Origin of the sequence: Streptomyces sp. CB02414 (genome assembly GCF_001905385.1) — a bacterium.
Taxonomy (GTDB): Bacteria; Actinomycetota; Actinomycetes; order Streptomycetales; family Streptomycetaceae; genus Streptomyces.
Window position 1 is genome coordinate 395676 of record NZ_LIPF01000005.1, and the last position, 112406, is coordinate 508081.

Annotated in this window: 110 protein-coding genes (1 of these 110 only partly in view); 61 read left to right on the forward strand and 49 right to left on the reverse strand. The window is 73.5% G+C overall.

What is annotated here, in order from left to right; translation table 11 throughout:
* Positions 1-5 precede the first annotated feature (5 nt).
* Positions 6-1037 (reverse strand): PHP domain-containing protein, encoded by a 1032-nt coding sequence (locus AMK11_RS18870; RefSeq protein ID WP_198941411.1) that lies wholly within the window; start codon positions 1035-1037, stop codon positions 6-8.
* Between the two features lie 174 nt (positions 1038-1211).
* Between AMK11_RS18870 and AMK11_RS18875 the strand changes: the two genes are divergently transcribed.
* Both AMK11_RS18875 and AMK11_RS18880 read left to right on the forward strand, forming a co-directional pair.
* The gene (locus AMK11_RS18875) at positions 1212-2021 is read left to right on the forward strand and encodes an SDR family oxidoreductase (RefSeq protein WP_073728620.1); all 810 of its coding nucleotides are present in this window, start codon (positions 1212-1214) and stop codon (positions 2019-2021) included.
* Positions 2022-2058: 37 nt separating this feature from the next.
* Positions 2059-2295 (forward strand): hypothetical protein, encoded by a 237-nt coding sequence (locus tag AMK11_RS18880; RefSeq protein WP_073728622.1) that lies wholly within the window; start codon positions 2059-2061, stop codon positions 2293-2295.
* Here AMK11_RS18880 and AMK11_RS18885 read toward each other — a convergent pair.
* The 3 genes from AMK11_RS18885 to otr(A) form a co-directional block, all read right to left on the reverse strand.
* Entirely contained in the window at positions 2276-2836 is a 561-nt protein-coding gene (locus AMK11_RS18885) for a VanZ family protein (RefSeq protein ID WP_073728624.1), read from the reverse strand. The genes AMK11_RS18880 and AMK11_RS18885 overlap by 20 nt on opposite strands.
* An 88-nt stretch (positions 2837-2924) precedes the next feature.
* Entirely contained in the window at positions 2925-3587 is a 663-nt protein-coding gene (locus tag AMK11_RS18890) for a DUF4230 domain-containing protein (protein ID WP_073728626.1), read from the reverse strand.
* A gap of 109 nt (positions 3588-3696) precedes the next feature.
* Complete coding sequence (gene otr(A), locus AMK11_RS18895; RefSeq protein WP_073728628.1) at positions 3697-5583, reverse strand: tetracycline resistance ribosomal protection protein Otr(A); 1887 nt, start codon at positions 5581-5583, stop codon at positions 3697-3699.
* Between the two features lie 191 nt (positions 5584-5774).
* On the opposite strand from otr(A), the gene AMK11_RS18900 reads away from it, so the two are divergent.
* The gene (locus tag AMK11_RS18900; protein WP_073728630.1) at positions 5775-6728 is read left to right on the forward strand and encodes a ribose-phosphate diphosphokinase; all 954 of its coding nucleotides are present in this window, start codon (positions 5775-5777) and stop codon (positions 6726-6728) included.
* Here AMK11_RS18900 and AMK11_RS18905 read toward each other — a convergent pair.
* Both AMK11_RS18905 and AMK11_RS18910 read right to left on the reverse strand, forming a co-directional pair.
* Complete coding sequence (locus AMK11_RS18905) at positions 6694-7080, reverse strand: anti-sigma factor antagonist (RefSeq protein WP_073729044.1); 387 nt, start codon at positions 7078-7080, stop codon at positions 6694-6696. The genes AMK11_RS18900 and AMK11_RS18905 overlap by 35 nt on opposite strands.
* Positions 7081-7218: 138 nt before the next feature.
* On the reverse strand, positions 7219-8160 hold the full coding sequence (locus tag AMK11_RS18910) for an NADP-dependent oxidoreductase (RefSeq protein WP_073728632.1): 942 nt from the start codon (positions 8158-8160) through the stop codon (positions 7219-7221).
* A gap of 447 nt (positions 8161-8607) precedes the next feature.
* Here AMK11_RS18910 and AMK11_RS18915 point away from each other — a divergent pair, with 447 nt between their 5' ends.
* The 5 genes from AMK11_RS18915 to AMK11_RS18935 are packed head-to-tail and all read left to right on the forward strand — an operon-like array spanning position 8608 to position 12934.
* Positions 8608-10314 carry an ATP-binding protein gene (locus AMK11_RS18915; protein ID WP_073728634.1) on the forward strand — a complete coding sequence of 569 codons (1707 nt, stop codon included), beginning with the start codon at positions 8608-8610 and terminating at the stop codon, positions 10312-10314.
* 5 nt (positions 10315-10319) lie between these two features.
* Positions 10320-10730, forward strand: a complete 411-nt coding sequence (locus AMK11_RS18920; RefSeq protein ID WP_019327713.1) for a roadblock/LC7 domain-containing protein — start codon at positions 10320-10322, stop codon at positions 10728-10730.
* The gene (locus AMK11_RS18925; protein WP_073728636.1) at positions 10727-11098 is read left to right on the forward strand and encodes a DUF742 domain-containing protein; all 372 of its coding nucleotides are present in this window, start codon (positions 10727-10729) and stop codon (positions 11096-11098) included. The genes AMK11_RS18920 and AMK11_RS18925 overlap by 4 nt, the downstream gene beginning before the upstream one ends.
* Positions 11079-11690 carry a GTP-binding protein gene (locus tag AMK11_RS18930; RefSeq protein ID WP_073728638.1) on the forward strand — a complete coding sequence of 204 codons (612 nt, stop codon included), beginning with the start codon at positions 11079-11081 and terminating at the stop codon, positions 11688-11690. The genes AMK11_RS18925 and AMK11_RS18930 overlap by 20 nt, the downstream gene beginning before the upstream one ends.
* Positions 11687-12934, forward strand: coding sequence for a cytochrome P450 (locus tag AMK11_RS18935; protein WP_073728639.1), 1248 nt, complete (start codon positions 11687-11689; stop codon positions 12932-12934). The genes AMK11_RS18930 and AMK11_RS18935 overlap by 4 nt, the downstream gene beginning before the upstream one ends.
* Positions 12935-13007: 73 nt before the next feature.
* Here AMK11_RS18935 and AMK11_RS18940 read toward each other — a convergent pair whose 3' ends face one another.
* Positions 13008-14039 (reverse strand): 7-epi-alpha-eudesmol synthase, encoded by a 1032-nt coding sequence (locus tag AMK11_RS18940; RefSeq protein ID WP_073728640.1) that lies wholly within the window; start codon positions 14037-14039, stop codon positions 13008-13010.
* Between the two features lie 238 nt (positions 14040-14277).
* Here AMK11_RS18940 and AMK11_RS18945 point away from each other — a divergent pair, with 238 nt between their 5' ends.
* Positions 14278-14742 carry a pyridoxamine 5'-phosphate oxidase family protein gene (locus AMK11_RS18945; protein WP_073728641.1) on the forward strand — a complete coding sequence of 155 codons (465 nt, stop codon included), beginning with the start codon at positions 14278-14280 and terminating at the stop codon, positions 14740-14742.
* Positions 14743-14820: 78 nt separating this feature from the next.
* Complete coding sequence (locus tag AMK11_RS18950) at positions 14821-15213, forward strand: VOC family protein (RefSeq protein WP_073728642.1); 393 nt, start codon at positions 14821-14823, stop codon at positions 15211-15213.
* 21 nt (positions 15214-15234) lie between these two features.
* Here AMK11_RS18950 and AMK11_RS18955 read toward each other — a convergent pair whose 3' ends face one another.
* Both AMK11_RS18955 and AMK11_RS18960 read right to left on the reverse strand, forming a co-directional pair.
* Positions 15235-15537 carry a DUF4235 domain-containing protein gene (locus AMK11_RS18955; RefSeq protein WP_073728643.1) on the reverse strand — a complete coding sequence of 101 codons (303 nt, stop codon included), beginning with the start codon at positions 15535-15537 and terminating at the stop codon, positions 15235-15237.
* A 50-nt stretch (positions 15538-15587) separates the two neighbouring features.
* Positions 15588-16613: a glutathione S-transferase family protein gene (locus AMK11_RS18960; protein WP_073728644.1), complete on the reverse strand. Its 1026-nt coding sequence runs from the start codon at positions 16611-16613 to the stop codon at positions 15588-15590.
* Positions 16614-16831: 218 nt separating this feature from the next.
* On the opposite strand from AMK11_RS18960, the gene AMK11_RS18965 reads away from it, so the two are divergent.
* Entirely contained in the window at positions 16832-17752 is a 921-nt protein-coding gene (locus tag AMK11_RS18965) for a cation diffusion facilitator family transporter (RefSeq protein WP_073728645.1), read from the forward strand.
* Between the two features lie 64 nt (positions 17753-17816).
* Here AMK11_RS18965 and AMK11_RS18970 read toward each other — a convergent pair whose 3' ends face one another.
* Positions 17817-18266, reverse strand: coding sequence for a nitroreductase family deazaflavin-dependent oxidoreductase (locus tag AMK11_RS18970; protein ID WP_073728646.1), 450 nt, complete (start codon positions 18264-18266; stop codon positions 17817-17819).
* 349 nt (positions 18267-18615) lie between these two features.
* Between AMK11_RS18970 and AMK11_RS18975 the strand changes: the two genes are divergently transcribed.
* The 4 genes from AMK11_RS18975 to AMK11_RS18990 all read left to right on the forward strand — a co-directional run bounded on the left by AMK11_RS18975 (position 18616) and on the right by AMK11_RS18990 (position 21669).
* A complete protein-coding gene (locus tag AMK11_RS18975) occupies positions 18616-19836 on the forward strand; it encodes a cytochrome P450 (RefSeq protein WP_073728647.1) in 1221 nt (406 codons plus the stop codon).
* A 13-nt stretch (positions 19837-19849) separates the two neighbouring features.
* The gene (locus AMK11_RS18980) at positions 19850-20050 is read left to right on the forward strand and encodes a ferredoxin (protein ID WP_073728648.1); all 201 of its coding nucleotides are present in this window, start codon (positions 19850-19852) and stop codon (positions 20048-20050) included.
* 42 nt (positions 20051-20092) lie between these two features.
* Positions 20093-20623 carry a flavoprotein gene (locus tag AMK11_RS18985; RefSeq protein WP_073728649.1) on the forward strand — a complete coding sequence of 177 codons (531 nt, stop codon included), beginning with the start codon at positions 20093-20095 and terminating at the stop codon, positions 20621-20623.
* A gap of 77 nt (positions 20624-20700) precedes the next feature.
* Positions 20701-21669: an aldo/keto reductase gene (locus tag AMK11_RS18990; RefSeq protein WP_073728650.1), complete on the forward strand. Its 969-nt coding sequence runs from the start codon at positions 20701-20703 to the stop codon at positions 21667-21669.
* A gap of 34 nt (positions 21670-21703) precedes the next feature.
* Here the strand turns inward: AMK11_RS18990 and AMK11_RS18995 are convergent, their stop codons facing one another.
* Entirely contained in the window at positions 21704-22360 is a 657-nt protein-coding gene (locus AMK11_RS18995) for a DUF4232 domain-containing protein (RefSeq protein ID WP_073728651.1), read from the reverse strand.
* A gap of 168 nt (positions 22361-22528) precedes the next feature.
* A complete protein-coding gene (locus tag AMK11_RS19000) occupies positions 22529-24907 on the reverse strand; it encodes a SpoIIE family protein phosphatase (protein WP_073728652.1) in 2379 nt (792 codons plus the stop codon).
* Between the two features lie 276 nt (positions 24908-25183).
* Between AMK11_RS19000 and AMK11_RS19005 the strand changes: the two genes are divergently transcribed.
* The 5 genes from AMK11_RS19005 (at position 25184) to AMK11_RS19025 (ending at position 33344) form a co-directional block, all read left to right on the forward strand.
* Entirely contained in the window at positions 25184-28270 is a 3087-nt protein-coding gene (locus AMK11_RS19005) for a glycoside hydrolase family 2 TIM barrel-domain containing protein (protein ID WP_073728653.1), read from the forward strand.
* A 178-nt stretch (positions 28271-28448) separates the two neighbouring features.
* A complete protein-coding gene (locus AMK11_RS19010) occupies positions 28449-30692 on the forward strand; it encodes a glycoside hydrolase family 9 protein (protein WP_073728654.1) in 2244 nt (747 codons plus the stop codon).
* 98 nt (positions 30693-30790) lie between these two features.
* Positions 30791-31039, forward strand: a complete 249-nt coding sequence (locus AMK11_RS19015) for a hypothetical protein (RefSeq protein ID WP_030975726.1) — start codon at positions 30791-30793, stop codon at positions 31037-31039.
* 3 nt (positions 31040-31042) lie between these two features.
* Positions 31043-31420, forward strand: coding sequence for a toxin Doc (locus AMK11_RS19020; RefSeq protein ID WP_073728655.1), 378 nt, complete (start codon positions 31043-31045; stop codon positions 31418-31420).
* A gap of 319 nt (positions 31421-31739) precedes the next feature.
* Complete coding sequence (locus AMK11_RS19025; RefSeq protein WP_073728656.1) at positions 31740-33344, forward strand: RICIN domain-containing protein; 1605 nt, start codon at positions 31740-31742, stop codon at positions 33342-33344.
* A gap of 263 nt (positions 33345-33607) precedes the next feature.
* Here AMK11_RS19025 and AMK11_RS19030 read toward each other — a convergent pair whose 3' ends face one another.
* Complete coding sequence (locus AMK11_RS19030) at positions 33608-34777, reverse strand: lactate 2-monooxygenase (RefSeq protein WP_073728657.1); 1170 nt, start codon at positions 34775-34777, stop codon at positions 33608-33610.
* A gap of 362 nt (positions 34778-35139) precedes the next feature.
* Here AMK11_RS19030 and AMK11_RS19035 point away from each other — a divergent pair, with 362 nt between their 5' ends.
* A complete protein-coding gene (locus AMK11_RS19035) occupies positions 35140-35574 on the forward strand; it encodes a protease inhibitor (protein ID WP_073728658.1) in 435 nt (144 codons plus the stop codon).
* 161 nt (positions 35575-35735) lie between these two features.
* Here the strand turns inward: AMK11_RS19035 and AMK11_RS19040 are convergent, their stop codons facing one another.
* The 9 genes from AMK11_RS19040 to AMK11_RS19080 all read right to left on the reverse strand — a co-directional run bounded on the left by AMK11_RS19040 (position 35736) and on the right by AMK11_RS19080 (position 45235).
* Positions 35736-35987: a CDGSH iron-sulfur domain-containing protein gene (locus AMK11_RS19040; protein ID WP_073728659.1), complete on the reverse strand. Its 252-nt coding sequence runs from the start codon at positions 35985-35987 to the stop codon at positions 35736-35738.
* A complete protein-coding gene (locus AMK11_RS19045; RefSeq protein ID WP_198941400.1) occupies positions 35968-36612 on the reverse strand; it encodes a HemK2/MTQ2 family protein methyltransferase in 645 nt (214 codons plus the stop codon). Before AMK11_RS19045 ends, AMK11_RS19040 begins: the two co-directional genes overlap by 20 nt.
* Before the next feature lie 30 nt (positions 36613-36642).
* Entirely contained in the window at positions 36643-37674 is a 1032-nt protein-coding gene (locus AMK11_RS19050; protein WP_073728661.1) for an iron-containing redox enzyme family protein, read from the reverse strand.
* Positions 37675-37734: 60 nt separating this feature from the next.
* On the reverse strand, positions 37735-37914 hold the full coding sequence (locus AMK11_RS19055; protein WP_073728662.1) for a hypothetical protein: 180 nt from the start codon (positions 37912-37914) through the stop codon (positions 37735-37737).
* Positions 37915-37968: 54 nt separating this feature from the next.
* Positions 37969-38979, reverse strand: coding sequence for a Ppx/GppA phosphatase family protein (locus AMK11_RS19060; protein ID WP_073728664.1), 1011 nt, complete (start codon positions 38977-38979; stop codon positions 37969-37971).
* 74 nt (positions 38980-39053) lie between these two features.
* Positions 39054-41876, reverse strand: a complete 2823-nt coding sequence (locus AMK11_RS19065) for an NHLP bacteriocin export ABC transporter permease/ATPase subunit (RefSeq protein ID WP_073728666.1) — start codon at positions 41874-41876, stop codon at positions 39054-39056.
* A 1-nt stretch (position 41877) separates the two neighbouring features.
* Positions 41878-44046, reverse strand: coding sequence for an NHLP family bacteriocin export ABC transporter peptidase/permease/ATPase subunit (locus tag AMK11_RS19070; RefSeq protein WP_073728668.1), 2169 nt, complete (start codon positions 44044-44046; stop codon positions 41878-41880).
* A 68-nt stretch (positions 44047-44114) separates the two neighbouring features.
* The gene (locus AMK11_RS19075) at positions 44115-44921 is read right to left on the reverse strand and encodes an HlyD family efflux transporter periplasmic adaptor subunit (RefSeq protein ID WP_073728670.1); all 807 of its coding nucleotides are present in this window, start codon (positions 44919-44921) and stop codon (positions 44115-44117) included.
* Positions 44922-45019: 98 nt separating this feature from the next.
* Positions 45020-45235, reverse strand: coding sequence for a hypothetical protein (locus AMK11_RS19080; protein ID WP_073728672.1), 216 nt, complete (start codon positions 45233-45235; stop codon positions 45020-45022).
* Between the two features lie 581 nt (positions 45236-45816).
* Between AMK11_RS19080 and AMK11_RS19085 the strand changes: the two genes are divergently transcribed.
* Positions 45817-46992 carry a S1 family peptidase gene (locus AMK11_RS19085; protein ID WP_073728674.1) on the forward strand — a complete coding sequence of 392 codons (1176 nt, stop codon included), beginning with the start codon at positions 45817-45819 and terminating at the stop codon, positions 46990-46992.
* A 97-nt stretch (positions 46993-47089) separates the two neighbouring features.
* On the opposite strand, the gene AMK11_RS19090 is transcribed toward AMK11_RS19085, so the two are convergent.
* A complete protein-coding gene (locus AMK11_RS19090; RefSeq protein ID WP_073728676.1) occupies positions 47090-49249 on the reverse strand; it encodes a SpoIIE family protein phosphatase in 2160 nt (719 codons plus the stop codon).
* A gap of 413 nt (positions 49250-49662) precedes the next feature.
* Between AMK11_RS19090 and AMK11_RS19095 the strand changes: the two genes are divergently transcribed.
* From AMK11_RS19095 to AMK11_RS19115, 5 genes are all read left to right on the forward strand, one after another.
* Entirely contained in the window at positions 49663-52146 is a 2484-nt protein-coding gene (locus AMK11_RS19095) for a SpoIIE family protein phosphatase (RefSeq protein WP_073728678.1), read from the forward strand.
* Positions 52147-52215: 69 nt separating this feature from the next.
* The gene (locus tag AMK11_RS19100; protein ID WP_073728680.1) at positions 52216-52635 is read left to right on the forward strand and encodes a CBS domain-containing protein; all 420 of its coding nucleotides are present in this window, start codon (positions 52216-52218) and stop codon (positions 52633-52635) included.
* Positions 52636-52727: 92 nt separating this feature from the next.
* Complete coding sequence (locus AMK11_RS19105) at positions 52728-52907, forward strand: hypothetical protein (protein ID WP_073728682.1); 180 nt, start codon at positions 52728-52730, stop codon at positions 52905-52907.
* 164 nt (positions 52908-53071) lie between these two features.
* On the forward strand, positions 53072-54049 hold the full coding sequence (gene rfbB / locus AMK11_RS19110; RefSeq protein WP_073728684.1) for a dTDP-glucose 4,6-dehydratase: 978 nt from the start codon (positions 53072-53074) through the stop codon (positions 54047-54049).
* Positions 54050-54058: 9 nt separating this feature from the next.
* Positions 54059-54559 carry a metallophosphoesterase family protein gene (locus AMK11_RS19115; protein WP_073728686.1) on the forward strand — a complete coding sequence of 167 codons (501 nt, stop codon included), beginning with the start codon at positions 54059-54061 and terminating at the stop codon, positions 54557-54559.
* A 10-nt stretch (positions 54560-54569) separates the two neighbouring features.
* On the opposite strand, the gene AMK11_RS19120 is transcribed toward AMK11_RS19115, so the two are convergent.
* The gene (locus tag AMK11_RS19120; RefSeq protein WP_073728688.1) at positions 54570-55829 is read right to left on the reverse strand and encodes a YncE family protein; all 1260 of its coding nucleotides are present in this window, start codon (positions 55827-55829) and stop codon (positions 54570-54572) included.
* A gap of 183 nt (positions 55830-56012) precedes the next feature.
* Between AMK11_RS19120 and AMK11_RS19125 the strand changes: the two genes are divergently transcribed.
* Positions 56013-56669, forward strand: coding sequence for a TetR/AcrR family transcriptional regulator (locus tag AMK11_RS19125; RefSeq protein WP_073729046.1), 657 nt, complete (start codon positions 56013-56015; stop codon positions 56667-56669).
* Between the two features lie 10 nt (positions 56670-56679).
* Here AMK11_RS19125 and AMK11_RS19130 read toward each other — a convergent pair whose 3' ends face one another.
* A complete protein-coding gene (locus tag AMK11_RS19130) occupies positions 56680-57045 on the reverse strand; it encodes a nuclear transport factor 2 family protein (protein WP_073728690.1) in 366 nt (121 codons plus the stop codon).
* Between the two features lie 170 nt (positions 57046-57215).
* Between AMK11_RS19130 and AMK11_RS19135 the strand changes: the two genes are divergently transcribed.
* Positions 57216-57500, forward strand: a complete 285-nt coding sequence (locus AMK11_RS19135; protein ID WP_073728692.1) for a hypothetical protein — start codon at positions 57216-57218, stop codon at positions 57498-57500.
* Positions 57501-57532: 32 nt separating this feature from the next.
* On the opposite strand, the gene AMK11_RS19140 is transcribed toward AMK11_RS19135, so the two are convergent.
* Complete coding sequence (locus AMK11_RS19140) at positions 57533-59287, reverse strand: ABC transporter ATP-binding protein (RefSeq protein ID WP_073728694.1); 1755 nt, start codon at positions 59285-59287, stop codon at positions 57533-57535.
* 135 nt (positions 59288-59422) lie between these two features.
* Here AMK11_RS19140 and AMK11_RS19145 point away from each other — a divergent pair, with 135 nt between their 5' ends.
* The 3 genes from AMK11_RS19145 to AMK11_RS19155 all read left to right on the forward strand — a co-directional run bounded on the left by AMK11_RS19145 (position 59423) and on the right by AMK11_RS19155 (position 62184).
* Positions 59423-60511, forward strand: a complete 1089-nt coding sequence (locus AMK11_RS19145) for an S-(hydroxymethyl)mycothiol dehydrogenase (RefSeq protein ID WP_073728696.1) — start codon at positions 59423-59425, stop codon at positions 60509-60511.
* Positions 60511-61140 carry an MBL fold metallo-hydrolase gene (locus tag AMK11_RS19150; RefSeq protein ID WP_073728698.1) on the forward strand — a complete coding sequence of 210 codons (630 nt, stop codon included), beginning with the start codon at positions 60511-60513 and terminating at the stop codon, positions 61138-61140. The genes AMK11_RS19145 and AMK11_RS19150 overlap by 1 nt, the downstream gene beginning before the upstream one ends.
* A 117-nt stretch (positions 61141-61257) precedes the next feature.
* Positions 61258-62184: an SDR family oxidoreductase gene (locus AMK11_RS19155; protein ID WP_073728700.1), complete on the forward strand. Its 927-nt coding sequence runs from the start codon at positions 61258-61260 to the stop codon at positions 62182-62184.
* On the opposite strand, the gene AMK11_RS19160 is transcribed toward AMK11_RS19155, so the two are convergent.
* Positions 62168-62707 carry a hypothetical protein gene (locus AMK11_RS19160; protein WP_073728702.1) on the reverse strand — a complete coding sequence of 180 codons (540 nt, stop codon included), beginning with the start codon at positions 62705-62707 and terminating at the stop codon, positions 62168-62170. The genes AMK11_RS19155 and AMK11_RS19160 overlap by 17 nt on opposite strands.
* Positions 62708-62758: 51 nt before the next feature.
* Here AMK11_RS19160 and AMK11_RS19165 point away from each other — a divergent pair, with 51 nt between their 5' ends.
* Both AMK11_RS19165 and AMK11_RS19170 read left to right on the forward strand, forming a co-directional pair.
* Positions 62759-63610, forward strand: coding sequence for an SDR family NAD(P)-dependent oxidoreductase (locus AMK11_RS19165; protein ID WP_073728704.1), 852 nt, complete (start codon positions 62759-62761; stop codon positions 63608-63610).
* A 111-nt stretch (positions 63611-63721) separates the two neighbouring features.
* On the forward strand, positions 63722-63901 hold the full coding sequence (locus AMK11_RS19170; protein ID WP_073728706.1) for a hypothetical protein: 180 nt from the start codon (positions 63722-63724) through the stop codon (positions 63899-63901).
* A 45-nt stretch (positions 63902-63946) separates the two neighbouring features.
* Here AMK11_RS19170 and AMK11_RS19175 read toward each other — a convergent pair whose 3' ends face one another.
* A complete protein-coding gene (locus tag AMK11_RS19175) occupies positions 63947-65263 on the reverse strand; it encodes a S1 family peptidase (protein ID WP_073728708.1) in 1317 nt (438 codons plus the stop codon).
* Positions 65264-65444: 181 nt separating this feature from the next.
* Here AMK11_RS19175 and AMK11_RS19180 point away from each other — a divergent pair, with 181 nt between their 5' ends.
* Positions 65445-66626, forward strand: a complete 1182-nt coding sequence (locus AMK11_RS19180; RefSeq protein WP_073728710.1) for a MalY/PatB family protein — start codon at positions 65445-65447, stop codon at positions 66624-66626.
* Between the two features lie 54 nt (positions 66627-66680).
* Positions 66681-67067 (forward strand): PPOX class F420-dependent oxidoreductase, encoded by a 387-nt coding sequence (locus AMK11_RS19185; RefSeq protein WP_073728712.1) that lies wholly within the window; start codon positions 66681-66683, stop codon positions 67065-67067.
* 19 nt (positions 67068-67086) lie between these two features.
* Here the strand turns inward: AMK11_RS19185 and AMK11_RS19190 are convergent, their stop codons facing one another.
* Positions 67087-67500: a Zn-ribbon domain-containing OB-fold protein gene (locus AMK11_RS19190; protein ID WP_073728714.1), complete on the reverse strand. Its 414-nt coding sequence runs from the start codon at positions 67498-67500 to the stop codon at positions 67087-67089.
* Between the two features lie 173 nt (positions 67501-67673).
* Positions 67674-68378, reverse strand: coding sequence for a TetR family transcriptional regulator (locus tag AMK11_RS19195; RefSeq protein ID WP_073728716.1), 705 nt, complete (start codon positions 68376-68378; stop codon positions 67674-67676).
* Between the two features lie 149 nt (positions 68379-68527).
* Between AMK11_RS19195 and AMK11_RS19200 the strand changes: the two genes are divergently transcribed.
* Together AMK11_RS19200 and AMK11_RS19205 are read left to right on the forward strand one after the other, a co-directional pair.
* On the forward strand, positions 68528-69367 hold the full coding sequence (locus AMK11_RS19200) for a hypothetical protein (RefSeq protein ID WP_073728718.1): 840 nt from the start codon (positions 68528-68530) through the stop codon (positions 69365-69367).
* An 11-nt stretch (positions 69368-69378) separates the two neighbouring features.
* Positions 69379-69867: a flavin reductase family protein gene (locus tag AMK11_RS19205; RefSeq protein ID WP_073728720.1), complete on the forward strand. Its 489-nt coding sequence runs from the start codon at positions 69379-69381 to the stop codon at positions 69865-69867.
* A gap of 26 nt (positions 69868-69893) precedes the next feature.
* Here AMK11_RS19205 and AMK11_RS19210 read toward each other — a convergent pair whose 3' ends face one another.
* Together AMK11_RS19210 and AMK11_RS19215 are read right to left on the reverse strand one after the other, a co-directional pair.
* Complete coding sequence (locus AMK11_RS19210) at positions 69894-70274, reverse strand: hypothetical protein (RefSeq protein ID WP_198941402.1); 381 nt, start codon at positions 70272-70274, stop codon at positions 69894-69896.
* Positions 70275-70600: 326 nt separating this feature from the next.
* Positions 70601-71518: a MurR/RpiR family transcriptional regulator gene (locus tag AMK11_RS19215; RefSeq protein ID WP_073728722.1), complete on the reverse strand. Its 918-nt coding sequence runs from the start codon at positions 71516-71518 to the stop codon at positions 70601-70603.
* A gap of 146 nt (positions 71519-71664) precedes the next feature.
* Here AMK11_RS19215 and AMK11_RS38175 point away from each other — a divergent pair, with 146 nt between their 5' ends.
* Positions 71665-71829: a hypothetical protein gene (locus AMK11_RS38175; RefSeq protein ID WP_198941403.1), complete on the forward strand. Its 165-nt coding sequence runs from the start codon at positions 71665-71667 to the stop codon at positions 71827-71829.
* Positions 71830-71844: 15 nt separating this feature from the next.
* Complete coding sequence (locus AMK11_RS19220) at positions 71845-72237, forward strand: DUF3662 domain-containing protein (RefSeq protein ID WP_073728724.1); 393 nt, start codon at positions 71845-71847, stop codon at positions 72235-72237.
* Here the strand turns inward: AMK11_RS19220 and AMK11_RS19225 are convergent.
* Positions 72232-72891 carry a nucleoside/nucleotide kinase family protein gene (locus AMK11_RS19225; RefSeq protein ID WP_073728726.1) on the reverse strand — a complete coding sequence of 220 codons (660 nt, stop codon included), beginning with the start codon at positions 72889-72891 and terminating at the stop codon, positions 72232-72234. The genes AMK11_RS19220 and AMK11_RS19225 overlap by 6 nt on opposite strands.
* Before the next feature lie 54 nt (positions 72892-72945).
* Here AMK11_RS19225 and AMK11_RS19230 point away from each other — a divergent pair, with 54 nt between their 5' ends.
* The 4 genes from AMK11_RS19230 to AMK11_RS19245 all read left to right on the forward strand — a co-directional run bounded on the left by AMK11_RS19230 (position 72946) and on the right by AMK11_RS19245 (position 78296).
* On the forward strand, positions 72946-73686 hold the full coding sequence (locus AMK11_RS19230) for a beta-phosphoglucomutase family hydrolase (protein ID WP_073728728.1): 741 nt from the start codon (positions 72946-72948) through the stop codon (positions 73684-73686).
* Positions 73683-76037: a glycoside hydrolase family 65 protein gene (locus tag AMK11_RS19235; protein WP_073728730.1), complete on the forward strand. Its 2355-nt coding sequence runs from the start codon at positions 73683-73685 to the stop codon at positions 76035-76037. Before AMK11_RS19230 ends, AMK11_RS19235 begins: the two co-directional genes overlap by 4 nt.
* Positions 76038-76216: 179 nt before the next feature.
* On the forward strand, positions 76217-77695 hold the full coding sequence (locus AMK11_RS19240) for a hypothetical protein (RefSeq protein WP_073728732.1): 1479 nt from the start codon (positions 76217-76219) through the stop codon (positions 77693-77695).
* A gap of 97 nt (positions 77696-77792) precedes the next feature.
* A complete protein-coding gene (locus tag AMK11_RS19245; RefSeq protein ID WP_073728734.1) occupies positions 77793-78296 on the forward strand; it encodes a DUF5709 domain-containing protein in 504 nt (167 codons plus the stop codon).
* A gap of 105 nt (positions 78297-78401) precedes the next feature.
* On the opposite strand, the gene AMK11_RS19250 is transcribed toward AMK11_RS19245, so the two are convergent.
* The 3 genes from AMK11_RS19250 to AMK11_RS19260 all read right to left on the reverse strand — a co-directional run bounded on the left by AMK11_RS19250 (position 78402) and on the right by AMK11_RS19260 (position 81142).
* Positions 78402-78623: a hypothetical protein gene (locus AMK11_RS19250; protein ID WP_073728736.1), complete on the reverse strand. Its 222-nt coding sequence runs from the start codon at positions 78621-78623 to the stop codon at positions 78402-78404.
* A 127-nt stretch (positions 78624-78750) separates the two neighbouring features.
* Complete coding sequence (locus tag AMK11_RS19255; protein WP_073729050.1) at positions 78751-79860, reverse strand: PP2C family protein-serine/threonine phosphatase; 1110 nt, start codon at positions 79858-79860, stop codon at positions 78751-78753.
* Positions 79861-79927: 67 nt separating this feature from the next.
* Positions 79928-81142 (reverse strand): glycoside hydrolase family 64 protein, encoded by a 1215-nt coding sequence (locus AMK11_RS19260; RefSeq protein WP_073728738.1) that lies wholly within the window; start codon positions 81140-81142, stop codon positions 79928-79930.
* A 347-nt stretch (positions 81143-81489) separates the two neighbouring features.
* On the opposite strand from AMK11_RS19260, the gene AMK11_RS19265 reads away from it, so the two are divergent.
* On the forward strand, positions 81490-81867 hold the full coding sequence (locus AMK11_RS19265; protein ID WP_073729052.1) for a hypothetical protein: 378 nt from the start codon (positions 81490-81492) through the stop codon (positions 81865-81867).
* Positions 81868-81873: 6 nt separating this feature from the next.
* Here the strand turns inward: AMK11_RS19265 and AMK11_RS19270 are convergent, their stop codons facing one another.
* On the reverse strand, positions 81874-82758 hold the full coding sequence (locus AMK11_RS19270) for a Gfo/Idh/MocA family protein (RefSeq protein WP_073728740.1): 885 nt from the start codon (positions 82756-82758) through the stop codon (positions 81874-81876).
* Between the two features lie 318 nt (positions 82759-83076).
* Here AMK11_RS19270 and bdeA point away from each other — a divergent pair, with 318 nt between their 5' ends.
* The 9 genes from bdeA to AMK11_RS19315 all read left to right on the forward strand — a co-directional run bounded on the left by bdeA (position 83077) and on the right by AMK11_RS19315 (position 95519).
* The gene (bdeA, locus tag AMK11_RS19275; RefSeq protein WP_073728742.1) at positions 83077-84000 is read left to right on the forward strand and encodes a bis(hydroxyethyl) terephthalate hydrolase; all 924 of its coding nucleotides are present in this window, start codon (positions 83077-83079) and stop codon (positions 83998-84000) included.
* A gap of 229 nt (positions 84001-84229) precedes the next feature.
* Positions 84230-87439 (forward strand): LuxR family transcriptional regulator, encoded by a 3210-nt coding sequence (locus AMK11_RS19280; protein WP_079187534.1) that lies wholly within the window; start codon positions 84230-84232, stop codon positions 87437-87439.
* A gap of 118 nt (positions 87440-87557) precedes the next feature.
* Positions 87558-88844 (forward strand): PucR family transcriptional regulator, encoded by a 1287-nt coding sequence (locus AMK11_RS19285; protein WP_073728744.1) that lies wholly within the window; start codon positions 87558-87560, stop codon positions 88842-88844.
* 755 nt (positions 88845-89599) lie between these two features.
* Positions 89600-90409 carry an ABC transporter ATP-binding protein gene (locus AMK11_RS19290; protein WP_073728746.1) on the forward strand — a complete coding sequence of 270 codons (810 nt, stop codon included), beginning with the start codon at positions 89600-89602 and terminating at the stop codon, positions 90407-90409.
* A complete protein-coding gene (locus AMK11_RS19295; protein WP_073728748.1) occupies positions 90406-91206 on the forward strand; it encodes an ABC transporter ATP-binding protein in 801 nt (266 codons plus the stop codon). Before AMK11_RS19290 ends, AMK11_RS19295 begins: the two co-directional genes overlap by 4 nt.
* On the forward strand, positions 91203-92102 hold the full coding sequence (locus AMK11_RS19300) for a branched-chain amino acid ABC transporter permease (RefSeq protein WP_073728750.1): 900 nt from the start codon (positions 91203-91205) through the stop codon (positions 92100-92102). Before AMK11_RS19295 ends, AMK11_RS19300 begins: the two co-directional genes overlap by 4 nt.
* A complete protein-coding gene (locus AMK11_RS19305) occupies positions 92095-93276 on the forward strand; it encodes a branched-chain amino acid ABC transporter permease (RefSeq protein WP_079187535.1) in 1182 nt (393 codons plus the stop codon). Before AMK11_RS19300 ends, AMK11_RS19305 begins: the two co-directional genes overlap by 8 nt.
* A complete protein-coding gene (locus AMK11_RS19310) occupies positions 93273-94553 on the forward strand; it encodes an ABC transporter substrate-binding protein (RefSeq protein ID WP_073728752.1) in 1281 nt (426 codons plus the stop codon). The genes AMK11_RS19305 and AMK11_RS19310 overlap by 4 nt, the downstream gene beginning before the upstream one ends.
* Before the next feature lie 147 nt (positions 94554-94700).
* Positions 94701-95519, forward strand: a complete 819-nt coding sequence (locus tag AMK11_RS19315) for an SAM-dependent methyltransferase (protein ID WP_073728754.1) — start codon at positions 94701-94703, stop codon at positions 95517-95519.
* Between the two features lie 82 nt (positions 95520-95601).
* On the opposite strand, the gene AMK11_RS19320 is transcribed toward AMK11_RS19315, so the two are convergent.
* Together AMK11_RS19320 and AMK11_RS19325 are read right to left on the reverse strand one after the other, a co-directional pair.
* The gene (locus AMK11_RS19320) at positions 95602-96525 is read right to left on the reverse strand and encodes a helix-turn-helix domain-containing protein (RefSeq protein WP_073728756.1); all 924 of its coding nucleotides are present in this window, start codon (positions 96523-96525) and stop codon (positions 95602-95604) included.
* Between the two features lie 155 nt (positions 96526-96680).
* Positions 96681-96908: a DUF397 domain-containing protein gene (locus tag AMK11_RS19325; protein WP_031015816.1), complete on the reverse strand. Its 228-nt coding sequence runs from the start codon at positions 96906-96908 to the stop codon at positions 96681-96683.
* A gap of 240 nt (positions 96909-97148) precedes the next feature.
* Between AMK11_RS19325 and AMK11_RS19330 the strand changes: the two genes are divergently transcribed.
* The 3 genes from AMK11_RS19330 to AMK11_RS19340 all read left to right on the forward strand — a co-directional run bounded on the left by AMK11_RS19330 (position 97149) and on the right by AMK11_RS19340 (position 100204).
* The gene (locus AMK11_RS19330) at positions 97149-97667 is read left to right on the forward strand and encodes an ATP-binding protein (protein ID WP_383581582.1); all 519 of its coding nucleotides are present in this window, start codon (positions 97149-97151) and stop codon (positions 97665-97667) included.
* A 27-nt stretch (positions 97668-97694) separates the two neighbouring features.
* Positions 97695-98243, forward strand: coding sequence for a hypothetical protein (locus AMK11_RS19335; protein WP_198941404.1), 549 nt, complete (start codon positions 97695-97697; stop codon positions 98241-98243).
* Between the two features lie 191 nt (positions 98244-98434).
* Positions 98435-100204 (forward strand): ABC transporter ATP-binding protein, encoded by a 1770-nt coding sequence (locus tag AMK11_RS19340; protein WP_073728760.1) that lies wholly within the window; start codon positions 98435-98437, stop codon positions 100202-100204.
* A 52-nt stretch (positions 100205-100256) separates the two neighbouring features.
* Here the strand turns inward: AMK11_RS19340 and AMK11_RS19345 are convergent, their stop codons facing one another.
* Both AMK11_RS19345 and AMK11_RS19350 read right to left on the reverse strand, forming a co-directional pair.
* Positions 100257-101015: an SDR family NAD(P)-dependent oxidoreductase gene (locus tag AMK11_RS19345; RefSeq protein WP_073728762.1), complete on the reverse strand. Its 759-nt coding sequence runs from the start codon at positions 101013-101015 to the stop codon at positions 100257-100259.
* Positions 101016-101106: 91 nt separating this feature from the next.
* Positions 101107-101691, reverse strand: a complete 585-nt coding sequence (locus tag AMK11_RS19350; protein ID WP_073728764.1) for a TetR/AcrR family transcriptional regulator — start codon at positions 101689-101691, stop codon at positions 101107-101109.
* A 207-nt stretch (positions 101692-101898) separates the two neighbouring features.
* Here AMK11_RS19350 and AMK11_RS19355 point away from each other — a divergent pair, with 207 nt between their 5' ends.
* Positions 101899-102162: a DUF5133 domain-containing protein gene (locus tag AMK11_RS19355; protein ID WP_073728766.1), complete on the forward strand. Its 264-nt coding sequence runs from the start codon at positions 101899-101901 to the stop codon at positions 102160-102162.
* Between the two features lie 69 nt (positions 102163-102231).
* Here AMK11_RS19355 and AMK11_RS19360 read toward each other — a convergent pair whose 3' ends face one another.
* The gene (locus tag AMK11_RS19360) at positions 102232-103200 is read right to left on the reverse strand and encodes a GlxA family transcriptional regulator (RefSeq protein ID WP_073728768.1); all 969 of its coding nucleotides are present in this window, start codon (positions 103198-103200) and stop codon (positions 102232-102234) included.
* A gap of 204 nt (positions 103201-103404) precedes the next feature.
* On the opposite strand from AMK11_RS19360, the gene AMK11_RS19365 reads away from it, so the two are divergent.
* On the forward strand, positions 103405-103908 hold the full coding sequence (locus AMK11_RS19365) for a hypothetical protein (protein ID WP_073728770.1): 504 nt from the start codon (positions 103405-103407) through the stop codon (positions 103906-103908).
* Positions 103909-104014: 106 nt separating this feature from the next.
* Entirely contained in the window at positions 104015-104230 is a 216-nt protein-coding gene (locus AMK11_RS19370; RefSeq protein WP_073728772.1) for a hypothetical protein, read from the forward strand.
* Positions 104231-104252: 22 nt separating this feature from the next.
* On the opposite strand, the gene tgmB is transcribed toward AMK11_RS19370, so the two are convergent.
* From tgmB to AMK11_RS19385, 3 genes are all read right to left on the reverse strand, one after another.
* Entirely contained in the window at positions 104253-105242 is a 990-nt protein-coding gene (tgmB, locus tag AMK11_RS19375; protein ID WP_073728774.1) for an ATP-grasp ribosomal peptide maturase, read from the reverse strand.
* 16 nt (positions 105243-105258) lie between these two features.
* On the reverse strand, positions 105259-105450 hold the full coding sequence (tgmA, locus tag AMK11_RS19380) for a putative ATP-grasp-modified RiPP (RefSeq protein ID WP_073728776.1): 192 nt from the start codon (positions 105448-105450) through the stop codon (positions 105259-105261).
* Positions 105451-105569: 119 nt separating this feature from the next.
* Positions 105570-105893, reverse strand: a complete 324-nt coding sequence (locus AMK11_RS19385; RefSeq protein WP_073728778.1) for a DUF1232 domain-containing protein — start codon at positions 105891-105893, stop codon at positions 105570-105572.
* 206 nt (positions 105894-106099) lie between these two features.
* Here AMK11_RS19385 and AMK11_RS38580 point away from each other — a divergent pair, with 206 nt between their 5' ends.
* The gene (locus tag AMK11_RS38580; RefSeq protein WP_107429703.1) at positions 106100-107605 is read left to right on the forward strand and encodes a hypothetical protein; all 1506 of its coding nucleotides are present in this window, start codon (positions 106100-106102) and stop codon (positions 107603-107605) included.
* A gap of 81 nt (positions 107606-107686) precedes the next feature.
* On the opposite strand, the gene AMK11_RS19395 is transcribed toward AMK11_RS38580, so the two are convergent.
* The 4 genes from AMK11_RS19395 to AMK11_RS19410 form a co-directional block, all read right to left on the reverse strand.
* Positions 107687-109816, reverse strand: coding sequence for a xanthine dehydrogenase family protein molybdopterin-binding subunit (locus AMK11_RS19395; protein WP_073728780.1), 2130 nt, complete (start codon positions 109814-109816; stop codon positions 107687-107689).
* Positions 109817-109841: 25 nt separating this feature from the next.
* Positions 109842-110834 (reverse strand): FAD binding domain-containing protein, encoded by a 993-nt coding sequence (locus AMK11_RS19400; protein WP_073728782.1) that lies wholly within the window; start codon positions 110832-110834, stop codon positions 109842-109844.
* Positions 110835-111395: a (2Fe-2S)-binding protein gene (locus tag AMK11_RS19405; RefSeq protein ID WP_073729083.1), complete on the reverse strand. Its 561-nt coding sequence runs from the start codon at positions 111393-111395 to the stop codon at positions 110835-110837. It abuts the gene before it with no gap.
* A gap of 83 nt (positions 111396-111478) precedes the next feature.
* A protein-coding gene (locus tag AMK11_RS19410) for a hypothetical protein (protein WP_079187537.1) crosses the window boundary here: on the reverse strand, positions 111479-112406 show its 3' portion. The gene runs 215 nt beyond the window's last position; the window shows 928 of its 1143 coding nt (coding positions 216-1143); its start codon lies off the right edge, out of view; the stop codon is at positions 111479-111481.

A 112406-nucleotide genomic window follows, 5' to 3' on the forward strand; every position in this document is an offset into this window, starting at 1 on the left:
CCACGTCAGCCGCCCGCCACTCCGGACGGAACGCGGCCCTCACGGGTCCAGTCGAGCAGGTCGTCCAGCGGCCACGTGGTGACCACCCGCTCCGGGGACACCCCGCACTCCTCGGCCCGGGCGCACCCGTGGATCTGCCAGTCCAGCTGGCCGGGCGCGTGGGCATCGGTGTCGACGGAGAACAGCACCCCCGCGTCCACGGCCCGGCGCAGCAGCCGGCGCGGCGGGTCGAGCCGCTCCGGCCGGCTGTTGATCTCCACGGCGGTGCCGGACTCGGCACAGGCGGCGAAGACCTCGTCCGCGTCGAACTCCGACTCCGGCCGCCCCCGGCCGGTCAGCAGCCGCCCGGTGCAGTGCCCCAGGACGTCCGCGTGCGGATCGCGTACGGCCCGCACCATGCGGCGCGTCATCGCGCGGGCGTCCATCCGCAGCTTGGAGTGGACCGACACCACGACGACGTCGAGGCACTCCAGCAGCTCCGGTTCCTGGTCCAGCGATCCGTCGTCGAGGATGTCGCACTCGATGCCCGTCAGCAGCCGGAACGGCGCCCAGGACTCGTTGAGCTCCGCCACCACGTCCAGCTGCTCGCGCAGCCGCTCGGGCGACAGACCGCGCGCCACCGTCAGCCGCGGCGAGTGGTCGGTCAGCGCCGCCCACTCGTGCCCGAGCGCCGCCGCGGCCCGCCCCATCTCCTCGATCGGGCTGCCGCCGTCCGACCAGTCGGAGTGCAGGTGGCAGTCCCCGCGCAGCAGCTCCCGCAGCCGTTCACCGCCCTCGGCGAGCGGCGCGTCCGCCTCGCCCTCCAGCTTCTCCAGGTATCCGGGCACCTGCCCGGCCAGCGCCTCGCGCGCCACCTGCGCCGTCTTGGGCCCGACACCCTTCAGCGACTCCAGCGACCCGGCCCGCTCGCGCAGCTCGGCGGCGGGCAGCCCGGCGAGCACCCGGGCCGCGGTGCGGAAGGCGCGGACGCGGTACGTCGGTGCCTGGGTCCGCTCCAGAAGGAACGCGATGCGCTCCAGCGCCTCGACGGGCTCCATCGCCACCTCCTCCTCCGGCACGTCCAGGGTTCCCCAGCGCACGGGGGACCGCACCACGGGCCGGGCGGTTAGTGCGCGCCGCGTCCGGGTACTGCGACGCCCCGTGCCCCGTCGCCCGCCTCAGGGCCGTGGCGCGGGGCGCAGTGCCCGAGGAGTGCGTACGAGGAGGCCGTCATGCCCAGCCCCAGCCCGTCCGCCGCCAAGGTGGCCGTGATCACCGGCTCCGACTCCGGCATCGGCCGCGCCACCGCCGTACGCCTGGCCGAGGCGGGCATGGACGTCGGCATCACCTGGCACACCGACCAGGAGGGCGCCGAACGGACCGCCGACGAGGTGCGGGCCCTGGGCCGCCGGGCCGAGACCGCCAGGGTGGACCTGACCCGGCTGCCCGGGGCCGCGGAGACCGTCGCCGGGCTGTGCGACCGGCTCGGCCGCGTCGACGTCCTGGTCAACAACGCCGGCACGGGCACCGCCACCCCCTTCCTCGACCTGGGACTGGACGATCTGCGGCACGTCCTGGACGTGGACCTCGCCGGCCCGTTCCTGTGCGGCCAGATGGCGGCGCGGCGCATGATCGAGCAGGGCGGGGGCGGCCGGATCGTCAACGTGACCTCCGTCCACGAACACCAGCCCCGGGTGGGCGCGGCCCCGTACTGCGCGGCCAAGGGCGGCCTCGGCCTGCTCACCCAGGTCATGGCGATCGAGCTGGCCGAGCACGGCATCACCGTCAACGCGGTCGCCCCCGGTGAGATCGCCACGCCCATGACCGGCCAGGAGGACACCGACCCGCACACCGAGCGCCGCCCCGGTGTGCCCCTGGGCAGGCCCGGCGACGCCCGCGAGGTGGCCGCGGTGATCGCCTTCCTCGCCGGCCCCGACGCCTCCTACGTCACGGGCGCGTCCTGGAGCGTGGACGGCGGCATGCTCCGGATGGGCCCGATGGCCGGGTCCCATCTGAGCGGCGACGACTGGCGACGTCCGTGACCCCGCGCCGCCGCGCGTTGCGGCCTACCCTCGATGCATGACCGAAATCAGGAGCCCGCACATCGGCAGTCCGCGGATCCTCGTGCTCCGCGTGCAGCCGGGAACGCCGCCGTTCCGGATCGTGGAGATCGACGGCCAGGTGGTCGGTGAGGCCAGGGACGTCACCGACGTGCTGGAGGCCGCCGCGGCCTTCGGCATCACGGTCCACGACCTGGACGACCCGGACGTGGTCCGCTGGGTGGGCGGCGACAAGTTCACCTGGACGCTGCACTAGGGCCGCGGGGCCGACGCGTGTGCACCGCGCGGCTCATCCGCCGGCCCAGGAGCAGGTAGCCCGCCAGCGCGCCCGTGGTGTTGAGGATGACATCGTCGATGTCGAAGGCACGTCCGGTGACCAGGGCACCCTGGGCGAACTCCACCAGCAGCATCACCACGGCCGTCAGCAGCAGTACCCTCAGCAGCCCCCGGGTGCGCGGGGCGACCAGCGGCACCAGCACGCCGAACGGGACGCCCAGCAGCAGGTTGCCGCCGATCTGCTTCACGGCGTCCCGCAGCGCCGGCTGATCCAGGTAGGCCCGCAGCGAGCTGCCGGGACGCATGTTGGTGTGAGTCAGGGCCTCCGAGGCGGGGGAGGGGTGCAGCGTCAGCCGCGCCAGCACCACCGCGAACGCCACCATGAAGACGAACGCGCACGCCGTCGCGAGCAGGCGCAACGGAAGGGCGAGGGGACGCCGTTCGCGCCGGCCGGCGTCGTCGTCGGCCTTGGCGGCGCGGGGGCGCAGCAACGAACGCGGCCCTGAGGCGGCACGAGCCATTTCGGTCCTCCAGTCGTCGTCGGCTTCCCCGCGTGGTGGAGCGGTTACCCGCGGACACGGCGAGGATGCGGGAAGCGGCTTCCGCCCGTCATGACCCGTAGGTCACCCGCACCTTCTCGAAGCCGAGGGAGTGCAGCAGGCCCTTGAGCATCGCCGTGGTGTTGCTCTCCGCGCGCGCCTTCAGCTCGCTGTCCTTCGCGGCGTCGGCGATGTGCCGGGCCGCGAGCCGCTGCACGGCCTGCTCACCGTTCGGGTTGTCCGAGAACAGGTCGCCGAGGCGGTCGAGGAGTCCGCGCTGCTTGGACACGGCGTAGGAGCGCTCGGGGTCGAGGGCGGGTTCGCCGAGCGCGGCGTGCGGCAGCCGGAGCGTGGCCGAGGTGCGGTCGCCGTCGACCGTCACGTCGTCCTCGCCGACCTTCCCGAGGTCGACGTAGGCGTCGACGGTGCCCGCGCCGACGTACAGGGTGCGGGTGCCCCGGATGGCGTCGGGCAGGAACTTCGCGTCCTTCTCCAGGTCCACGACGACCTGGAAGTTGCCGGAGGCGGCCTCGTAGCGGCTGATGTCCTGGACGGACTCCAGCAGCGCGGGGCCCGAGCGGTCGTGGGTCTCGCTGCCGAACACGTCTTTCAGCCCCGGTACGAGGCTCAGCCGGAATCCCGCGAACAGCACGACGAGGACCAGCAGGAACGCGGTCAGCACCTTCGCCCAGCCGGGCATCCGCCCGGGGAGCTTCCTGACGGGAGTCGTCATCGCGACGGCCCTCCTTCCTACTGTCCGCTTGCCCCCCATCTCCCGTGCCAGACCGGGAAGTTGACGCCCGGAGGGGGAGGGCGGGGGCATACGGGGAGCGTTCGGCGGCTCAGTGGGACGGCTTCAGCGGACGGTCCGCGGACGGGCGGGACGACCAGACCGCCTCCCCGCGGGTCAGCCCCGGCAGCCGCAGCTCGGCCTCGCGCACCCGCCGGGCCGGCAGCTCGCCGGTGATCAGCCAGGCCGGGGCGCCGCCGGTCGTGCCGGTGAAGTCCGCGCCCAGTGCGGCGAGCTGGGCCGTCACCGGCGCCAGCGCGTCCCCCGGTACCTCCGCCTCGAAGGAGTGGTACGGCTCGTACAGCCGGGTCCCCGCCCGCCGCAGGGCGCGGCGCAGCACGATCGGGGTGAGCCCGCGGAAGTCGGCCGCGGTACTGACCGGCGAGCTGAAACCGGACCGGGTCAGCGTGACCCGGTAGTCCGTGACCGCGGCACCGGACAGGCCGGTCAGCAGGGTGGCGTGGACCGTCTCCTCGACGGCCTGGTGGAAGGCGCGGGGGAGGGCACCCAGTTCCGTCTCGTAGTCGAACACCCCGCCCGAGCCGCGCGGCCCCGGCTCGACCCGCAGCCCGATCGTCGCCCAGTACCGGGTGTGGTCGAGCCACGGCATCTCCTCCACCGCCGCGCCGGTGCCCACCGGGCGCTCCAGGAACCGGACGCGGCCCGGCGCGAAGTCGGCCTCGATGCCGAAGTCCTCGGCCAGCGTCGCCGCGAGCACCTCCATCTGGACCTCCCCGTACAGCAGGAGCGCGGTGGCGCCGGATGCCTCGGGGCGGGCGTGCAGCAGCGGGTCCTGGTCGGCCAGCGCGAGCAGGGCCGAGCGCAGCGGCGCCGCCTGCCCGGGGTGCCGGGCCCGGACCAGGGTCTGCAGGGTCGGCGGGGCGAACTGCGGGGCGCGGTCGGTGAGGCCGCCGAGCCGGTCGCCGACGCGCAGGCCGCCGGGGACGCCGAGGGCCGCGATGTTCCCGGCGGTGAGCGTGCCGGCCCCGCCGACCACGTCCAGGCGCGTGACCCGGCCGGGGACCTCGGTGGTCCGGCCGTCGGACTCGCGCCGCAGGAACGTCAGCCGCTGCCGCGGGCGCACCTCACCGTCGTACAGCCGCAGGTACGCCGTCCGCTCGCCGCCGGGACCGGGGCGCACGGCGAACACCGTGCCCCGGGGGGTCGTGGTGCCCTCCGTCGCGGGCTGGGCGGCCGGGACCAGCCGGACCAGGTCCTCGACCAGCTCGGCGACGCCCTGGCCGCCGAGTGCGGAGCCGTGGTGGAGGGGGTGGAAGGACCCGTCGGCGGTACGGGCGGCGAGTGCGGCGGCCAGGTCCCCGGCGGTCGGCGCGGGACCGTCCACCAGTGCCGCCAGGATGCCCGGGTCGGCTTCGGCCAGCGCCTCCGCGGCCCGCCCGTCCAGGGGCCGCCGGGTGACCCGGGCCCGCGCGGTGCCGGCGTCCGTCACCTCCGTCAGCGGCGCCACATGCGGGGTCAGCAGACGCCGGACGTCGGCGAGCAGGCCGCCGGTGCGGGCGCCGGCCCGGTCGATCTTGTTGACGAACACCAGGGTGGGCAGCCGGAGCCGCCGCAGGGTGCGCATCAGCACCCGGGTCCGCGCCTGTACGCCCTCCACGGCGGACAGCAGCAGCACCGCGCCGTCGAGGACCTCCAGGGCGCGCTCGACCTCGGCGACGAAGTCGGAGTGCCCGGGGGTGTCGATCAGGTTGACCTGGGTGTCGCCGATGGTGAAGGAGGCGACGGCGGAGCGGATGGTGATGCCGCGGCGGCGTTCGATCGCGCCGTCGTCCGTACGGGTGTCGCCGGTGTCGACGCCACCGAGCCGGTCGACGGCGCCGTGGTCGAACAGCAGCCGTTCGGTGAGGCTGGTCTTACCGGCGTCGACGTGGGCCAGGATGCCGATGTTCAGGGTGCGCGGGGTGTGCGGGGTCTGCATGCGGGGTGGAGTCCTCGAGAACCGTGGGCCGGAAGGGGCGCTGGGGGTTTCCGAGGAGTCGGCGCATGCGAACGATCCTGACTTGTGGGAACACGGACGGCGTCATCATGGCGCCTGCCCCCGGGTTCGCCGCAACCGGATTTCCGTAAGCTGAGGTCCCCGGCCGGACAGGATCACGCGAGGAGCGGTCCGTGCGAGACATCGCCGTGTTCAGCGGTAGTGCCCACCCCGAGCTGGCCGAGGAGGTCTGCGCCCACCTGGGCGTGCCCCTCAGCCCCACCCGGGTCAGCAGGTTCGCCAACGACTGCCTGGAGGTGCAGCTGCGGGCCAACTGCCGCGAGCGGGACGTCTTCCTGATCCAGCCGCTGGTCAAGCCGGTCCAGGAGCACCTGGTCGAGCTGCTGATGATGTGCGACGCGGCCCGCGGGGCGTCGGCAGGCCGCATCACCGTCGTCATGCCGCACTACTCCTACGCCCGCTCCGACAAGAAGGACGCGCCGCGCATCTCGCTCGGCGGGCGCCTGGTGGCCGACCTGCTGGTGGCGGCGGGCGCGAGCCGGGTGCTCGCCATGACCCTGCACTCGCCGCAGGTCCACGGCTTCTTCACGGTCCCGGTCGACCACCTGCACGCGCTGCGGGAGCTGGCCGCGCACTTCAGGCGGTACGACCTCTCCCGTACGACGGTCGTCTCGCCGGACCTGGGCAACGCGAAGGAGGCCGCCGCGTTCGCCCGGGTGCTCGGCGCCCAGGTCGCGGCCGGTGCCAAGCAGCGGTTCGCCGACGACCGGGTGAGCATCAGCGCCGTGATCGGGGACGTCGCCGGGCGGGACGTCATCGTGCTCGACGACGAGATCGCGAAGGGCAGCACGGTGCTGGAGCTGCTCGACCGGCTGCGGGAGGCGGGGCCGCGCACCATCCGTCTCGCCTGCACGCACGGGCTGTTCGCCGCCGGCGCGCTGGGGCGGCTCGGCGAGCAGCCGGACGTGCTGGAGATCGTGTGCACCAACACGGTTCCGGTGCCGGTGGACGGTCACACGGACAAGCTGCGCGTCCTGTCCATCGCCCCGGCGCTGGCCGAGGCCGTGCGCCGCATCCACAACGGGGAGTCGGTCAGCGCCCTGTTCGACGCCCCGCGGGCCGGCTGACGCCGAACACCTCCTCCAGGGTGGGCCGCGGCGGCAGCACCCCCGCCAGACCGGTGATCCGCAGCATGCGCAGGGTCAGCGGGTGGGCGCACACCAGGTGCACCTCCCCGCCCGCGTCGAGCACGCGGCGCCGGGCCCGGTACAGCAGCCGCAGCCCGGAGCAGTCGAAGAACTCGACGCCGCCGAGGTCGAGCACCACCCGGGCGCCGCGCCGGCCCGTCTCCCGGTCCAGGAGCGGGACGATCTCCGCGGCCGCCGCGATGTCGATCTCCCCGCGGAACTCCAGCACCGCGTGCCCCCGCTCGCGGCGCACACGCAGGTGCCGGGTGGGCGACGCGGGTTCCTGCCGCACGACGACCTCGCCTCCAGCCTTCCGGGTCACAACCGTCTGTTCCGTTCGGGAAGTTACCCCGATCGAGCGAGTTTGAGCATGTTCGATTGACATATGTCATCGAAATCTCACACCGGGGGCCAACAGTTGGTCAGTGGGTCAGTCCATGACGAGCACGAGCTTGCCCGTCGTGCGGCCCGTCTCGCCCAGCGCGTGCGCCTCGGCCGCGTCGGCGAGCGGGAACGTCCGCTCGACCGTCGCCCGGAGCTTCCCCGACTCCACCAGGCCTGCGATCTCCCGCATGTCGGCCCGGTCGGCGTCGACCAGCATCCGCACCGCGCGCACACCCAGCCGCTCGGCCTCCTCGTAGAACTCGTCCGACCCGACCGGCAGGATCGACACCACGACTCCGCCCGGGCGCAGCACGCGCAGCGACCGCAGGGACGTGTCGCCGCCGATCGTGTCCAGGACCACGTCGACGTCCTTCACGGCCTCGGCGAAGTCCGTCTCCCGGTAGTCCAGCGGCTCGTCCACGCCCAGGGAGCGCAGGAACTCGTGCTTGGCGGCGCTGGCGGTGCCGATCACGTGGGCGCCGCGTGCCTTGGCGATCTGCACGGCCACATGGCCCACGCCTCCGGCCGCCGCGTGGACCAGCACCCGCTGCCCCGGCCGGACGTCGGCCCGCTCCACCAGGGCCTGCCACGCCGTCAGCGAGACCAGGGGCAGGGCACCGGCCTGCCCGTGGTCGATCCCGGCCGGCTTGTGCGTGAAGGTGCGCGCCGGGGCGGTGACGTACTCCGCGTGGGAGCCGTGGCCGAAGGGGTAGGACAGCATCCCGAAGACCTCGTCGCCCGGCCGGAAGGCGGCGACGCCGATCCCGACCGCCTCCACCACGCCCGAGACGTCCCAGCCCAGGACGAACGGGGGTTCGCCGAGGAAGCCGCCGTTCGCCCGGTGCTTCCAGTCGGTCGGATTGACCCCGGCGGCCCGCATCCGCACCAGCACCTCGTTCGGACGGGGCTCGGGGCGGTCGCGCCGCACCTCCTTCAGGACCTCCGGACCGCCGAGGACGTCCTGGCTGACGGCGCGCATGGTGTTCATCAAGAACCTCGCAAAGGGGAGAGGGGCTCCAACGGCACGGACTGCAACCTCCGACGAGATCCTGTCATTCCCCGCAGCGACGGGCACCCGGAGGCGAGCGGACCTCACCCGGTCGTCGGCGACTGCACACGCCGACCGCCGCCGCGCGCCCGCTCCGCCGCCCCCGGGCTCCTCGCGGCGAACCGGTCGACCGCCCCGGTTCCGGCGCCCAACTCGGCTGCTGGACGAAGGGATTTGTCGACCTGGCAACCCCTGGCGGAGCGTGACGGAATCCTCACTTCCGCAGGGCCGTGGAATTGATCTTTTCGGCTTCACAACCGATAAGCTCCCGACCGGCGCTGTGAGTTGACGCGATCGCGACGGGTCGGCTCACGGTGCGTACTCATGAGTGCGGTCCCCCCTTGCACACCCCCCCCGTGTTCGATCGTTCTTGTTCGAAGGATGCAGATGGAACTCGCCACTCCGCCACCGGCGGCGCGGGCCCCTGTCGCCTGGCACAGCTGGTGGCTCATGCCGCTGGGCCTGGGAGGCGGGACGGTAGCCGCCACGTTCATGAGCTCGGAGCGAATAACCGCGGCCGTCGCCGGTGCGGCGGCGACGGCGGCCGGCACCCTCTGCGTACGCCTGCTGCTGCGTACCCGGGCGCGACTGCTCCGGGCCGAGGAGGCACACCGCGCGGCGCAGGCCGAGCACTCCCAGCAGTGGCAGCGGCACGTGGCCGGCCTCGACCGGAAGTCCGCTGCGGAACGCGCGGCCCTGGAGGGGCAGCTCACCGAGCAGGCACAAGCGTACGAGGCGCGGCTGGCGGAACACGCCCGCGCCGCCGAGGACCGGCTGGCCGAGCGGACCACCGCGTACGAGACCCGCCTCGCCGAGCAGACCGAGGCCTGGCAGCAGCGGACGGACCACCAGCTCTCCGCGGTGGCCCGGCTCGCCGACGAGCAACTGCCCGACGCCATGCGCAGACTGCGGGCCGGTGACGCCATCGACGACATCCTGCCCACCGTCGAGCAGTGCGCCAAGGTCGGCGCCGACCTCCAGGCCGAGCTGCGCAAGGTCCTCAGGACGGCGCTGATCGGTGTGGAGGCGGAGTTCGACCGTTCCACCTCCGCCGAGCAGGCCGTCATCGGCGTGGGCAACCGCATCCACGTCCTGACCAGCAAACTCCGTGGCCGTCTGCATGAGCTGCAGGGCGAGCACGGGCGGCTGCCGGCCGTCGCCCGGGGCCTGATGGAGCTCGACCAGGCCATCGGCCCCGCGGACTGTCTCGCCGCCAGCATCGGCGTGCTCGGCGGCTCCGACCGGCCCGGCCGGCAGTGGCAGGAGCCGCAGCGGCTGCTGAGCGTGGCGCGCGGCGGCATCGGCCGGATCAAGGACTTCCACCGCGTCCAGCTGCACCATCTGCCCGAACTCGGTGTCGACGGCGGCCTGGTGGACCACCTCACGCTGATCTTCGCGCACCTGCTGGACAACGCCGCGCGCTACTCGCCGCCCACCGAGCCGGTGGTCGTCTCCGGCAAGGAGGTGCCGAACGGCGTCGGCATCGAGATCCAGGACTCCGGCAAGGGCCTGAGCGAGGAGAAGAAGCGCGAGGCCGAACACGCCCTCGCGGGCACCTCGCCCGGTCCGGGGCTCGGCGGCATCTCGGAGGACGCCAACATCGGCCTCCGGGTCGTCGGTGCCCTCGCCCGCCGCTACGGCATCCGGGTGACCTTCGCCGACTCGCCGTGGCTGGGTACGTCTGTCGTTGTCGTTGTACCGCACAAGTACTTCAGCCCGCTGCCGGCGGCCGCCAAGGCCACCACGGTCACCGCGGCCGCCCCGGAGGCGTCGCCGGCCGCCCCCGCACCACCCGCGCCCCCGGCAGGAGGCGACACCGTGGAAACCACTCCCGGCGGCCTGCCCCGGCGCCGGAGCAGGCGCGGCGAGCCGGCCTCCGCCGGGACGCGGACGACCGTGCGGTCCGAGGCTCCCGAGGTTGCCGCGTCCGCCGTCCCGCCGGACGCCTCGTTCGCCGGCCTCGCGGCCTTCGCCACCGCCGGGCGCGACGCGGGGGCGGCGACCGGGACCGGACCGCCGACCGGGGCAGCCGACGCCCGTGACACGACCACCGGTGGCGCGTCCACCGAGCACCGCACTGAAGAGAGCGACTAGTCCCCATGACGCACCAGGGAACCGACGTGAGCTGGGCGCTCCGCGACCTTGTGGAGTCCATCCAGGAGATCCGCTTCGCCCTCGTGGCCTCCAGCGACGGCAAGGCCATCACCTCCTACGGCGCCGAAGACCCCGACGACGTGGACCGTTTCGCCGCCGTGGTGGCCGGACTGCAGGCGCTGGCCCAGCCGGTCGCCGAGCAGTTCCCGCAGCACGCGGGCCAGCTGCGCCTCGCGATGATCGAGGTGGACGGCGGGCACCTCTTCGTGGTCCGCGCGGGCCTGGAGACGTATCTCGGCGTCCTCGCCCGCGAAGGCCTCGACCAGGGCCTGCTCGGCCATCAGATGCGCGACCTGGCCCGCCGGATGGGAGAACTCCTCGGCACCACTCCGCGCCAGGAGGAGCACTCTGGATGAGTGCTCCCCGCCGACCGGCCGATCCGTCCGGTCTCGAGCGCTACTACGTCCTCACCGGCGGGCGCAGCGGGCCGGGCGGTTCGGCGTCGACCCTCGACGTGGCGACCCTCGTCGTCTCCCGGGCCGCCCCCTTACCGGGCATGCAGCACGAGCACGAGGAGATTCTCCGGCGCTGCCGCGAACCGCTGTCGGTGGCCGAACTCGGCGCCCACCTCCACCTGCCGTTCAACATTCTCGCGGTGCTGCTGTCCGACCTGCTCCAGGCGGGCCGCGTCGAAGCCCGTGATCCCATCCCGGCGCACGACGCCGGGCGCGGGCCCGACCTCGCGCTCCTTGAGGAGGTACTCAGTGGACTTGAAAGGCTTTGACCGACCGGGGTCACCGACGCCGGGGGAGGGGGACACCCGCTCGGTGAAGGTGATGATCGCCGGCGGCTTCGGCACGGGCAAGACCACCATGGTCCGCTCCGTCAGCGACATCAAGCCGCTGACCACCGAGGAGACCCTCACCCAGGCCAGCGCCGGCGTCGACCGCCTCATCGGTGTCGCCGACAAGAGGCAGACCACCGTCAGCCTGGACTTCGGCAAGATCAGTCTCAACGACACGCTGATGCTGTACCTGTTCGGCACCCCGGGCCAGGAGCGGTTCTGGTTCCTGTGGAACGGCCTGTTCAAGGGCGCGCTCGGCGCGGTGGTCCTGGTGGACACCCGGCGGCTGGCCTCCAGCTTCCGGGCGATCGAGGAGATGGAGCGGCAGAAGGTCCCCTTCGTCATCGCCCTCAACGTCTTCCCCGACTCCCGCCACTACCCGGTCGAGGAGATCCGCGACGCCCTCGACATCCCCCCGCGCACCCCCGTGGTGGCCTTCGACGCCCGCGACCGCACCGCCAGCCGCGACGTGCTCGTCACCCTGATCCGGCATCTGAAGGACCGCTCGGCCGCAGCCCTGGAGCCCCGATGACCGACGACCAGACCCCGCCCGGCGCCACCGGCGGCGGCTGCCCCGTCGCCCACGGCGCGGGCGTCACCCGGCTCTACGGCCCCGAGGCGGCGACCGACCCGCACGAGATCTACGCGCGTCTGCGCGGTGAGTACGGCTCCGTCGCCCCGGTGCTGCTGGAGGGCGACGTGCCCGCCTGGCTGGTGCTCGGCTACCGGGAGAACCGGCGGGTGCTGGACAACCCCCTCCAGTTCAGCCGCGACTCACGCATCTGGCGGGACTTCCGGGACGGCCGCGTCGAGGCCACCTCACCGCTGATGCAGATGGTCGGCTGGCGCCCCGACTGCGTCTCCCAGGACGGCGAACCCCACCGCAGGCTGCGCGCGGCCGTCACCGACAACCTCTACGCCGTCGCCGGCCGCGGCATCCGCCGTCATGCCACGCACTTCGCCCACAAGCAGATCGACGCGTTCGCCGGCGCGGGCCGCGCCGACCTGGTGGCCGACTTCGCCGAGTACCTGCCGATGCTGGTGCTCACCCGCGTCTTCGGACTCGCCGAGCGGGAGGGCCGCAGCCTCGCCGAGTCCAGCAACCAGGTGATCAAGGGCGGCGCGGACGCCCTCACGCACAACGAGCGCATCATGGGCATCCTCGGCGAACTCGCCGAGCGCAAGCGCACCGAACCCGGGTCCGACTTCGCCTCGGGGCTCATCGAGCACCACGCGGGCCTCGACGAGGACGAAATAGTCAACCACCTGCGCCTGGTGCTGATCACCGCCCACACCACGACCAGCAACCTGCTGGCACGGGCGCTCCAGCTCGTCCTCGGCGACACCGCCTGGCTGTCCGGTCTGGTCAGCGGGCAGCTGAACATGTCCTCGGTGGTGGAGGAGGTGATGTGGAACTCCCCGCCGCTCGCCGTGCTGCCCGGCCGGTTCGCCACCGCCGACCTGGAACTCGGTGGCTGCCCGGTCAAGGAGGGCGACCTGCTGATCCTGGGCCTCGCGGCCGGCAACCACGACCCCGAGATACGTCCCGACACGGCCGTCTCGGTCCAGGGCAACGCCTCCCACCTCGCCTTCAGCGCGGGCCCCCACGAGTGCCCGGGGCAGAACATCGGCCAGGCCATCATCGAGACGGCCGTCGATGTCCTGCTCCACCGCCTGCCCGGACTGCGCCTGGCCGTGCCCCCGGCCGAGCTCACCTCCACCGCCTCCACCTGGGAGTCGCGGCTGGACAGCCTGCCGGTCGAGTTCGCCGTCTGACCGTTCCTCCGGCCGGGCCGCCGTGGGACACCGCCTCCCGGCCGGAGGGGTCCGGCCGGGCGGCGTGCCCGTCTCACACCGTCAGCAGGTCGTCCACCGAGCCCCGCCCGGCCAGTTCGGCCGTGGCCACCGGTCCCTCCTTGGCCGCCGCGTACCGGCCGGAGGTCAACGCCCACTCGTAGTTGCCGTTGATCCAGTGCTGGATGGCTTCCACGCCCATCGCCACCCGGGCCCGCTCCCGGGCGTCCAGACCCAGCTCCTCGCACATACCGGGCACGCGGGCCTCCAGGGCCACGTACTCCTCGAGACAGGCGGTCGTCATGCGGTACGCCTCGTCGGCCGCCTCCTGCCAGGAGCAGTCCCGCTCCCGGTGCAGTACGGCGATGAGGTTGTGGCCGTCCCCGCGGCGGCGCTCACGTTCGAAGGAGTGGATGTCGTTCATGAAACCGATGGTGTCCGCGGCCAGGTCCCGCAGCCGTTCCATCAGCGGGTGCGCCATCGCCGCCGCGGGCACCTCGAAGCCGCGGCTGCGCTCGCCGGCGTCGATGCTGTGGTGGATGCCGACCGTACGGCGCCGGAAGGCGGTGTAGTCGGCGAGGCCGAGCGTCCCGGCCCGCCCGCCGGCCGCCAGGTCGACCTCCTCGCAGTGCGCCACCAGGAACCGGCCCCAGGACGCGGCGAACCGCGACTTCCATGTCAGGGACATGCCATTCGAAAGATGGTCCCAGACCTCCGCCCAGGCCAGGGTGATGGGGCATTCCACACGGGGCGCGGTGCCCGCCGGGCGCAGCGGCGTGGCGATCAGTTCCCGCGCCACCTCCGCTATGCGCTCCACGCGGTCGGGGCGGCCGGCGTCGAACTGGTCGTCGAAGAGAAAGGCCAGGGAGAACCAGTTCATCAGGACGACCATGTCGTCGGCCGACGCGTGCGGGTAGGTGCGGGCCGCGGCCCCGGCGAGGTCCCAGGACTCGTACTCCTCGAAACCGGCCCGGCTCCGCACCAGCCCCCGCTCGCGCACCCAGCGCAGATGTCGGTCACGCGCCGGGGCCAGGTGCGGGCTGACCGGGGTGTCGAAGGGGAGGTCGAACCGGACGTCCTGAGACATGTGCTTCCTTTCGGGAGACGGAACGCAGAGTCCCCCCGCCCTGCGAGCGGGTGGTCACCGGACCGCCCGCACACTCGAACTGGGCTTCCCGGATCGAAAGTTGAACCGGGAAGCGATACGAGGCTGCCCCGACCCCAAATGATCTACACGACGCCCGGTCGTGATCTTCGTTACTGCCCGGGAGCCGTGGCACGATCGGGGCCAGTCGATCACGACGCCACATCAGGAGGCCCCGCAGATGACCCCGTCACCGGCCCGCAGTGCCGAGCAGCGCCGGCACGACACCCTGCACCGTCTGGACCACGACGTGGACGCCTGGGTGGCCACGGCCGACGGCGCCTCGGGCACGCCCTGGCTCGTCCCGCTGTCCTTCCTCTGGAACGGCTCCTACCTGCTGTTCGCCACTCCCGCCGCCAGTCCCACCGGACGCAACCTGGCCGCGAGCGGACGGGCGCGGGTCGGCATCGGGCCGACCCGCGACGTGGTGATGGTCGAAGGCACCGTCGAGACCGTGACCCCCGAGGAACTCCCCGAGCAGGACGCCGAGTTGTTCGCCGCCAAGACCGGCTTCGACCCGCGGGCGCTCACCACGCCGTACCTGTACTTCCGCGTCCACCCGCGGCGCGTCCAAGCCTGGCGCGAGGCCGACGAGTTGGAGGGACGCGACCTGATGCGCGAGGGCCGGTGGCTGCCGGCCGACTGATCCGGCCGGACGGGGATATCCGCAAGGTACGGGACGCGGGGCACGACCGCCCCGCGCCCGGAATCCTTCGGAGGAGACATGGCACTGGTCAACGCGGGCGTCGTGGTGCTCGACTGCGCCGAGCCCGAGAAGCTCGCCGAGTTCTACAAGGAGCTGCTGGGCGCGGAAGAGACCGAGGCGACCGCCAACCGGATCGAGATCAGGTCGGCCGACGGCTTCCGCATGGCCTTCCGCCGGGACGTGAACGCCACCCCGCCGAGCTGGCCCCGCCCCGAGAACTCCCTCCAGGCCCACCTGGACTTCTGGGTGGACGATCTGGACGAGGCGGAACGCGGTGTCGTCGAACTGGGCGGGCGCCCGGTGGAGGCGAAGGACGCGCTCGGTGTGCACGAGGAGCGCGGTTACTCCGACCCCTCGGGCCATTCGTTCACCTTGCGCCGTACCGCGCCGACGTCGCCCAAGCAGGGTTAGGGCCTGTCCGGCGGGGGCGGGTCAGTCCCGGCCGCCCTTGTCGGGGACCGGCCAGACGCCGGTCGAGCGCTGGATCGCCTTGGCGCCCGTGCGGTCCACCGCACTGCGCACCGCGGCGAAGATAGCGCCCTGGATCGCGGCGGCCAGCAGGATCTCGCCCCAGCCGCGGTCCGGGTCCAGGGCGTCGGGCGCGTCGTCCTCGTGCCGGATCATCTTCCAGGTCTTCTGGAACGTCATCCCGGCCAGCGTGCCGCCCAGCCAGCCGAGCGCGAACCCGACGGGCTTGTAGGCGAGGGGGAGCTTCTTCTTCTTCGTCTTCGCCATGGGAATCTCCTTGTTTCCTGTGCGCCGAATGGTCGTACGGACGTCCCGGATCAGGCCCTGCCCCGCACCGGCACCTCCTCGTCGGTGCGGACCGGCCCCGGTGGGGTGCCCCCGCCGAACGGCCGGCCGCCCAGCTCCTGCCGGTGATGGGGCGTGAGCCAGCCGGACCGGTCCGGGCCCAGGGGCACGATGGCGGTCGGGTTGATGCCGGTGTGCACCTGGTAGTAGTGACGCTTGATGTGGTCGAAGTCGACGGTGTCGCCGAAACCCGGCGTCTGGAACAGGTCGCGGACGTACCCCCACAGCACCGCGTTCTCGGCCAGCTTCCAGCGGTTGCACTTGAAGTGGCCGTGGTACACGGCGTCGAAGCGGACCAGCGTGGTGAACAGCCGGATGTCCGCCTCGGTGATCGTGTCGCCGACGAGGTAGCGCTGCCGCTCCAGGCGGGGCACCAACTGCTCCAGGCGCCGGAACACGCCGGCGCACGCCTGCTCGTACTCCTCCTGGCCGGTGGCGAAGCCCGCCCGGTAGACCCCGTTGTTGACGTCCTCGTACACACCCGCCATGACCTCGTCGATCTCGTCGCGCAGTGCCTCGGGGTACAGGTCGGGCGCGCCCGGACGGTGCAGGGACGACCATTCGGTCGCGAGGTCCAGGGTGATCTGCTGGAAGTCGTTGGTGACCAGCTTCCCGCTGGGCACGTCCACGATCGCCGGCACGCTCACCCCGCCCGGGTAGCCGGTCTCCCGCCGGTCGTAGGCCTCGCTGAGGTAGCGGATGCCGAGGACCGGGTCGCGGCCGTCCGGGTCCAGGGTGAACCGCCAGCTGCGGTCGTCCTGGACCGGGTCGGCGACCGCCAGGGACAGGGCGTCCTCCAGGCCGAGCAGCCGCCGGGAGACCAGCGCCCGGCTCGCCCACGGACAGGCCCGGCTCACCACCAGCCGGTAGCGGCCGGGTGCCACCGGCCAGCCGTCCCGGCCGTCCGCGGTGATCCGGTCAGCGAAGTGGCTCCTGGACCGCTTGAACGCCTTCCTGCCGTAGCCGCTGTTGCCGGGCGTCCCGCCGTCACCGCTCATGCCCCTGCCCTCCGGTCGTCCGTGTGCTCTGGTGGACGCGTTCCCCGTTTTCGGCCGTCGGCACTGGTGGGACCCGGCGGGCCACCCGCAAGGCGGGTGTGAGCCACGCGGGTGGGGGCAGTCGGCCTCTCGTGAGTGGGACGACGAGTGGGACAGCGAGTGGGACGGCCTCGAAGCGGACGCCGGAGCGGAAGACCGACCGCAGGACACGCGTCACCGTGCTGGTGGCCCTGGCGGCCAACCTGGTGATCGCCGTCGCGAAGGCGGTGGGAGGCTTCCTCGCGGGATCGCCCGCCCTGCTGTCGGAGGCGGCGCACTCGGTGGCCGACAGCATGAACGAGGTCTTCCTCCTCGCCGCGCTGCGCCGCAGCCGACGGCCCGCCGACCGTCGGCACCCCTTCGGCTACGGCAAGGAACGGTTCTTCTGGTCGCTGCTGGCCGCCGTCGGCATCTTCGTCATGGGCGGCTGCTTCTCCTTCTACCAGGGCGTCGCGGCCCTGCGCACCGGAGGGCAGGAGGAGCTCAGCGGCTACGTGGCCGGTCTGATCGTGCTCGCGGTAGCCCTGCTCGCCGAGGGTGGCTCCCTGCTGCGCGCCCTGTACCAGGTGCGGGGCCAGGGCGGGGTCGCCGCCGGTCTGCGGGACCCGGCGCTGCGCACGGTCGTCGCCGAGGACGGCACCGCGGTGCTCGGGGTGACCCTCGCCATGACCGGCATGATCCTGCACATGATCACCGGTCAGGTCGTGTGGGAGGCCTGCGCCTCGCTCGCCATCGGCGCGCTGCTCGTGTACGTGGCCTACCGGCTGGGCCGCGAGGCCCGCGACCAGCTGATCGGCGAGGCCGCCGACCCCGAGGCCAGCGGCCGGATCCGCTCGCTGCTGCGGGCGCAGCCGGAGATCGACAGCGTCGAGGCGCTGTTCACCATGAAGACGGGACTCGACTCCACCCTGGTGGCCGCCCGCGTCGACCTGATGCCGGGCCTGGACAGCGAGCGGGTGGAGGAGGTCGCCGTGCGCATCAAGCGGTCGATCGCCCACACCGTCCCCGAGGCGGAGCAGATCTTCCTCGACGTCACCGACCGGCGGGCGCGCGAGGCAGCGGAAAGCCCCGCCGCGACGGGGGAACGCGGCGGGGCCTGACCCACGTGTGCCCGGCCGGCGCCGGTCCATGCGCACCGGACCGGAAAACACACGCCCGCCCGGCTCAGCTCCCGCCGGCCGGTTCCAGCACGAAGACCGGAATCTCCCGGTCCGTCTTCTTCTGGTAGTCCGCGTACGGCGGATACGCCGCGACGGCGCGCTCCCACCACGCGGCCTTCTCCGCGCCCGTGACCTCACGGGCCGTCATGTCCCGCTTCACCGGCCCGTCCTGAAGCTCCACACGAGGTTCACCCTTGACGTTGTGGTACCACACGGGGTGCTTCGGCGCCCCGCCCAGGGACGCGACCACGGCGTACCGGCCCTCGTGCTCGACGCGCATCAGCGGTGTCTTGCGGATCTTGCCGCTGCGCGCTCCCCGGGTGGTCAGCACGATCACGGGCATGCCCGTGTCCAGCAGGGTCGTGCCCTTCGTACCGCCCGAGCTCTCGTACAGCTCGACCTGTTCGCGCACCCACTGCGTCGGGCTGGGTTCGTACTCGCCGTCCAGAGGCATGGCATCCGTCCCATCGTCACGTCGTACGGCTGACTGGCACCGTGGCCAACACCGGCCGGTGCCCGATCCAATCCCTACCCGCCGCCGCGCCCCGGTCCACGATCCGGCGCGCCGTCACCACGACGGAATCCGGCGCACCGCGACGGCGGGCGGGCGGCCCTATCGCGCCACGTCCGCCGTCCGCGGACGGTCCCGCGAGGGCACAGGTGTTCACCGTGCGGCGGCGCTACGGCGAACTCCGGCCAGTCCGTCCCCACCACCGATCTGGCCGAACTTGACGTCGTCGCATAGGTGCCCGGGGCATCTAATGAAGATCGGCACGACGCACACTTCGTCTGCGAGGTCTTCCATGACGGACACCGACACGACGACGGCCGGGAACGCGACGCGACCCGTCGCCTTCCCCCAGGACCGGACCTGCCCCTATCACCCGCCCGCCGCCTACGACCCGCTGCGCGCCACCCGGCCGCTGGCCCGCATCACCCTCTTCGACGGCCGCCCGGCCTGGCTGGTGACCGGACACGCCACCGCCCGCCGGCTGCTGGCCGACCCGCGGCTGTCCACCGACCGCACCCGTGACGGCTTCCCCGCCACCTCCGCCCGCCTCGCCGCCGTACGCCCGCGCAGGACCGCCCTCCTGGGCGTCGACGACCCGGAACACCGCGCCCAGCGCAAGCTGGTGCTGCCCGAGTTCACCCTCAGGCGCGCCACCGCCCTGCGCCCGCGCATCCAGCGGATCGTCGACGAACGGCTCGACGCGATGATCGCGCAGGGACCGCCCGCCGAACTCGTGTCGGCCTTCGCCCTGCCCGTGCCCTCGATGGTGATCTGCGCGCTGCTCGGAGTCCCCTACGCCGACCACGACTTCTTCGAGGAACAGTCCCGCCGCCTGCTGCGCGGCCCCGGGCCCGCCGACGTCCAGGACGCCCGCGACCGGCTGGAGACCTACCTGGGCGAGCTGATCGACCGCAAGCGGCACGCGCCCGGTGAGGGCCTGCTGGACGACCTCGTCCGCAAACAGGTGACCGAAGGCGAGTTCGACCGCGAGCAGCTCGTCGCCTTCGCCGTCATCCTGCTGATCGCCGGCCACGAGACGACCGCCAACATGATCTCGCTGGGCACCTACACCCTCCTCGGGCATCCCGGGCGCCTGGCCGAGCTGCGCGCGGACCCGTCACTGCTGCCCGGCGCGGTCGAGGAACTGATGCGCGTGCTGTCGATCGCGGACGGGCTGCTGCGCCTGGCCACCGAGGACATCGACGTGGACGGCACCACCGTCCGGGCCGGGGACGGGGTCGTCTTCTCCACCTCCGTCATCAACCGCGACGAGACCGTCTACCCCGACCCGGACGCGCTCGACTGGGACCGCCCGGCCCGGCACCACGTGGCCTTCGGCTTCGGCATCCACCAGTGCCTCGGCCAGAACCTGGCCCGCGCCGAACTGGAGATCGCCCTGGGCACCCTCTTCGAGAGGCTGCCCACGCTGCGCCTGGCCGCCCCGCCGCAGGAGATCCCCTTCAAACCCGGCGACACGATTCAGGGGATGCTCGAACTCCCCGTGGCCTGGTAGGAGGCTTGCGGACATGGACATCACCATCGACAAGGACATCTGCATCGGCGCGGGCCAGTGCGCCCTGACCGCCCCGGACGTGTTCGCCCAGGACGACGACGGGTACAGCACGGTGCGGCCCGGAGCGGAGGACGGCGGGGGCAGCGCCCTGGTACGGGAGGCGGCCCGGGCGTGCCCCGTCGGCGCCGTCAGCGTGTCGGAGCGGGTGGGCTGAGGCCGGGCCCGCCGACTCCCGCCCGTTCAGTAGGGTTCCCGGGTGAGCGAACAGACCCGGAAGCCGTTCCTGTACGTCGTCGTCTGCGCCGCCGGCGTGGCCTCCGGGGTCGGTGAGCTGATCACCGCCGCGCACGAGCGCGACTGGGCGGTCGGCGTCTTCGCGACGCCGGTCGCCCTGAACGGCTTCTTCGACACCACCGCCGTCGAGGCGCAGACCGGACGGCCCGTCCGGTCGGCCTGGCGCCGGCCCGGCGACCCGCGCCCCTTCCCGGCGCCGGACGCCGTGGTGGTCGCCCCCGCCACCTTCAACACGGTCAACAAGTGGGCCGCCGGGATCGCCGACAACCTCGCCCTGGCCACCCTGTGCGAGGCGTGCGGCCTCGGCGTCCCCGTCGCCGTCCTGCCGTGCGTCGCCGACGCGCTGGCCTCCCACCCCGCCTACCGGGAGAGCCTGACCCGGCTGCGCGGGACGGGCGTCCGCTTCGGCGACCCGTACGCGGGGGAGGGCGAGGACGGCGGCCGGCCCGAGTTCGCCTGGGAGCGGGCGCTGGACCTGCTCGAACGCGGCTGACCCGCCCCGCTTCGAGCCCGCACCAAGACGTACGCTCGCCCCTGGTAATGATGATCCCGAAGACAGGAGCAGCAACGATGCAGTACGTGAAGCTCGGTTCGACGGGCCTGGACGTGTCGCGGATCTGCCTGGGCTGCATGACGTACGGCGTTCCCGACCGGGGCACCCACGAGTGGACCCTCGACGAGGAGGCCTCGCGCCCGCTGGTCCGGCAGGCGCTGGAGGCCGGCATCACCTTCTTCGACACGGCCAACGTCTACTCCGACGGCACCAGCGAGGAGATCGTCGGCAAGGCGCTGCGCGACTTCGCCCGCCGGGACGACATCGTGCTGGCCACCAAGGTCAACGGCCGGATGCGGCCCGGACCCAACGGCGCCGGACTGTCCCGCAAGGCGATCATGACCGAGATCGACCACAGCCTCGCGCGCCTGGGCACCGACTACGTCGACCTCTACCAGATCCACCGCTTCGACCCGCACACGCCCGTCGAGGAGACGATGGAGGCGCTGCACGACCTGGTCAGGGCCGGCAAGGTCCGTTACATCGGGGCCAGTTCGATGTACGCCTGGCAGTTCTCCAAGATGCAGTACACCGCCGAGCGCCACGGCTGGACCAAGTTCGTCTCCATGCAGAACCACTACAACCTCCTCTACCGCGAGGAGGAGCGCGAGATGCTGCCGCTCTGCGCCGACCAGGGCGTGGGCGTGCTGCCCTGGAGCCCGCTCGCCCGCGGCCGGCTCACCCGCGACTGGGACACGGCCACCGAGCGCAGCGCCACCGACAACTTCGGCAGCACGCTCTACCAGGAGGGCGACCGGGCCGTGGTCGAGGCGGTCACCCGCATCGCCGGCGACCGCGGCGTGCCGCGGGCCCAGGTGGCCCTCGCCTGGCTGCTGCACCGGGACACGGTGACCGCGCCGATCATCGGGGCGTCGAAGCCGGGGCACCTCGAGGACGCCGTGGCGGCGGTCGAACTGGCGCTCACGGAGAAGGAGATCGAGGAGCTGGAGCGGCCGTACGCGCCGCACCCGATCGCCGGGCACTGATCCCGGCCGGTCACCGGTCCTGCCCCCGGACGGCTCAGGGGCCCGTGCCGGGTTCGAAGGCGGTGACCTTCACGGACGACTCGTTGCCGCCCACCGGGACCTCGCCGGCCGTCCACTTCACCTTGATCGGGTCGTGTTCGTCCGGCGGCGTGACCAGCAGCGCCGCCGGTGTGGCGGTGCGGGCGCCGCTGATCTGCGGGCTGGAGAACGACAGGCCCGCCCAGGCGCTCTTCCCCGGTGCCAGCGTGACCGTCTCCGGGGAGGCGGGTGCGCGTTCCGGGTCTGGGCCCAGCTGCTCGCCGGAGGCGTCGACGAAGGCGGCGCCCGGGTAGCCGTACAGGGTGCAGGTGCGCTCGGAGGTGTTGGTCAGGACGACCGGGAAGTTCCGCTGACCGGCTCCCGGGTCCACGCGGCCGACCTCGGCGCGCAGTCCGGAGGTGCGGCAGCGGCCGTCGGTGCGGGCGGAGGCGGACGCGGAACCGGCGGTGTCGCTCGGTGTCGCGGTCGCCGCCGGGGCGGTGGCGGTGCCGGACGCCGCGCCGGTGGCCGGACCGGTCGTGCGGGGAGCCTTGGTGGGCTGCGGGGCACTCGGCGTACCGCTTTCCGTTCCGCAGGCGCCCACCAGACCGAGGAGCGCGACCGCGCTCGCCAGCAGGGCGGTGCGGCGTACGGGCCGTGACGTGTTGGCCATCGCTTCTCCACACTCCCGTCGGTTCTCGCGCGGGACTGCCGCGCGGGCGGCACGGTAGGCCCCATGGGTTCGAGTGTCCCGCGGCACCGGCCGGGAAACGAGGGGCGCGCATTCCCCGGGGGCACTGCCCGGCGCCCGCCCGCGATCCACGGCGCGCGCCCCGCGGGTTCACTCCTCGTCGAGCAGACCCAGCTCCGCCCAGATGGTCTTGCCCTCGGTCGTGTGCCGGCTGCCCCAGCGCTGGGTGAGCTGGGCGACCAGCAGCAGCCCGCGCCCGCCCTCGTCCCAGGTCTTGGCCCGGCGCAGATGGGGCGCCGTGTGACTGGTGTCGGAGACCTCGCAGATCAGGGTGGCCGTGTCGTGGATCAGCCGCAGCCGGATGGGCGGGGAGCCGTACCGGATGGCGTTGGTGACCAGTTCGCTCACCACCAGCTCGGCGGTGAAGGACGCCTCCAGCAGGGCCCAGGAGGACAGTTGTTCGACGACCTGCTTGCGTACGGGGGCGACCAGCGACGGGTCGGCGGGGATGTCCCAGGTGGCGACCTGGCCGGCGGGCAGCCCCCGGGTGCGGGCCAGCAGCAGCGCCGCGTCGTCGGCGGCGCCGCCCGGCGGCAGCAGGGCGTGCAGGACCCGGTCGCAGGTCGCGTCCAGCGACTCGGCGGGCCCGGCGAGGGCCTCGCGCAGCAGCGCCTGACCGGCGTCGGCGTCCCGGTCCCGGCTCTCGATCAGCCCGTCGGTGCACAGCGCCAGCACGCTGCCCTCGCGCAGCTCCAGCTCGGCCGACTCGAACGGCAGCCCGCCCACCCCCAGCGGCGGCCCCGAGGGCAGCTCGATCTGCCGGGGCGGGCCGTCCGGCGGGACCAGGACGGGCGGCGGATGTCCGGCGCGGGCCAGGGAGCAGCGCCGCGACACCGGGTCGTAGACCGCGTACAGGCAGGTGGCGCCGACCTCGCCGGCGCCGTTGTCACCGGATTCCTCGGAGAGCCGGACGACCAGGTCGTCGAGGTGGGTGAGGAGTTCGTCGGGCGTCAGGTCGATGTCGGCGAGGGTGCGCACGGCGGTGCGCAGCCGGCCCATGGTGGCCGAGGCCTGGATGCCGTGGCCGACGACGTCCCCGACGACCATGGCGACCCGCATTCCGGACAGCGGGATCACGTCGAACCAGTCGCCGCCGACCCCGGAGCGCGCCGCCGGCAGGTAGCGGGAGGCGGCCTCCACGGCGGCGGTGGGCGGCAGCCAGCGGGGGAGCAGGCTGCGCTGCAGGGTCAGCGTCGTCTCGCGCTCGCGGGAGTAGCGGCGGGCGTTGTCGATGCAGACGGCGGCGCGGGCGGTGACCTCCTCGGCCAGCAGCCGGTCGTCGTCGGTGAAGGGGTACGGCCGCCGGAACCGCGTGAACACCGCGACGCCGAGGGTGGTGCCGCGGGCCTGCAGCGGCACGGACATCGTGGAGTGGATGCCGTACTCCTCGACCCGCCGGACCCGTACGGGGTCCCACTGACGCCACTGCTCCAGGTCGCCGGAGGGCACTGCGGCCACGATCGCCCGCCCGGCGGCCAGACAGTCGGCCTGGGGCGAGCCGGCCGGGTAAAAGTCCAGCCGGCCGGGCTCGGCGACGGCCTCCGGGCAGCCCGGGTTGACCGACTGGTGGGCCGAGCGGCGCAGGCCCACCGGTGGGGTGGGCACGGCGGGGGGTTCGTCCCCGTGCTCCTGCGGGTCCAGCAGGTCGACGCTCACGAAGTCGGCGAGCGTGGGCACGCACACGTCCGCCAGCTCCTGCGCGGTGCGGGTCACGTCGAGCGTGGTGCCGATGCGCACACTGGCCTCGTTGACCAGTTGCAGCCGCTCCCGCGCCAGGTGCTGCTCGGTGAAGTCGTGGGCGCTCACACAGATGCCGCGCACCCGGCCGTCGGTGTCGGTGAGGGGCGCGACGCGGGCGTGCCAGGCGTGGGCGCGGCTCTCCCCGGTGGCCTTGAGGTGGGTATGCATGTCGTGCCCGTGGCCGGTGGCGAGCACCTGGCGCATGTGCCGTTCGAGCTCCGTGTGCTGCGTCCGGCTGCCGATGTCGGTGGGGCGCAGTCCGCGCAGCCGGTCGGCCGGCAGCCCGAGCAGCCGTGCCATGGCGTCGTTGACGCCGCGCAGCCGGAGCCGGTCGTCGAAGATCATCGTGGCGCAGGGCGACTGGGTGAGGGCCGCCCTGACCAGCGGGTCGTCGGGGTGCTCGGGGCCCTGGTACAGCGGGGTCACGGCGAGCCACGTGCCCGGGCCGCCGTCCTCGGACGCTCTGCGGTGGGCGAGCACCCACACGGGCACCGCCCGCCCGTCGCGGTGCCGCAGCGTCAGGGTGCCGCTCCACCGCTCGTCGCCGGGGCCGGGCGCCGTGCCTTCCGCGCCGTCGGCCAGCAGCCCGGCCGCGGGGCGCCCCACGACATCGGCGGCCGCGTGGCCCAGCAGCAGTCGCGCGCCCTCGTTCCACTCCCGCAGGGTGCCGGAGTCGTCGACGACTGCGCGGGCCGTGGCGGCATCGTCGGACGGGTTGACCGGACTCATCGTCGCCACTCCATTGCGCACACCCACAGTGAACAGCGCGTCACCTGAGCCCAAGCGTAGTGCGTCCGGGGCCCGTACGGACCGGAACTGACGGTCTCGCACAGCCGGGAACCCGCCGTCCGCGGCCCGGAACCACCGAGCGGGCCGTGCCGCCCGGGACAGAAAGTGCTTTCCGTGCCCTTGACGGACGCGTGTGGCGGGACGTCAGAATCTGTTTGTTCACGATCAGTTGTGAGTACTTCTGAGCCCTGCCGGGCCTGATGAGGGAGATCCGTCATGACGGTCACACGCAGATCGGTCCTGATCGCCTCCGCCGCCGCACCGGCGGCCGGGGCCCTGCTGGGCGGCCCCTCGGCGTGGGCCGCGGACCCGACGGGAAGCGGTGCGGGTCGCGCCGCCGTCCCCCTGCGCGACGGCTGGCGCTTCCTGCTGGTCGACCCCGACGGCGCCGCCGAGGACCCCGCCGGTGCCGCCGACCCGGCGTACGACGACTCGGCGTGGCGCGAGGTCGCCGTGCCGCACGACTGGAGCATCGAGCAGACGCCCACCACCGAGCACGGCACCACCAGCGGCACCGGCTTCCTGCCGGGCGGACTCGGCTGGTACCGCCTCGCCTTCACCCTGCCGCCCGCCCTCACCGGCAAGCGGATCTCGGTCGAGTTCGACGGCGTCTACATGGACTCCGTCGTCCACTGCAACGGCCGGGAGGCGGGCCGCCACCCCTACGGCTACACGGGCTTCGCCCTCGACCTCACCGACCTGGTGCACACCGACGGCCGCACCGAGAACGTCCTCGCGGTCCAGGTCCGCAACCGGCTGCCGTCCAGCCGCTGGTACTCCGGCAGCGGCATCTACCGCGAGGCCCGCCTCGTCGTCACCGAGCCGGTGCACGTACGACGCTGGGGGACGTACGTCACCACGCCGCGGGTGAGCGAGGAGCGCGCCGTCGTCCGGGTGGAGACGAACGTCGTGAACACCTCCGGCACCTCCCGCGAGGTCGAGATCCGGTCGACGGTCGAGGACGCCGACGGGCGCACGGTCGCCCGCGCGGCCTCCACGGCCGACGTCACCGGCGAGGCGAGCGAGGTCCACGAACTCACCGTCACCCGCCCCCGCCGGTGGGACTTCGCGGACCCGCACCGCTACACCCTGCACACCGAACTGCGCGTCGACGGGCGGACCGTTGACACCTACCGCACCCCGTTCGGCATCCGCACCTTCCACGTCGACCCCGAAGAGGGCTTCCACCTCAACGGCGCGTACGCCAAGATCAAGGGCGTCGACCTGCACCACGACCTCGGCGCGCTCGGCGCCGCCGTCAGCATCGACGCGATCCGCCGCCAGATGACCATCATGAAGTCGATGGGCGTCAACGCCTTCCGCACCTCCCACAACCCGCCCTCGCCACAGATGACCGAGGTCTGCGAGGAGATGGGCATCATCATGCTCGTCGAGGCGTTCGACTGCTGGCGCACCGGCAAGAACCGCTACGACTACGGCCGGTTCTTCGACGAGTGGTGCGAGCGGGACGCCACCGAGATGGTCCTGGCGGCCCGCAACTCGCCCGCCGTCGTCATGTGGTCCATCGGCAACGAGGTCCCCGACTCCACCTCCACCGCGGGACTCGCCATGGCCGACCGCGTCATCGACGCCATCCGCGCCGCCGACGACACCCGCCCGCTCGTCATCGGCTCGGACAAATACCGCCGGATGCCCGCCCAGGGCTCCGCCGCCGACCTGATGCTGGCCAAGCTCGACGGACTCGGCCTCAACTACAACACCGCCAAGTCGGTGGACGACCTGCACGCGGCCTACCCGCACCTGTTCCTCTTCGAGTCCGAGTCGTCGTCCGAGACCTCCACCCGGGGCACCTACCAGGAGCCGGAGCACCTCAACACCGGCGAGAACCACACCCCGGGCAGGCGCGCCACCTCCTCCTACGACAACAACCTCGCCTCCTGGACCATGAGCGGCGAGTACGGGCACAAGAAGGACCGGGACCGGAAGTGGTTCGCCGGCCAGTTCCTGTGGTCCGGCATCGACTACATCGGGGAGCCGACGCCGTACGACGTCTTCCCGGTCAAGGCCTCCTTCTTCGGCGCGGTCGACACCGCCGGGTTCCCGAAGGACATGTACCACCTGTTCCGCAGCCAGTGGACGGACGAGCCGATGGTCCACCTGCTGCCGGCGACCTGGAACCACCGCGAGGGCGACACCGTCGAGGTCTGGGTGTACGCCAACGTCGGCACCGTCGAACTGTTCCTGAACGGCAGGTCCCTCGGCACCCGCGTCTTCGACACCAAGGAGACCGTCGACGGCCGCACCTACCTGGAGACCACCGAGGCCACCGGCGACGACAAGACCTTCACCGACGGCCCCTACCCCGGCAGTTACACCAGCCCCAACGGCAGCGCGGGCAAGCTCCACCTGACCTGGAAGGTTCCCTTCGAACCGGGCGAACTCAAGGCCGTCGCCCGGCGGGACGGACGCAGGGTCGCCACCGACGTCCTGCGCACCGCCGGCGCCCCGCACGCCGTACGCCTCACCCCGGACCGCGAGAGCGTCGCCGCGGACGGCCGCTCCCTGGTCTTCGTCACCGCCGAGGTGGTCGACCGGCGGGGCGTGGTGGTGCCCGGCGCCGAGCACCTGATCTCCTTCGACGTCGCCGGCGGCTCCCTTGCAGGACTGGACAACGGCCGCCAGGAGAGCGCCGAGCGCTACCAGGCCAGTACCCGCACCGCCTTCCACGGCAAGGCCCTCGCCATCGTGCGCTCCGGCACCCGGGCGGGCGCCCTCCGGGTGACCGCGCGGGCGGAAGGGCTGCGCACCGGCACGGTGAGCGTGCGCGCCAGGCGCTCCGAAGACCCGGCGACCACCCCGGCCCCCGCCTTCCGGCCGGACCACCCGGCGCCCGTGGACCACCCGCACGCCGACGCGAGCTACTCCGGCCGGCCCGACACCCTCCCCGCCGCGATGCTGGACGGCGACCCGGCCACCGGCTGGTCCAACGGCTTCCACAAGGCGGCCACCGCTCTGCTGCCCGCCTTCGACGGGGCCCGCGCCGAGGACTGGGTGTCGGTCGACCACGGCCGCCGGCGCACCTACGAAAGGGTCGAGGTCACGTTCACCGTGGACGCCGCGCACACCCTGCCCGCGACGGTCGAGGTCGCCGTCCGGAACGGCCGTGCCTGGCGCACGGTCGAGGACGTGCGGATCGACTGGGCCACCGCGTCCGACGAGCCGACCGTCATCACCTTCGACGCGGTACGCGGCTCCGGCGTCCGCCTCACCCTGACCAGCCGCCACCCCGGCGAGCCCAGGGGAGCGGTCCGCATCAGCCGCCTGGAGGCGCCCGCCGCCTGAGCCGTCGGGATCGGTCCGGACCGGAACCAGTCCCGTCCGGACCGTTGACGGCGTGTCATGTCTGCCACAAGCATGTCTGCGACCGGGTTTTGGGAGCGCTCCCATTCGGATGAACCTCATCCGGCGGACGCTCCTCTCCCACGGAGCGCCACTCGTACCTCCCCCGAGGAGCCCAGACGTGAAAAGACGCAGAACCGCGCTCGTCTCCCTGACCGCGCTGCTGGCGGCGGCCGTCACCGCGCTGCCCGCCGCACCGGCCGGCGCCGAGGAGACCGAGCAGGTCAAGAACGGCACCTTCGACAACGGCACCGAGTCCTGGTGGGCGAGCAGCAACGTCACGGCGGCCGTGACCGACGGCCGGCTGTGCGCCGACGCCCCCGGCGGCACGGCCAACCGCTGGGACGCGGCCGTCGGCCAGAACGACGTCACCCTGGTCGCGGGGGAGTCGTACCGCTTCTCCTTCACCGCGACCGGCACGCCCGCCGACCACGTGGTCCGGGCGATCGTGGGCCTGTCGGTGTCCCCGTACGACACCTACCACGAGGTCAGCCCGCAGCTCAGCGTCTCCGGCAACACCTACTCGTACACCTTCACCTCGCCCGTCGACACCACCCAGGGCCAGGTCGGCTTCCAGCTCGGCGGCACACCCGACGCCTGGCGGTTCTGCGTGGACGACGTGTCGCTGCTGGGCGGGGTGGCGCCCGAGCCGTACGTGCCGGACACCGGGCCCCGGGTCCGCGTCAACCAGGTCGGCTACCTCCCCGCCGGCCCGAAGAACGCCACCGTCGTCACCGAGTCGGCCTCGCGCCTGCGCTGGCAGCTGAAGAACGACCGCGGCCGGGTCGTCGCCCACGGCTGGAGCAAGCCGCGCGGTGTCGACGCCTCCTCCGGGCAGAACGTCCACTCGATCGACTTCGGCCGCTACAAGAAGCGCGGCGAGGGCTACACCCTGGTCGCCGACGGGGAGACCAGCCGCCCCTTCGACATCGGCACCGCCGCCTACGAGCGGCTGCGCACCGACTCCGCGAAGTACTACTACACGCAGCGCAGCGGCACCCCGATCAGCGACGAACTGCGCCCGGGGTACGGCCGCCCCGCCGGACACGTGGGTGTGGCACCCAACCAGGGCGACACCGAGGTGCCCTGCCAGCCCGGCGTGTGCGACTACACCCTCGACGTCTCGGGCGGCTGGTACGACGCCGGCGACCACGGCAAGTACGTCGTCAACGGCGGCATCTCCACCTGGGAGCTGCTCAGCACCTACGAGCGCTCGCTGCACGCCCGCACGGGCGAGCCGTCGAAACTCGGCGACGGCACCCTCGGCATCCCCGAGAGCGGCAACAAGGTGCCGGACATCCTCGACGAGGTCCGCTGGGAGCTGGACTTCCTGCTGAAGATGCAGGTGCCCGAGGGGCAGCCGCTGGCCGGTATGGCCCACCACAAGATCCACGACGAGGCGTGGACGGGCCTTCCGCTGCTGCCGAGCGACGACCCGCAGAAGCGTGAGCTGCACCCGCCGACCACCGCGGCGACCCTCAACCTGGCCGCGACGGCCGCGCAGGCGGCCCGCCTCTACCGCCCCTACGACCGGGAGTTCGCCGCGAAGGCGCTCGACGCGGCCCGCACGGCGTGGACGGCGGCGCTGGCCCACCCGGACGTGCTCGCCGACGAGAGCGACGGCATCGGCGGCGGTGCCTACCCCGATGCTCAGGTCGACGACGAGTTCTACTGGGCGGCGGCCGAGCTGTATCTGACAACGGGGGAGCGGGACTTCAAGGAGTACGTGCTGAACTCCCCGGTCCACACCGCCGACATCTTCGGCCCGCTCGGCTTCGACTGGGCCCGCACCGCGGCGGCGGCCCGCCTGGACCTGGCGACCGTCCCGAACCGGCTCCCCGGCCGGGACAAGGTGCGCCGCTCCGTCGTCCAGGGCGCCGACACGTACCTGGCCACGCTCAAGGCCCACCCGTACGGCATGCCCTACGCCCCCGAGGACAACGTCTACGACTGGGGCTCCAGCCACCAGATCCTCAACAACGCCGTCGTCCTCGCCACCGCCTACGACATCACCGGCGCCTCGAAGTACCGTGACGGCGCGCTCCAGAGCATGGACTACATCCTGGGCCGCAACGCGCTGAACATGTCCTACGTGACCGGCTACGGCGAGGTCAACGCGCACAACCAGCACAGCCGCTGGTACGCCAAGCAGCTGGACCCGACGCTGCCCGCCCCGCCCGACGGCACCCTGTCCGGCGGACCGAACTCGAACATCCAGGACCCCTACGCCCAGAGCAAGCTCCAGGGCTGTGTCGCCCAGTTCTGCTTCATCGACGACATCCAGTCCTGGTCGACCAACGAGCACACCATCAACTGGAACGCCGCACTGGCCCGGATGGCCTCCTTCGTGGCGGACCAGGGCTGATCGCACACCCGCCCCGCCCGCCTCCTGCGGTACCGCTGCATCACCGGCCTGACCTGCGACTATTTACTGGTCAGTACCCGCGCGGTACCGTGGGAGGCATGCCAGCTCTGAACGTGGAGTTCAGCGACCGCGAGCTCGAGGACCTGCGGCAGATCGCCAAGGAACGCGGTACGTCGATGAAGGCGCTCGTGCGGGAGGCCGCCGCCGCCGACATAGCCCGGCACCGGGCCCTGCAGGAGGGCGCGGAGGCCTTCCGCCGCTTCTTCTCGGCCCACGCCGACGAGTTCGCGGCCGCCTTCCCCGACGACGAACCACCGCCCGTCAGGGGCGAGGGGCGGGCCGCCTGACCCATGGCAGCGGTCCTGCACATCGACGTGCCCTGGCTGCTCCAGCGCCACGAGGAAGTGCTGCCGGAGCAGCCCACGATCAACGACTTCTCCGCACTGGTCGCCGCCGTCGCGCGGCACCGCGTCGACCCGCCGCGCCTCGGGGTCGACTCCGACCCGGCCTGGCGGGCCGCCGCCCTGCTGCACACCCTCGCCGTGCTCAAGCCGCTGCCCGCGGCCAACGCCCGCTTCGCCTGCGCCACGGCCGTCGCCTACATGTACGCCAGCGACGTCGGCATCGACCCGCCCTACGGCGCCCTCGTCGACCTCGCCCGCGACCTGATGTCCGGCAAGGCCGACGTCTACGGCGCGGCGGACCGGCTGCGCTCCTGGCAGATCTGATCCCGGCCCGCGCAGAAGGGCAGGAGGAAAAGCGAAAGCCGGCGCGGGCGGCAGGAGTTGCCGCGGAATCTGACCTTCTTTCAAAGCGGACCGAGGTTGCCCGGTCGCCTTGTTGGCCATGAGTGGTTTGTGCGAGAGTGAAGCACCCGTGCGGGGGGTAAAGGCCGGGTCTCGCACGCGCGTTGAGGAACCCAGTCCGAATTTCGCCGTGGCGAATTCACGCTCCCCACACCGCGCCCAAAAGGTATACACCAATTGGTGATCTCTTTTCGGCGACCGGAACTTCTGAGTCACATGTGCGTGGGAAGGATCGACCTCAGTGCCCACCCCCCACCCCCCTCGACCCGCCCATCCGCCCTCGGGCGGTGACCCCGGGGAGTCCGACGAGCTGCTGGCAGCGTGCCTGCGGGACGGTCCGGAGAGCGAGGCATCCCGGGCCGCGGCCCTCCTCATGGCGCGGCACTGGCAGTCCGCCCACGACTACGCGACCATCTGCCTCGCCACGTCGGCCCAGATCACCGGCATGGTCACCGGTGCCGCCTGGCACCGGGTCCTGGACCGGCTGGCCCAGGGCGAGCAGGCCACGGCCCTGCGTCCGCGGCTGCTGGTGGCCGTGCGGGACACGGTCCGCCAGTGGTCCGCCGACGAGGGGATGTCCGCCGTTCTCCCGCAGTTGCTCAAACCCGCCGGCGGACGCGGTATGCGGGCGGCGAAGTCGATGACCCCGGAAAACCGCACCTTGGCCGCCCGGGCATTCGCGTCACTTCCCGGACCGGCCCGCTGTTTGCTCTGGCACACGGAGGTCGAAGCCGAACACATAAGTGTGCCGGCCGGTCTGCTCGGCATGGATACCGACACCGCGTCGGTCACTCTCGAACAGGCGCGGGAGAAATTCCGCGAAGGCTGCCTGGACGCCCACCGGCAACTCGCCCCCTCTCAGGACTGCCGTTTCCACGGCCGTCTCCTCGACGTACCGATCCGCCGGGGCGGTGCCCTGCTCCCGGACGTCCGCAGACATCTGGCCGACTGCCGTCACTGCCGGCACGCGGCCGAACAACTCGGCCACTTCGAGCGCGGGCTGGACACGCTGATCGCCGAAGCGGTGCTCGGCTGGGGCGCCCGGCGCTATCTCGACTCCCGCCCGGGACGGGCGACGCCGGGCGGCCTCGCCAAGGGGAACGCCCGGCACCGGGGCGGGCGCCCGGGCCTGCTGGCCCGCATCCCCGTACCCGTACGCCGGCCGCCGGGCCGGCCGCGCTCCGGCCGGGCGGTGCTCAGACAGTTCGGCGCCGCGTCGGCGGGGGTGCTGACCGTCGTGCTCGTGGTGAGCGTGTGGTCGTACGACGGCGGCGGCGCCGATCCGGCCGCCTCCACCAGTGCCGCGGAGGAGGAGGGCACGGCCTCCGCCACCAGCCGGCCGAAGCCGCCCGGCACCGCCGGACTGCCCACGGCGGCGGACCGGGCGCGGCTGCGCAACGTCGCCGCGGACCTCTGCCTCGACGTCCGGGGCGAGCCGAGGGCCGGTGCGGGTGCCCGCCTGGCGGAGTGCTCCGAGGCGTGGACCCAGCAGTGGACCCACGAGGACGACGGGCTGCTGCGCAGCGTCGCCGACCCCGGGCTGTGCCTGGACTCGCAGGCGGACGCCGGAGTCGTCATTCTCGGTACCTGCGCCGACGGGGGCACCGAGCGGGGCGACCACGTGCGCTACGACCTCACCGGGCAGGGTGCGCTGGTGCCGCGCTGGCAGCGGCAGCTCGCCCTCGCCGCCACCACCACCGCCCCCGACGCCGACGTCGTGGTCAAGGTGAACGACGGCTCCGACACCCAGCGCTGGCGGCTCGACCCGGCACCGGCGGAGGGCTCCCTGACCGTCGCCCGCACCGGCACCCCGGCCGCGCGGGCGGTGGAGCTGCCGGGCGGCTGAAGGGCAGCACACGGGCGCTGGTGCACCGCGGGTACCTCGGGCGTGCGCACGACCGGCGCCTGACGAGGGCCCCGTGCGAGGCGTCCGCGCCGCGCAGGGGTGCCCGCACCGTGCCCCTCTCCGACGGTCCGGTGAGCAGTCGGCGCCCGGAGAGCGGTGGGCAGGGCAGGCCGTGCCGGGGAGGCCGGGTCGTGGCCCTACGGCCCGGCGTCCTGGTAGCGACGCCCCCGGCTCCGGGTGCACGGTGCCCCGTCGAGTCCCCGTTACGCGGGGGCCTCGTCAAGGTCCCCGGGGCCCGGCGTCAGTGGGGAGGCGTGGCCCGACAGGGCCAGGGTGAGGTCGAGTTCGGCGAGCAGGCAGCGGATCACGTGCTCCACGCCCGCCTGCCCGTCCAGGCCCAGGCCGTAGACGTAGGGGCGGCCCAGGAGCACAGCCCGCGCGCCGAGCGCCAGTGCCTTGAAGACGTCGTCGCCGGTGCGCACGCCACTGTCGAACAGCACGGTGAGCCGGTCGCCGACCGCTTCCACCACGCGCGGCAGGGCGTCGGCCGCGGCGACGGACCCGGCCACCTGACGGCCGCCGTGGTTGGAGACCACCACCCCGTCCATCCCGGCGTCGGCGGCCAGCCGGGCGTCGTCCGGGTGCAGGATGCCCTTGAGCACGATCGGGCCGTCCCAGTTCTCCCGCAGGAACGCCAGATCAGGCCAGGACTTGGCGGGGTCGGAGAACATGCCGACGAAGTGCATCACCGCGGCGTTCGGATCCTCGTGCACGGGTTTGGCCAGACCGGCCCGGAACGCCGGGTCGGAGAAGTAGTTCGCCGTGCCCACCCCGTGCAGGAACGGCAGGTACGCCTGGTCGAGATCGCGCGGGCGCCAGGACAGCAGGGGAGTGTCCAGAGTGACGAAGAGCGCGCTGTACCCGGCCGCCTTCGCCCGCTCCAGGAAACTGCGGGCCACCTCGCGGTCCTTGGGCCAGTACAGCTGGAACCAGCGCTCCCCGTCGCCCATCGCCTCGGCGACCTGCTCCATGGGCGTGCTGGACGCGGAGGAGAGGACGTACGGCACGCCCTGCGCGGCGGCGGCCCGCGCGGCGGCCGGTTCCGCGTCCGGGTGCATGATCGACAGGACGCCGACCGGCGCGAGCGCCAGCGGGGCGGGCAGCGGGCGGCCCAGCACCTCGACCGAGAGGTCCCGTTCGTGCACGTCCCGCAGCATGCGCGGGAGGATCCGGCGCCGGTCGAGAGCCGCCCGGTTGGCGCGCGCGGTGCTGCCGTCGCCCGCGCTGCCGGCGACGTACCCGACGGGACCGGGGCCCAGACGCCGCTCGGTGAGCTCCTCCAGCCGGGTCAGGTCCGTGGGCAGCCGAGGAACGGTCCCCGTCATGCCGTTGAGGTAGATCTCGTACTGGAAGTCCGCCCAGTGCTTCGCCATCCCAAGTCCCGCCTCTCGTCGTCGAGCACGCGTGCCGCCAGCACCATACCCACGGGTATGCAGGGCCTCGCGGCCAGGGCTGACGGGCCTGTTCCGGGGATGTTTCCGGCCTATTGGCGAACGTACGGATCACGCCATTCGGCCAGTTCATGACTGAAGTACCGATCAAGAACCGGCCTCTTACGGACTTGGAACGTTCGAATTCTGTGACTTCACGCCACTGATTCAATACGCAAGGTTACCGAAATCCATGGGGTCGAGATGAGTTTCGGTGCCGGACTCGGCAGACTCGCGCTCGCCGTTCCGGCACCCACCGGTCCGGGCCGGCGACCACCCTCATCCCGAGCGGAAGGATGCACACAATGCGGAACACCGCGCGCTGGGCAGCGACTCTGGGCCTGACGGCCACCGCCGTCTGCGGGCCCCTCGCAGGGGCCTCCCTCGCCTCCCCGGCCACCGCCCCCGCGTCGCTCTACGCCCCCTCGGCCCTCGTGCTGACCGTGGGCCACGGAGAGAGCGCTGCCGTCGCCGCACCGGTACGCGCGGTCACCCTGACCTGTGCCCCGCAGGCTTCCGGAACCCATCCCGACGCCGAGGCCGCCTGCGTCGAACTGCGCGGCGCGGGCGGCGACTTCGACGCCCTCAGAGCGGACCCCGGCGTCTTCTGCACCCGGGAGTACGCCCCCGTCGTCGTCACCGTCGACGGCGTCTGGCAGGGCAGGCACGTCTCCTACGAGCGCACCTTCGCCAACGAGTGCGTGAAGAACGCGGGCAGCGACAGCGTCTTCACGTTCTAGGACCGGGGCCGCCCGGCCCGTGCGGCGTGACCGGCTGCTCGCTACTGGGGAGTGCGAGCGCCACCGTACGGGAAGCGCGGTCCCGCACCGGGGACGGCGGACGGAGTGGGGCCGTCCGCCGTTCTCCGGGATGGGGAAGGAGCGGGTCAGCCGGCAGAGGGTCAGCTCTTCGCCGGCGGCCCGTCGCCGGGGCCGGACGACCTCGCGCGGTGGCTGGTGTCGCACCAGGGGTAGCGCCGGCTGCGGCGACAGGTGCACAGCGCGACCCGGAAGCGGTCGGAGGACACCGTCGTCCCGTCCTCCAGCTCCACCTCCACCGGCCCCTCCACCAGCAGCGGCCCCCGGCGCTGGACCTTGACCCGGACCGGGTCGCCGGACGAGGGACGAGGAGAGTCAGACGGGGAGTTCGGCACGGACGACCACCAGCTCCTCCTCGTCGTCGGCCAGGGACAGCAGCCCGCGCTGCCGCAGCCAGCGTTCCCGGCCGCGCACCACGGGACCGAACGCGATCCGCCGCCGCCGGGTCACCGCCGCCTTCAGGCCGGCCTCGCGCAGATTGCCCACGGTCCGCTCCGGATCGCTGAGGGCGGACTGCACCAGCAGCAGCACGCCGCCGGGGCGCAGCAGGCCGGGCACCTCCCGGCAGATCCGGTCCAGGACCAGCCGCCCGTCGTGGCCCGCGTCCCAGGCCCGCGCCGCACCGCGCGGCGGACGTCTGGCTCCCGGTGCCGGCACGTACGGCGGATTGGCCAGCACGAGATCGAACGTCTCGCCGCGTACGGGCGTGAAGAGGTTGCCGTGCCGGACACGGACCCGCAGCCCGGCCCGCGCGGCGTTCAGGCGGGCGGCGCACACCGCACGCCACGACACGTCGACCGCGGTCACCCGGCCGCCCCGCCGGGCCGCAGCCAGCGCCAGGGCGCCCGTGCCGGTCCCCACGTCGAGTACGGCCGCGCCCGGCGGGAGCGACTCGTCGGACAGCGCCCCGGCCAGCAGGGCGGTGTCCTCCTGAGGGGCATAGACGCCCGGAAGCACCATGAAATTCACGGAACCCAGGTACCCCGCGCGTCACGGAGTATGGGCCGCGCCGGACGGCTCGGGGGACCGGTCGGGCAGCCGGGTCCGCAGGGACGACCTGCCGCTTCGCCAGTCGGCGAGCAGCCGGGCCCCGAAGCGGTCCTCCAGATACCCGGTGGCGTCGATGCCGAAGACGACGTCCGCCGCGAGCTCCGGTTCCTGTTCCAGCAGGCCGTCGATCACCTCGTGCCGCACGATCTGCTCGTGCACCGCGTCGGCCTCGACGTGCTCGTCGTAGAAGTGCTCGGCGGCCGGCCCGGCCCCGGTGCGGCGCATCGCCTCGGCGAGCCGCCGCGAACCGGGCGACGAGGTGATCTCGACCGCCGCGAAATGGCCCACCAGGGCGCCGCGCAGGGACCGGTGCAGACCGAACAGCGACATCATGTTGACCGTGGCCAGGCACTCGGCCGAGGCCGCGTCGAGATACCGCCCGTACGCCGTGTCCAGGCCCAGGTCCGTCATCAGGCCGGCGAACAGCCGGGCGTGCACCCGCTCGGCACGGCCGCCGCCGTACTCGTCGAACTCCACCGCCGCCATCGCCGCCTTCGCCCTGCCCCACAGCCGCGGCAGCACCCAGGCGTGCGGGTCGGCCTCCTTGAGGTGGTACAGGGACCGCTGGGCGGCGTACTCGCGCAGTTGCCACAGTTCGCCCTCGTCCCGCAGGAAGTGGCTGACGCCCTTCCCGTCGACGGGCTCGACGAGCAGCGCCCCGACCGCCTCCGCCACGCTGTCGTGGACCGGGGTGTCGGCCCGCAGCGCGGACAGGAAACGGTCCTCCAGGGCGGCCCGGACACACAGCAGGTCAGGGTCCCATTCGAGGCCGGGGGACACACCGGCGAAGCCCCGGTAGTGCAGCTCGTAGCACTGGTACAGGGCGAGTTGCAGGTCGTCGCCGTAGGGGGACGCGGCGGCGACGGTCTCCGGGTCCGGGAGCGGGCCCGTCCCGAGCAGATGGGCGCCGACGGCCGCGGAGAGCGGGCCCCGGGCCGTCGGCGGTTGTGGTCCTTCGCGGTCGAACTCCATGGTGCGGCGAGTACCCGGACGGCACCGCGGCACCCCTGCCCGCGCACGGCGGGCGGCGCCTCACTCCCCTCCGGCGTCCTCCTGGGCTCCGGTGCTGGGCGAGGTGGCGTCCCCCGCCTCGCCCCGGCGCGGGCCCTCGTCGGACTCGGCGTCGCGCGGCCTGGCCTCCTCGATCTCGCGCAGGACCTCGTCGATGGCGGTCTCGGGCTCGTTGTGGTCGGAATCGCCGTTCCGGGACACGGATGCTCCTCTCCTCGTACGACCGGACCCCTCCGGCCCGGCCCGTTCACGTGGTCAGCCCGACGTGCCCGCGATGCGCAGGGGCACCGCGGCCGGGACGGTCACCTCGTCGCTGTGGCGGGTGACCTCCGCCCACCAGGCGGGGCCGTCCTCGATGTGGCGCAGCAGGACGCCCTCGCGGATCGCCCAGGGGCAGAGCGTGACCGACTCCAGGCCGGTCAGCTTCATCGCGGTGTGCCCGACCACCGCCCCGGCCAGGCTCTGCGCCGCGCGCGGTGCGGAGATGCCCGGCAGCCGGGCCCGCTCGTCGGCGGTCAGCGCGGCGAGGCGGTCGGCCGCCTCACCGAGGTCCGAGCAGAGCATCCGCCGCTCCACGAACGGACCGTGCCGGCCCGGCGGCGCCCCGCACAGCCGGCCCAGCTGCTGGAAGGTCCGGGAGGTCGCCACCGCGGTGCGCGGGCCCTCCCAGCGGATCCGCGCGGCGACGTCCCGCAGCTGATGGCGGACCTTGCGGCGCATCGCCCGGACCTGCTCGGGCGGCGGCGCCTGCTCGCCGCCCGCCAGGAACTCGTGGGTCAGCCGGGCCGCGCCCAGCGGCAGCGAGGCGACGAAGTCGGGCAGCCGGCCACGGCCGAAGGCGATCTCCAGCGAGCCGCCGCCTATGTCGAGCAGCGCGAGCGGTCCGGACCGCCAGCCCATCCAGCGCCGGGCCCCGAGGAAGGTCAGCTCCGCCTCCACCTCGCCCGGCAGGGTGCACAGGGCGACGCCCGTGCGGGCACGGACGGTGCGCAGCACCTCCCGCCGGTTGGGCGCGGCCCGCACCACGGCCGTCGCGAAGGCCAGCGGGCCGGCCGCGCCCCACCGGGCCGCCGTCCGGCTCGCGCCCTCGACCGCCTCGACGAGCCGCTCCACGGCCTCCTCGGGCACCGGGCCACCCGGCTTGACCTGCTCCGACAGCCGCAGCCGCCACTTCGCGGTGTGGACCGGCAGCGGTACCCCGCCCTCCGCGTCCGCCACCATGAGCCGGACCGTGTTCGACCCCACGTCCACCACGCTGATACGCATGAGGCGCAGGTACCCGTTTCCGGCCGGTCCAAGGCCCTGCCCGGCGGGTACGGCCGGAAACCGCACGGTCCGTCTCAGGCCAGCTGCCGCCGCACCAGCTCGTGCAGCCGGCCCCCGGTGTCCGCGAGCAGCTCGGCGGGCGGTCCCTGCTGGGCGACCTTGCCGTCCTCCATCACGATCACGCGGTCGGCGTCCAGCACCGTGGACAGGCGGTGCGCGATCACCACCCGGGTCGCGTTGAGGGCCTTGGTCGACTCGATCACCCGGCGCTGCGTCTCGTTGTCCAGGGCGCTGGTGGCCTCGTCGAAGAAGAGGATGCGCGGCCTGCGGATCAGCGCCTGCGCGATCATCAGCCGCTGCCGCTGGCCGCCGGAGACCGCCCCGCTGCCCGAGACGATGGTGTGCAGCCCCATCGGCATCCGCTTGATGTCGTCGGCGAGCCCCGCCATCTCGGCCGCCGCCATCGCCTCCTCGGGCGTGTACGGCTCGGTACCGCAGATGACGTCCAGAATCGAACCGTTGAACGGCTGGGCGTGCTGGAGCACCACCCCGCACTGCCGGCGCACCGCCGACTGGTCGAGCGCGGCCAGGTCCTGGCCGTCGTACAGGACGCTGCCCGACAGCGGCCGGTCGAAGCCGATCAGCAGCCGCAGCAGCGTCGACTTGCCGCAGCCGCTCGGGCCGACGACCGCGACGAACTCGCCCGGCCGTACGTCGAAGGAGACGTCGTCCAGGACCAGCGGCCCGTCGTCGGTGTACCGGAACGACAGCCGCCGCGCCTCGATCGCCCCCGACAGCGGCCCCGGCCGGGTGCTGGCCGTGCGCACCTCGGGCGTGGCGTCCAGGACCGGACGGATCTCCTCGAACAGCGGCAGCGCGGCCACCGCCGACACGAACGCGCCGGTCAGCTGGGTCACCGAGGTCAGCAGCATCGTCACCGACGCGTTGAAGGTGAGGAAGTCGGCCGCCGACATCGAGCCGCGCGCGGGACCCGCCAGCAGCATGAACATCAGCAGCGTGCACAGCGGCAGGTACACCGCGCCGAGCACCGCGTTCAGGTTCTTGATCCGCCCCGCCCGCCGCTGGAGCTCCCGGCTGCGCGCGAACTGCTCCGCCCACGCCGCGTACGCGTAGTTCTCGGCCGCCGCCACCCGCAGCTTGGGCAGCCCGCGCAGGGTCTGGAACGCCTGGTTGTTCAACTTGTTGGTGAGCTTCACCAGCCGCCGCTGCCAGCGCACCTGCCACAGCCCGAGCCCCAGGAACACGCCGGCGACGACCACCAGCACGCCGATCGCCGCGAGCGCCATCGGCACGCTGTACCAGAGCAGCAGCGCGAGGTTCATCGCGCCGACCGTCACCGACTGGGCCACCGTCGGACCGACGCCCGCCAGCAGTCTGCGGATCGCGCTGATGCCCATGGCCGCACTCGCCAGTTCACCGGTGGAGCGCTCGGTGAAGAATCTCGTCGGCAGCCGCAGCAGCCGGTCCCACACGGCGGGCTGGAGCGTCGCCTCGACGCGGCCCTCCAGCCGCAGGATGGTGAGATTCTGCAACAGCATGAAGGCCGCCGCGACGACACCGCTGAGCATCACCGCGAGACACACCTGCGCGATCAGCCCGGTCTGCGCCTTCGGTACGAACTCGCCGAGCACCTTGCCGGTCGCGACCGGCACCAGCGCACCCAGCGCCACCGTCACCAGACCGGCGAGGACCAGCCCGGTCAGATCACCGCGCGTGCCCGTCAGACAGAACCGCAGCAGCCGCAGCGGGCTGAGCCGCCGCTCGGGCAGCGGCCGGTAGAACATCACCGCACGCGGCTCGAACTCCTCCGCGTTCGCCTTCTCGACCGGCGTCTCCCGCCCGGTCGCCGGATGGACGGCCACATAGCCGCCGCGCCGCCACAGCAGCGCCACCGGCGCACCCGACAGGGCCCGGTGGCCGATCAGGGGCCCGACGTCGTCCCGCCACCAGCGGCCGTCCAGCCGCACGGTGCGGGTCCGCACGCGCGAGGCGACGGCGACCCGCTCCACCGGATCGATCCGGTCGCTCTCCGTGCCGTTCCGCGCGGGCTCGGCGAGCGGAATCCCGGCGGCCCGGGCGACGAGCCTGCAGGCCGCGTACGTGGCGTCGGCGTCGGCGGCCGTGCTCCGCTGTCCCGACCGCTTGCCGATGGAGGCCAGCAGCGTCCGGTCCGCCTGCGCGCGCACCGCCTCACCGGCCTTGATGCCGGCCGCCGTACGGGTTTCGTGGGTGCGTTCCAGCTGCTCGATCCAGCGGTCCAGCGTGGTCAGCAGGCGGTACTGCTGGTCGACCATGCTCTGCCACAGCGCGGGGTCCATCAGCAGGTCGGCCGCGGCCTCGTCGCCGTACACCGCCCCGTACTGCACGCTGCCCGGCGGAACCTGCATCCAGAACACGTCGTCGTCGGTGGGCGCCGCGGCCCGCTCGCTCGCCATCGGCGCCTGGAACAGGACGGTCAGACCGCGGCCCACACCGAGGGCGAGGGCGTACTCCAGCGGGCTCGTCGTGGGCGGCACGTACTGGGGATTGCCGTACTCGTCGTACGACCAGGTCTGGGTGCTCGCCGGCTGGTACAGCTCACGCAGCCCGATGCGGTGCACCGCGCAGTCCCGCAACGGACGGGCGACCAGCGTGTGCCGGGGCCCGGTGACCGGTCCGAGCAGCACCGAGCCCGCCTCCAGCCGGCCCAGGTGGTGCCAGTGGCCCTGCTCCTCGGCGTCCACCGCGAACAGGTCCACCGCGCCGGACGCCACCAGCCACAGCACCTGCGGCCCTTCCAGGTCGAGGCGGCCGAACCCGGCGCAGTCCACGCGGGTGCCCAGCGCGCCCAGCGCCCCGAGGACGAGGTCGCCCTGCCCTTCGTGCACGGTCGTCATCTCACCGCTCCCTGACCAGCGCCGCGTACGCGCCACCGTGCGCGACCAGCGCCTCGTGCCGCCCGCGCTCCACGACCGTGCCGTGCTGGAGCACGACGATCTCGTCGCTGTCCCGCACCGTGCTCAGCCGGTGCGCGATCACCACACAGGCACAGCCGCGCCGGCGCAGGTTGTCCATGACCACCAGCTCGGTCTCCGCGTCCAGTGCGCTGGTCACCTCGTCGAGGACGAGGATGCTCGGCCGGCGCACCAGGGCCCGCGCGATCTCCAGCCGCTGGCGCTGCCCGCCGGAGAAGTTCCGGCCGTCCTGCTCCACCCTGCTGTGGATGCCGCCCGGCCGGCGCATCACCACGTCGTAGAGCGCGGCGTCCCGTAGCGCGTCCACCACGGCGTCGTCGGGGATCGACGGGTCCCACAGGGCCACGTTGTCGCGCACGGTGCCCTCGAAGAGGAAGACGTCCTGGTCGACGAAGGAGACGGAGGACGCGAGCGCCCCGCGCGGGACATCCTCCAGCCGCTGCCCGTCGACGCGGATGACACCGTCCCACGGGGCGTACAGACCCGAGATCAGCCGGGACACCGTGGACTTGCCGCTGCCCGACCCGCCGACCAGCGCGACCTGCTGCCCCGGCCCGACGGTCAGGTCGAAGCCGGTCAGCAGCGGCTTGTCCAGCGGGTTGTAGCCGAAGGAGACGTTCTGCAGCTCGACATGGCCGTGCAGCCTGCGGGTGGAGTCGGCGGCGCCGCCCGGCCGGTCGTAGAGCGGGTCGGCGCGGAAGTTCTCCACGTCCTTGAGCCGGGCCACGTCGGCCGCGAAGTCCTGGATGCGGCCCGCGACGCCGTTCAGCCGGGTCAGCGGGGCCGTGAAGCGGACCACCAGCGCCTGGAAGGCGACCAGCAGACCGACCGAGATGTGGCCCTCGACCGCCCGCATGCCGCCGATCCACAGGATCAGCCCGCTGTTGAGCGTCGCCAGCGTCGGCGCGACCACGCCCAGCCAGGCGCTCGGCACCCCGAGCCGCTGCTGCTCCTCCAGCGTGGTGGCGTGCTGCCCCGCCCACTTGCGGAAGTAGCCGTCCTCACCGCCGGTCGCCTTCATCGTCTCGATCAGCTGGAGACCGGTGTACGCGGTGTTGGTCAGCCGCGCCGTGTCCGCCCGCAGCTTCGCCGTACGGGTCGCCCGCAGCCGGATGACGATCCGCATGGCGAGGATGTTGAGCAGCGCCACGCCGATCCCGACGAACGTGAGCTGCGGGTCGTACGTGTACAGCAGCACGGCATACAGGACGACGACGATCGCGTCCACGCCCGCGGCCGCGAGGTCGCGGGCCAGGGTCTCGGCGACCGCGTCGTTCGACTGGAGTCTCTGCACCAGGTCGGCCGGGCTGCGCTGGGAGAAGAAGGTCACCGGCAGCCGCAGCAGGTGGCGCAGGAAGCGGGCGCTGGAGAGGGTGGAGGAGATGATGCGGCCGTGCAGCAGGTTCGCCTGCTGGAGCCAGGTCAGCACGAGCGTGAGCAGCACGCAGGTGCCCATCGACGCGAACAGCACGCCCAGCAGCGAGGTCTGCCCGCCGATCAGGAACATGTCGATATAAGTACGGCTGAGCGCGGGCACGGCCGCGCCGACCGCCACCAGCAGCAGGCTCGCCAGCAGGGCGGCGGGCAGCGTGCCCGCGGTGCCGCGCAGCCGGGCCGGCATCGCGCCCAGCACGCCCGGTCTGCGGCCGCCCCGGCTGAATTCCTCGCCGGGGTCCATGGTGAGCACGACCCCGGTGAACGACCCGTCGAACTCCTCCAGGGACACGAAACGGCGGCCCTTGCCGGGGTCGTTGACGAACACTCCGCGGCGGCCGAAGCGGCGCCCCATGCCGTCGTAGACGACGTAGTGGTTGAACTCCCAGAACAGGATGGCCGGCGCCGTCACCTCCGCGAGGGCGGCCAGGTCCATCTGCATGCCCTTGGCGGTGAAGCCGTAACTCCGGGCCGCTTTCAACAGGTTGCTGGCGCGCGAGCCGTCGCGGGAAACGCCGCAGGCGATGCGCAGCTCCTCCAGCGGGACGTGCCGGCCGTAGTGGGCGAGGACCATCGCGAGGGAGGCGGCGCCGCACTCCACGGCCTCCATCTGGAGCACGGTGGGCGTGCGCACCGTCTTCGCCCGCGCCTTGGGCACGCTGCGCTTCGGCGGGGCGGCGCGGCGTCTGCCCCGGGTCTCCCGCGCTGTGGTCTCCTGTGCGGCGCTCACGGCAGCAGCCAGTCGACGGGACGCTGATCGGCCAGCCGGATGGACCCCGTGGCCATGGTCATGGAGGTCAGCTCGAACGGGGGCCCGTCCGCGGACGACCACTCGTAACCGCTCTTCGTGGACTTCGAGGTGTCCAGCCGGACCGTCACGGCCACCGGCCTGCCCTCCTTCGTGAACTGTTCGCCGAGCTGGCTGTCGCCGAGGAACGCGGCGATGGTCTGCGCCGACTGCGCCGAGCGGTCCACCGACTTCACCTCGCCGTGCAGGACGCCGTACTGCTGGGACGGCACCGACTGGACGGTGAGGTCGACGGAGGCGTGCGCGGGGATGGCGGCGGCGTTCTCGGCGGGGACGTAGACGGTGGCGTAGAGCGGGTCGTCGGCGTGGGCGACCTTCTCGACGGCGGCGACGTTCGCCCCGGTCCGGATGATCTGTCCGACGGTCGCGGCGAGCGCGCTGACCCGTCCCGCGTCGATCGTGCGGACCACGGTCTCGCCCTCGCTCGTACGCACCTTCAGCACGGGGGAGCCGGCGGGCAGCCGCTGACCCTGGCGGGCGAGTACGGCGGTGACCTGGCCGGAGACTGGGCTCTGGAGGAGGTAGCTGCCCTGGCCGTGGGTGAGGACGGCGGGGGCGCTGACGGTGGAGGCCACCGAGCCGCCGACCGCCCACACGGACGCGGCGGCCATGGCGAGAACGGTCACGGAGAGCACCAGCCAGCCCTGCGGGCGGGCGAAGCGGACCGGGAGGTCGAGCTCCTCCGGCGACTGGAGTTTGGCGAGGGCCTGTTGGCGGAACTGCACGTCGGACGTATCCCAGTGTCTTGCGGGGAGCCGCGGGGAAACCGCCGAGAAGTCCCGGAGCCTGGCAGGCTCCGGGACTCAGCGGTACCAGGGCGCGATCAGAGACCGGCGACCAGGTTGGTGACCGGGGCCGTGTTCAGGCCGGTGACGCCCTCGACGGTGCCGATGGCGGTGTTGACCAGGCCGGAGACCGGGGCGATGCCGTCCACCAGGCCGGTGACGGTGCCGACGGCGTTCACGTTCAGACCGCCGGAGACGTTGTCGAGGTCGGCGTCGGAGATCTCGACGGTCTCAACCTGGGGGGTGGAGTTCATGATGGAACTTCCCTTCGTATAGCCATTTCACAAGGGGGGAGCGGCCCCCTCTGGGGACAGATGACGGCCGCGACCGCGGGCGCCGGGCGCCCGTTTCCGGAGCCCTCCGCGGCCCCCGCGGTGCGATGGATCAAAGCACGCGGCCGGTCCGCCCTTCCAATCAATCACCCCCTCCCACCAGGGCACTTGCGACGTCCAGGCACCCAAGCGTGCAGGCCTGGGCACGCCTTCGCGGCGACTTCTTCACACGGCCCACGACATCGGCCCGCGCGACCCCTTGCCCGTACGCAGGCGAATCCGGCACTCCCGCCCCAAAGGCGTGCGGGGCGGTGGGCGGTTGTGCAGATACGCCGACGGGGGTGACCGGGTTGGGCATTCGATGTGCAGATTCACTGAAGCAGAGATTCCGCTCCGCGATCGGAACAGACCGTTGCCGACCGAATACGGAGGGTGCTGATCCGGCGTGATCGCGCGGCGCGGCTGAACGCCCCGTCCCGCCCGTGCGTACCAAGTGCCGTCCAGGTGCCCCCAGGCAGCCGCCGGACCGGCGGCACGGACCCCGTCCCAGGAGGTCGAGCAGGTTGAGTCACAAGCGAATTCCGAAGCGCAGGGCCGCGATGGCTGCGGGCGCCGTGGTGGCACTCGGCGCCGCCGCCGTCCTGCTGCCCAACGCCAACGCCTCCCAGGACGGCGACAGCGCGGACGACGCGGCGGCCGCGCCGAGGACCCTCAAGGCGGCGGACGCGTCGGATCTCGCCTCACAGCTCGCCGGCCTGCTCGGCGACGCCTTCGCCGGCTCGTACTACGACGCCGACGAGCAGCAGCTCGTCGTCAACGTGGTACCCGGCGACAACAACCAGATCATCGTGCGGGCGAAGCAGGCCGGCGCGGACGTGCGCGAGGTCGACAACAGCATGAGCGAGCTGCGGACCGGCGCGCGGACCCTGAAGTCCGAGGCGACCATCCCGGGCACCTCGTGGGCCATCGACCCGCGCACCAACAAGATCCTGGTCACCGCCGACAGCACGGTCACCGGCGCCGAGTGGGACCGGCTGGAGTCCACGGTCGAGGACCTCGGCGCGGGCATGGCGACCGTCAAGCGGTCCGCCGGCACCTTCAAGACCTTCGTGTCGGGCGGCGACGCCATCTTCGGCGGCGGCGCGCGCTGCTCGCTCGGCTTCAACGTCACCGCGGGCGACGGCGCCCCCGCCTTCCTGACGGCCGGTCACTGCGGCGTCGCGGACGACCAGTGGTCCGACGCGCAGGGCGGACAGCCGATCGGCACCGTCGACCAGGCGGTCTTCCCCGGCGACGGGGACTTCGCGCTCGTCCGGTACGACGATCCCGCGACGCAGGCGCCGAGCGAGGTCAACCTCGGGGACCAGACGATCGAGATCAGCCAGGCCGCCGAGGCGACGGTCGGTCAGCAGGTCTTCCGGATGGGCAGCACGACCGGACTGGCCGACGGACAGGTCCTCGGCCTGGACGCCACCGTCAACTATCCCGAGGGCACGGTCACCGGCCTCATCCAGACGAACGTGTGCGCCGAACCGGGCGACAGCGGCGGCTCCCTGTTCACCCAGGACGGTCTGGCGATAGGCCTGACCTCGGGCGGCAGCGGCGACTGCGCGGTCGGCGGCGAGACCTTCTTCCAGCCGGTCACCACCGCGCTGGAGGCCGTCGGCGCCACCCTGGGCGGCGATGCCGGCGCCGGCGGACAGGCCGGCGGCGATGACGGCTCCGGTCTCACGGGCTGATCCGGACACCGCGCACCGGCACCCGTAGCGGGTCCGGCCCTCCGGCGGGAGGGCCGGACCCGCACGTGCGACCACCCCCACCCCCTCGCGTTCCGCGTCAGACCGGCGCCCGCAGCAGCATCAGCGCGATGTCGTCGAGCCGTTCCCCCGCGCCCGCCTCGTCCCGCACCAGCCGGTCGGCCAGCTCGTCCAGCGGCAGGTCCCCGTGCTCGGCCAGCCGGTGCCCCAGGCCGGTGAGCGCGTCCTCGAAGTCGACGCCGGGGCTTTCCACCAGGCCGTCGGTGTAGAGCGCGAGCAGGGTACCCGGGGCGAGCTCGACCTCCGTGCGCGGATAGTCCGCCGAGGAATCGATGCCCAGCAGCGGGCCGCCGGGGACGTGGAGCACCTCCACCCCGCCGTCCGGACGACGCAGCAGCGGCGGCGGATGGCCCGCGCGGGCCAGCACCGCCCGCCCGCGGCCCGCGTCCAGCCGCAGGTACAGACAGCTGGCGAACAGCTCGGTGCCCAGGTCGATCAGCAGCCGGTTGGTGCTGCGCACGACCTCCTCCGGCGCCTGGCCGACGGCCGTGTACGCGCGGACCGCGGTGCGCACCTGCCCCATCAGCCCGGCCGCCGTCACGTTGTGGCCCTGTACGTCCCCGATCACCGCCGCCGCGGTGCCCCGGGCCGGCACCAGGTCGTAGAAGTCGCCGCCGATGTCCATGCCCCGGGTGGCCGGCAGATACCGGGCGGCGGCCTCGACGCCGGGCACCGCGGGCAGCGAGTGCGGCAGCAGGGCCTCCTGCAGTCCGTGTGCCAGCCGGTGCTTGGCGTCGTAGATCAGGGCCCGGTCCAGGGCCTGCGCGACCAGCCCGGCCAGGCTGGTCAGGATCGCCCGCTCCTCCGTGGTGAAGGAGTGCGGACGCTCGTAGGCGAGGAGGCAGGTGCCCACCGGCCGCCCCGAGGCGATCAGCGGCAGGAACGCCCAGGCCGCGAAGCCGTCGTGCGTGCCCCGTCGCGCCGGGTACAGGCGCTCCAGCTGCTCCCAGGACTCGAAGAACGCGGGCACACCGGTCCGGAGAACCTGCGTACCGGGGATCCGCATGGTGAGCGGCGTCCCGTCGAAGCGTTCGGCGACCGCCGGGTCGGGATAGCCGCGGTGTCCCAGCACGTGCAGCCGGCCGGCCCGCGAGCCCAGGACGACCAGGCCCTGGCTGCCCACCGTCGGGGCGATCTCGTCCGCGATCAGCTGCACCACGTCCTGCACGCCCACCGCCTCGGAGAGCGCGCCGGTCAGGCTCACCACCTGGGAGATGGTCACCAGCCGGGCCCGTGGCGCGGCGGCGTCGTGCGACGGCGTGGCACCGCCCGGTTCCGGCCGGGACAGGCCCCGGGCCCGGCTGATGCGGACGCTCAGTCCGGTCCGGGTCGGGTACAGCCGGAACGACAGCCAGTCGCCGGGCGGCCGCAGCGCGACGAACGAGGTGGCCTGCTGGCTGAGCAGCGCGGCCCGGTACCGGTCCTCGTACACCGGGTCGTTGAGCCACGGCACCGCCGTCCACAGCTGGGTGCCGAGCAGTGTGCCGACCGGGACGTCCAGGAGTTCGGCCGCCGCCGGATTGGCGTAGCCGACCCTGCCGTGCAGGTCGAGGGAGCACAGCCCGTACGGCAGCCGTCCCACCATCCGCACGGCCTCCAGGGAGCCGAGCGTGCCGGGCGCGCCCCCGACCACCGGCGCGGCCAGCAGGTCAGGCTCGGGGTGCACGGGAACGCTCGCCGCGGCCGCCCGTTCGAGCCGGACGGCGAGCCGCCCGCAGGCCGCCGTGAGATGGTCGCGGTCCCGCGCGGACAGCTCCGCGGAACGGGAGCCGGGCCAGGTCAGGAAGACCGCGCCGTACGCCGTGGAGCCGGTGGCGACGGGGAGGGCGGCCAGGGCGAACGGATAGGGCAGCACCACGGCGACCCTCGGGTAGCGCCGCGCCATCTCCTCGCCGTCGCCGACCCAGACCAGCCGCCGTTCCCGCACGGCGTCCGCCACCGGCACCGGGGAGTGCAGCGTCACCCGCTCCCAGGGCGCCGCGAACGCCCTCGGCAGCCCTGCCATCACCGCCATCTCCAGGACCGGCGGATCCGCGCCGAGCAGGTACACCGCCCCGGAGTGCGCGTGGACGTCCTCCATCATCGCGGCCAGCGCCAGCGACAGCACCGGGTGCCCGCCCGGCGCAGGCGCGGCGGGCGTCGCCGGTGACGACGACCGTTCGTCGGACACACCGACCACCTCCTCGCCCGGCCGAGGTCCGGGCCCCGGTTCAAATCTCCTCCCCGAGGGCCCGCACCGCACGGCGAGCGCGGAAGCCGTTGTTGATCCTCGTGCGAGCCACCCCCTCCCGGGCCGAGGGGGCCGGCGTGTCCCTACGGCGGCCCGCATGCCGGTGCGCCCGCTCCCGGCGATGGCCGGTTTTCGCCCGGTGCCTGCTCCCGGTGACGGCCGGTTCCCGTCGGTGCCTGTGCCTGCTCGCGGTGAGCGCTCGCTCGTCCTACGGCTGGTCTCGCCGCGTGCCCTGGCCGGCTCCCGCCCGTGTCGTCACCGCCGTGGCCGGTGTCGCCGTGTGCCCCGCGCCGCTCGCTGCCCGTCCAGCCCGGCCCCTTTCCCTCCCGATCGACTCTTCCCGCCCCGCAGGGGCTGCGCTGATGTCCCACAAGCGCTGTAATGGCGGCGTGGTCAGTGAGGGCGCGGTGGAACGCGGAGCGAGGACGCTGCGTGCCGCGGGTGCCCTGAAGGCGATCGCCTCCGTGCCGGACCCGGCGGAGCGGTTGCGCCGGGTGCTCGAACAGGCGCTGGTCTTCGCCGGGGCTTCCTTCGCCGCCCTGTACACACCCGGCGAGAACCCCGAGCTGCTCTGCCTGGCGGAGTCGGTGGGCGTGCCGCGCACCCTGTACGGCGTCCGCGACGGCTACCCCGCCCCGGGCGGCTCCCCGGTGGCCGACGCGCACCGTGAGGGTACGCCGGTGTGGCTCGGTCCCGAGGAGTTCGCCGGTTCGGCGGAGTCCCGGCACGTGCCGTCGAGCGGCTTCTCCCTCGCCGCCCTGCCCGTGCGCGGCGACGGCGGCGGCTGCCTCCTCGTCCTGACCGAGCGCCCGGAGGGCTTCGGCGCCGAGGACCGGACCTGCCTGCAACTGATCGCCGAGACCGTCACCTGCCCGGCCCCGGCCGTGGCCGCCGACGGCGAGGAACTGCGGCCCGGCGCCTTCTCGCTGGCCATGGACACCGGCCGGGTCGAGGTCGGCGACGACATCCTGCGGCTGTTCGGCCTCGCGCCCGGCGAGTTCGACGGCAAGGTCGAGACGCTGCTCGGCCTCACCGTGCCCGAGGACCTGCCCTCACTGATGTCGGTCACGGAGGCCGACCACATGTCCATCGGCGACCGCGAGCTGGAGTTCCGCGTCCTCCAGCCCACCGGCCCGCCGAAGTGGCTGCGGCTCAGCGGGCGCCTGCTGCCCGGCGGCGAGGGCCGGCCCGCCCGCCTCGTCGGCACCGTCGCCGACGCCTCCACCCTGCGCCCCGACGTGACCGACGTGGCCCGCGTCCAGCGCCTCGCCGCCGCGCTGGCCACCGCCGGCACCGTCCGCGACGTCAGCCAGGCCGTGGTCGCCGCCCTGCGCAGGCCGTTGCGCGCCGACCGGATCGCGCTGGCCGAGCTGGAGAACGACCGTCTCGTCGTCACCGTCCTCGACCCGCCCGAGCCCGAGTCCTGGCCCGAGCTGTGGCGGCTGGAGTGGCGCACCGAGTGGCCCGACGCGCCGGTGCGGGCCATGCCCACCCTCGCCGCCGCGCTGCGCGAGGGCCGCGCCCGGATCTGGCCCGCCGGCACCGGCGACCTGGAGCCCGCCCTCGCCGACGTCGGCCCCGGCGGCCTCGCCGTACTGCCACTGCCCGCCGGCGGCCGCATGGCCGGCGCCTGCCTGATCGGCTGGGACACTCCGCACGACTTCGGCCCCGACGAACGTGCCCTGCTCACCGCCTCCGCCGGCCTCGCCGGTCAGGCCCTGATGCGCGCCCACGCCTTCGACGCCGAGCACGAGCTCGTCGGCATGCTCCAGCGCCAGCTGCTGCCGCGCCGCCTGCCGAAGCTGCCCGGCGCGGTCGCCGTCGCCCGCTACCTGCCCAGCACGGCCGGACTGGAGCTGGGCGGCGACTGGTACGACGTGATCCCGCTGCCCGACCACCACGTCGCCCTCGTCATCGGCGACGTCCAGGGGCACAGCGCGGGAGCCGCCACCCTGATGGGCCAAATGCGCACCGCCCTGCGCGCCTACGCCGCCGAGGGCCACCCGCCGGACGTGGTGGTCTCGCACGCCAACCGGCTGCTCATGGACATGGAGACCGACCTCTTCGCCACCTGTGTCTACGTCGACCTCGACATGGAGGCCGGCTCCGCCTGGTGCGTGCGGGCCGGGCATCCGCCGCCGGTGCTGCGCCACCCCGACGGGAGCACCGAGATCGCGGAGGTGGAGGGCGGCCCGCCGCTGGGCGTGGTCCGGCAGGCCGACTTCCCGATGAGCCCGCTGCGCCTGCGCCCCGGCACGCTGATCGCCCTCACCACGGACGGCCTCGTGGAGTCCGCCGACGCCGACATCGACGAGGGCATCGACCGCTTCGCACACGCGCTGGCCGTCTCCGACCCCGCCCACCTGGGGCTGGTCGCCGACGCCCTGCTCGGAGGCGCCCGCCGCAGCGACGATGTCGCCCTGCTGCTGGTGCGCTACGACGGGATGGCGGTGCGGCCGCTGCGGGAGAGCTGGTCGGTGTGGCGGCTGCCCGAGGCCGTACGCCACGCCCGCCGCTTCACCCGGCGCACCCTGCGCTCCTGGGGCGTGCCGGGCGACGACGTCGACGGCGTCCTCCTGATCGTCTCCGAACTGGTCACCAACGCCCTCGTGCACACCGACGGCCAGGTCCGCCTCGACCTCGCCCTGATCAACGGGCGGCTGCGCGTCGCGGTCGCCGACGCCTCGCCCCGTACGCCCGTCAAGCCGACCAGCATCGGCTGGGAGGCCACGGGCGGACGCGGCATCCTCCTGGTCGAGGCGATGTCGGCGACCTGGGGGACCCTGCCGGTCAGCGGCGGCAAACAGGTCTGGAGCGAGGTCCCGGTGGGCCGCGGCCGTGGATAGGTGCCGGCGCCGCCCGGCCGGGTACCCGGCGCGCACACACGACCGAGCAGCAGAATGAGGGATCACGTCATGACCCAGTACGTCCGCGACATCATGACCGGCCATCCGGTGACCGTGGAGCCGCAGACCTCCGTGACCGCGGTGGCCCGCCTCATGCGCGACCGGGACCTCGGCGCCGTCCTGGTCACGGACGGCGACGAACTGCGCGGACTGGTCACCGACCGTGACCTGGTGATCCGGTCCGTCGCGGACGGCGGCGACCCGGAGCAGACCACCGTGGCCGGGGCGTGCAGCGACGACCTGGTGACCGTACGGTCCGACGAGGAGCTGGACCACGCCGTCGAGGTGATGCGCGAACACGCCGTGCGCCGGGTGCCGGTCGTCGAAGACGGCCGCCCCGTCGGCATCGTCTCCCTCGGCGACCTGGCCATGGAGCGCGACCCGGAGTCGGCACTGGGCGACATCAGCGTGGCCCGGCCCAACCCGTAGGTGCCGGGCCCCCCGGTGTTTCACGAGAAGGCGCCTGGGGACCCGTCGGGCGACGGTGCCGGACACAGAAAGCAGAAGGAAGATGATGCTCCGTGACCACGGACACCAGTGAGAAACCCGTCGCCCGCCGCCAGGAGACCGGTTGGTCCACGGCCCGGCGGCTCGACGGCCGGGGTGCCGTGCGCACCTGGATACCGGCCGTCGAGGACGGCACGAGCGCACGCGCACCGCGGACGGGGCAGGAATCGAACATCGTCAGGGGCGAGGACTGAACCGTCCCGGAGACGAAGAAGCACACCCCAGCGCGCCGGCCATGTGCCGGCGCGGTGCGCGTCCGGACCGGCCGCCGACCACGCGCGGCCCGCGGGTAATGTCGGCGAAGGCTCCCGCCCGCCCGCCCGTCCGCCCCACCCCCCCGCAAGGCACCGAACCGTCCATGAACCTCCTGGTCACCGGCGCAGCCGGCTTCATAGGCTCCCGATACGTCCGGGCACTGCTCGCCTCGGACGCGCCCGACGCGCCGCGGATCACCGTCCTGGACAGCCTCACCTACGCCGGCACCCTCGACGCCCTCCCACTCGGCCACCCCCGGCTGGACTTCGTGCACGGCGACATCCGCGACGCCGCGCTGGTCGGCAAACTGATGGCCGGCACCGACCAAGTGGTGCACTTCGCCGCCGAGTCCCACGTGGACCGGTCGATCGGCGCCGCCGCCGGCTTCGTGCTCACCAACGTCGTCGGTACCCAGACCCTGCTGGACGCGGCCCTGCGGCACGGCACGGGCACCTTCGTGCATGTCTCCACGGACGAGGTCTACGGCTCGCTGGAGTCCGGTTCGGCCACGGAGGAGCACCCGCTGCGGCCCAGTTCCCCGTACGCCGCCTCCAAGGCCTCGGCCGACCTGCTCGCCCTCGCCTACCACCGCACCCACGGCCTGGACGTGCGGGTGACCCGGTGCTCCAACAACTACGGCCCGTACCAGTTCCCCGAGAAGCTCGTGCCGCTGTTCGTCACCCACCTCCTCGACGGCCGGAAGGTCCCGCTGTACGGCGACGGGCGCAACGTCCGCGACTGGCTCCACGTGGACGACCACTGCCACGGCGTCGACCTGGTCCGCACCCGGGGCCGCGCCGGCCAGGTCTACAACATCGGCGGCGGCACCGAACTGACCAACCGCGAACTCACCGGCCTGCTGCTCGACGCCTGCGGCGCCGGCCGGGACCGGGTCGAGTACGTCGCCGACCGCAAGGGCCACGACCTGCGCTACTCGGTCGACTGGAGCAAGGCCCGCGACGAACTGGGCTACCGTCCCGGCCGGGACTTCGCGGCCGGGCTGGCCGGCACCGTCGCCTGGTACCGGGACAACCGGGCCTGGTGGGAGCCGCTCAAGCGGAGGACGGTGCCCGCCGCATAGGCTGGATCCGTGCGACTGCTGCTCATGTCCGACACCCACCTGCCGAAGCGGGCGAAGAAACTGCCGGAAGCGCTGCTGGCGGAAATCCCGCGCGCCGACGTCGTCGTGCACGCGGGGGACTGGGTCGACACGGACACCCTCGACCTGCTGGAGCACCGCAGCCACCGGCTCGTCGGCGTGTACGGCAACAACGACGGGCCCGGCCTGCGCGTCCGGCTGCCCGAGGTGGCCCACGCGGACCTCGGCGGCCTGCGCTTCGGCGTCGTCCACGAGACGGGCGCCGCCCAGGGGCGCGAACGGCGCTGCGCCGCCCGCTTCCCCGACCTCGACGTCCTGGTCTTCGGACACAGCCACATCCCCTGGGACACCACCGCCGACACCGGCCTGCGGCTGCTCAACCCCGGCTCGCCGACCGACCGGCGCCGCCAGCCGTACTGCACCTACATGACGGCCACCGTCGCCGACGGCCGGCTCGGCGAGGTCGAACTGCACCGGCTGCCCCGGCGGTAGCGGGGCCGGTTCAGCCGCCGGACGGGCCCGCCCAGCCCGCCGCCACATGCCCGATCCGCACCCGCTGAGGGTGGTCGCCCACCGGTACCGACACCGACTTCTCGCCGGTCGCGAAGTCGATGGCGGTCACCTGGTCCGCGCCGCTCTCGGAGACCACGCAGTGCGTGCCGTCGCCGCTGACCGTCGCCCAGTACGGCTTCGCGGCGGTGACCAGCGGCCCCTCCCGCAGCGTCGCGCGGTCCACGACCGTCGCGTAGTCGTCCATCGTGCCCGCGACGCACAGCTTGGTGCCGTCCGGGCTCATGGAGATGCCGTGGTGCCGCGAGTCGTTGACCCAGGTGGTGCGGTCGTCGCTGGTGGCCGGGTTCTTGGGCAGGGTCTTGGTGCGGGTGATCCGGTCGGTGGCGATGTCGTACTCGAAGAAGCCGTTGAAGAACGACACCTGGAAGTACAGCTTGGACTCGTCCGGCGAGAAGACGGCGGGCCGCACGGCGTCGGACCGGTCGCCGAGACCGATCGCGTCGAGCCGCTCGCGCATGTCGATCACCTTGACCTGCTCGTACGTCGTCGCGTCCACGACGGTGATGCGCCGGTCGCCCTTGGTCCAGTCCAGCCAGGGGGCGTCCAGCGCGGTGTTCACCTCGCCGATGGACATGTTCCAGATGTACTTGCCGTCGCGGGTGAAGATGTTCTCGTGCGGTTTGTCGCCGGTGCGGAAGGAGCCGAGCTCCTCCCCGGACTCGATGTCCAGCACGTGCACGGTGTTGGAGGTGGACGCCGACACCGCGACCCGGGTGCCGTCGGGGGAGACCGCCATGTGGTCGGAGCGGTAACCCGACACGGGGAAGCGCCAGTTGATGTCGCCGGTGGCGAGGTCGACGGACACGACGTCCGCGAAGCTCGGCCGGGAGACCACGACCGACGAGCCGTCCGGTGTCGAGTACATGTCGTCGACGAACTGGTCGTGGCCCTCGCCGACGCTGTTGCGGATGGCCTGGAAGTAGATCCACTTGATCGGGTCGGCGTTGATCTCCGCCATCCGCTCCGCCTTGTCCGGGATGACGTTGATCCGGCCGATTCTCGCGAAGTCGCCGGTGGACCGGATGACGTCGGCGGTGCCGTCCCAGTTGTTGCCGACGAACATCACCTCGCGCAGACCGGCGGGGGAGCCGGGGGCGGCCGCCGCGCCGGTCGTGGGAGCGGCGGCGGTGAGGGCGAGTGCGGCGGCGACGGCGGCGGCGCGGAGGTGCCTGGTTCGATGGGCAGCCATGCTGCTCTCCTCTGGCGTGGGCGTGGTGGGGGTGAGGGCGCGCAGGCGCGCGGATTCTGAACACAGCCGCTTTCAGAGTGAACTTACTGCAAAGTAAGGAAGGGGCGCCCTTCTCCACAAGACCGCGTACACGACAAAATTGGCGTGCGTGAGGAAGCGGCGGTGAGAGGCAAGGGGGTGCGGGTGACGGGCAGGCTCAGGGCGCCCACAGGGCGCTACGGCGGCAAGTCCGCCGCACAGCGCCAGGCCGAGCGCCGCCGGCGCTTCCTCGACGCCGCGCTCCAGCTCTTCGGCGACACCCCCGGCTACCGCGCCACGACCGTCGCCGCCCTCAGCGAGGCCGCGGGCCTGTCCACCCGCCAGTTCTACGAGGAGTTCCGCACCCTGGAGGACGTGCTCGCCGCCCTCCACCTCCAGGTCAACGACTGGGCCGAGCGGGCCGTCCTCGCCGCGGCGGCCGACGCGCGCGAACTTCCCCTGCCCCAACGCGCCGGCGCGATCTTCCGCGCCTACGCCGCCGACGTCACCTCCGACCCCCGCCGCGTGCGCATCACCTTCGTCGAGATCATCGGGGTCAGCCCGCGCCTGGAGGAGCAGCGGCTGGCCCGCCGCGCCCGCTGGGTCGACCTCATCCGCGCCGAGGCCGAGTCCGCCGCCGCGCGCGGCGAGGCGGCGCACCGCGACTACCGGCTCGCCGCCACGGCCTTCATCGGCGGCGTCAACGGCCTGCTGCACGACTACAGCGCGGGCTGGGTGGACGCGACGCTGGACGAGGTCGTCGACGAACTGGTCCGCCAGCTTTTGGCCGTGCTCCGGCCCCCGGGCTGGGAGGCGGATTAGACGCCTCCGGTCACTCGTCCCAGGCCTGGACGGTGGTCTGCTCGGTGATCTCGCCGTCCCGCACCGACAGCATCGACTCGGCGAACACCCGCACGCCGTCCGGGTACACGCACTCCTCGGTGAAGGCGACCTGGTCGCCCTGCACGACGCACCGGGTCAGCCGGTGCGACATGTCGCGGCTGTACACGTCGTCGAGCATCTCGGCGATCTCGTCCCGGCCGTGCAGGACCTTGGGGCGGCTGGGCTGGTCGTACCGGTCGACGATGCGGACCTCCGCGTCCGGCGCGTAGAGCGACGCGAGGGGCGCTGCCGTCTCTCCTTCGATGCCCCGGCGCAGTGCTTCGACGTCGAAGCCGAGGTTTGCCCGATCGCTCATGACGACCTCCTTCGAAGACCGCGGCCCGAGAAGGGACGGGCCGCACGGGCCCTTACTTCGAGGCTCCTCCGTCCGGGCGCCCACGGCAACGCGGCCGGGAGACTGGTCCCGTCGGGTGAGCGGCGCCGCCCGCCCGTGTCCGTCCGGTGCCCGGCACCGTTGCTCAGAGCATGACTTCAACACGACGTATCGCCGCCGCCGTCGGGCTCGCCGCCGGTGTCGCCGGCCTCGCCGCGCCGATGGCGAGCGCCGCCGAGGGCGGCGCGCTGGGCGCTGACAAGCTCAGCGTGACCAAGACGCTCGACTCGCTCGCGGTGAGCGACATGCCCGCCGAGGACCGGGCGCAGATGCCGCGGCCCTCCCAGCAGTTGAACCGGCTCAACGACCTCAACCAGCTCCAGCAGGTCACCGGGCTCGTCTCCCCGCTGTTCGGAGCCGTCCCCGCGCTCGGCTGACGACCCGCGCTACCGAGCCGCCGAGGGCAGCCTCAGCCGCCCGCGGCCAGGAACTGGGTGGCCGCCAGCTCCGCGTACAGCGGATCGGCGGTCACCAGCTCCCGGTGCGTACCCACCGCGCGGACGCGGCCCGCGTCCATCACCACGATCCGCTCGGCCATCGTCACCGTGGACAGCCGGTGCGCCACGACCAGCACCGTCGTCGTACGGGCCACGTCGGCTACCGTGTCGCGCAGCGCGGCCTCGTTGACCGCGTCCAGCTGCGAGGTGGCCTCGTCGAGCAGCAGCAGCCGTGGACGGCGCAGCAGGGCGCGCGCGATGGCCACCCGCTGGCGCTCGCCGCCCGACAGCTTGGTGCCGCGGTGCCCGACCAGCGTCTCGAGGCCGTCCGGCAGCCGCGCCACCAAGGAGTCGAGGCGGGTGGTCTTCACCACCGCGGCGACGGCGGCGTCGTCCGCCTCCGGGTTGCCCAGCAGCAGGTTGTCCCGCAGCGAACCGGACAGCACCGGCGCGTCCTGCTCCACGTAACCGATCGCGGCCCGCAGCGAGGCCAGGTCCCAGTCCGCGAGGCTCCGGCCGTCCAGCGCGATCTCCCCCGAGACAGGGTCGTAGAACCGCTCGACCAGGGAGAAGACGGTCGTCTTGCCCGCTCCGGACGGGCCGACGAAAGCCGTCATTCCCCGGGCCGGCACCTCGAAGGTCACCCCGTGGTGGATGTAGGGCAGGTCGTCGGCGTAGCGGAAGCGCACGTCACGGAAGGCGACGGACGCCGGTTCCGAGCCCGGCGACGGCAGGGGCGCGGGACGGGCCTCAGGCTCCGCGGGCAGGCTCAGCGCGTCCTGGATGCGGGCGAGCGCCGCCTTGCCCGTCTGGTACTGCGTGATCGCGGAGACGACCTCCTGTATCGGCGACATCAGATAGAAGACGAACAGCAGGAACGCGACCAGCGTGCCGATGTCGATCGCCTCGGTCGCCACCCGGGCCCCGCCCACCGCGAGCACCGTGATGAACGTGGTCTGCATCGCCAGTCCGGCCGTGTTGCCCGCCGCCGCCGACCACTTGGCGGCGCGCACGCTCTGCCGCCAGGACTCCTCGGCGGCCTCGTGCAGCGCACGCTCCTCCCGGGGCTCGGCCCCGGACGCCTTCACCGTGCGCAGCGCGCCGAGTATCCGCTCCAGCGCGGCGCCCATCACGCCCACCGCGTCCTGCGCCTGCCGGCTCGCCCGGTTGATGCGCGGCACGATCAGGCCCAGCACCGTCCCCGCCCCCGCGACCACCGCCAGGGTGACCCCCAGGAGCACCGGGTCGACCAGGCCCATCATCACCAGGGTCGCCACCAGCGTGAGCCCGCCGGTGCCGAGGCCGACGAGGGAGTCGGTGGTGACCTCGCGCAGCAGGGTCGTGTCGGAGGTGATCCGGGCCATCAGGTCGCCGGGCTCGGTGCGGTCCACGGCCGTGATCCGCAGCCGCAGCAGATACGACGACAGGGTGCGCCGCGCGCCGAGCACCACGGACTCGGCGGTGCGCCGCAGCACGTACCCGCCCAGCGCGCCCAGCGCCGCGTTGGCGACCACCAGCGCCGACATCGCCAGCAGCGCGCCGGTGATGGCACGGTCGTGCGAGAGGTCGTCGATCAGCTCCCGCGCCACCAGCGGCAGCATCAGCCCCGTGGCGCCGGTGACGAGGGAGAGCACGGCGCCCGCGAACAGGGCCCTGCGGTGCGGCCGTACATACGTCAGCAGCTGCCGCCAGGCAGGCTGACCGGTCTCCGGATCGGCGGGACTCACGACTCTCCTCGGTGCGGGCGGGTGGTCGGACGCTTCAGGCTACGCGGGCCCGGAGCGCCGTCGGAGTGCCCTTTGTCGATCAGTTGCGCGTAGGGTCGGGGAGAACGCTGAACGGCCGAAGAAGGAGTCCAGACCATGGCGCAGGAAGTACGCGGCGTGATCGCACCGGGCAAGGACGAACCGGTGCGGATCGAGACGATCGTCGTGCCCGATCCCGGACCGGGCGAGGCCGTGGTCAGTGTCCAGGCCTGCGGGGTGTGCCACACCGACCTGCACTACAAGCAGGGCGGCATCAGCGACGACTACCCCTTCCTGCTCGGCCACGAGGCCGCGGGCGTGGTCGAGTCGGTCGGCGCCGGCGTCACCGACGTCGCCCCCGGCGACTTCGTGATCCTCAACTGGCGCGCCGTGTGCGGCAAGTGCCGGGCCTGTCTGCGCGGACGCCCCTGGTACTGCTTCGACACCCACAACGCCGAGCAGAAGATGACGCTGGCCTCGACCGGCCAGGAGCTCTCCCCGGCCCTCGGCATCGGCGCCTTCGCCGAGAAGACGCTGGTCGCCGCCGGACAGTGCACCAAGGTCGACCCGGGAGTCTCCGCGCAGGTGGCCGGCCTGCTGGGCTGCGGTGTGATGGCCGGCATCGGCGCCGCCATCAACACCGGGAACGTCGGCCGCGGTGACACCGTCGCCGTCATCGGCTGCGGCGGCGTCGGCGACGCGGCGATCGCCGGCTCGCACCTGGCCGGCGCGGCGAAGGTGATCGCCGTGGACATCGACGACCGCAAGCTGGAGACCGCCCGCTCCATGGGCGCCACCCACACCGTCAACTCCCGCGAGACCGACCCCGTCGAGGCGATCCGCGAACTGACCGGCGGCTTCGGCGCCGACGTCGTCATCGAGGCCGTCGGCCGCCCGGAGACCTACCGGCAGGCCTTCTACGCCCGCGACCTGGCCGGCACCGTCGTCCTCGTCGGCGTCCCCACGCCCGAGATGAAGCTGGAGCTCCCGCTCCTCGACGTCTTCGGCCGCGGCGGCTCCCTGAAGTCGTCCTGGTACGGCGACTGCCTGCCCTCCCGCGACTTCCCGATGCTCATCGACCTCCACCTCCAGGGCCGCCTGGACCTGGACAAGTTCGTCACCGAGACCATCCGGCTCGACGAGGTCGAGAAGGCCTTCGAGCGGATGCACGCCGGTGACGTGCTGCGTTCGGTGGTGGTGCTGTGATGACCGCCCGCATCGAACGCCTCGTCACCTCCGGGCAGTTCAGCCTCGACGGCGGCAGCTGGGACGTCGACAACAACGTCTGGCTCGTCGGCGACGACCACGAGGTGATCGTCATCGACGCCGCCCACGACGCCGACGCCATCGCCGAGGCCGTCGGCGACCGCCGGCTCACCGCCATCGTGTGCACCCACGCCCACAACGACCACGTGAACGCCGCGCCCGCCCTCGCCGAGCGCACCGGTGCCACCATCTGGCTGCACCGCGACGACATGCCCCTGTGGCAGCAGACCCACCCCGAGCGCGACCCCGACGCCTGGCTGACCGACGGCCAGGTCATCGAGGCCGCCGGCGCCGACCTGACCGTCCTGCACACCCCCGGGCACGCGCCCGGCGCGGTCTGCCTCTACGACCCGGGCCTCGGCGCCGTCTTCACCGGCGACACCCTCTTCCAGGGCGGCCCCGGCGCCACCGGACGCTCCTACTCCCACTTCCCGACGATCATCGACTCGATCCGCGACCGGCTCCTGGTGCTTCCGCCGGAGACGGAGGTCCGCACCGGCCACGGCGACCCGACCACCATCGGGGCCGAGGCACCGCACCTGGAGGAGTGGATCACACGCGGTCACTGACCCGGCGCGCGACGGCATCGGCGGACACGCGTAAAAGGTGACAGAAGATGTCCGGCTTCCAAGGCACCCTCGATCACGAGAACAGCAGCAGTCGTGGGAGAGGAACGGAAGCCGGACATGGCACAGTCACCGAACAAGCCGCTGGCGGGCAGGGTCGCGCTGGTCGCCGGAGCGACCCGCGGCGCCGGACGCGGCATCGCCGTCGAACTGGGCGCGGCCGGCGCCACCGTCTACGTCACCGGCCGCAGCACCCGCGCCCGCCGCTCCGAGTACGACCGCCCGGAGACCATCGAGGACACCGCCGACCTGGTCACCGAGGCCGGCGGCCACGGCATCGCCGTACCGACCGACCACCTCGACCCGACGCAGGTCGCCGTGCTCGTCGACCGCGTCGCCCGCGAACAGGACCGCCTCGACGTCCTGGTCAACGACATCTGGGGCGGCGAGCACCTCTTCGCATGGGACAGCCCCGTCTGGGAGCACGACCTCGACAAGGGACTCCGACTCCTGCGGCTCGCGGTCGAGACCCATGCCGTCACCAGTCACCACGCCCTGCCCCTGCTGCTGCGCCGCCCCGGCGGACTGGTCGTGGAGGTCACCGACGGCACCGACGACTACAACCGCGACCACTACCGCGTCTCGTTCTTCTACGACCTCGCCAAGGCGTCCGTCCTGCGCATGGCCTTCGCCCTCGGCCACGAAGTCGGCCCGCGCGGCGCCACCGCCGTCGCGCTGACCCCGGGCTGGCTGCGCTCGGAGCTCATGCTCGACCATTTCGGCGTCCGCGAGGACAACTGGCGCGACGCTCTCGACCGCGTCCCGCACTTCGCCATCTCCGAGACGCCCCGCTACGTCGGCCGCGCCGTCACCGCCCTCGCCGCCGACCCGCACGTGGCGCGCTTCAACGGCCGGTCACTGTCCAGCGGGGGCCTGGCGCAGGAGTACGGCTTCACCGACCTCGACGGCAGCCGCCCGGACGCCTGGCGCTACCTCGTCGAGGTCCAGGACGCGGACAAGCCGGCCGACGTCACCGGTTACCGCTGACGGGCGGCAGCGGCCACCGGGCCGCGTGACCCGGCGGCAGGGCCAGGTCCTCGCGCACGGCCGTGTAGTAGCCCTCGCGGCCGGCGCGCTGCCGCTCCAGCAGGGCCTGCCAGGCATCCGGGTCGCGCCTCCCCTCGCGCAGGAAGCGCTCCATGTCCAGTACCGCCACGACCCAGACCCGCGCCTTCTCCACGACCTCCCTGCTGCCCAGCAGGAGCAGCGCCTCCCCGGCCGGGTCCCGGGCGAGCGTGGCCTCGGCCTGAGCCGACGCGGCCTCCTCCGGGCTCAGCGGATGGGGGTGCGGGTCGTTGCCGAGGTGGGCGGCGATCCGGTACGTCAGCGTGACGGAGGCCTTCAGGGCCCGCGCGTAGTCGGCGTACACCGCGAGCCTGCGCTCCTCCCAGCGCGCCGCCGTCTCCCGGCGGAACCGGGCCCGGTCACTGCGGACCACGGCGAGATACGAACCGAGGGCACCGATCACGACGCCTATGAGCGCGGGGAGTTGCTGCAAGAACACGGACATGCGCGCACGCTATCTGCCGCGGTGATCGTTCCGGCAGTACGGTCGGTGCCCATGACGGACACAGGGCGTTTCACGGACCACGGAGCACTGGTCACGGGCGCGGCCCGCGGCATCGGCGCGGCCACCGCCCGACGGCTGGCCGCGGAGGGGGCGCGGGTACTGCTGACCGACGTCGACCTCGCCGCCGCGCGGCGGACGGCGCGGGAACTGGCCGAGCAGGGACTCGGCGTCGAGGCCTTCGGCTGCGACGTCACCGACCGGGCGTCCGTGGAGGCCGCCGTCGCCCACGCCGTGGACACCTTCGGCACCCTCGACGTCCTGGTCAACAACGCCTACGCCTGTGCGCCGGACGCCCCGCTCTTCGAGGACGAGGCCGACGAGGCCTGGGCCCGCGACCTCGACGTCACCCTCACCGGCGCCTACCGCTGCTGCCGGGCCGCGCTGCCCCACCTCGCGGCCTCGGGACGCGGGGCGATCGTCAGCGTCGGCTCGGTCAACGGCGTCCAGGACTTCGGCAACCACGCCTACAGCGCCGCCAAGGCCGGCCTCGCCTCCCTCACCCGCACCCTCGCCGGGCACGCCGCGCCGCGCGGTGTCCGCGTCAACCTGGTGACGCCGGGCACCGTGCGCACCACCGCGTGGGAGGGGCGGGACGAGGACCTCGCGGCGGTCCGGGGGCTGTATCCGCTGGGGCGGGTCGGCGAGCCCGAGGACATCGCGGCGGCCGTCGCCTTCCTCGCCTCCCGCGACGCCTCCTGGGTCACCGGCACGACGCTGGTCGTCGACGGCGGGCTGACCGCCGTGAACACCGGGTTCCGGCGCGCGGTCGCGCCGGAGGCGGGCGGGGAGGTGGTGGAGAACACAACGGGCGGGGCATGTGCGGCAGAACACAGTTGTGGATAACGAACTCGCCCACAGCTCTTGACAGATGAGAAGATCGACGTGACCAGCAACACGGTCCGTTATGTCCGTTTGGCTGGCGATTACTCACATCGTCTTCACGCCCGGCGCCGTATGCTTCACAGCATGTCCACCACTGTTGAACCCTCCTCCGAGCGATCGGCTGCCGAGGTCAACGAGGAGATCCGGGCCCTGTGGCTCCGGTCGGGCGGGACACTGAGCGTCGAGCAGCGTGAGGAGTACCAGCGGCTCGTCATGGAGTGGGCCGCCGCGGACCCGGAGCACGCCGCCTGACCGGCGCCCCGGGACTCCTCCGCGCCTCGCGGCCCCGGCCCGGGATCACCCCCACGTCGCCGAGTAGTGCCGCCGGTACGCCTTGCGGTCCTGCTCCGCGCGGATCCAGCGCGTCGCGACCAGGGCGACCATGCTGCCCGCGACGACGAGCATGCCGGGACCGACGTTCCGGCGGTCGGTGAGCCGGGACAGAAGCGTCGAGCCCTCGACACCCGTCACCGGCGCCGCGGACCCCGGCGCGGCGGACCCCGGCGCCGCCCCCTCCTCCTCGGAGACGAGCAGGCGGACACCGAGCGACGCCATGGCCTCCGGCAGTGGCTGGAAGAACGTCGTGCCCCCCTCGTCGCAGTCGCCGTTGCCGCCCGAGGTGACGCCGAGCGCGATGCCCTCGGAGAACATCGGCCCCCCGCTGTCGCCCGGTTCCGCGCACACGTCGGTCTCGATCAGCCCGGTGACGGTGCCCTCCGGGTAGTTGACCGTCGCGTCGAGCGCGGTCACCCGGCCGTCGCGCAGCCCGCTGGTGCTGCCGCTGCGGAACACCCGCTGGCCCACGGCCGGTTCACCCACACCTGTGATGCGCACCCCCTTGCCCCCGCCGACGGCCACCACGTCGGCGCCGTCGCCCGCCTCGCCGTCCGCGTACTCCACCAGGGAGAAGTCGTCCCCCGGAAAGCTCCCGGCCACGGTCTCGCCGACCCGCCGGTCGCCCCGGCCGTCCCCGAACCACACCGACCCCGTCGGCCCGCAGTGACCCGCGGTGAGGATGAAGTCGCCGCGCCCGTCGGTCACGTTGAAGCCCGCCGAGCAGCGCCCCGCGGTGGACAGGATCGGTTCGGCACCGTTCAGGCGCGTGGTGAACGTCCCCTCGGTGCGCTCCATGCGGACGAAGCCGCCGATGCCCTCGGCGACGTCCGTCAGCCGGGACCAGTCGGACCGGGAGACCGTGCTGTCGCCCCGCACCACCACCTCGTTCGTCCGGTAGTCGAGTGCCCACGCCGTCCCGGCCACCCGAGGTGCCGAACGCAGCGTCGACGTGGCGGACTTCAGCTCGGACATGCTGTGCCGCACGACCTTCGCCTCGGCGCCGGCCCGGCGCACCTCCCGCGCGGCCCGCTCGTCGGTGACCGCGACGACCGGCCGGCCGTCGGAGCCGACCCAGTGGCCCGCCGTGCGCTCGGTGCCCAGCCGCGTCACCAGGCCGGCGCCGGTGCCCGACGCGGACCGCGCCAGGGTGTGCGGCACGGCGGCGTCGGGAGGCTCGGTCGCCACGGCCCGGGTGACCATCGTCCCCCCGAGCAGCAGTCCGCCGACGGCCGCCAGCCGTGCGACGCGCCGGACGATGCGTCGTCGTGCGTGCCTCATGCATGCGCTCCCGAACCCAAAGTCGCGGCGTCACCGCCGCGGGGGCCCTCCGGTCATCGAGCGCCCTCCTCCCATACGGGGGCGGGCACGTCCGCGTTCACCGTGCGGGCGGCCCCGGCGGGTCCCCGGAGCCCCTCCCGTACCGTTTCCCGCGCGCACCGCCGCCGCCTATCTTGTGCCCATGACCAGCATCGAGGAGCACCAGCCCGGCGAGAAGAACCCCCTCCAGGCCCTCACGCCCGACCAGCTGCGTCGCCGTACGAGCATGAAGTGGCGCACCCACCCGGCGGACGTGCTGCCACTGTGGGTGGCCGAGATGGACGTCCCGCTCGCGGCACCCGTCGTGCGCGCCGTCACCGACGCCATGGAGCTCGGCGACACCGGCTATCCCGCCGGCACCGCCTACGCCGAGGCGCTGGCCGCCTTCGCGGGCAAGCGCTGGGGCTGGGACGACCTCGCCGTGGAACGCACCGCGATCGTGCCCGACGTGATGCTGGGCGTCGTCGAAATGCTCAAGCTGGTCACCGGCCCCGGCGACCCGGTGATCGTCAACCCGCCCGTGTACCCGCCGTTCTACGCGTTCGTGACCCACATGGACCGGCGCGTCGTCGAGGCGCCCCTCGGCGCCGGCCTGCGCCTCGACCTCGGCGTGCTGGAGGAGGAGTTCCGGCGGGCCGTCGCCGGGGGAGGGCGCGCCGCCTACCTGCTGTGCAACCCGCACAACCCCACCGGCACGGTGCACACCGCCGACGAGCTGGCCGCCGTCGCCGCGCTCGCCGAGCGGTACGGCGTCCGGGTCGTCGCCGACGAGATCCACGCGCCGGTCGTCACCGGCCCCGGCGCACGGTTCGTGCCGTACCTGAGCGTGCCCGGCGCCGAGCGCGGCCTCGCGCTGATGTCCGCGTCCAAGGGCTGGAACCTGCCCGGGCTCAAGGCGGCGCTCGCCCTCGCCGGGCCCGGTGCCGCCGCCGACCTGGCGCGGATGCCCGAGGAGGTCGGCCACGGAGCGAGCCACGTCGGCGTCCTCGCCCACACGGCGGCCCTGCGCGACGGCACCGCCTGGCTGGACGCCGTGCTGGCCGGGATCGAGGAGAACCGGCGGCTGCTCACCCGCCTGCTCGCCGAGCACCTGCCCGGTGTGGTCCACCGTCCCGGCGAGGCGACCTACCTGGCCTGGCTCGACTGCCGCCCGCTGGACCTCGGCGACGACCCGGCGGACGTCTTCCTGCGGCGCGGCCGGGTGGCCCTCAGCTCCGGCATCCCCTTCGGCACCGGCGGCGCGGGACACCTGCGGCTCAACCTGGCGACGTCGACGGAGGTGATCACGGAGGCGGTACGGCGGATGGCGGCCGCCCTGGACTGAGAGAGGCGAGGCCGGGCCGCCCCACCCCGAACGGCGCACGCCTAGACTCCCGGCATGGACGACGTCTCGATGGCCCGGCTCGGCGCCGGCAAGTACCTGCTGGTCACCACGTTCCGGAAGAACGGCACCCCGGTCGCCACCCCGGTGTGGGTCGTGCGGGACGGGGACGCGCTCGGCGTCTGGACGGCCGCCGGCTCCTGGAAGGTCAAGCGGATCCGCAACCGCGCGGACGTCATGGTCGGCCCCTGCGACCTGCGCGGCCGGCCGACCGGCGACCAGGTCCCGGCGACGGCGGAGGTCTGCGACCCGGCCACCACCGGCCGCTACCGCCGGCTGATCGCCCGCAAGTACGGCGTCGTCGGGAGGCTCACCCTCCTGGGCAGCCGGCTGCGCCGCGGCCTCGACGGCACCGTGGGCATCCGGATCACGTCCGCGCCCTGAGCGGCCGGTGCGCCGTCCCTCACGTCCAGGCGCGGTACGGCTCGTCGACCAGCTGGAAGACTGGCTCGCCCCGCACCGGGTCCTGGGCCGTGGACAGCCGGACCCGGTCGCCGCTGTGGATGCCGATGAGCGGGCCCATGACCCGGCCGCGCAGCACGAAGCCCTCGGCCATCTCGATCAGGGACACGTTGCGCGCGGCCGGGGTGTTGCGGTGCACCACCGTGGCGTGCCGCACCGTCCCCGCGCCCTCGCTGCGTTCGGTCCGCAGGTCGCTGCCGCGACAGACCGGGCACAGCACCCGGTGGTACATGGCGGTGCCGCACCAGGTGCAGCGCTGGAAGTGGATCGCCTCTGACTCCGGGGCCCTGGGATCGAGCACGCCCGTCGCGGAGCCGGCCGTCTGCTGAGCGACGTTCCCTGAGTGGTGGTACACGCTGGTCAACTCCCTGCACTCGAGCCGGAATCCGCGTGCGCGGTCACCCGGGCACGCGTGTGCGGGTGACCGTGCCACCGTGCACACGCTCAGGCTATGGCACTGCGTGCCACAGGTAAAGGCACTCGGTACCCTCGATTGTGGGGCGGAGCGGTTCCGGCGCCGGGGGCCGGTCAGTCGCCGGTGAACGCCGCCTCGACCTCCCGCACGACCTGCCACAGGGGTGCGCCGCGCCGCGTGACGACCACGACCACGTCCTCCTGCCCGGCGGCCGGCGGCGGTGCGGGAACGCTTCCGAAGGCGGACTGCGCGTACCCGAGCGCGTGGTCGACCGCGGCACCCGCGTCGTCCCGCCCGTCCGAACGCAGCCAGGACCGCAGGGCGTTGTTGTGCGCCGCGACCACCGCGGCCGCGATCACGTCCGCCTCCAGGGTCCCGTCCGGCCGTGCGCCGAGGCGTGCGCGCAGGTACTCGGCGAGTGCGCGCTCGTAGCGCCACACCACCGACAGCTCGTACGCGCGCAGCCCGGGGACCTTCTTGGTGAGGTGGTAGCGCTGCACCGAGAAGTCCGGGTTCTCGGCGTACATCCGCAGCACCAGCCGGGCCGCGTCGCAGACCCGCGCCACCGGGTCGGCGTCCTCGGGCGAGGCGGCCAGGAACGCCGTCATGTCCGCCAGGCACCGCTCGTGGTCGGGGAAGACCACGTCCTCCTTGGACGGGAAGTAGCGGAAGAACGACCGCCGTCCGACACCCGCGAGCGCGACGATGTCGTCGATGGTCGTCTGCTCGTAGCCCCGCTCCAGGAACAGCCGGAACGCCGCCGCGACCAGTGCCTCGCGCATCGGCGGACGGCCGCCCGCCGCATTGCTGGAGCTCATGAAGGGGAACGTAGCAGTTCACCGGCCTTCATGGCACTCAGTGCAGCCGCAGGAGGGAACTGAGTGCACTTGCGAGCACCGCGCTGCCGATCGCATACGATCGCATCCGATCAGCCCCGAGGAGTTCTGATCAGCCTGAGGAGTTCCGCATGCCGTCCGCCCGCCCCCGTCTCCTCTACGTCACGGACCTGGCCTACCAGGCACGCGGGCGGCGCTACTGCGACGAGGACATCTTTCTCACCTCCCGCCTGCGTGACGAGTTCGACCTGGCGCTGTGCCATCCCGGCGAGGCGGCCGCGCTGCTCGACGCCTTCGACGCCGTCGTCGTCCGCAACAGCGGTCCCGTGCTGGGTTACCGCGCCGCGTACGACGCCTTCCGCGAGCGCGCCGGCGAGCGCTCCACCCGCGTCTACAACCAGCTCACCGGCCGGGCCGACATGGCCGGCAAGCAGTACCTGCTCGACCTGAGCGCCGCGGGGGAGGCGGTCATCCCCACCGTCGGCCGGCCGGAGGACCTGCACCTGCTGCCGACAGCGGACGAGTACGTCGTCAAGCCCCGGCTCGGCGCCGACTCGGCCGGCCTGCGGATCGTGCCCGCTGACCGCCTCCGGCAGGAACTGCGCGACGGCGACGCCGGGGACGTCCTCGTCCAGCCGCGCGTCGACTTCGCGTACGAGGTCTCCTTCTACTTCGTCGACGACGCGTTCCAGTACGCCCTGTACGCGCCGGACCCCGGCCGGCGCTGGCGGCTGGAGCCGTACGACGCCACCGCGCGGGACCTCGAGTTCGCCCGGCGGTTCATCGAGTGGAACGGCATCGACCACGGTATCCAGCGCGTCGACGCCTGCCGCGCCCCCGGCGGCGAGCTGCTCCTGGTCGAGCTGGAGGACCTCAACCCGTACCTGTCGCTGGACGCCCTCGACGAGACACGCCGGGACTCCTTCGTCACCGCCCTGCGGGCGGCGCTGAGGCGCCTCCTCGCGGACTGAACGCCTCTACCATGGCGGGCATGGACGTGTTCGTCGACCGGCTCGACCCGGACATGTGCGTGGTGACGGCCGCCGCGGGCGGGGAGCGGGCCGGGTGCCTGGTCGGGTTCTCCTCGCAGTGCTCCCTCGACCCGGTCCGGTACGCCGTGTGGCTCTCGGAGGTCAACCGGACCTTCCGGGTGGCGCGGTCCGCCGATGTCCTGGCCGTCCACCTCCTCGCCCGCGACCAGCACGAGACGGCCGAGCTCTTCGGCGGGCGGACCGGCGACGAGGTGGACAAGTTCCAGCGGGCCCGGTGGCGCACCGGCCACGGCGGGGCGGTGGTGCTGGAGGACGCCGAGGCGTGGTTCGTCGGCCGCGTCGTGGAGCGTGTCCCCGGCGGCGACCACGTGGGGTTCGTCCTCGACCCCGTCGAATGGGGCGGGCGGGAGAAGTCCGGCGGCCCGCTGCTGCGGATCTCCGACGCCGCGGACATCGCAGCGGGCCACCCGGTGGACTGAGGCCCGCTCCCGGCGGGCCGGCCGGTTCAGCGCCCGGTGCCGCGCTCGACCAGCGCCTCGGTGACCGCCCGCACGCTCCGCGCGATGTGCTGCAACTGCAGGACCTCCGCCGCGTACAGCTTGATGGTGTGCTCGATGACCGACTCGTGCAGTCCCAGCCGGGGCAGATCCGCCCGCGCCGTCTGCAGGGCGGTGCGCGCCACCCGGATCTCGTGCTGGACCTGGATCTGCGCGTGGCGGGCGAGGAGGACGGGGTGGCGGATCAACGCGGGATAACCGGCGTAGCGCGACGGCACCAGCTCGCGCAGCCACTTGGCCGCCGAGCGTTCCCAGTCGTAGCTGCCGGGGGCCTTCACCTGGCAGGGCCAGTCCGGGTGGGTGCGCGTGGTCGTCAGGGGCATGATCATCGCTTCCGGTGTGGCGGCGTCGACGGGGTGGGCGACGGGTGGGGGCGGTCCCGGTCCAGGGGACGACCGGGACCGCCGCGGGCGCTCGCACAGGCGATGCCCGACGGAACATCCCGGACCCGCCGGAGCGGGTAGGAGTCGGCGGCCAGGGATGTTCACGCAGGTGCGGACGCGCTCCGGGGCGGCCGGGTCGCGATCCGTGAGCAGTATTTATATATGCCATCCGCTTTGCAAGACGTATGAAAACATTCATGCCTGCTTTGAACCGGATGACCCCTGTCTGCGCCGACCAATCGCCGGGGCCGCGCCCGCGAGCGGCGGCCGGGTCAGTCCCGCAGGAAGAACTGGTGCTGGTCCGCGACCTGCTCGTACTCCTCCAGCCGGGCCTGCGTCCGCTCCGGATCGGCGTCGGTCATGGCCTGGAGCAGGGCCGCGCACATCACGCCGGGCGCCGCGTAGGAGTCGAAGACCAGCCGTGACCCGGTGCCCGTCGCGAAGGTGACGTCGGCCTCGTCGACGACGGAGCCGAGGGCCAGGTCGGTGATCAGCGCCACCTTCAGCCCGGCACCGCGCGCCACCCGGACGGCGTTCAGCGTCTCGTGGGCGTGCCGGGGCATGGAGAAGGCCAGCACCCAGGTACCGCCCGCCTCCCGCGACTGGAGCAGGGCGTCGTACGCGACGCTGCCGCCGCGGGTCACCAGGCGCACGTCCGGGTGGACCCGGCGGGCCGCGTAGGCGAAGTACTCGGCGAGCGAGACGGAGATGCGCAGGCCGAGGACGGTCAGCGGGGCGGACCCGGCCAGCTTGCGGCCGACGTCGATCACCCGGTCGGCGTCGGCGAAGTCGCGCCGCAGGTTCTCCAGGTTCTCGATCTCGGCGTCGACGGCCGCCTGGAGCTCGTTGCCCCGGTTCTCCTCGGCCGGGGTGCCGCCCCGGCTGCCCAGCGCGATCGACTGGAGCCGCTCGCGCAGTGCCGGGTAGCCGCTGAAGCCCACCGCCGAGGCGAACCGCGTCACCGACGGCTGGCTGACGCCCACCCGGTCGGCGAGGTCGGTGATCGACAGGAACGCCGCCTCGGTGAGGTGCTCGATCAGGTACTGGGCGATGCGCCGCTGCCCCGGGGAGAGACGCGGCCGGTCGAACAGTGTCCTGAGCCGGGACGTGGCGGAGACCTCCGCCTCCTCGGCCGTACGTCCCGAGGTGATCGCCGATGCCTGTGCGCGGGCCTGCTGCGGCGATGGCACTGGTGCGCCTCCTTTGTCTCCCACGGAGGTCAACATAGCTCACCCCTCGTCACCGGCAGGGCGGTCGCACCCGGCGGGGATAGCCCCGCGCCGTCCGGGAACCCGCCGCCTCGGAAGCGACCACGGCAAGCACGAGAGGCACCGTCATGACCGTCCCGGAAGAGAACCGGCCGAAGACCGACACCACCGACGACGTCCTCGATCAGCGCGACAACGAGGAGACCTCCCGGCAGCAGGGCGGCACCGGCCGCACCATGCGCGAGGCGCTGGAGGAGGCCCACGTCCGCCCCGACGACTACGACGAGCGATGACCGCAGGTGACACGCATGGGTGCCATCAGCGCGCTGTGGGCGCGAGTCTTCGACAAGGACCCCGTCGAACTCCTCGACGCCCTGCGCACCGAATGCGACAGCAAAGCCGTCGTCTCGCCCGCGGGGCGGGTCATGGTCCCCAACGCCTATGACGTCGCCCTCGCCGGCGCGGTCCACGACGAGCTGACGCGCCGCGGCGGCCGGGTGGGCCCGGTGCTCACCGACAGCCTGGCCCGGCACGCCGAACGGCGCGGCTACGAGTGGGCCGGCCCACTGGCCGTGCACGTCACCAGGTCGGACGACGTGCCGGGCGGACGCTACCGCGTGGCGAGCGGCGTGCTGCCGCACGTGAGCGCCGACGGCTTCCCGCACGCGGAATCCCCGAGCGGGCCGGGCGGGGGTTCATGACCGGGTGAGCGGCATCGCCCCCTCGGGCACCACGAGGTCGGCGCGGTCCCGGGTGGCGGCGACCAGTTCGGCGTTGCGCTCGTCGCTGCCCGACACCCAGGCGACCGCGTCGTCGTGGGACTTGCCGAACCGCTCGTGCCGGGCCACCAGGCGACGGACCCGCTCCGCCTGAGCGAGTTCGCAGAACCACACCTCGTCGAGCCGCGTACGCACCCGCGCCCAGGCGCCGGTGCCCAGCAGCAGGTAGTTGCCCTCCGTCACGACCAGCCGGGCCGACGGCGGCACCGGCACGGCCCCGGCGACCGGCTGCTCCAGCACCCGCTCGAAACCCGGCGCGTACACGACGTCGCCGTCCGCCGCCTCCTCGCGCAACCGGCCCAGCAGAGCCGCGTACCCGGCCGCGTCGAAGGTGTCCGGCGCGCCCTTGCGATCCCGGCGGCCCAACCGGTCCAGTTCGGCGTCGGCGAGGTGGAAACCGTCCATCGGGACGTGCGCCACCCACGGGGTGCCGGTCCCGTTCAACTCCCGTACCAGGCACTCGGCCAGCGTCGACTTGCCGGCCCCGGGACTGCCGGCGATACCGAGGATCGCGCGCCGTCCGCCACGGGGCAGGGCGCGGGCACGGGCGAGGAGGTCGTCGAAAGTCAGCGGCACACCGCAGAGTGTGTCACCTGATCGGACCCGCCCCGGCGGGGAACTGTGTCGGGTATGACGACGCAGCTGGGACTTCCCGACTCCATCCGGGCCTGCCTCTTCGACCTCGACGGGGTTGTCACCAGGACGGCCGTGGTGCACGCCGCCGCGTGGAAGGAGACCTTCGACGCCTTCCTGCGCGAGCGCGACGGCACGGACTTCAGGCCCTTCACCGACTCCGACTACGACGAGTACGTCGACGGCCGCCCCCGCGCCGACGGCGTGCGCACCTTCCTCGCCTCCCGCGGCATCGAACTGCCCGAGGGCGAGCCCGACGACCCACCGGAGGCGCGGACGGTCAACGGCGTCGGCAACCGCAAGAACGCACTGGTCCTGCAGAAGATCCGCACCGACGGCGTCGAACCCTACGAGGGCACACTGCGCTACATCGACGCGGTCCGCGCCGCCGGCCTCGACACCGCGATCGTCTCCTCCAGCGCCAACACCCGCGACGTGCTCCGCTCCATCGACGCCGAGCGCCTGTTCGACGTACGCATCGACGGCGTGGTGGCCCGCGAGCGGAAGCTGCCGGGCAAACCGCGCCCCGACACCTTCCTCGCCGCCGCCCGCGACCTCGGCGTCGAGCCGTCCCGAGCCGCCGTGTTCGAGGACGCCCTGGCCGGCATGGACGCGGGACGCTCCGGGCACTTCGGCTACGTCGTCGGAGTCGACCGCGTCGGCCAGACCGACGCCCTCTACGCCCACGGCGCCGACCGCGTCGTCGAGGACCTGGCCGAGCTGGGAGGCGAGGCGTGATCACCAACCGTACGTACAGCGTCGAACCCTGGTCCGTGCGCGAGACGTCCCTCAACCTCGACCTGCTCGCCCAGAGCGAGTCCGTGTTCGCCCTGTCCAACGGGCACATCGGCTGGCGCGGCAACCTCGACGAGGGCGAACCGCACGGCCTGCCCGGCAGCTACCTCAACGGCGTCTACGAACTCCACCCCCTGCCCTACGCCGAGGCGGGATACGGCTATCCTGAGTCCGGCCAGACGGTCATCAACGTCACCAACGGCAAACTGCTGCGCCTGCTGGTCGACGACGAACCCTTCGACCTGCGCTACGGCCGGCTCGGCAAGCACGAACGCACCCTGGACCTCAGGCGCGGCGTGCTGGAGCGGACCTGCGAGTGGACCTCCCCGGCCGGCACCACCGTCCGGGTGCGCTCCACCCGGCTGGTCTCGCTCACCCAGCGGGCCATCGCCGCCGTCTCGTACGAGGTGGAGCCCGTCGACAGCCGGACCAGGGTCGTGATCCAGTCCGAGCTGGTCGCCAACGAGAGCCTGCCCGACCCCGACGGCGACCCCCGCACGGCCAAGGCGCTGAGGTCGCCGCTGGAGCCCGAGGAGGACATGGCCGTCGGCTCCCGGCTGCGCCTGGTCCACCGGACCCGGCGCAGCGGTCTCCGGGTCGCCGTCGCCGCCGACCACGAGGTCGACACCCCGGGGGAGACCACCACCAGCAGCGAGAGCAACGAGGACGTGGCCCGCCTGACCATCACCTCCGTGCTGGAACCCGGTCAGCGGCTGCGGGTGCGCAAGACGGTCGCCCACGGCTGGTCGGGCGCCCGCTCCCGGCCCGCGATGAGTGACCAGGTCGAGGCCGCGCTGGCCGCCGCCGCGCACAGCGGCTGGGACGGACTGGTGGCCGAACAGCGCTCCTACCTCGACGACTTCTGGGGACGGGCCGACGTCGAGGTGCACGGCGACGAGGAGATCCAGCAGGCGGTGCGCTTCGCCCTCTTCCACGTCCTCCAGGCCGGGGCCCGCGCCGAACAGCGGGCGATCCCGGCCAAGGGGCTGACCGGCTCCGGCTACGACGGGCACGCGTTCTGGGACACCGAAATGTTCGTGCTGCCCGTGCTGACCTACACCGAGCCCAGGGCCGTCGCCGAGGCGCTGCGCTGGCGCCGGGACACCCTGCCCGCCGCCCGGGACCGCGCCACCCAGCTCGGGCTGCGCGGCGCCGCGTTCCCCTGGCGGACCATCGACGGTTCGGAGGGCTCCGCGTACTGGCCGGCCGGCACCGCCGCCTTCCACGTGGCCGCCGACATCGCGCACGCCGCGGTGCGCTACACGGCGGCGACCGGCGACACCGACTTCGAACGCGACACCGCCCTCGAACTCCTGGTGGAGACGGCCCGGCTCTGGCGCTCCCTCGGTCATCACGACCACCACGGCGTCTTCCACATCGACGGCGTCACCGGCCCCGACGAGTACAGCGCCATCGCCTACGACAACACCTACACCAACCTCATGGCGCGCTCGAACCTCCTCGCCGCCGCCGACGTGTGCGAACGCCACCCCGACGACGCGGCCCGGCTCGGCGTCGACGACGAGGAGAGCGCCGCCTGGCGGGACGCCGCCGAGTCCGTGCACATCCCCTACAACGACGAGATCGGCGTCCACGAGCAGCACTCCGGATTCACCCGCCACCAGCGCTGGGACTTCGCCCGCACCGCCGCCGACCAGTACCCGCTGATGCTGCACTTCCCCTACTTCGACCTCTACCGCAAGCAGGTGATCAAGCAGTCCGACCTGGTGCTGGCGATGTACACCTGCGGCAGCTGGTTCGACGCCCACTGCGACGAGGACCAGATCGCCCGCAACTTCGCCTACTACGAGCCGCTCACCGTACGGGACTCCTCCCTGTCCGCCTGCTGCCAGGCCGTCGTCGCCGCCCAGACCGGACATCTCCGCCTGGCCTACGACTACGCCGCCGAGGCCGCCCTGATGGACCTCGCGGACCTGGAGCACAACACCCGCGACGGGCTCCACATCGCCTCGCTCGCCGGAACGTGGATGGCCCTGGTCGCCGGCTTCGGCGGCACCCGCCGGGACGGTGACAGCCTGCGGTTCACGCCGCGCCTGCCCGAGAAGTTCAGCCGCCTCGCCTTCCGGCTCCAGTTCCGCGGCCGGTGCCTGCGCGTGGAGGTCCGCGCCGACAAGGCGACGTACACCCTGCTCCAGGGCGAGCCGCTGACCATCCATCACCACGGCAAGGCGCTGGCGGTGAACGGCGACGGACCCGTCGCCCGCGCCATCCCCGCACCCAAACGGCGCCCCACACCCGAACAGCCCCCGCACCGCCGCCCCAACGCCCATTGACCCCGGACCGGGGCCGGGACCGGCGAAAACCGTGCGACTGGCCGAGTTCCGCCCTGCGCTGCCGTGGCACGCGCACTAGTTTGACCAGGTAATCCGACTTCCGGGCTCCCGCCAGTGGCGGCAGGAGGTGAGGACAGGACCGAACGACCCCGCGACGAGCGGGGGCAGAGGGGTGCACGATGACCGACGGCGCGAACGCCATGCTCGCCGGCAGACGACGGGGCGAGCCGGCCACACCGCCCACCGTCCCCAGACGCCTGCGCGGCGACGGCCTGATCGCGGCCGTGGCCGCCGTGTTCACGCTCGCCCAGCTGATCTTCGTCCATCCGTGGATGGGCCTCGGCTGGGACGAGATCGTGTACACCAGCCAGGTCACCACCCACCACCCGGCCGCCTTCTTCAGCGCACCGCGCTCCCGGGGCGTCTCCCTGCTGGTGGCGCCCGTCGCCTCCTGGTCCGCCTCCACCGAACTGCTGCGCGTCTACCTCGCCGTACTGTCCGGCGTGGGCCTGTACCTCGCGCTGCGCGCCTGGAAGGGGCTGTTCCCGGCCCGCGTCCTGGCCACCGCCGGCGCGTTCTTCGCCACCCTGTGGGTGACCCTGTTCTACGGGCCGCAGGCCATGCCCAACTACTGGGTCGCGATCGGCGCCCTGATCTGCGTGGGCTGCTTCCTGCGGTACTGGCAGGGGCGCTCCGGGCGGGCCGCGCTGTGGGGTGTGGTGGCCGGCGCCGCGCTGATGGCGTGGATGCGGCCCACCGACGCGGTCTGGGTGACCGTGCCCCTGCTCGCCCTGGTCCTCGTACGGCGGCGGTGGATGCTGCTGCTCGCCCTCGCGGGCGGCCTCGCCGCCGGGGGAGTGGAGTGGGTGATCGAGGCCTACGGCTGGTACGGCGGCCTCGGTGAGCGCCTGTCCAGGGCCTCCGAGATCCAGGGCGGCCTCGGCTGGAACATCGCCGTCGACGACCAGATGCGCAGCCTCGGCGGCCGGGGCCTGTGCCGTCCCTGCACCGGCTCGATGCCCCACCCGGTGGTCACCGCCTGGTGGATCGTCCTGCCGTTCGTCGCCGTCCTCGGCGTCGCCGTCGCGGTCCGGGCCCGGCGCACCGCCCGCACCCTGATCCCGTTCGCCTGCGCGGTGACCGCCGCGGCGCCCTACCTCTTCATGATCGGCTACGCGGCGCCGCGCTTCCTCCAGCCCGCCTACGCCCTCCTGGCGATCCCGGTCGCCGACGCGCTGTGGCACCTGGTCAGGACGCGGCAGGGGCGGTGGCGCCGGGTGGCCGCGCCCCTGGTCGCACTCGCGGTCGCCGGTCACCTGGCCGTGCAGTTCGCCGTCGCCGAGGGCACCGTGGACCGCAATGTCGCGAGCCGCGAGGACTGGGCCCACGTCGCCGACGAACTGCACCGGCTCGGGGTCCGCCCGCCCTGCCTGATCACCGGCCACGAGTCCATCCCGATCGGCTACTACACCGGCTGCTCCTCCGGCGCGACCAGCGGGAACAACGAGAACACCACCGCCGCCGAGATCGTGGACACCGCCCGCCGGCTCCCGGTCGCCGCCATCACCGGCCCGGGCGGCGGCACCCCCGGGTACGCCCGTGACTGGACCCCGTACCGGATCACCGATCTGACCGTCCGGGTCGCGCCGCGCGGGTGAAGACCACCCTCCCTGAGCGGGTTAGAGATCGCGTATCGGGAAACGCGAACCGCACACCGAGACCACCATGCCGACGCAGCGCGAGAGGGAGGCAGCGATGGGCACGGACCCGATGGCCGACGACGCCTACCAGCCCACCGGGAACAACGAGGAGCAGGAGGACGCCGCGCCCCTCGACCTCCAGGACGCCGTCGACGAGCGGACCTACGACGACACGCTGGACGAGGGCTACTCCCCGCCCGAGAAGCCCCTCGGCGTCACCAAGCACGGCACCACGGCCGCCGAGCAGCACGACGGCGAGACCCTGGACCAGCGGCTCTCCCAGGAGGTGCCCGACGAGCCCGGTCCCGCCGGGGACGGCGTGGGCGACCAGCCCGGCGGCGAGGGGGAGCCGGTCGACCCGGAGGCGGGCACCGAACGCTCGGGGCGGCTGGTCGCGCCCGACGAGGGCGTACGCACCGACACGACCAAGGAGACGGTGGCCGAGGACGTCGGCATCGACGGCGGGGCCGCGGGCGCGGAGGAGGCCGCCGTGCACGTCGTGGAGGACGAGACGGAGCTGCCCGAGGGCGAGGACGCCCGCCCCGGCCGGTCCGCGTGATCCCGCCCTGATCCGGCGGCACCCACCCGTCGACCGGGCCGGGCCGGTGCGCGCGGCGCACGGGCCCGGCCCGGACGATGCCGGGGGCCGGCAGCCGCCCGGTGGTCAGGGCAGCAGCTTGTCCAGGGCGGCGGGGCCCTCCTCGGCCAGCTTGCGCCGGGCCCATTCGAGGTTGGCCGGCGTGATGTCCCGGCCGGCCGCGAGCACCACGTCCTCGGGGGACACGTCGGTGCCGGTGCGGGCGTGGAGCAGGTCGTCCGGTGTGGCGCGGTCGTCCCCCGCGCGGGGTTCGGACGGCCGGGAGGCGTCGGGCTGTGACGTCGACATGATCAGTGCTCCTCGGATCCGGTTCGCTGCTTCGGTGCCGTGCTGTTGTCGGTCCCGAATATCCCGATATCACCATTCAATGCGGAAGCGGACCGCGCATCCGGAGGACCGGACGCGCCGCACCCCGTCACGGCGGTGAGGGCACGAGGACGAGCATCGTGACGTCGTCCTCCACGTCCGGACAGAAGCGCACGAGGTCGGCCCAGACCCGCTCCGGGAGCGTGGCGGGATCCGCGTCCTCCTCGGCGAGGAGCGCGGTCAGCCGGTCGGCCAGCGGGTAGAAGGCGCCGCTGTCGTTCCTGGCCTCGACCACGCCGTCGGAGGCGAGGAAGAGCCGGTCCCCGGGGCGCAGCGCCACCGTGCACGCGTCGATCGCGCCGGCGTCCGCCAGCCCGAGCCCCAGCGGCGTCCACGGGGAGACCTCCAGCTCCGTGGCGCGCGCACCGCGCAGCACGAAGGGCGGCGGATTGCCGCACACCACGACGCGCACCCGCAGCGCGTCGGCGGAGAACTCCAGCAGCGCGGCCGTCGCGAACAGCTCGGCGTGCCGCGCGCCCGCGGAGTCCACCAGCAGCCTGCGGTCCAGCCGCCCCGCCACCGACGCCAGGTCCGGCTGGTCCAGCACCGCCTCGCGGAACGCCCCCAGCAGCGAGGCGACCGTCGACACCACGGTCAGCCCGTGACCCTGGACGTCGCCCATCACGGCCCGTACGCCGAACGGCCCGTCCCGCACGTCGAAGAAGTCGCCCCCGACCAGGGTGCCGCGCTGGGCCGCCCGGTACAGCCCCGCGCAGCGCACCGCGCCGACCCGCTCGGGCAGCGGCGGCGCGACGGCCCGCTGCGCGGCCTCGGCGACCGTGCGCTCCAGGTCCAGCTGGGCGTCTCGGCGACTGCGCACGAAGGACACGAAGACGCTGAGCACGGAGACGAACACGACGGTCAGCAGGTCGGCGTCGCCCGGCCGGTCGAGCTGGAAGGCCGGGACGGTCAGCAGCGCGACCACCGCCCCGCACAGCAGCGCTGTCACCAGCGGGCCGTACGACAGGACGGCCAGCGGCGGGATGGCGCCCAGCAGGAAGCCGATGTCGAGCCGGTCGTCGCTGACCAGCGTCGCCGCGCAGATCACCCCGACGAGGACCGGCGGGAGCACCCGCACCCAGCGGGGCGGCGGAGCACCGCTCAGCCAGCTCCGCCGCTCCTCGCCCCGGCGCGGTGGCGGGGCCGGCACCTTTCGCACACCCACCACGCTCCTACGCCGCCCCGCCTCCCGCACGCCGGGCCGGGCCGGGCGGCCATGGGTGTGCCTAGAACGCGGTGAGGGTCAGCCGGAACCCGGTGGGTGCCGTGTCCTGGATGTACGAGGCGAAGTCCGCGACGTCGTCGAAGGCGAAGCCATACGCCTTCCCGTCCTCGGTGGCCGCGTGCACGGCCCTGGAGTAGTGGTTGGTCAGCGCGGTCCGGTAGAACGCCGCCGGGTCGGTCGTGGGCTGGTCGGCGGACGAGACCAGCGTGGAGCGGTTGAAACCGGCGCCCAGGACCGCCGCGACCGGGCCGGTCGTGCCGTCGTTGGGCGCGGCGAGGGCGCCGTCGCAGAAGAGCACGTCCCGGGTGGACGGCTTGGCGAACGACACCTGGGCGGGCCCGTCGAACGTCAGCCGCCCGCCGCGCACCCGGCCGGTGAAGGTGCCGGCGTTGGTGGTGATCCGCAGGTCCCTGCCGGTGTAGGTGCTCCAGACCTCGTCGATGTACGGGGCGAGGTAGTCCTCGGGGAAGAGCCCGGCGTCCAGACCGTGGCCGGGGGCGATCACGCGGGTGTCGTCCACGGCGAGCGGCGCGAACTCCTCGACCGACCGCACCGCGTCGAAGACGGCCGCCCGCCCGCCGGGGCGCACGGTGCCGGTCGTCTGGTCCTTGGCTCCGGTCAGCCGGATGCTCATCGGCACACTGAACATGTCGACCATGGTGGTGTTGCAGAACATCCCGGAGGCGTTGTGGGTGAACTCGGCGCAGTCATGCAGCACTCCGTAGTTGGGGTCGGACTTCACCCAGCCCGCCGGGTACTGGAGGGCCGGCTTGCCGGCGCCGTCGGCGACGGCCTTGAACTTCAGTTTCGCGCCGAGCGACACGTAGATCCGGCCGGAGAGGTACGGCAGTGACAGCGTTGTCTCTCCGCTGTCGGCGAGGCTGATCGCGTAGTCGGTGTAGCCGTCGGCTCCGTTGTCCGACAGCGCCACGGGCGCGACGGTGCCGTCGGGGGTGACGCGCACCTGCGTGCCGTCCTGGCTGCCGACGATGTAGACGTGCACGTCGGCGTTGCCGAACGAGCCGGTGCCGTTGACGAGCGTCAGCGGCAGCGCGCCCGCGGCCTCGGCCCGGGGTGCGGCGGTGCCGCCGTCCGCGCCGACGCCGGCGAGGGCGTGCGGGGCGACGGCCGCGGCGACCGGGGCGGCGACGGCCGCGCCGCCGAGGGCGACGAGGAGCTTGCGGCGGCCGAGCGGACGCTGGTGACGGGGAGTCATGTGGGGGGTCTCCAGAGTGTTCGGGACATGACAGGATGCGGGCGGGAACCAGAGGGCGCCAGATTCTGAGAGCGCTCTCACGCCGTGCGCCGATGGTACGCAGAACGCAGGGCGCGGCCAACTGCTCCCGTGCGCCCCAATTCCGCTGCGCACGCTCCCACTTGGGACGTCCGGTGCCGAGGGCGGCAACGCTTAACCGGCGTTTAAGGCCTGTTTAATCCGCGCCGGAAACCGGTAGCCACCGCGGCGCCACGCACCGGACCGGGGTCCGTTCCGGCCCGGTGTCGGTGCCGGGTGGCATCCTGGCCGCCAGGGTGATCACCGGAGTGGGCGGCGGAAGGTCGGACGTGGGATTCGAGGGCGAGACCTGGTACGTGCGCAGGGTGCCGGAGGCCGGGGAAGACGGGGAGGCCGCGGGCCAGGGTGCCGAGATCGGCGAGATCCTGATCGACGAGACCGACTTCCCCTGGCTCTCGGGCCGGTTCCGGGCGGGTCCGGCGTTCGGTGGCGTCGAGGGCCTCTTCGCGCGCGAACTGGCCCTCGCGGAGCAGGACGAGGAGGGGCACTGGGCCGAGTGGGAGGCGGTCCACGCCGAGATCGAACGGAGGGTGCGGTTGCTCTCTCCCGACGGCCCGGTCGCCGAGTTCCTGTTGCACATCCAGGGGGAGCGGGCCTGGTTCAGGTGGAGCGACGAACCGTCCGGGGGAGAGCCGACGGGCGGCTGACCCCGGTCACCTCCGTGCGGTCAGCACCGACTCCGCCTCGGCGAGGATCTCGGTGACGCGAAGGCCGAACGAGGCGTCGCACGGGTGCGGGCCCGTGCCCCCGGCGGAGGCGAGGAGCGCGTCCACGGCCCGCAGCAGCGCGGGCACCGGCCCCTGGGTCGTCTCGGGAAGCAGCGTCACGCCCCTGCGGCCGCGCAGCTCCACCGTCGCGCCCGCCGCCGCGGGCGGTGCCGTGAGGCTGAGCGTGAGGGTGCTGGACGCACCGCCGGTGTGGTCGAGGACCAGATGGACGGTGTCCCCGGGCCCGTGCGCCGCGGCCGACACGCGCCGGGCGTCGCCCAGGACCGGCAGCAGCACGGACAACGCGTGTGGGCCGACGTCCCACAGGGCGCCCTTCTCCCGCCGCCACGGGGAGTCGGCGAACGGGCTGTCCCCGCCGAACACCGCGCCGAGCCACTGCGCCCGCGCCGTGAACCAGTCGCCTTCGGCGCCCTGTTGGGTGATCCACGCCTCGGTCTCGGGCTGGAACCGGGCGGTGAAGAAGACCACCGAGGCGACGCCCGCCCCACCAGCCGCCTCCACCACCGCCCGCCCCTGCTCCACCGTTGCCGCGAGCGGCTTGTCGAGCAGCAGATGGCAGCCCGCCCGCGCCGCACGCACCGCCAAGTCGGCCTGCACCGCCGGGGGCAGCGCGACCGCGACGGCGTCCACGTCCGCGAGCAGGGCGTCGAGGTCGTCGTAGGCGCTGGTGCCGTGCCGCCGCGCCAACTCCCCGGCGGCGTCGGGACGACGGCCCCACACCCCCACGAAGTCCAGGCCCTCGTGCAGACGCAACGCGGGGGCGTGCGCCATGTCCGCCCAGGGGCCGGTGCCGAGCAGTCCGATCCGCATACCGTCGCCTCTCCACCGTGCCGGACCCGGCACCGGGTCGGCTGACGTTCCTCACACCGCCGGCGCGTAGCCGCCCGGCCGACCCCGAGCGTGTCACACCGGCCGGGTGCCCGGGCAAGACCACGGCCCCGCACCCGGACCCGACGCGGAAGACCGGTGATTGTGCCGATCCCCCCGGCCGCACGCCGCCCCGACAGTGGCACCGCCAGCTCATCGGCGACGTCCGGCGGTGGACGTCCCGGGCCGCGACCCCACGCGCCCCGGGACGTGTACGACCACCGGCCGGTCCCCTCGCCACGACAGAGAGGACCACTCCCCGTGCAGCAGAACCCCCCCACCCACGCCGCGCGTCCGGCGTTCCGCGGTACCCGCCGGCGGCTCGCCGGACTCACGGCCGCCGTGGCCGCCGCCGTCGCGCTCACCACCCTCACCGGCCCCGGCGCCCAGGCCGTCGCCGACAACCCGTACGAGCGCGGCCCGGCGCCCACCGAGTCCAGCATCGAGGCCCTGCGCGGCCCGTACTCCGTGGCCGACACCACCGTCTCCTCGCTCGGGGTGGTCGGCTTCGGCGGCGGCACCATCTACTACCCGACCAGCACCAGCGACGGCACCTTCGGCGCCGTCGTCATCTCGCCCGGCTTCACCGCGTACCAGTCGTCCATCGCCTGGCTCGGCCCGCGGCTGGCCTCGCAGGGCTTCGTGGTCTTCACCATCGACACCAACACCACGCTGGACCAGCCCGACTCCCGCGGCCGCCAGTTGCTGGCCGCCCTGGACTACCTGACCGAGCGCAGCTCCGTCCGCGGACGGATCGACAGCAGCCGGCTCGGTGTCATGGGCCACTCCATGGGCGGCGGCGGATCGCTGGAGGCCGCCAAGTCCCGTCCCTCGCTCCAGGCGGCGATCCCGCTCACCCCCTGGAATCTGGACAAGAGCTGGCCGGAGGTCAGCACGCCGACCCTGATCGTGGGGGCCGACGGCGACACGATCGCGCCCGTCTCCTCGCACTCCGAACCGTTCTACTCCAGCCTGCCGTCCCGAACGGACCGCGCCTACCTGGAGCTGAACAACGCGAGCCACTTCTCGCCGAACACGTCGAACACGACGATCGCGAAGTACAGCATCTCGTGGCTCAAGCGGTTCATCGACAACGACACCCGCTACGAGCAGTTCCTGTGCCCGCTGCCCCGGCCGAGCCTGACCATCGAGGAGTACCGGGGCAACTGCCCGCACGGCTCCTGACGCCCCTCCCGGCACCGACCGGCACCGACCGGCGGCGGTCGCGCACACGTCGCGGCCGTCGCCGGCCCGCTGTGCCGCCGCACGGCCCGCGGCCGGGACGGCTGGGCAGCGGCACAGTGCCCGTCCCCGCCGTACGCCGCACAACCGCAGGTGACGCTGCCGACACCCCGGCGGGCCGCGGCGGACCGACGGCTTCCGCGTCAGGTTACGCGCGCGTAACCTCCGGTGGATGACCGGAGAGACGACCGTACGTACGGCCGTGCGGATCCACGGCCGGAGCGCGCAGCGGGAGGCGGTGCGGGCCCTGCTGGACGGGCTGCGCACCCACAGTGGCCACCTCGTCGTGACCGGCGAACCCGGGCTCGGCCGCACCGCCCTCCTCCAGTGGGCCGCCCACTCCTTCCGGGCGGGGCCTGTACTGCACCTCGGGCCCGGTCCGGACCGCGGCGCGCACGCCACCGCCGGGGAACTGCTCCGCACGCTGCGGGAGGCGGCCGCCGAGGCCCCACTCCTCGTCTGCGCCGACGACGCGGACCTGTGGGACGCGCCGGCCCGAGCCGCCCTCGGCCGCGCGGCCGAACGCCTGCACACGGTGGGACGCGTCGCGCTGCTCCTCTCCGTCGCCGGACACCGTGCCGCCGACCCGGAGTACGCCCGCCTCCCCGTCGTCCGCCTCGACCCGCTCGCACCGTCGCACGCCGACGCCCTGCTCGACGACGTGACCGACGGCTCCGCCGCCCCGGCCGTCCGCGAGCAACTGCTGGCCGAAGCGGAGGGCAACCCGGCCCTGCTCCTCGCCCTCGTCCGCCGGCTCTCGCCCGCCGAGCTGCGCGGGCACCGGCCGCTGCCCCACCCGCCGGCCGACGCCGGGACCCTGGCGGCGGTGGCCGGCCGGTCGCTGTCCGGCCAGTCCCCGGACGTCCACGACCTGCTGCTGACGGTGGCGGCGGCCGTACGGACGTCGGACGGACCGGACGCGGACACCGGCCTGGTCCTGGAGGCCCTGCGACGCCTGCGCGCCGCGACCGCGCCCGCCCCCACCGCCGACCCCCACCCTGATCCCCTCCCCGATCTCCTCGCCGGGGCCGGCGACCGGCTCCGCTTCCACAGCCCGCTGCTGTGCCGGGCCGTCCACGCCACCGCCGCGCCGCAGCGGCGCCGGGCCGCGCACCGCGCGCTGGCCGACGTACTGGAGACCGGCGGCCGCCGGCTGCCGGCGCTGCTGCACCGCTCCTGGTCACTGCCCGGCCCGGGACCGGCGGTGCGGCTCGCGGAACGGCTGGCGGCGGCCGCCGCGGACGGAGCTGAGCCTGCCTCGCACGGGTTGCGCGGCACGGCGTACGCCCGTGCCGCCGAACTGACCGCCGAGCCGCAGGTCCGGGCCGAGCGGTACACGGCCGCCGCCGAACAGGCCCTGCTCGCAGGCCGCCCCGACCGGGCACGTCCCCTGCTGGCGGCGGCCCGCGGCTGCGCCGCCCCGGCCGCGGTGCGAGGGCGGGCCGAACTGGTGCGAGGCCTGGCGGAACTTCGCGACGGCCCCGTCGGCGACGCCCACCAGTCCCTGCTGCTGGCCGCCACCCTGCTGGCCGAGGACGCCCCCGCCGACGCCGCCACCGCCGCACTGGCTGCCGCCGACGCGGCCTGGGCGGCGGGCGACCTGCCGTCCTGCCTGGCCACACTGACGCCCGGCCCGCCATCGGCCCCGGTCAACGCCCTGGCCCCGCACGACCCCTACGGCCCGATCGGCGCTCCGGCCCCGGTCGGCGCCCCAGGCTCGGGGGCCCCCTCGACCCCGGGTCTCCCCACGGCCGCGGCCGAGCCTCCAGGTTCGCTTGCGGGCTCGGTCCAGGGGAAGCTGCCTGGGCCGGTTGGCGCCCCGGCCCCGAGCGGCGCCCCAGACTCGGGAGTGTCCCCGGCCCCGGGCGTCCCTACGGCCCCGGCTGAGGCGTTGGCCCAAGGTCAGCGGCCTGGGCTGGCTGGCCCCCCGGTCCCGGGTGATTCCCGGGGGCCGGGCGGCGCTCCCGTCCTGGGTGATCCCCCAGAGCCGGTGGAGCCTCCAGGCCAGAACGGCCTTCCGGCCCCACAGCCCCCCACTGCCCCGTCGCCCGCCGGCGACGGCGGTGGCACCGGTGTCGTCCGACCCCGGCCGGCCCCGGCCGCCGGAGCCGGGCCCGGAGGGGCGCAGGTGCGCGCCCCGGGGCCCGACCCCGTGCGCGAGCACCGAGCCGGCATGCGGGCGCTGCTCGAAGGACGGCTCGACCGGGCCGCCCCCGCGCTCGGGCAGGTGGTGGAGCGGGCCCGGAACGACGACCGGCCCGAGCGGCTGCTGCGGGCCGCTTCCGCCGCCCTGCTGCTCGGGGACGTGGACGCCGCCCGGCGGGCGGGTGCGCGGGCGCTGGCCGCGGCCCGGCAGTCCGGGTCGGACGCGCTGGTGCCACAGGCGCTGGAATACCTCGCCTACGCCGAACTCCGCGCCGGCCGGCACCCCCAGGCGCGCGCCCACGCGGAGGACGGACTGCGCACCGCGCAGCGCGTCGGGCAGCGCAACACCGCGGCCCACCACCAGGCCGTACTGGCCCTGGCGGCGTCGATCGAGGAGGAGCCGGAGGCGGTGGCCCGGCACGTGACGGCCGCGCTGGCCACGGCCCGGCGCCACGGGCTGGCCCAGGCGGCCACCCTCGCGGAGTGGGCGGCGGCCCGCGCCGACCTGGGCCGGGGCCGGCCCCACGACGCGGCCGACCGGCTCGGGCTCCTGGTCCTGCCCGGGCCCGGACGCGGTCACTTCGCGGTGTGGCGGCTCGCCGTGCCCTGCTTCGTGGAGGCCGCTGCCCTCGCCGGCCGCCCCGAGGACACCCACGACGTCCTCGCGGACTTCGCCGGCTGGGCGGCGTTCGGCGCCGATCCGCAGGCCGCCGCGCAACTGGCCCGCTGTCAGGCCCTGCTGGCCCCGCCGGACCGCGCCGACGACCTCTACCGGCGCGCGCTCGCCCGGCACGACGAGGCGGGCGGCGACTTCGAGCGGGCCCGCACCGCGCTGCTCTACGGCAAGTGGCTGCGCCGGCGGCGCAGACCCCGCGAGGCCCGTGGCCGTCTCGGCACCGCGCTGGCCGGCTTCGACCGGTGCGGCGCGGGAGTCTGGGCGGCGCAGGCCCGCGCGGAACTGCGGGCGCTCGGGGCCGCGCCACGGGCCCGGGAGGCCGGACCGCTGACCCGCCTGACGCCGCAGCAACTGCGCATCGCCCGGCACGTCGCCGAGGGCGCCACCAACCGAGAGGTCGCGCTCACCCTCGCGGTGAGCACCCGCACCGTCGACTACCACCTCCGCAAGGTCTTCGCCGCGCTCGGCGTACGGTCCCGCCTGGAACTGGCCCGCATGGTGGAGCACGCCGAACGGGCCCGAGCGGCCGGAAGGTCTGAAAAGACCGGTGCACGACCCTAGGGACCGACCGGACGGTATGCCATCCTTCGGGGCAGGACGAGTCAGGGGGCATGCCCGGCACGGGCGGACGGCCCGCCGCGGGGCACCTCCGTAAGCCCTGGCCTGGGGGAGGACCGCGATGCAGCACGCCGTACGGTCACGAGCAGCGATCCGCACCGGACTGACACCCGTTCCACGCCCGCGGACACCGAGCGTCGCGTCGTTGATGGACGCCGACGCGCTGCGGGTCCTGCACCGGGCCGCCCGCGCCCTGCTCGACGACCTGCCCGACCTGACCGACCGGCTGATCGCCCTGCTGCGGGAACAGGAACCGGCGTACCGCGCGGCCGTCACCAAGGACCCGACGGCCACCTGGCAGGAGGTCCACCGCTCCCTGCGGCACAGCGTGGCCTCACTGCTGGACCCCCGCGGCTCCCGGGACGCGGCCCACCGCTGCACCTGGCGGATCGGCGCCACCCGCGCCGAGCAGGGCCTGCCGCTCGACGCCCTGCTGCACGCCTTCCGCCTCGGCGGCTCGCTGGTGTGGCAGCGGCTGGTCGAGGAGACCTCCCGCACCGCGCCCGAGGACGTGCGCCTGCTCGTCCACGTGGCCGCCGACGTGTGGAACTTCGTCGACGAGCACTGCACCCTCGTCGCCGACGCCTACCGGCAGACCGAGTGGCGGATCGGCCGGCTCCGTGAGAACCGGGCCCGGCTGCTGGCGGCGGGCCTGCTCGACGGCACCAGCCGCATCGCCGACCTGCCCGAGGCCGCCCAGGCCCTGGGCCTGCCGGAACACGGCCGGTACGTCGTCGTCGCCGTCACCGGCGCGCACCCCGCCCGGTCGGACGCCGCCCGCGCCGCCGTACCGCCGGGCGCCCGCGTCCACTGGCACGCGGGGGCGGACGTCGACTACGGCATCGTCCTGGCCGGCGCGGGCGACGAGGAAGGCTTCCTGGAGCCGTCGTCGCCCGCGGGCGGGGCGTACGCCCCGGTCCACGGCGTCCGGATCGGCATCGGCCGCGCGGTCGACGGACTGGCCTCGGTCGGTGACGCCCGCAGGTTCGCCGACACCGCCCTGGAGATATGCCCGCGGGCCGGCGGCACGGTGAGACTGGCCGAGCACCTCCCCGCCGCCCTCGTCGCCTCCAGCCCGGAGCTCGGCGGCGCCCTCGCCGAACGGGTGCTCGGTCCGCTGCTGCGGCTGGAACCCGCCGACCGCGAGGTGCTGCTGGACACCCTCACCACCTGGCTCGACTGCGACGGCTCCGCGCAACGGGCCGGCGAACGCCTCTACTGCCACCGCAACACGGTCCTCAACCGCCTCCGCCGCTGCGAGCAACTCACCGGCCGCTCGCTGGCCCGCCCGGCCGACGTGGTGGAGATCAGCCTGGCGCTGACCGCTCGACGGGTCCTGCGCGACTGAGGAGCACGCGGACGCAACACGGGCCGCGCCGCGCACTGCCCGACAGGGCTGGGTCCGACCCGGCCCGGCCCGGCCAGGGCGCGGTTCGGCACGGCGTGGCTCGGCTCGGCCTCGCCCGGTCCGGACTCGGTCTGGCCAGGCAGGACACGGCGCGGCCAGGCACGGCGAGACACGGATGGCTCGGCCTTGCCCGATCCGGCTCGGTCTGGACAGGCACGGCACGGCTGGGCCTGGCCCGGCGCCGCTCGGCCCGCACGCCCGCCCCGTCACCGCACCCCGCCGCACCGCGCCGCATCGCACCGCGGCTCAGGCCCCCGCGCCGGGCTGCCGGCGGGCGCGGTCGGGGCGGGCGTCGGGGCCGCTGCCGGGGTCGGTCGAGACGGCATGGCCACGGCCCTACGACAGGTCGTCGGCGCGGACACGCAACGCACCCGCAACGCGCCCGGCGGGACCGACACCGCCCCCACCCCGCCCCTGCCGCCGGGCCCGGCGGCAGCGCTCCCGCCCCCCTCGTGCGGCCCCTCCGAGCGCATCGCGCAGCCCGCCCGACCCCGAGGAGCCCCGCGCCTCCCGCCCACCCCGCCACCACCAGTGCCACCCCGCCCTGGGCACCCGCACAAACTCTCCACCCCCGGACTGGGACGCCGCAGCGACCCGGCCGGTAACCCCTGTACGGGCACCAGGGCCCGTGCTGTCGTGAGCTCCCCCCTTCAGCCGTCACCGTGCCGGCCCCGGCACGGTCCCAAGGAGCCGCGATGCCCGCAGCACCACCGGACGGCGAGCCCGCGCTGCACGTCGAGAGCCTCGACGTGACGTACGGGCGCGCCCTGTCCGCCCTCCGTTCCGTGTCCCTGACCGTCCCGCACGGCGGTGTCGTCGCACTGCTCGGTGCCAACGGCGCCGGCAAGACGACGCTGCTGCGGGCCGTGTCGGGCACGCTGCGCCTGCACCGCGGCGCGATCACGGCCGGCCGCGTCCGCTACGGCGACACGGCGCTGGACGGGCGCGACCCCGTCGCCGCCGTACGCGCCGGAGTCGTCCAGGTGCCCGAGGGCAGGCGGGTGTTCGCCGGACTCAGCGTCGACGAGAACCTGCGGGCCGGGGGACTCGGCCTGAACCGGCGCGCCCCGGCCCAGGTCCGCGAAGCCCGGGAGCGGGTCTTCACCCTCTTCCCGCGGCTCGCCGAGCGCACCCGCCAGGCCGCCGGCCTGCTCTCCGGCGGGGAGCAGCAGATGCTGGCCATCGGCCGCGCCCTGATGGCCGCGCCCCGCATGCTCCTGCTGGACGAGCCCTCCCTCGGCCTCGCCCCGCTCATGGTCGACCGCATCGCCGAGGTGGTCCGCGAGATCAACGCCCAGGGCACCGCCGTACTCCTCGTCGAACAGAACGCCGGCATGGCACTGTCCCTCGCCGAGCACGCCCACGTCCTCGAGGTCGGCGAGATCCGGCTGTCCGGTCCCGCCGCCGAACTCGCCCGGACGGACGCCGTACGCCGCCTCTACCTCGGTGAGGACACCGAGACCGCCGAGGCCGCGGACGACACCGACGGCAAGGGGGCCGCGTGACCACCCGCACCGCCGCGCCACCGGCGCTCGAGGTCCGCGACGTGACCGTGCGCTTCGCCGGACTCGTCGCCCTCGACGACGTCTCCTTCACCGTCGCCCCGGGCACCGTGCACGCCGTCATCGGTCCCAACGGCGCGGGCAAGTCCACCTGTTTCAACGTCCTGTCGGGCCTGTACCGGCCCAGCGCCGGCACCGTTCGCCTCGGCGAGGCCGACCTGACCCGGCTCGCCCCGCACCGGATCGCCGCCCTCGGCGTGGCCCGTACCTTCCAGAACATCGTCACCACCCAGGGCACCGTCGCCGACAACCTGATGCTCGGCCGCCACGCCCTGTCCCGCGCCGGTTTCGCCGCCAGCGCCCTGCGCCTGCCCAGCGCCGTGCGCGAACAGCGCGCCCACCTCGCCAAGGCCCGCGAGATCGCCGAACTCGCCGGCCTCGGCGCCCACTTCGACTCGCCCGTGTCCCTGCTGTCGTACGGCGACCGCAAGCGCGTCGAACTCGCCCGTGCCCTCTGTCTGGAGCCCCGTGTACTGCTGCTCGACGAACCGGTGGCCGGCATGAACGCCGCCGAACGCGTCCGGATGACCGAGGTCGTCCGGGAGATCCGCGCCGAACTCGGCCTGTCCCTCGTGCTGGTCGAGCACGACATGGGCCTGGTCATGCGCCTCGCCGACGAGGTCACCGTCCTCGACTTCGGCAAGGCCATCGCCCACGGCACCCCCGACGAGGTCCGGCGCGACCCCGAGGTGCTGCGCGCCTACCTCGGCACCGGCGCAACCGGGGAGGACGCGGCATGACCGGCTTCCTCGACGCCCTCCTCAACGGCCTGTCCCTGGGCTCCGTCTACGCCCTGATCGCCCTCGGCTTCGTCACCATCTTCAAAGCCTCCGGCGTCCTGAGTTTCACCCACGGCTCGCTGCTGCTGCTTGGCGGCTACCTCGTCGCCGTACTCCACGACGACCTCGGTTTCGCCGGGGCGCTGGCCCTCGCCGTCGTCGTGACGGCCGCCGTGGCGGGCGCGCTGGACCGGCTGGTGCTGCAGCGGGTCGGCGGCACCGACCCGCACGCCGCCCACGTGCAGACCATCGTCACCATCGGCATCGACATCATCCTGGTGACCGACCTGGCCCGGCGGATCGGCGGCGACCTGCTGCCGCTCGGCGACCCCTGGGGCAACGCGGTGACCGACCTCGGCCCGGTGACGGTCGCCGACAGCCGCATCGCCGCGATCCTGGTGTCCGCCGCGGCCATCGGCGGCGCCTTCGCCCTCTTCCGGTTCACTCCCTGGGGCCTGTCGCTGCGCGCGGCGGCCGAGGACGGCGAGGCCGCCGCCCTCATGGGCGTACGGCTGACCCGCGTACGCACCGCCGCCTGGTGCCTGGCCGGCGGACTCGCCGCGCTCGCCGCGGTCTTCCTGGTCGCCTTCCCGGCGCCGGGACTGGAACGCACCACCGGACAGATCGCCCTCAAGGCCTTCCCGGCCGCCATCCTGGGCGGCATGGCCTCCCCGGTCGGCGCCCTGGTCGGCAGCATGCTGATCGGCCTCACCGAGGCCTTCGTCGCCGGCTACCAGTCCGACCTGCACATCCTCGGCGAGGGCTTCGGCGACGTCGCCCCGTACGCCGTCATGGTGCTGGTCCTCCTGGTGCGCCCCGCCGGGCTCTTCGCGGCGAAGGGAGCAGCCCGTGTCTGACCGCCGCAAGCCGAACAGCCTTCTCGACGGCCGCCTCCTCAAGCCCGGCAGGCTCCTGCTCGCCGCGCTCCTCCTGTGCGCCCTGCCCTTCTACCTGGACGCCTTCTGGCTGCGCATCGGCCTGTTCTCCATGGCCGCGGCCATCGGCGCCGTCGGCCTCAGCCTGCTCAGCGGCACCGCGGGCCAGCTCTCCCTCGGGCACGCCTTCTTCCTGGCCGTCGGCGCCTACGGCTACGTATGGCTGGCGGGCGAGCCCGGGCCGGGACTGCCGCCCCTCCTCGCCGCCGTCCTCGCCGTACTGCTCGCCGGGGCCGCGGGCGGCCTGTTCAGTCCCGTCGCCGGCCGGGTCAAGGGCGTCTACCTTGGGGTGGCCACCCTCGCCCTGGTCTTCCTCGGCCACCACGTCCTGCTCACCGCGGACTCCGTCACCGGCGGCTTCAACGGACGGTCGGTGCCGCCGCTGGAGATCGGCGGCTTCGCCTTCGCCGAGTCGGACCCCGAACTGACGGTCCTGGGCGTGCCGTTCGGAGCCGAGGAACGGCTCTGGTACCTGGGTCTCGCCCTGTTCGCCCTCACCTGGTACACCGCGCGCGGAGTCCTGCGCGGGCGGCCGGGGCGCGCCCTGTCCGCGCTGCGCGACAGCGAGACCGCGGCGTCCGTGATGGGCGTGCCCGTGGCGCGGTACCGCTCGGCGGCGTTCGTCGTCTCCTCGATGTACGCGGGCCTCGCCGGCGTCCTGCTCGCGCTCTCCTTCCGCCGTGTCGTGCCCGACTACTTCTCACTCCTCCTCTCCGTCGACTACCTCGCCATGATCGTCATCGGTGGTCTCGGCTCGGTGGCCGGCGCCACCGCCGGAGCCGTCTTCGTCACCGCCCTGCCGCTGCTGATGACGCGCTACGCCGACCAGTTGCCGCTGGTGGCGACGCCGGGCTCCGGCGACGGCTCGATCGGCCCGACCGAGGCCGCCCGCTACCTGTACGGCGCCGCGATCGTCGTCATCCTGCTCTACGCCCCCGACGGCCTGCACGGACTGGCCCGCCGGACCCGCGCCCGCCTGCGCCGCCGACCGTCCGGTCCCCCCTCCGCCACCACGGAAGCCACCGGAGACGCCGCGGCCACCGAGACCTCCGCGACCACAGCAACATCCGCACGAGCCAAGGAGCACACCCCGTGAACGTCACGCACCCGAGGCCCCGCGCCACCCGGACCGCCGCCCTGGCCGCGGCACTGGCCGCCGTGCTGCTCGCGGGCACCGCATGCAGCTCCAAGGCGGAGGGCGGAGGCACCGACGAAGCCGCCGACGGCGTCAAGGCCGGCCCCGGAGTCAGCGAGAAGGCCATCAGGCTCGGCGCGCTGACCGACCTCACCGGCCCCTACGCCACCCTCGGCAAGTCCATCGTGCAGGCCCAGCAGATGTGGGCCGACGAGACCAACGCGGCGGGCGGCATCTGCGGACGCGAGGTCGAGATCGTCGTCAAGGACCACGGCTACGACGTGCAGAAGGCGGTGACCGCCTACGCCGACATCTCCCCGGACGTGGTGGCCCTGCCCCAGGTCATCGGCTCACCGGTGGTCGCGGCGCTGCTCGACGACATCGAGCGGGACAGCATGCTGACCTTCCCGCAGGCCTGGGCCGCCTCCCTGCTCGGCAAGGACGCCGTCCAGGTCCTCGGCACCACCTACGACCTCGACATGATCGCGGCCGTCGACTTCCTGACCCGTACCAAGAAGATCGCCAAGGGCGACACGATCGGCCACGTGTACTTCGAGGGCGACTACGGCGCCAACGCGCTGGAGGGTTCCGAGTGGGCCGCCGAGCAGGCCGGGATGAAGGTGGTCGGACAGAAGATCAAGGCGACGGACACCGACCTGACCGCGCAGGTCTCCGCACTGAGCAACGCCGGGGTGAAGGCCGTCCTGATCAGCGCGGGTCCCGCCCAGACCGCGTCCCTCGCCGGAGTCGCCGCCGCCCGGGGCCTGAAGGTGCCCATCGTCTCCAGCGCTCCCGGATACTCCCCGCAGCTGATGAAGACCCCCGCGGCGCCGGCCCTGGAGGCCATGGTCCACGTCGTCAGCGCCGCACCCGCGGTCAGCTCCGGCCTGCCGGGCGTCAAGAAGATGGTCGCCTCCTACACCGAGAAGTACCCCGGCGAGCCGGTCGACTCCGGCGTGCTCTCCGGCTACAACGCCGCCCAGCTGATCGGCGCCGACCTGAAGAAGGCCTGTGAGGGCGGCAGCCTGACCCGCGAGGCCGTGGTGAAGGCACACCGCTCGCAGAAGAACGCGGACACCGGCCTCGGCACCCCGCAGAACTTCACCTTCGTGACCGAGCCGGCCAGCCGGTCCACCTACGTGCTCAAGCCCGACGCCAAGGCGGTCGGCGGCCTGGTCGGCGTGGAGGACGCCCACAAGGCGCCCGGCGTCGACGCGTACCTGGCCGCGCGCGGCTGACCGCAGTGAGTGGCCGTCAACTCGCCTGCCCGGCAGACGCTTTGGCGGCCGCTCGGTCCGCGTACTGGTTTCCCTGACCACCGGGTCTCTAGGATGTACTCTCTGTCATGCCAGTCCAGTTGGCGCCCGTACGGAGCTGGGGGAACGATGCAAGCCGACAAGCAGCTGTCCACGGAGATCGACGCCAACGTGCCCACGGCCGCACGTATGTACGACTATTATCTGGGCGGCAAGGACAACTACGCGGCCGACCGTGCGGCGGTCGGTGAACTCGACAAGGTCGTCCCCAGCACCCGCCGGCTGGCCCTGAACAACCGGCGCTTCCTGCAGCGGGTCGTCAGGACCCTCGCCGAGGACTACGGCATCCGCCAGTTCCTGGACCACGGTTCCGGCCTGCCCACGCAGGACAACGTGCACCAGGTCGCCCAGCGCATCGACCCCGAGTCCCGCGTCGTCTACGTCGACAACGACCCGATGGTGCTGGTCCACGGCCGTGCGCTGCTGGACCAGAACGACCGGACCGCCGTCATCCACGCCGACATGCGCTCGACCGAGGAGATCTTCTCCCACCCGGACACCCAGCGCCTGATCGACTTCTCGCAGCCGGTCGCCGTGCTGTTCAACTCGGTCTTCCACTGCATCCCGGACAGCGACACCGACGGCCCGATGTCGGTCGTCCGCCGCGTCACCGAGCGGCTCGTGCCCGGGAGCTACGCGGTGATGTGCCAGCTGGTCAGCGAAGACGCCGAAGTGCGGAAGTTCGTCACGGACTTCATGGACCAGGCGACGCAGGGGCACTGGGGCCGGGTCCGCGAGCCGAAGGACGTCGAGGCGCTCTTCGCAGGCATGGACATCCTGGAACCGGGCCTGGTGGAGGTCTCCACCTGGCGTCCGGACACCGATGTGGCTCCCCGTCAGCTCACCGACGAGTGGATCGAGTTCGGCGGACTGGGCCGCCTCCGCTAGCGGACGACGTGGATGAGGGCCGCGCGAGGCCGCGCGGCCCTGCTTCTCGCGGTGGCCGGTCAATCACCGACGGCCGCGTCGGCTACTTCCCGGGGTAGCGCTGCGCCATCGTCGAGCGCAGCAGCTCGAGCGACCCGCGCGGAGTCAGCGCCTCGTCGGCCAGCCGGTCCAGCGCGACCCGGTACTCCTCGGTCTCGTCGCGGTCCTCGAGGAAGTTGGCGCTCCTGATGTGCTCCAGGTACACCACGTCGGGCAGGTCGGCGCCGCCGAAACGCAGATAGGTGACCGGGATCGCGGGCGCCGAAGCGTTCGTGACGTCCAGCGGCACGATCTGGAGCGTCACATGGGGCTCCTCCGCCACCTTGACGAGATGCTCCAGCTGCTCGCGCATGACCTCGCGGCTGCCCAGCACGCGCAGCAGCACGGACTCGTCGATGATCGCCCACAGCTGCGGGGCGTCCTTGCGGTGCAGCAGCTCCGCGCGGCGCATGCGCAGCTCCACCCGTCGCCGGACCTCGCCCTCGGGCGCGTTGGGCAGGCCTCGCTCGACCACGGCACGGGTGTAGTCCGGCGTCTGGAGCAGGCCGGGAACGTACTGGATCTCGAAGGTCCGGATGGTCGCCGCGGCCTCCTGGAGGCCGACCAGACGGTCGAACCACTCGGGCATCAGACGCTTGTCGTACCGCTGCCACCAGCCCGGCTCACCGGCGCGTCGGAGCAGTTTGAGCAGGACCGAGGCCTCGTACGTGTCGGTGCCGTACCGGTCCAGCAGCGCGCGGACGTCTTTCTCCGCCGGGGGCCTGCGGCCCTTGCCCGACTCGATGCGCGAGAGCTTCGCCGCGCTGAAACCCAGCTCGCGTGCCGCCTGCTCCTGGGAGAGGCCGGCGTCCTCACGGAAGCCCGCCAGCTGAACGCCGACGAGCATCTTCAGCAGAGTGGGAGCCGGCTCGGCCCGGTCCAGATAAGGTTCGAGACGGGAGATGCGAGGCGACGCGGCGGCGGACATCCTGACTCCCAGCAGACCGGCAGACTTGAGAAACCACACTATCTCATCCTGCCTATGCCTACCGCATCCGCCCGTGGAAATCGGGTAGTTGGCCTCCGCTTGGGCAAAGGCACCCGCCGCCCCCGCGGCACGCGTCGCCGTGATCGCGGCCCGCCTCACAGCAGGTGGTCGAACTCGCCCTCCTTCGCCCCGGCCAGGAAGGCGGCGACCTCGGCGGGGGTGTAGACGAGCGCGGGGCCGTCGGGATCGCGGGAGTTGCGCATCGCGATGCCGCCGTCCACCAGGGCGACCTCGACGCAGTTGCCCTCGGCGTTGCTGTGCCGACTCTTCTTCCAGCAGGCTTCCAACGAGCTGGCCTGCACTCCGTTGCGCACTGGTGGCACCGCGGTCTCCTTGCCGTTCGGGGGAGCGGACCGGGCCTCTTCGGTGCCCGTGCGCCCCCATCCGATTTTTTTCACGCAATTTCCCGTGCAATTGCACGCGAGCGCTGTCAGCGTGGATAATAGCCGTGGCGTCAACCCCCCGGTCGACGCCCCGTTCTGACGTTGCATCAGGGAGATGCCGTGTCGTCACCTGCGCATTTAAGGCTCCGGCCGTCCGGCGAACCCGCGTCGGAGGCAGGTGTGGCGAGCCGGTTCGGCGGGCTGCCGCACACGGCGGAGCCGGCCGTCGGCCGGGATCCGTGGCCGTTCGCCGCTCCCGACGCCAGGTCGCGCGTGCGGGACGGCAGTCCGGACTCCGCGGTGCTGCGGATCGCCTGCAGCGCGGAGGGCTTCGCCCGCGCCCGGGTCTTCACCCGGGAGACGCTCGGCGGCTGGTCCCTGGACCGGCACGCCGACGACGCCGTCCTCGTGATCACGGAGCTCGCCTCCAACGCCGTGGCCCACGCGGTGCCGTCCGCCGCGGCCGGTGCGCCGGAGGTCAGGCTGGGACTCGCCCTGGGCCCCGGTCACCTGATGCTGACCGTCTCCGACCCGGGCGGCAACGAACCCGTGCGCACCCCGTCCGACGGCTCCGCACTGCGCGAGCACGGACGCGGCCTGTGCATCGTCGACGCCCTGGCCGACGACTGGGGCTGGACCCCGAGGCCGCCGGCGGGCAAGACCGTCTGGGCCACCCTGACGACCCGCCCCCTCACCTGACCCGACTGCCGCGGAGGGCCCCACACCATGCGCAGCGCTCCGACACCCGAGCCGAGCATCCGGCGCACCGACCGTCAGACGCGGGCGCCCGGCCTGCCCCGGGCCGCCGCCCCCCTCGCGGGGCTGGACGGAGTGCCCTGGGGCGAGATCCAGGACTCCAGCGGTTCGGCCGCGGCCATTCCGCGCCTGCTGCGCAAGGTCGCCGGGGGTGACCCGGAGACCGCCCGAGCCGCCCTCGCCGATCTGCGGAAACGCATCTGCCAGTACGGCTTCGTCGTCGAGCAGGCGACCGCGGCGACCGTCCCCTTCCTCTGGGAGCTCGCGCAGCGGCCCCAGGTGAACTGCCGGGCCCAGATCATCCAGCTGCTCAAGAACATCGCCGACGCACGGCAGTGGGAGACCACCGCCACCGTCTATCCCAAGCTGCTCAACCACCGGGAGAACCCGGTGGCATGGGAGCGCGCGGCACGGCAGGCCGTCCGGGCCCGGCGGGACGAGCTGGAGCGGCTGCTCGTCGACGACGACAGCGAGATCACGCAGGCCACCACCGAACTCGCCCGCACGCTCGGAGACTGAGGCCCGCGCCCTCCACGGGGGAGAAGGCGCGGGTCTCCCTCCGGCGCGCGACGGACGCGACGACGTACCGGCGTGCCCGCGTGCCGGTGTACCGACCCGCGGGACAAGGTGGCGTACTCCTCGCCGACGGGGTAGGAAAGCGCGCGGAAGAAAGCGCTTGTACCCTTTCGGTCACCAGGAGGACCACGCCGATGGCGTCGCCGCCCGAAAAGCCGCTCGACCACCGCTACCGGGGCGAACACCCGATACGCACGCTCGTCTACCTGTTCCGCGCCGACCGCCACCGGCTGGCCGGCGCGGTCGCGGTCTTCACCGTCAAACACAGCCCGGTCTGGCTGCTGCCCCTCATCACCGCGTCCATCATCGACACCGTCGTCCAGCACGGCCCGATCGGCGACCTGTGGACCAGCACCGGGATCATCATGTTCATCCTGGTCGTCAACTACCCGCTGCACCTGCTGTACGTCCGCCTCCTGTACGGCAGTGTGCGGCGCATGGGCACCGCCCTGCGCTCCGCGCTGTGCACCCGCATGCAGCAGCTCTCCATCGGCTATCACTCGCGCGTCAGCGCCGGCGTGCTGCAGGCCAAGGTCGTCCGGGACGTCGAGACGGTCGAGCAGATGGTCCAGCAGACCGCCGAGACGGGACTCGGCGCGTTCACCGTCCTCGCCGGCGGCCTCGTCATCATCGGGGTCCGCACCCCGGAGTTCCTGCCCGTCTTCCTGGTCGTCGTCCCCGCCGCCTCCCTGCTGGTGGCGCGGCTGAGGGCCCGGCTGCGCACCCACAACGAACACTTCCGCCACGAGGTCGAGGCCCTCTCCTCCCGGGTCACGGAGATGACCCGGCTGATCCCGGTCACCCGCGCCCACGGCCTGGAGCGCAAGGCGCTGCGCCGCATGGACGGCACCCTGGACCGCCTGCTGACCTCCGGCAACCGCCTCGACCTGGTCAACGGCCGCTTCGGCTCACTGTCCTGGGTCGTGCTCAACGTGGTCGGCGTGCTGGTGCTCGCGGGCGCCGCGCTCATCTCCTACCACGGCGTCTGGGGCGTCTCCGCCGGCGACGTCGTGATGCTCAGCGCCTTCCTGACCACCCTCACCAACTCCACGACAACGTTGGCAAGCCTCGCACCGGTCATCACCAAGGGCCTGGAGTCCGTGCGTTCGGTCGGCGAGGTGCTCCAGGCCCCCGAGCTGGAGGACAACGAGGGCAAGGCGGAGCTCGCCTCGCTGCGCGGAGCCGTCACCTTCGAGGGGGTCGGTCACCTCTTCGACGGCGACGGACGGCCCGCGGTGAGCGACTTCACGCTGGCGGTCGAACCCGGCGAGACGATCGCGCTGGTGGGCGCGTCCGGTGCCGGCAAGTCCACGGTGCTCAACCTCGTCATTGGCTTCCTGCGGCCCACGTCCGGCCGGCTGCTGCTGGACGGCACCGACATGAACACCCTCGACCTGCGCACCTACCGGCGGTTCGTCTCGGTGGTACCGCAGGAGTCGATCCTCTTCGACGGCACCATCCGGGAGAACGTCGCCTACGGCATGGACGACGCCGACGAGGAGGCGGTGCGCGGGGCGCTGCGCGACGCCAACGCGCTGGAGTTCGTGGACCGGCTGCCCCAAGGCCTCGACACCCTGGTCGGGGAGCACGGCGCTCGGCTGTCCGGCGGTCAGCGTCAGCGACTGGCCATCGCCCGCGCCCTGATCCGGGACCCCAGGGTACTCATCCTGGACGAGGCCACCTCGGCGCTCGACACCCGTTCCGAAGCCCTCGTCCAGGAGGCCCTGGCCCGGTTGCTGCGCGGCCGGACGACCTTCGTCGTCGCCCACCGGCTGTCCACCGTCCGGGGCGCGGACCGGATCGTGGTCATGGGCGAGGGCCGCATCCTGGAGACCGGCACCCACGAGGAACTGCTGGGCGGGGGAGGGGCGTACACGGCGCTGCACAGCGGCCAGGTCGCCTGACCACGGCCGCCGAGGAGCGAAGGCCGAGCTGCGAGGACCCGATCAAGGGCCGTCAGGCCGAGGCTCCGCTGTCGATGACCAGGTCGGCGCCGACCACCGCGCCGGCCGCGGGGGAGGCGAGGTAGAGCACCGCGGCCGCCACTTCCTCCGCCTCCGCGACCCGGCCGAGCGGGTTCTCCGTCTTCACGCGCTCGGCGCGGTCTGCCTCACTCTCGCCGGGCCGCAGCGACATGGGGGCGGCGGAGGCGCCGGGGCTCACCGCGTTGACGCGGATGCCCTGGTGGATGTGGTCGAGGGCGGCGGCGCGGGTCAGCGCGGAGACCGCGGCCTTCGAGGTGACGTACGCGGCGGCGTTCGCAATCCGCAGATGTGCGCCCAGGTTGGAGGAGACGTTGACGATGGCGCCGCCGCCGTTGTCCTTCATGTGCGCGATCTCGTGCTTCATGGCCAGCCAGACGCCGGTGACGTTCGTCCGCAGCACCGCGTCCCAGTCCTCCTCGCTCACCTCACCGACGGGCACGGTGCCGCGGAGTATCCCGGCGTTGTTGACCGCGATGTCCAGTCCACCGAAGCGGACGACGCTCTCGCGCACCAGGTTCTTCAGCTGACCGGAGTCGGTGACGTCGGCGGTGACGGCGGCGGCCGTGCCGCCCGCGCCCTCGATGAGACCGACCGTCTCGTGCAGTGTGGCCGCGGTGCGCCCGGCGGCGACCACGGACGCGCCCTCGGCCGCGAACGCGAGCGCGATCGCGCGGCCGAGGCCGGAGCCCGCGCCGGTGACGAGGACGGTCCTGCCGGTGAAACGGTTCATTCCGGTGACTCCTTGAGCAGTGGATTACTTGACCGATCGGTTCATTATTCGGGCATGCGGAAGACAGCCCGGTGGTGCCGGTGGCTGTGCGTCAGTCCAGCAGGGCCAGGGCCTGTTCGGCCGCGTCCCGCACCCGGGCGGGATCGTTCGACGCCTTGCCGACCACCCGTACGCCCTGCATCAGGACGAGCAGCATGCGGGCCAGCGCCCGCGGATCGCGGTCCTCGGGCAGCTCGCCCTGGGTCTGGGCCCGTACGAGTGCGGAGTGCAGCGGGGTCTCGATGTGCTCCCAGCTGAGCTCGACCCGGCGGGCCGCCGCGGGATCGTGCGGGGCCAGCTCGGCCGCGGTGTTGGTGACGAAGCAGCCGTGCAGCCGGGCTTCCGGGGAGGCGGCCTCCGCGGCGAATCGGCGCACCACCGCCCGCACCGCTGGAAGCGCCGGACCGGGCCGGGACAACTCGGTGAGGAGGGTCGGGTCGCGTGTCTCGGCGTACCGGTCCATGGCCTTCAGGTAGAGCTCGTGCTTGCTGCCGAAGGTCGCGTAGAGGCTGGCGCGGCCGATACCGAGGTGCTCGACGAGGTCCGACATCGACGTCGCTTCGTAGCCGCGCCGCCAGAACAGCTCGAGGGCCGACTGCAGCGCGGCGTCCGGATCGAATTCCTTGGTCCTGGCCACGTCCAGGACCCTAGGGTTATTTAGAACGATCAGTCAAGTTGCGGCAGGGAGTCGTTCTGTTCCTTTTGGGTCGGAAAGTTGCCACCGTTCGACGAAGGTCGGTCAGTGAGCGACGGGTTTTCGTCAATTGCGAGTGGTGGCGTGCATGGTGTGAATGTTTCGTCCGGGTTCGGGCATACGGAGCGCAAATCGAGAGAGGGGCGCTTCGTGCTCGAACCGGACCCGAAGGTCGTCAGGGAGTTGCTGACGCGGTACGCGTCACTGCGGATCGCTCAGGCGGAGAGGCAGAGCCCGGCGGCGGCGCGCGAGCTGGCGGACGTCAGCTACACGCTCTGCGTGATGATGGCGGCCACCGCCATCCACGACGCGGTGGCCAAGGCTGACGCGCTGCTGCTCGCCAAGGGGCGGACGCCGGACACCGTCCGCGCGGCGGACCCGGACGGGGAGAGCGGCCTGTCGCTGGCCGTGTGAGAACGCCGTACCCCGGGGCCCGTCCCGGAGGCCGGGCCGCGGCCGGCGGACTGATCTCCGAGACGGGCCCTACGCACCCCGTGCCGGAGTCCCGGACTTCCCGTGGAACGCGGCGCGATAGGCGTGGGGTGTCGTCCCGACCACCCGCCGGAACCGCTCCCGGAAGGCCGTGGGGGAGCCGAACCCGGCCTGCCGCGCGATCCGTTCGACCGAGTGGTCGCCGTTCTCCAGCAGGTACTGGGCGCGCCGTACCCGAGCCCGCAGCAGCCACTGCAAGGGCGTGGTGCCGGTCTGCTCACGGAACCGGCGGCTGAAGGTGCGCTCGCTCATGCCCGAGCGCGCCGCCAGCGTCCCGAGGGTGATCTCCCCGGCCAGGTTGTCCTCGATCCACTCCAGCAGCGGCTCCAGGTCCGAACCCCGCGGCACCGGCGGGTACGCGTGCACGATGAACTGGGCCTGCCCGCCCTCCCGTTCCAGCGGTACCACGCACATCCGGGCGGCGTGCGCGGCGACCGCCGACCCCAGGTCCCGGCGGATCATGTGCAGGCACATGTCGAGACCGGCGGCGGCTCCCGCCGAGGTGAGGATCTGGCCGTTGTCGACGTAGAGCACGTCCGGGTCCACCCGCACGCGCGGGTGGCGGCGGGCCAGTTCCGCCGCGGCGATCCAGTGCGTGGTGGCCCGCAGGCCGTCCAGCAGCCCGGCCTCGGCGAGGACGAAGGCGCCCACGCACACGGACGCGATCCGCGTCCCGGCGCCGGCCGCCCGCCGCAGCGCCGCCAGGACGCGTTCGGAGGGCGGTCCGGACTCCTCGGAGCGGCCCGGCACGATGATCGTGTCGGCCGACTCCAACGCCTCGAGGCCCTGGTCGACGCGGAGGCCGAGTCCGTGCGTGCGCACCTCGGGCGACTCGGCGCACAGCCGCACCCGGTACGGGGCGCGCCCGTCGGGCAGCCGCGTCCAGTCGAAGGCCTGCATGGGCGCCGCCATGTCGAACGGCACCACGTCGTCGAGGACCAGGATCGCCACGGAGTGCATGGACGCCACGATAGGCGGGATCCCGCCGGGCGCAGAAGGGCGTGCACCGTACCGCGACATCGCCCGGCCCGGTGGCCGGCGGCTGGTGGGAGGGTTGGCGAGAACCCGTTGAAGGCTGTCGTTCCAGCCTCTGTGCGATCACGCGCCGGCTTCCTAACGTGGCTCTCACCGCACCGCCTCTCCCGCCTCCCGGAGCCTCTGCCGATGACCAAGTTCCTGCTGTCCCTCCACGTCCTGGCCGCCATCCTCGCGATCGGCCCCGTCACCGTCGCGGCCAGCATGTTCCCGCCGGCCGTCCGCCGGGCAGCGGTGGCCCTGCCCGTGGGCGGCGGCGGAGAAGAGGTCGCGACCGGTGCCGTGGACGCCGGCGACGTGGGCACCGTCCGGCTGCTGCACCGCATCTGCCGGGTCTACGCCGGACTCGGCGTCGCGGTACCGCTCCTCGGTCTCGCCACCGCCTTGGCGATGGGCGTGCTGGGGGACGCGTGGCTCATCGCGTCCATCACCCTGACCGCGGCCGCGGCGGGCATCCTGCTCGCTCTCGTCCTGCCGCGGCAGGAGGAACTGCTGGAGGACCTGACCGGCCGGCGGCCCGTCGAGCGCGCCAGGACGGCCCGGCTGGCGATGTTCACCGGCCTGTTCAACCTGCTGTGGGCCACCGTGACGGTGCTCATGATCGTCCGGCCGGGGTCCACGACCGGCGCCTGAGCGGCCGTCACCTTCGGACATGTGCGCACCACCGGGTGGACGGACGCCTAGACTGCTCAGTCGCGCCTCCGTACGGGGGCGGACGACACGAAAGGCACGTTGACGGGTGTTCCAGGATTCCCCCATCTACGACCGACTCGTCGCCGAACGCGGTGACGTCCCCGAGCAGGTGCGAAGGGATGCCGAGCGCGTGAGCAGGGAGCTGGAGGTGGTCATGCGCCCGTTGCGGACACCCGGTCACCTGCCCGGCGCCGAACGGCAGCCGGCCCCGGGCGCCGGCTGGCAGCGCACCGCCCTGCTGCCCGGCCCCCGCCCGAGCTGACGGACGGCCGCGCACCGCGACCTCACCCGACGGCCGCCGTACCCGGACCGTCCGCGTCCACCGGCTCCCCGGAAGCGGGGCGGGCCAGCCACTCGGCGATGGTGCGGGCGATCGGCTGACCCGTCTCCACCTCGACGAAGCCGAACTGCCCCGACTGGTTGCACTCCAGGAACCACCAGGTGCCGTCGCCGTCCTCGGCGAAGTCGAAGGCGCCGTAGGCGAGCCGCGCCGCACGGAGATAGGCGCGGACGGTCTCGGCGACGCGCGGCGGCACGTCGGCGGGCCGCCACGGCTCGGGGGACGCCGTGAAGCGGACGTCGACGATCTCTTCCGGGTCCGGGCACGCGAGGGACGCCTTCCGCGCGGCCAGCAGCTCCTCGCCGACGGCGGTGAGCCGGATGTCGGCGCGCTTGGCGACCCGGCGTTGCAGCAGTGTCGGGCCGTGGGCGACCGCGGAGAAGTCCGCCTCGGGCGGCACCCTGCTGGTCGGCACCGCCAGGGGCGGGTCCTGCGGGTGCGCGCCCGAGACGGGCTTGACCACCAGGTCCGGATAGCGCTCGGCGAACTCGCGCGCGGCCCGCGGGAACGTCGTGATCAGGGTCGCCGGCACCGGCAGCCCGCACCGCTGGGCCAGTCGCAGCTGCCAGGGCTTGTGCCGGGCCCGGTGCGCGGCGTCCGGATCGTTCATCCAGCGTGCCCCGCAGTCGCGGAGCATGCCGTACAGCGCCTGCCCGGACTCCTCGGCCAGCCACGCGGAGGGCTCGGCGGCCCGCGCGGCCGCACCGCCCGGCCTGCGCACCCAGACGGACCGCAGCCCGCCGATGCTCACCAGCCGGCCCCCCGAGGACAGATGGCCCCGGAAGGAGCCGTGCACGAACTCACCGGAGAGAGCGACGGAACCGGTGAGATCGGCGGGGTCCAGGCGGACCACCGGTACTCCCGACGCGTTCAGGTGGACGACCACCATGTCCGCGGTGACGTCCTCTTCACAGGTCAGGATCAGAACGGTCATGTGCGACGGCCCGTGTTCAGTCGTCGAAGTGAGTCTTCGACCCCGCGGTGGAGGTCGTGGTCCCGAGCTCTCTCAGCAGCGCGTGGTCACCGGCGGCCACCCGCCCGTCCAGGAGCACGTTCAACTGCAGCCCGGAGTCGTAGACGTAGGGAGTTGTCGCTTCCAACTCCACTGCGGGCCGTGCGTAGTTGAGCGCGAACGGTTGCATCGTCTCTCCCTAGTCGGTGCTGTGCCGATCAGACGACGACCCGGTCACGGCGCCGCCTGGTCCGCCGACTTCCTTCGGCTTCCAGAGACTTATACGAATCGAACGGGTGATTGGTTTCCTTACGCTGCGTAGTCATTGCGCGGACCGGCGCCCCGCCGCCGGTCCTTGACGCCCCGCCGGCCGCCGAGAGGGCCGCGCGCGGAACGCAGCGCGAGGAGCAGCACACCGACGTCGTCCAGGTAGACCGGGTCGGGCAGCAGGTCCGCCGGCAGCACCAAGTAGAGGACGGCGCCCCAGAAGACCCACCGCGGACCGGTGGGCAGCCCCGCCCGTTCCAGATCCCGCCGGGTGCGCACCAGCCGCACCAGCACGGCCACCGCCGTCGTGAGGACCGCCACCGCGAGCGTCACCGCCGCGATGATCACCCCTGTGGTCGTGTCCACCCCGCCCCTCCTCATGGTGTGCGGCAGGCACCCTGCCTTCCGGATGCCCGTTCGGGAGGCAGGCAAGTCCCCGGCGACCGGTCTCTCATCCCTGTGGCCCACTCCGGTGGCACGCCGCGGTGGACGTGCTTAGTAATGGTCAGCACACAGCGCGTGTCGCATGTCGGGGACGCAGGGCGGCCGCACCCCCACCACACGGAGAGATCATGACCACCGGATCTTCCTCACCCCGTTCGCCCGAATACGCCATATCCGCCGTGGACCTGCCCACCGGGGAGACGACCACGGCCACCGGCACGTACCCGGTGCGTGCGCCGGGGGCGCGACCCGACGCCGGGACACCGGCCGCTCGCCCCTCGGCCGCCCGCTCGCCCGCTCCCGGGGAACCGGTCCACCGGGAGCCCGACTTCGCCCCTCGGGAGCCCGTCCCGCAGCCCGCTCCCCGGGACCCCGCGCGCGAGGACGCCGCCGCGCCGCCCGAGGAGTTCGTCGCCGACCGGCCCTCCCCCCAGGCCCCCTTCGATCAGGACGCCTTCGACCCCGACGTACTCGACCGGGAAGTGTTCGACCAGGACTCCGCCGCCCACGACGACGTCATGCGTGACGAGCCGGTGCGCGAGTACGGCGACCCCGTCGGCGACCTGGTGCGCGCCGCCGTGGCCGACCGGCCGCTGGAGGAGGTCGTCGACCTCATCACCATGCTGGAGGGGTCCCCCCAGTACGCGCAGGCCACGATCGACGCGCTCCGCGCGGTCGGCGTGAACCGCTCGGTGGAGGACGTCACCCGGCTGGTCGGCCTGCTGACGCGGCCCCCGCGCAACCCGGACAGCGCGGACGAGGCGATCCGGGCCGCGGCGGAGTGCCGCTCGGTGGAGGACGTCACCCGGCTGATGGAACTGCTCCACCGCACGCCCCTGGAACCGCACTGCGGCCAGGAGGCCGTACGGGCCGCCGCCACCGGCCGCCCCGTCGAGGAACTGGTGCAGCTCATCGGCCGCCTGGCCGAGGACGGACGGGTACGCCCGGACCGGCCCGACGCCCGGCACCTGCGGGCGGCCCTGGACGGCGAGGGCGACGGCGACCGCGAGGACGAGGAACCGCCCGCCCGCCCGGCCGGACTGGCCGGTGTGTTCGCGGCGGGGGACCGCCGGGGCCGCGAACGCCGCCGGAGCGCCCGCTCGGCCCGCCGGGGCCGCGACCACGAGGAGGCACGCGCGTCCCGCGACCGCGGCCGGGACCGGAAGCACGGCGAGGAAGCGCGGCGCGACCGTGCCGCCCGCCGGGCCGACCGGGGCCCCGCCTGGCCCGTGTGGCTCACCGTCGCCGTCCTCGCCGGATGCGGCGTGGCCTACTTCCCGCTCCACCAGAACGACGCCTCGGCCCGTGCCTACGGAGTCGCCCTCGGCCTGTCCGCGCTCTGCCTGCTGCTGGCGCTGCTGCTGACCGTGCGGCCCGCCGTGCCGCTGCTCGCCGCGGCGGTCGTCGCACCGGCGGCGCTGGCCGCGGCCAAGCTCTACGGCGGCGCCACTCCCTCGTCGCGGGTGTCCCGGGCCGTGGACCTCACCCTGGCGCCCACCCGGATCGCCGTCGCGGTCGCCGTACTGGCGTCACTGGTCGCGCTGACCGCCCTGTGTGTACGGGTGGCCTCGCAGGCGCCCGCCAGGCGCCGTCCGGCCGGCCCGATGCCCCGGGCGAGCCGCCTCGCGGACTGACCGGACGGCCACCGCCCAGCCATCCCCCGCACACACCAGTGGTCCGCGCCGGGCACCCGGCGCGGACCACGGACCGTGCGCTCACACGCCCAGCATGCCCGCGGGGTGCTCGTGTTCGAGCAGGGCGGTGAGCACCCGGTGCGGAGTGAGCGGGAGTTCCCGGAAGCGGATGCCGGTGGCGTGGTGGACGGCGTTGCCGACGGCCGCCGCCGAGCCGACGATGCCGATCTCACCGATCCCCTTGCTGCCCATCGGATTGAGGTGGGCGTCCTCCTCGTCGACCCAGTACGCCTGGACGTCCGCCACGTCGGCGTGCGCGGGCACGTGGTAGGAGGCCAGGTCGGACTCGGTGAAGTCGCCGAACGCCGGATCCACCGTGCTGTCCTCGGTCAGCGCCATGCCCAGCCCCATCGTCATGCCGCCGACGAACTGGGAGCGGGCGGTACGGGCGTTGAGGATGCGCCCCGCCGCGAACACCCCCAGCAGCCTCGCCACCCGCACCTCACCGGTGACCGTGTCCACGGTGACCTCGGCGAAGTGCGCGCCGAACGCGTGCCGGGCGTACGGGCTCTCGGCGTCCGCGGTGCCGGAGGTGTCGGCGTCGGCGGCGACGCCCTCGTCGGGCAGCGGCCCCGAGTGCCCGTCGAGCCGGCCGAGCAGCCGGACGCACGCCTCGTGCACGGCCCACCCCCAGGAGGCGGTGCCGGAGGAGCCGCCGGCCATCGGCGCGAACCCGATGCCGCTGTCGGCGACTTCGACGCGTACCCGGTCCAGGGGCACGCCGAGGGCGTCGGCCGCGATCTGCGCGCAGACCGTCCGGGCGCCGGTGCCGATGTCGGTGGCGTTGACCCGGACCAGGAAGCCGCCGTCCGGCAGCGCCCGCGCCGAGGCCGTGCACGGCGACACCAGCACCGGGTACGTGGCCGCGGCCACCCCGCTGCCGGTCAGCAGCGGCCCGGCGGCGCGGGACCCCGGGCGCGGATCACGGTCCTGCCAGCCGAAGCGGCGGGCGCCCTCGCGCAGGCACTCCACCAGGTTCCGGCTGCTGAAGGGCTTGCCGCTGTCCGGTTCGGTCTCCGGCTCGTTGCGGATCCGCAGCTCCACCGGGTCGATGCCGAGCTCGGTGGCCAGTTCGTCCATCGCGGACTCCAGCGCGTACATGCCGGGGCATTCGCCGGGGGCGCGCATCCAGGACGGTGTGGGCACGTCCAGCCGGGCGACGCGGTGCGCGGTGCGCAGGGCGGGCGCGGCGTACATGACCCGGGCGGGGACGGCCGCCTGCTCCACGAACTCCTTCACCCGCGAAGTGTGCGTCGTCACCTCGTGCGTCAGGGAGGTGAGCCGGCCGTCGGCGCCGGCGCCGAGCCGCAGCCGGTGCAGGGTCGGCGCGCGGTGTCCGACGACGGCCGGCAGGTAGCGGCGCGGCAGCGCCACGGTGACCGGCCGTCCGGTCACCCGCGCCGCCATCGCGGCCAGCACCACGTCGGGGCGCGGCGTGCCCTTGGACCCGAAACCGCCGCCCACGTGCTCGGCGAGGACCGTGACCCGGTCCCCGGGCACCTCGAACATCCGGGCCAGTTCCGCGCGTACGGCGGTGGTGCCCTGGCTGGAGGAATGCGCGGTCAGCCGGCCGTCCTCCCACCACGCGGTACTGGTGTGCGGCTCCATCGGGTGGTTGTGCAGCGGCGGCACCCGGTACTCGACGTCCAGCCGCGTCCCCGACGACGCGAACGCGGCTTCGGCGTCCCCGTGTTCCGTGACGGCCGGGAACCCGCCGTTGGCCGAGTCGGGGACGTACGCCTCCGGATGGCCGGCGGTGAGCGTCACGTCGTACTCCTCCGCCTCGTACGTGACCCGCACCGCCGCGGCGCCGGCCCGCGCCGCCTCCAGCGTCTCGCCGACCACCAGGCCCACGAACCAGCCCCGGTGCGGCACGTGCGGGCTCTGCAGCACGGCCAGGGTGGGGTCCTCCGGATCGGCGAGCCGGGGCGCGTTCTCGTGTGTGAGCACCGCGAGCACGCCGGGCAGCGCGAGCGCGGGCGCGGTGTCGACGCCGGTCACCCGGCCCCGCGCCACAGCGGCCGGCACCGGCCAGGCCTGTGCCCGGCCGGGGACGTCGTACTCGGCGGCGTACCGGGCGGTGCCGGTGACCTTCTCCCGCCCCTCCCGGCGCTCGGCCGGAGCGCCCAGGACGGTTTCGGTGCCGGTCATGGGGGTCCTCCTCGTGGACGCCGGTTCAGGTGGTGGCGGGCGGCGCGAGCCGGCCCAGTACGTCCAGGGCCAGCCGGCGGGCCAGCGGCACCTTGTAGGCGTTGTCCCGCAGCGGTTCGGCGGCGGCCAGCTCCAGGTCGACGGCGTGCTCGAAGGCCGCCGTGGTGGGCGCCGCGCCCACCAGCGCGTCCTCGGCCCGCCGCGCCCGCCAGGGCCGGTGCGCCAGCGCGCCGAAGGCGATCCCGGCGCGGTCCACCACCCCGTCCGCCATGTGCAGGACGACGGCGACGGAGGCCAGGGCGAAGGCGTACGACGCCCGGTCGCGGGCCTTGCGGTACGCCGAGGGCAGCCCTGCGGTGGCGGCGGGCAGGACCACGCCGGTGATCAGCTCGCCGGGGTGGATCTCCGTGTCCCGCTCGGGGTGCATGCCGGGCAGGCGGTGGAAGTCGGCGGCGGGCACGCTCCGGGTGCCGTCGGGGCCGTGCAGCTCCACCCGGGCGTCGAGGGCGGCGAGCGCCACCGCCATGTCCGAGGGGTGGGTGGCGATGCACTGCTCGGAGTGGCCGAGCACCGCGTGGTCGCGGTGCACGCCCTGAAGGGCGCCGCAACCCGTGCCGGGCTCCCGCTTGTTGCAGGGTTTGGACAGGTCCTGGAAGTAGGGGCAGCGGGTGCGCTGCAACAGGTTGCCGCCCGTGGTGGCGGCGTTGCGCAGCTGCCCCGAGGCGCCCGCCAGCAGCGCCTGGGACAGCGCGGGGTAGCGGTCGCGGACGGCGGGATGGGCCGCCAGGTCGCTGTTGCGCACCATGGCCCCGGCCCGCAGCGAACCGTCGGGCAGTTCCTCCACGGTGTCCAGCGGCAGCCGGGTGACGTCGACGAGGGCGGCGGGCGTCTCCACGCCGAGCTTCATCAGGTCGACGAGGTTGGTGCCGCCGCCGAGGTAGCGGGCGCCGGGGTGGGCGGCGAACGCCTCGGTGGCCTCCTCGACGCTGCCGGCCCGTACGTAGGCGAAGGGCTGCACTCAGATCACGTCCTCGACCGCGTCGGCGATGCGCGGGTAGGCCCCGCACCGGCAGATGTTGCCGCTCAGCCGTTCCCGGATCTCCTCGCGGCCCAGCGGGACGGGTTCACCGGAGGGTGTCCGCGGGTCGGTGACGTGGGACGGGTGCCCGGCAGCCGCCTCGGCGAGCACGCCCACCGCGGAGCAGATCTGCCCCGGCGTGCAGTACCCGCACTGGAAGGCGTCGCGTTCCAGGAACGCCCGCTGCATCGGGTGCAGTTCCTCGCCGTCCCCGGCGAGGCCCTCGACGGTGGTGATCTCGCAGCCGTCCAGGGCGACGGCGAACAGCAGGCAGCTGTTGACGCGCCGCCCGTCCACCAGGACCGTGCAGGCGCCGCACTGCCCGTGGTCGCAGCCCTTCTTGGCACCCGCGAGACCGAGATCCTCCCGCAGCAGGTCCAGCAGTACGCGGCGGTGGTCGACGGTGAGGGTGTGCGGTTTGCCGTTGACGCGGAGCGTGGTGTCCGACCGGGACGTCGGGGGCGGGGAGGCGGGGGCGGTGCCCTCGTGCTGGCTGTCCATGGCGTCGGTGACCTTCCGGGACGGGCCGTACGGCTGTGCGGTCCGCGTATCCACCTCCCGCCGCCTGACACGTGAGGGTGCCCTCAGTCGCCCGGGGTGCCCCCCGCGCCGTCCTGGCCGGGAGGCGCCGGACGCGGTGCCCGGCCGGCGCCCCGGAACCGTTCCAGCGTGCGGGTCAGCCCCCGGAACGGGGACGCCGGCGGCTCGGACGGCGCGGGACCGGCCGGGAGGGCGCCGGCGGACTCCCGGTAGGCGGCCAGGGCCTCGGCCGCGCTCTCGGCCGCCTCCCGGTAGAGGTCCCGGGACTGCGTCATGGCCTCCAGGGCCTCGGCGTACATGGCCACCAGCTTGCGCTCACGCTCCAGTTCCTCGGCCATGGTCAGCAGCCGCCAGTCCTCCCGCAGCGCGGTGAGGGCGTCCTCCGCGTCGGCCGTCAGCGGCCGAGCCAGTGCGTCGAACGACGTCACCGCGGCGATCAGGCCGGCCGGTTCGGACCCGTCCAGGAACACGGTGCGCACGGAGAAGTCCCCGGCCTCCCAGCCGTCCGGGGCCGGAGTGCCGGGCAGCACCGCGGCACCGCCGCGCGGCACCTGGACGCCGAAGTCCTCCAGCGCCCAGTTCACCACCCGCAGCTGCTGGGGTGCGGCGCGGTGCTCGACCACGCGGTGCCGCAGGCCGGGCGGCAGCCGGTCCGCCAGCGGCACCCGGCCCCGGTGGTCCGGGGTCATCGCCTCGTGCACGACGACGTGGATGTTCCACGGACTGCGCCCGGCCTCCTTGAGCAGCCGGCGTACGGCCTTGTCGTCGTCCGGGAGGGTGTTGATGCCCCGCAGCCGCAGACCCGTGGCGATGTCCCGGTCCCAGGTGACGTCCGGGTCGTCGGGCCAGAACACGGTGGCGGGGGAGGGCCAGGCGTTGTCCCAGGCCGCCTCGGCCTCCGCCAGCAGCGTCCACTCCTGCCCGCCGGCCGACGGGGTCGCCAGGATCAGCCTGGCCCGCACGGTGACGGGA

Excerpts from the sequence above, each read along its gene's own strand:
- AMK11_RS18870 (WP_198941411.1), bottom strand. The coding sequence starts at position 1,037 with ATGGAGCCCGTCGAGGCGCTGGAGCGCATCGCGTTCCTTCTGGAGCGG.
- AMK11_RS18875 (WP_073728620.1), top strand. The coding sequence starts at position 1,212 with ATGCCCAGCCCCAGCCCGTCCGCCGCCAAGGTGGCCGTGATCACCGGC.
- AMK11_RS18880 (WP_073728622.1), top strand. The coding sequence starts at position 2,059 with ATGACCGAAATCAGGAGCCCGCACATCGGCAGTCCGCGGATCCTCGTG.
- AMK11_RS18885 (WP_073728624.1), bottom strand. The coding sequence starts at position 2,836 with ATGGCTCGTGCCGCCTCAGGGCCGCGTTCGTTGCTGCGCCCCCGCGCC.
- AMK11_RS18890 (WP_073728626.1), bottom strand. The coding sequence starts at position 3,587 with ATGACGACTCCCGTCAGGAAGCTCCCCGGGCGGATGCCCGGCTGGGCG.
- AMK11_RS18910 (WP_073728632.1), bottom strand. The coding sequence starts at position 8,160 with ATGAACACCATGCGCGCCGTCAGCCAGGACGTCCTCGGCGGTCCGGAG.
- AMK11_RS18915 (WP_073728634.1), top strand. The coding sequence starts at position 8,608 with ATGGAACTCGCCACTCCGCCACCGGCGGCGCGGGCCCCTGTCGCCTGG.
- AMK11_RS18920 (WP_019327713.1), top strand. The coding sequence starts at position 10,320 with ATGACGCACCAGGGAACCGACGTGAGCTGGGCGCTCCGCGACCTTGTG.
- AMK11_RS18925 (WP_073728636.1), top strand. The coding sequence starts at position 10,727 with ATGAGTGCTCCCCGCCGACCGGCCGATCCGTCCGGTCTCGAGCGCTAC.
- AMK11_RS18935 (WP_073728639.1), top strand. The coding sequence starts at position 11,687 with ATGACCGACGACCAGACCCCGCCCGGCGCCACCGGCGGCGGCTGCCCC.
- AMK11_RS18940 (WP_073728640.1), bottom strand. The coding sequence starts at position 14,039 with ATGTCTCAGGACGTCCGGTTCGACCTCCCCTTCGACACCCCGGTCAGC.
- AMK11_RS18945 (WP_073728641.1), top strand. The coding sequence starts at position 14,278 with ATGACCCCGTCACCGGCCCGCAGTGCCGAGCAGCGCCGGCACGACACC.
- AMK11_RS18950 (WP_073728642.1), top strand. The coding sequence starts at position 14,821 with ATGGCACTGGTCAACGCGGGCGTCGTGGTGCTCGACTGCGCCGAGCCC.
- AMK11_RS18955 (WP_073728643.1), bottom strand. The coding sequence starts at position 15,537 with ATGGCGAAGACGAAGAAGAAGAAGCTCCCCCTCGCCTACAAGCCCGTC.
- AMK11_RS18960 (WP_073728644.1), bottom strand. The coding sequence starts at position 16,613 with ATGAGCGGTGACGGCGGGACGCCCGGCAACAGCGGCTACGGCAGGAAG.
- AMK11_RS18970 (WP_073728646.1), bottom strand. The coding sequence starts at position 18,266 with ATGCCTCTGGACGGCGAGTACGAACCCAGCCCGACGCAGTGGGTGCGC.
- AMK11_RS18975 (WP_073728647.1), top strand. The coding sequence starts at position 18,616 with ATGACGGACACCGACACGACGACGGCCGGGAACGCGACGCGACCCGTC.
- AMK11_RS18980 (WP_073728648.1), top strand. The coding sequence starts at position 19,850 with ATGGACATCACCATCGACAAGGACATCTGCATCGGCGCGGGCCAGTGC.
- AMK11_RS18990 (WP_073728650.1), top strand. The coding sequence starts at position 20,701 with ATGCAGTACGTGAAGCTCGGTTCGACGGGCCTGGACGTGTCGCGGATC.
- AMK11_RS18995 (WP_073728651.1), bottom strand. The coding sequence starts at position 22,360 with ATGGCCAACACGTCACGGCCCGTACGCCGCACCGCCCTGCTGGCGAGC.
- AMK11_RS19000 (WP_073728652.1), bottom strand. The coding sequence starts at position 24,907 with ATGAGTCCGGTCAACCCGTCCGACGATGCCGCCACGGCCCGCGCAGTC.
- AMK11_RS19005 (WP_073728653.1), top strand. The coding sequence starts at position 25,184 with ATGACGGTCACACGCAGATCGGTCCTGATCGCCTCCGCCGCCGCACCG.
- AMK11_RS19015 (WP_030975726.1), top strand. The coding sequence starts at position 30,791 with ATGCCAGCTCTGAACGTGGAGTTCAGCGACCGCGAGCTCGAGGACCTG.
- AMK11_RS19020 (WP_073728655.1), top strand. The coding sequence starts at position 31,043 with ATGGCAGCGGTCCTGCACATCGACGTGCCCTGGCTGCTCCAGCGCCAC.
- AMK11_RS19030 (WP_073728657.1), bottom strand. The coding sequence starts at position 34,777 with ATGGCGAAGCACTGGGCGGACTTCCAGTACGAGATCTACCTCAACGGC.
- AMK11_RS19035 (WP_073728658.1), top strand. The coding sequence starts at position 35,140 with ATGCGGAACACCGCGCGCTGGGCAGCGACTCTGGGCCTGACGGCCACC.
- AMK11_RS19045 (WP_198941400.1), bottom strand. The coding sequence starts at position 36,612 with ATGGTGCTTCCGGGCGTCTATGCCCCTCAGGAGGACACCGCCCTGCTG.
- AMK11_RS19050 (WP_073728661.1), bottom strand. The coding sequence starts at position 37,674 with ATGGAGTTCGACCGCGAAGGACCACAACCGCCGACGGCCCGGGGCCCG.
- AMK11_RS19060 (WP_073728664.1), bottom strand. The coding sequence starts at position 38,979 with ATGCGTATCAGCGTGGTGGACGTGGGGTCGAACACGGTCCGGCTCATG.
- AMK11_RS19065 (WP_073728666.1), bottom strand. The coding sequence starts at position 41,876 with ATGACGACCGTGCACGAAGGGCAGGGCGACCTCGTCCTCGGGGCGCTG.
- AMK11_RS19080 (WP_073728672.1), bottom strand. The coding sequence starts at position 45,235 with ATGAACTCCACCCCCCAGGTTGAGACCGTCGAGATCTCCGACGCCGAC.
- AMK11_RS19095 (WP_073728678.1), top strand. The coding sequence starts at position 49,663 with ATGTCCCACAAGCGCTGTAATGGCGGCGTGGTCAGTGAGGGCGCGGTG.
- AMK11_RS19100 (WP_073728680.1), top strand. The coding sequence starts at position 52,216 with ATGACCCAGTACGTCCGCGACATCATGACCGGCCATCCGGTGACCGTG.
- rfbB (WP_073728684.1), top strand. The coding sequence starts at position 53,072 with ATGAACCTCCTGGTCACCGGCGCAGCCGGCTTCATAGGCTCCCGATAC.
- AMK11_RS19120 (WP_073728688.1), bottom strand. The coding sequence starts at position 55,829 with ATGGCTGCCCATCGAACCAGGCACCTCCGCGCCGCCGCCGTCGCCGCC.
- AMK11_RS19130 (WP_073728690.1), bottom strand. The coding sequence starts at position 57,045 with ATGAGCGATCGGGCAAACCTCGGCTTCGACGTCGAAGCACTGCGCCGG.
- AMK11_RS19135 (WP_073728692.1), top strand. The coding sequence starts at position 57,216 with ATGACTTCAACACGACGTATCGCCGCCGCCGTCGGGCTCGCCGCCGGT.
- AMK11_RS19145 (WP_073728696.1), top strand. The coding sequence starts at position 59,423 with ATGGCGCAGGAAGTACGCGGCGTGATCGCACCGGGCAAGGACGAACCG.
- AMK11_RS19150 (WP_073728698.1), top strand. The coding sequence starts at position 60,511 with ATGACCGCCCGCATCGAACGCCTCGTCACCTCCGGGCAGTTCAGCCTC.
- AMK11_RS19155 (WP_073728700.1), top strand. The coding sequence starts at position 61,258 with ATGGCACAGTCACCGAACAAGCCGCTGGCGGGCAGGGTCGCGCTGGTC.
- AMK11_RS19160 (WP_073728702.1), bottom strand. The coding sequence starts at position 62,707 with ATGTCCGTGTTCTTGCAGCAACTCCCCGCGCTCATAGGCGTCGTGATC.
- AMK11_RS19165 (WP_073728704.1), top strand. The coding sequence starts at position 62,759 with ATGACGGACACAGGGCGTTTCACGGACCACGGAGCACTGGTCACGGGC.
- AMK11_RS19170 (WP_073728706.1), top strand. The coding sequence starts at position 63,722 with ATGCTTCACAGCATGTCCACCACTGTTGAACCCTCCTCCGAGCGATCG.
- AMK11_RS19175 (WP_073728708.1), bottom strand. The coding sequence starts at position 65,263 with ATGAGGCACGCACGACGACGCATCGTCCGGCGCGTCGCACGGCTGGCG.
- AMK11_RS19180 (WP_073728710.1), top strand. The coding sequence starts at position 65,445 with ATGACCAGCATCGAGGAGCACCAGCCCGGCGAGAAGAACCCCCTCCAG.
- AMK11_RS19185 (WP_073728712.1), top strand. The coding sequence starts at position 66,681 with ATGGACGACGTCTCGATGGCCCGGCTCGGCGCCGGCAAGTACCTGCTG.
- AMK11_RS19195 (WP_073728716.1), bottom strand. The coding sequence starts at position 68,378 with ATGAGCTCCAGCAATGCGGCGGGCGGCCGTCCGCCGATGCGCGAGGCA.
- AMK11_RS19200 (WP_073728718.1), top strand. The coding sequence starts at position 68,528 with ATGCCGTCCGCCCGCCCCCGTCTCCTCTACGTCACGGACCTGGCCTAC.
- AMK11_RS19205 (WP_073728720.1), top strand. The coding sequence starts at position 69,379 with ATGGCGGGCATGGACGTGTTCGTCGACCGGCTCGACCCGGACATGTGC.
- AMK11_RS19210 (WP_198941402.1), bottom strand. The coding sequence starts at position 70,274 with ATGATCATGCCCCTGACGACCACGCGCACCCACCCGGACTGGCCCTGC.
- AMK11_RS38175 (WP_198941403.1), top strand. The coding sequence starts at position 71,665 with ATGACCGTCCCGGAAGAGAACCGGCCGAAGACCGACACCACCGACGAC.
- AMK11_RS19220 (WP_073728724.1), top strand. The coding sequence starts at position 71,845 with ATGGGTGCCATCAGCGCGCTGTGGGCGCGAGTCTTCGACAAGGACCCC.
- AMK11_RS19230 (WP_073728728.1), top strand. The coding sequence starts at position 72,946 with ATGACGACGCAGCTGGGACTTCCCGACTCCATCCGGGCCTGCCTCTTC.
- AMK11_RS19240 (WP_073728732.1), top strand. The coding sequence starts at position 76,217 with ATGACCGACGGCGCGAACGCCATGCTCGCCGGCAGACGACGGGGCGAG.
- AMK11_RS19245 (WP_073728734.1), top strand. The coding sequence starts at position 77,793 with ATGGGCACGGACCCGATGGCCGACGACGCCTACCAGCCCACCGGGAAC.
- AMK11_RS19250 (WP_073728736.1), bottom strand. The coding sequence starts at position 78,623 with ATGTCGACGTCACAGCCCGACGCCTCCCGGCCGTCCGAACCCCGCGCG.
- AMK11_RS19260 (WP_073728738.1), bottom strand. The coding sequence starts at position 81,142 with ATGACTCCCCGTCACCAGCGTCCGCTCGGCCGCCGCAAGCTCCTCGTC.
- AMK11_RS19270 (WP_073728740.1), bottom strand. The coding sequence starts at position 82,758 with ATGCGGATCGGACTGCTCGGCACCGGCCCCTGGGCGGACATGGCGCAC.
- AMK11_RS19280 (WP_079187534.1), top strand. The coding sequence starts at position 84,230 with ATGACCGGAGAGACGACCGTACGTACGGCCGTGCGGATCCACGGCCGG.
- AMK11_RS19285 (WP_073728744.1), top strand. The coding sequence starts at position 87,558 with ATGCAGCACGCCGTACGGTCACGAGCAGCGATCCGCACCGGACTGACA.
- AMK11_RS19290 (WP_073728746.1), top strand. The coding sequence starts at position 89,600 with ATGCCCGCAGCACCACCGGACGGCGAGCCCGCGCTGCACGTCGAGAGC.
- AMK11_RS19300 (WP_073728750.1), top strand. The coding sequence starts at position 91,203 with ATGACCGGCTTCCTCGACGCCCTCCTCAACGGCCTGTCCCTGGGCTCC.
- AMK11_RS19315 (WP_073728754.1), top strand. The coding sequence starts at position 94,701 with ATGCAAGCCGACAAGCAGCTGTCCACGGAGATCGACGCCAACGTGCCC.
- AMK11_RS19320 (WP_073728756.1), bottom strand. The coding sequence starts at position 96,525 with ATGTCCGCCGCCGCGTCGCCTCGCATCTCCCGTCTCGAACCTTATCTG.
- AMK11_RS19335 (WP_198941404.1), top strand. The coding sequence starts at position 97,695 with ATGCGCAGCGCTCCGACACCCGAGCCGAGCATCCGGCGCACCGACCGT.
- AMK11_RS19340 (WP_073728760.1), top strand. The coding sequence starts at position 98,435 with ATGGCGTCGCCGCCCGAAAAGCCGCTCGACCACCGCTACCGGGGCGAA.
- AMK11_RS19345 (WP_073728762.1), bottom strand. The coding sequence starts at position 101,015 with ATGAACCGTTTCACCGGCAGGACCGTCCTCGTCACCGGCGCGGGCTCC.
- AMK11_RS19360 (WP_073728768.1), bottom strand. The coding sequence starts at position 103,200 with ATGCACTCCGTGGCGATCCTGGTCCTCGACGACGTGGTGCCGTTCGAC.
- AMK11_RS19365 (WP_073728770.1), top strand. The coding sequence starts at position 103,405 with ATGACCAAGTTCCTGCTGTCCCTCCACGTCCTGGCCGCCATCCTCGCG.
- tgmB (WP_073728774.1), bottom strand. The coding sequence starts at position 105,242 with ATGACCGTTCTGATCCTGACCTGTGAAGAGGACGTCACCGCGGACATG.
- tgmA (WP_073728776.1), bottom strand. The coding sequence starts at position 105,450 with ATGCAACCGTTCGCGCTCAACTACGCACGGCCCGCAGTGGAGTTGGAA.
- AMK11_RS38580 (WP_107429703.1), top strand. The coding sequence starts at position 106,100 with ATGACCACCGGATCTTCCTCACCCCGTTCGCCCGAATACGCCATATCC.
- AMK11_RS19395 (WP_073728780.1), bottom strand. The coding sequence starts at position 109,816 with ATGACCGGCACCGAAACCGTCCTGGGCGCTCCGGCCGAGCGCCGGGAG.
- AMK11_RS19405 (WP_073729083.1), bottom strand. The coding sequence starts at position 111,395 with ATGGACAGCCAGCACGAGGGCACCGCCCCCGCCTCCCCGCCCCCGACG.